Origin of the sequence: Clostridium beijerinckii HUN142 (assembly GCF_000621745.1) — a bacterium.
GTDB lineage: Bacteria > Bacillota > Clostridia > Clostridiales > Clostridiaceae > Clostridium > Clostridium beijerinckii_A.
The window spans coordinates 14,490-129,832 of record NZ_KK211335.1; the positions used below are offsets into that span (position 1 = coordinate 14,490).

At 29.4% G+C, this 115,343-nt stretch carries 98 protein-coding genes (1 of these 98 only partly in view); 84 read left to right on the forward strand and 14 right to left on the reverse strand.

Features of this window, described 5'->3' with window-relative positions:
• Positions 1-203 precede the first annotated feature (203 nt).
• The 12 genes from T483_RS0118320 to T483_RS0118375 all read left to right on the forward strand — a co-directional run bounded on the left by T483_RS0118320 (position 204) and on the right by T483_RS0118375 (position 17,440).
• The gene (locus T483_RS0118320) at positions 204-1,622 is read left to right on the forward strand and encodes a putative bifunctional diguanylate cyclase/phosphodiesterase (RefSeq protein WP_051560449.1); all 1,419 of its coding nucleotides are present in this window, start codon (positions 204-206) and stop codon (positions 1,620-1,622) included.
• 38 nt (positions 1,623-1,660) lie between these two features.
• The gene (locus T483_RS0118325) at positions 1,661-3,367 is read left to right on the forward strand and encodes a methyl-accepting chemotaxis protein (protein WP_026888131.1); all 1,707 of its coding nucleotides are present in this window, start codon (positions 1,661-1,663) and stop codon (positions 3,365-3,367) included.
• Positions 3,368-4,120: 753 nt separating this feature from the next.
• Positions 4,121-5,191: a galactose ABC transporter substrate-binding protein gene (locus T483_RS0118330; RefSeq protein WP_026888132.1), complete on the forward strand. Its 1,071-nt coding sequence runs from the start codon at positions 4,121-4,123 to the stop codon at positions 5,189-5,191.
• A gap of 88 nt (positions 5,192-5,279) precedes the next feature.
• Positions 5,280-6,779, forward strand: coding sequence for a sugar ABC transporter ATP-binding protein (locus tag T483_RS0118335; protein WP_026888133.1), 1,500 nt, complete (start codon positions 5,280-5,282; stop codon positions 6,777-6,779).
• Positions 6,780-7,002: 223 nt separating this feature from the next.
• The gene (mglC, locus tag T483_RS0118340) at positions 7,003-8,229 is read left to right on the forward strand and encodes a galactose/methyl galactoside ABC transporter permease MglC (RefSeq protein WP_026888134.1); all 1,227 of its coding nucleotides are present in this window, start codon (positions 7,003-7,005) and stop codon (positions 8,227-8,229) included.
• Positions 8,230-8,571: 342 nt separating this feature from the next.
• Complete coding sequence (locus T483_RS0118345; protein WP_026888135.1) at positions 8,572-10,188, forward strand: response regulator; 1,617 nt, start codon at positions 8,572-8,574, stop codon at positions 10,186-10,188.
• Between the two features lie 11 nt (positions 10,189-10,199).
• Positions 10,200-12,008 (forward strand): sensor histidine kinase, encoded by a 1,809-nt coding sequence (locus T483_RS0118350; RefSeq protein WP_026888136.1) that lies wholly within the window; start codon positions 10,200-10,202, stop codon positions 12,006-12,008.
• On the forward strand, positions 12,008-12,988 hold the full coding sequence (locus T483_RS0118355; RefSeq protein ID WP_026888137.1) for a substrate-binding domain-containing protein: 981 nt from the start codon (positions 12,008-12,010) through the stop codon (positions 12,986-12,988). Before T483_RS0118350 ends, T483_RS0118355 begins: the two co-directional genes overlap by 1 nt.
• 78 nt (positions 12,989-13,066) lie before the next feature.
• Positions 13,067-14,125, forward strand: a complete 1,059-nt coding sequence (locus T483_RS0118360; RefSeq protein ID WP_026888138.1) for a substrate-binding domain-containing protein — start codon at positions 13,067-13,069, stop codon at positions 14,123-14,125.
• Positions 14,126-14,597: 472 nt separating this feature from the next.
• Entirely contained in the window at positions 14,598-15,659 is a 1,062-nt protein-coding gene (locus T483_RS0118365; protein ID WP_026888139.1) for a galactose ABC transporter substrate-binding protein, read from the forward strand.
• 56 nt (positions 15,660-15,715) lie between these two features.
• The gene (locus tag T483_RS0118370) at positions 15,716-16,759 is read left to right on the forward strand and encodes a galactose ABC transporter substrate-binding protein (protein ID WP_026888140.1); all 1,044 of its coding nucleotides are present in this window, start codon (positions 15,716-15,718) and stop codon (positions 16,757-16,759) included.
• A gap of 108 nt (positions 16,760-16,867) precedes the next feature.
• A complete protein-coding gene (locus tag T483_RS0118375) occupies positions 16,868-17,440 on the forward strand; it encodes a beta-class carbonic anhydrase (RefSeq protein ID WP_026888141.1) in 573 nt (190 codons plus the stop codon).
• Between the two features lie 865 nt (positions 17,441-18,305).
• Here the strand turns inward: T483_RS0118375 and T483_RS0118380 are convergent.
• From T483_RS0118380 to T483_RS0118410, 7 genes are all read right to left on the reverse strand, one after another.
• Positions 18,306-19,052, reverse strand: coding sequence for a TIGR03915 family putative DNA repair protein (locus T483_RS0118380; protein WP_026888142.1), 747 nt, complete (start codon positions 19,050-19,052; stop codon positions 18,306-18,308).
• A gap of 2 nt (positions 19,053-19,054) precedes the next feature.
• On the reverse strand, positions 19,055-20,479 hold the full coding sequence (locus tag T483_RS0118385) for a putative DNA modification/repair radical SAM protein (protein ID WP_026888143.1): 1,425 nt from the start codon (positions 20,477-20,479) through the stop codon (positions 19,055-19,057).
• Between the two features lie 507 nt (positions 20,480-20,986).
• Positions 20,987-22,000, reverse strand: coding sequence for a LacI family DNA-binding transcriptional regulator (locus tag T483_RS0118390; RefSeq protein ID WP_026888144.1), 1,014 nt, complete (start codon positions 21,998-22,000; stop codon positions 20,987-20,989).
• 12 nt (positions 22,001-22,012) lie between these two features.
• Complete coding sequence (gene galT / locus T483_RS0118395) at positions 22,013-23,512, reverse strand: UDP-glucose--hexose-1-phosphate uridylyltransferase (RefSeq protein WP_026888145.1); 1,500 nt, start codon at positions 23,510-23,512, stop codon at positions 22,013-22,015.
• 189 nt (positions 23,513-23,701) lie between these two features.
• Complete coding sequence (gene galE, locus T483_RS0118400; protein ID WP_026888146.1) at positions 23,702-24,694, reverse strand: UDP-glucose 4-epimerase GalE; 993 nt, start codon at positions 24,692-24,694, stop codon at positions 23,702-23,704.
• Between the two features lie 107 nt (positions 24,695-24,801).
• On the reverse strand, positions 24,802-25,971 hold the full coding sequence (locus T483_RS0118405) for a galactokinase (protein ID WP_026888147.1): 1,170 nt from the start codon (positions 25,969-25,971) through the stop codon (positions 24,802-24,804).
• Positions 25,972-26,266: 295 nt separating this feature from the next.
• The gene (locus T483_RS0118410; protein WP_026888148.1) at positions 26,267-26,722 is read right to left on the reverse strand and encodes a hypothetical protein; all 456 of its coding nucleotides are present in this window, start codon (positions 26,720-26,722) and stop codon (positions 26,267-26,269) included.
• Positions 26,723-27,044: 322 nt separating this feature from the next.
• Here T483_RS0118410 and T483_RS0118415 point away from each other — a divergent pair, with 322 nt between their 5' ends.
• From T483_RS0118415 to T483_RS0118595, 35 genes are all read left to right on the forward strand, one after another.
• A complete protein-coding gene (locus T483_RS0118415) occupies positions 27,045-27,872 on the forward strand; it encodes a hypothetical protein (RefSeq protein WP_026888149.1) in 828 nt (275 codons plus the stop codon).
• 247 nt (positions 27,873-28,119) lie between these two features.
• On the forward strand, positions 28,120-28,683 hold the full coding sequence (locus tag T483_RS0118420) for an HDIG domain-containing metalloprotein (RefSeq protein ID WP_026888150.1): 564 nt from the start codon (positions 28,120-28,122) through the stop codon (positions 28,681-28,683).
• Between the two features lie 83 nt (positions 28,684-28,766).
• Positions 28,767-29,369 (forward strand): HAD family hydrolase, encoded by a 603-nt coding sequence (locus T483_RS0118425; protein WP_026888151.1) that lies wholly within the window; start codon positions 28,767-28,769, stop codon positions 29,367-29,369.
• Positions 29,370-29,563: 194 nt separating this feature from the next.
• Complete coding sequence (locus T483_RS0118430; protein ID WP_026888152.1) at positions 29,564-29,914, forward strand: DUF3892 domain-containing protein; 351 nt, start codon at positions 29,564-29,566, stop codon at positions 29,912-29,914.
• Between the two features lie 222 nt (positions 29,915-30,136).
• Positions 30,137-30,829 (forward strand): hypothetical protein, encoded by a 693-nt coding sequence (locus tag T483_RS0118435; protein ID WP_026888153.1) that lies wholly within the window; start codon positions 30,137-30,139, stop codon positions 30,827-30,829.
• Positions 30,830-31,112: 283 nt separating this feature from the next.
• Positions 31,113-31,931: an adenosylmethionine decarboxylase gene (speD, locus tag T483_RS0118440; protein WP_171781401.1), complete on the forward strand. Its 819-nt coding sequence runs from the start codon at positions 31,113-31,115 to the stop codon at positions 31,929-31,931.
• A gap of 17 nt (positions 31,932-31,948) precedes the next feature.
• Positions 31,949-33,406 (forward strand): aminotransferase class I/II-fold pyridoxal phosphate-dependent enzyme, encoded by a 1,458-nt coding sequence (locus T483_RS0118445; protein ID WP_026888154.1) that lies wholly within the window; start codon positions 31,949-31,951, stop codon positions 33,404-33,406.
• Positions 33,407-34,261 (forward strand): polyamine aminopropyltransferase, encoded by an 855-nt coding sequence (gene speE / locus T483_RS0118450; protein ID WP_012060566.1) that lies wholly within the window; start codon positions 33,407-33,409, stop codon positions 34,259-34,261. It begins immediately after the preceding gene.
• A 143-nt stretch (positions 34,262-34,404) separates the two neighbouring features.
• Positions 34,405-35,607 (forward strand): saccharopine dehydrogenase family protein, encoded by a 1,203-nt coding sequence (locus T483_RS0118455; RefSeq protein ID WP_026888155.1) that lies wholly within the window; start codon positions 34,405-34,407, stop codon positions 35,605-35,607.
• Between the two features lie 409 nt (positions 35,608-36,016).
• The gene (nspC, locus tag T483_RS0118460) at positions 36,017-37,156 is read left to right on the forward strand and encodes a carboxynorspermidine decarboxylase (protein ID WP_026888156.1); all 1,140 of its coding nucleotides are present in this window, start codon (positions 36,017-36,019) and stop codon (positions 37,154-37,156) included.
• A 380-nt stretch (positions 37,157-37,536) separates the two neighbouring features.
• Positions 37,537-39,714 carry a hypothetical protein gene (locus T483_RS0118465; protein ID WP_026888157.1) on the forward strand — a complete coding sequence of 726 codons (2,178 nt, stop codon included), beginning with the start codon at positions 37,537-37,539 and terminating at the stop codon, positions 39,712-39,714.
• 56 nt (positions 39,715-39,770) lie between these two features.
• Positions 39,771-40,196 (forward strand): hypothetical protein, encoded by a 426-nt coding sequence (locus T483_RS0118470; RefSeq protein WP_012060562.1) that lies wholly within the window; start codon positions 39,771-39,773, stop codon positions 40,194-40,196.
• A 27-nt stretch (positions 40,197-40,223) separates the two neighbouring features.
• Positions 40,224-40,649 (forward strand): hypothetical protein, encoded by a 426-nt coding sequence (locus tag T483_RS0118475; protein WP_026888158.1) that lies wholly within the window; start codon positions 40,224-40,226, stop codon positions 40,647-40,649.
• Between the two features lie 107 nt (positions 40,650-40,756).
• Entirely contained in the window at positions 40,757-41,188 is a 432-nt protein-coding gene (locus T483_RS0118480; protein ID WP_026888159.1) for a DnaJ domain-containing protein, read from the forward strand.
• A 159-nt stretch (positions 41,189-41,347) separates the two neighbouring features.
• Complete coding sequence (locus tag T483_RS0118485; RefSeq protein ID WP_026888160.1) at positions 41,348-41,917, forward strand: FHA domain-containing protein; 570 nt, start codon at positions 41,348-41,350, stop codon at positions 41,915-41,917.
• Between the two features lie 79 nt (positions 41,918-41,996).
• Entirely contained in the window at positions 41,997-42,497 is a 501-nt protein-coding gene (locus T483_RS0118490; RefSeq protein ID WP_026888161.1) for an FHA domain-containing protein, read from the forward strand.
• A gap of 11 nt (positions 42,498-42,508) precedes the next feature.
• Positions 42,509-43,357 carry a PP2C family protein-serine/threonine phosphatase gene (locus T483_RS0118495; RefSeq protein ID WP_026888162.1) on the forward strand — a complete coding sequence of 283 codons (849 nt, stop codon included), beginning with the start codon at positions 42,509-42,511 and terminating at the stop codon, positions 43,355-43,357.
• 75 nt (positions 43,358-43,432) lie between these two features.
• Complete coding sequence (locus T483_RS0118500) at positions 43,433-45,271, forward strand: PP2C family protein-serine/threonine phosphatase (protein WP_026888163.1); 1,839 nt, start codon at positions 43,433-43,435, stop codon at positions 45,269-45,271.
• A gap of 54 nt (positions 45,272-45,325) precedes the next feature.
• Positions 45,326-46,606, forward strand: coding sequence for a hypothetical protein (locus T483_RS0118505; RefSeq protein ID WP_026888164.1), 1,281 nt, complete (start codon positions 45,326-45,328; stop codon positions 46,604-46,606).
• Positions 46,603-47,301, forward strand: a complete 699-nt coding sequence (locus T483_RS0118510; RefSeq protein WP_026888165.1) for a hypothetical protein — start codon at positions 46,603-46,605, stop codon at positions 47,299-47,301. The genes T483_RS0118505 and T483_RS0118510 overlap by 4 nt, the downstream gene beginning before the upstream one ends.
• A gap of 73 nt (positions 47,302-47,374) precedes the next feature.
• Positions 47,375-50,005 carry a molecular chaperone gene (locus tag T483_RS0118515; protein WP_026888166.1) on the forward strand — a complete coding sequence of 877 codons (2,631 nt, stop codon included), beginning with the start codon at positions 47,375-47,377 and terminating at the stop codon, positions 50,003-50,005.
• A gap of 463 nt (positions 50,006-50,468) precedes the next feature.
• Positions 50,469-51,248: a hypothetical protein gene (locus T483_RS0118520; protein ID WP_026888167.1), complete on the forward strand. Its 780-nt coding sequence runs from the start codon at positions 50,469-50,471 to the stop codon at positions 51,246-51,248.
• 25 nt (positions 51,249-51,273) lie between these two features.
• On the forward strand, positions 51,274-51,864 hold the full coding sequence (locus T483_RS0118525) for a hypothetical protein (RefSeq protein ID WP_026888168.1): 591 nt from the start codon (positions 51,274-51,276) through the stop codon (positions 51,862-51,864).
• A gap of 21 nt (positions 51,865-51,885) precedes the next feature.
• Positions 51,886-53,298 carry a hypothetical protein gene (locus T483_RS0118530; protein WP_026888169.1) on the forward strand — a complete coding sequence of 471 codons (1,413 nt, stop codon included), beginning with the start codon at positions 51,886-51,888 and terminating at the stop codon, positions 53,296-53,298.
• Positions 53,299-53,322: 24 nt separating this feature from the next.
• Complete coding sequence (locus T483_RS0118535; RefSeq protein WP_026888170.1) at positions 53,323-53,934, forward strand: hypothetical protein; 612 nt, start codon at positions 53,323-53,325, stop codon at positions 53,932-53,934.
• A 17-nt stretch (positions 53,935-53,951) separates the two neighbouring features.
• The gene (locus tag T483_RS0118540; protein WP_026888171.1) at positions 53,952-54,479 is read left to right on the forward strand and encodes an imm11 family protein; all 528 of its coding nucleotides are present in this window, start codon (positions 53,952-53,954) and stop codon (positions 54,477-54,479) included.
• A gap of 16 nt (positions 54,480-54,495) precedes the next feature.
• Entirely contained in the window at positions 54,496-54,894 is a 399-nt protein-coding gene (locus T483_RS0118545) for a DUF4280 domain-containing protein (protein WP_035790378.1), read from the forward strand.
• Between the two features lie 35 nt (positions 54,895-54,929).
• On the forward strand, positions 54,930-57,233 hold the full coding sequence (locus T483_RS32605; protein WP_347460309.1) for a hypothetical protein: 2,304 nt from the start codon (positions 54,930-54,932) through the stop codon (positions 57,231-57,233).
• Positions 57,234-57,594: 361 nt separating this feature from the next.
• Positions 57,595-58,299 (forward strand): hypothetical protein, encoded by a 705-nt coding sequence (locus T483_RS0118555; RefSeq protein WP_026888173.1) that lies wholly within the window; start codon positions 57,595-57,597, stop codon positions 58,297-58,299.
• A 540-nt stretch (positions 58,300-58,839) separates the two neighbouring features.
• On the forward strand, positions 58,840-60,009 hold the full coding sequence (locus T483_RS32215) for a transposase (RefSeq protein WP_242841888.1): 1,170 nt from the start codon (positions 58,840-58,842) through the stop codon (positions 60,007-60,009).
• A 175-nt stretch (positions 60,010-60,184) separates the two neighbouring features.
• Positions 60,185-61,372 (forward strand): ADP-ribosylglycohydrolase family protein, encoded by a 1,188-nt coding sequence (locus T483_RS29450; protein ID WP_026888174.1) that lies wholly within the window; start codon positions 60,185-60,187, stop codon positions 61,370-61,372.
• Between the two features lie 198 nt (positions 61,373-61,570).
• Positions 61,571-62,404, forward strand: coding sequence for an Rpn family recombination-promoting nuclease/putative transposase (locus T483_RS0118575; protein WP_026888175.1), 834 nt, complete (start codon positions 61,571-61,573; stop codon positions 62,402-62,404).
• 470 nt (positions 62,405-62,874) lie between these two features.
• Complete coding sequence (locus T483_RS0118580; RefSeq protein WP_026888176.1) at positions 62,875-63,228, forward strand: SHOCT domain-containing protein; 354 nt, start codon at positions 62,875-62,877, stop codon at positions 63,226-63,228.
• An 873-nt stretch (positions 63,229-64,101) separates the two neighbouring features.
• Positions 64,102-64,905 carry an RNA ligase family protein gene (locus tag T483_RS0118590; RefSeq protein WP_026888177.1) on the forward strand — a complete coding sequence of 268 codons (804 nt, stop codon included), beginning with the start codon at positions 64,102-64,104 and terminating at the stop codon, positions 64,903-64,905.
• A gap of 3 nt (positions 64,906-64,908) precedes the next feature.
• Positions 64,909-66,072 carry an AAA family ATPase gene (locus T483_RS0118595; protein ID WP_026888178.1) on the forward strand — a complete coding sequence of 388 codons (1,164 nt, stop codon included), beginning with the start codon at positions 64,909-64,911 and terminating at the stop codon, positions 66,070-66,072.
• A 288-nt stretch (positions 66,073-66,360) separates the two neighbouring features.
• On the opposite strand, the gene T483_RS0118600 is transcribed toward T483_RS0118595, so the two are convergent.
• Positions 66,361-67,578 (reverse strand): DUF5105 domain-containing protein, encoded by a 1,218-nt coding sequence (locus T483_RS0118600; protein ID WP_026888179.1) that lies wholly within the window; start codon positions 67,576-67,578, stop codon positions 66,361-66,363.
• A 989-nt stretch (positions 67,579-68,567) separates the two neighbouring features.
• Between T483_RS0118600 and T483_RS0118605 the strand changes: the two genes are divergently transcribed.
• From T483_RS0118605 to T483_RS0118620, 4 genes are all read left to right on the forward strand, one after another.
• Entirely contained in the window at positions 68,568-69,116 is a 549-nt protein-coding gene (locus T483_RS0118605) for a DUF1097 domain-containing protein (RefSeq protein ID WP_026888180.1), read from the forward strand.
• Positions 69,117-69,178: 62 nt separating this feature from the next.
• Positions 69,179-70,525, forward strand: coding sequence for a hypothetical protein (locus tag T483_RS0118610; RefSeq protein ID WP_026888181.1), 1,347 nt, complete (start codon positions 69,179-69,181; stop codon positions 70,523-70,525).
• The gene (locus T483_RS0118615; protein WP_026888182.1) at positions 70,522-72,294 is read left to right on the forward strand and encodes a class II fructose-bisphosphate aldolase; all 1,773 of its coding nucleotides are present in this window, start codon (positions 70,522-70,524) and stop codon (positions 72,292-72,294) included. The genes T483_RS0118610 and T483_RS0118615 overlap by 4 nt, the downstream gene beginning before the upstream one ends.
• 34 nt (positions 72,295-72,328) lie before the next feature.
• Positions 72,329-72,904 carry a flavin reductase family protein gene (locus tag T483_RS0118620; RefSeq protein WP_026888183.1) on the forward strand — a complete coding sequence of 192 codons (576 nt, stop codon included), beginning with the start codon at positions 72,329-72,331 and terminating at the stop codon, positions 72,902-72,904.
• A gap of 123 nt (positions 72,905-73,027) precedes the next feature.
• Here T483_RS0118620 and T483_RS0118625 read toward each other — a convergent pair whose 3' ends face one another.
• Positions 73,028-73,330: a DUF6506 family protein gene (locus tag T483_RS0118625; RefSeq protein ID WP_026888184.1), complete on the reverse strand. Its 303-nt coding sequence runs from the start codon at positions 73,328-73,330 to the stop codon at positions 73,028-73,030.
• Positions 73,331-74,047: 717 nt separating this feature from the next.
• Between T483_RS0118625 and T483_RS0118630 the strand changes: the two genes are divergently transcribed.
• The 3 genes from T483_RS0118630 (at position 74,048) to T483_RS0118640 (ending at position 76,229) form a co-directional block, all read left to right on the forward strand.
• The gene (locus tag T483_RS0118630; RefSeq protein ID WP_026888185.1) at positions 74,048-74,566 is read left to right on the forward strand and encodes a hypothetical protein; all 519 of its coding nucleotides are present in this window, start codon (positions 74,048-74,050) and stop codon (positions 74,564-74,566) included.
• A gap of 128 nt (positions 74,567-74,694) precedes the next feature.
• Positions 74,695-75,717: a spore photoproduct lyase gene (gene splB / locus T483_RS0118635; protein WP_026888186.1), complete on the forward strand. Its 1,023-nt coding sequence runs from the start codon at positions 74,695-74,697 to the stop codon at positions 75,715-75,717.
• Between the two features lie 191 nt (positions 75,718-75,908).
• Positions 75,909-76,229, forward strand: coding sequence for a YddF family protein (locus tag T483_RS0118640; RefSeq protein ID WP_026888187.1), 321 nt, complete (start codon positions 75,909-75,911; stop codon positions 76,227-76,229).
• A 183-nt stretch (positions 76,230-76,412) separates the two neighbouring features.
• Here the strand turns inward: T483_RS0118640 and T483_RS0118645 are convergent, their stop codons facing one another.
• Positions 76,413-77,735 (reverse strand): alpha-glucosidase/alpha-galactosidase, encoded by a 1,323-nt coding sequence (locus T483_RS0118645; RefSeq protein ID WP_026888188.1) that lies wholly within the window; start codon positions 77,733-77,735, stop codon positions 76,413-76,415.
• Positions 77,736-77,972: 237 nt separating this feature from the next.
• Between T483_RS0118645 and T483_RS0118650 the strand changes: the two genes are divergently transcribed.
• The 3 genes from T483_RS0118650 to cysK all read left to right on the forward strand — a co-directional run bounded on the left by T483_RS0118650 (position 77,973) and on the right by cysK (position 80,862).
• Positions 77,973-78,830 (forward strand): AraC family transcriptional regulator, encoded by an 858-nt coding sequence (locus T483_RS0118650; protein ID WP_026888189.1) that lies wholly within the window; start codon positions 77,973-77,975, stop codon positions 78,828-78,830.
• Positions 78,831-78,961: 131 nt separating this feature from the next.
• Positions 78,962-79,483 carry a nitroreductase family protein gene (locus T483_RS0118655; protein WP_026888190.1) on the forward strand — a complete coding sequence of 174 codons (522 nt, stop codon included), beginning with the start codon at positions 78,962-78,964 and terminating at the stop codon, positions 79,481-79,483.
• Between the two features lie 443 nt (positions 79,484-79,926).
• Positions 79,927-80,862 carry a cysteine synthase A gene (gene cysK / locus T483_RS0118660; RefSeq protein ID WP_026888191.1) on the forward strand — a complete coding sequence of 312 codons (936 nt, stop codon included), beginning with the start codon at positions 79,927-79,929 and terminating at the stop codon, positions 80,860-80,862.
• 440 nt (positions 80,863-81,302) lie between these two features.
• Here the strand turns inward: cysK and T483_RS0118665 are convergent, their stop codons facing one another.
• Entirely contained in the window at positions 81,303-81,713 is a 411-nt protein-coding gene (locus tag T483_RS0118665) for a hemerythrin domain-containing protein (RefSeq protein WP_026888192.1), read from the reverse strand.
• A gap of 370 nt (positions 81,714-82,083) precedes the next feature.
• Here T483_RS0118665 and T483_RS0118670 point away from each other — a divergent pair, with 370 nt between their 5' ends.
• From T483_RS0118670 to T483_RS0118760, 19 genes are all read left to right on the forward strand, one after another.
• Positions 82,084-83,214, forward strand: a complete 1,131-nt coding sequence (locus T483_RS0118670) for an iron-containing alcohol dehydrogenase (RefSeq protein ID WP_026888193.1) — start codon at positions 82,084-82,086, stop codon at positions 83,212-83,214.
• 106 nt (positions 83,215-83,320) lie between these two features.
• On the forward strand, positions 83,321-84,766 hold the full coding sequence (locus T483_RS0118675; RefSeq protein ID WP_026888194.1) for an APC family permease: 1,446 nt from the start codon (positions 83,321-83,323) through the stop codon (positions 84,764-84,766).
• Positions 84,720-85,541 (forward strand): carbon-nitrogen hydrolase family protein, encoded by an 822-nt coding sequence (locus tag T483_RS0118680; RefSeq protein WP_026888195.1) that lies wholly within the window; start codon positions 84,720-84,722, stop codon positions 85,539-85,541. The genes T483_RS0118675 and T483_RS0118680 overlap by 47 nt, the downstream gene beginning before the upstream one ends.
• Before the next feature lie 280 nt (positions 85,542-85,821).
• Positions 85,822-86,547 (forward strand): amino acid ABC transporter ATP-binding protein, encoded by a 726-nt coding sequence (locus T483_RS0118685; RefSeq protein ID WP_026888196.1) that lies wholly within the window; start codon positions 85,822-85,824, stop codon positions 86,545-86,547.
• Between the two features lie 81 nt (positions 86,548-86,628).
• Positions 86,629-87,513: a substrate-binding periplasmic protein gene (locus T483_RS0118690; protein ID WP_026888197.1), complete on the forward strand. Its 885-nt coding sequence runs from the start codon at positions 86,629-86,631 to the stop codon at positions 87,511-87,513.
• Between the two features lie 58 nt (positions 87,514-87,571).
• Positions 87,572-88,279 carry an amino acid ABC transporter permease gene (locus tag T483_RS0118695; protein ID WP_026888198.1) on the forward strand — a complete coding sequence of 236 codons (708 nt, stop codon included), beginning with the start codon at positions 87,572-87,574 and terminating at the stop codon, positions 88,277-88,279.
• Between the two features lie 316 nt (positions 88,280-88,595).
• Complete coding sequence (locus T483_RS0118700) at positions 88,596-89,813, forward strand: PucR family transcriptional regulator (RefSeq protein ID WP_026888199.1); 1,218 nt, start codon at positions 88,596-88,598, stop codon at positions 89,811-89,813.
• Positions 89,814-90,236: 423 nt separating this feature from the next.
• Entirely contained in the window at positions 90,237-91,577 is a 1,341-nt protein-coding gene (gabT, locus tag T483_RS0118705; protein ID WP_026888200.1) for a 4-aminobutyrate--2-oxoglutarate transaminase, read from the forward strand.
• A gap of 265 nt (positions 91,578-91,842) precedes the next feature.
• Positions 91,843-92,778: a M14 family metallopeptidase gene (locus T483_RS0118710; RefSeq protein ID WP_026888201.1), complete on the forward strand. Its 936-nt coding sequence runs from the start codon at positions 91,843-91,845 to the stop codon at positions 92,776-92,778.
• Complete coding sequence (locus tag T483_RS0118715) at positions 92,775-93,710, forward strand: M14 family metallopeptidase (protein ID WP_026888202.1); 936 nt, start codon at positions 92,775-92,777, stop codon at positions 93,708-93,710. Before T483_RS0118710 ends, T483_RS0118715 begins: the two co-directional genes overlap by 4 nt.
• Before the next feature lie 492 nt (positions 93,711-94,202).
• Entirely contained in the window at positions 94,203-95,606 is a 1,404-nt protein-coding gene (locus T483_RS0118720; RefSeq protein WP_026888203.1) for a cation:dicarboxylate symporter family transporter, read from the forward strand.
• A 318-nt stretch (positions 95,607-95,924) separates the two neighbouring features.
• Entirely contained in the window at positions 95,925-96,305 is a 381-nt protein-coding gene (locus T483_RS0118725; protein ID WP_017212540.1) for a GntR family transcriptional regulator, read from the forward strand.
• Positions 96,306-96,483: 178 nt separating this feature from the next.
• Positions 96,484-97,338, forward strand: a complete 855-nt coding sequence (locus T483_RS0118730; protein WP_026888204.1) for an ABC transporter ATP-binding protein — start codon at positions 96,484-96,486, stop codon at positions 97,336-97,338.
• Positions 97,339-97,510: 172 nt separating this feature from the next.
• The gene (locus tag T483_RS0118735; RefSeq protein WP_026888205.1) at positions 97,511-98,170 is read left to right on the forward strand and encodes an ABC-2 transporter permease; all 660 of its coding nucleotides are present in this window, start codon (positions 97,511-97,513) and stop codon (positions 98,168-98,170) included.
• A gap of 183 nt (positions 98,171-98,353) precedes the next feature.
• The gene (locus T483_RS0118740) at positions 98,354-99,349 is read left to right on the forward strand and encodes a hypothetical protein (protein ID WP_026888206.1); all 996 of its coding nucleotides are present in this window, start codon (positions 98,354-98,356) and stop codon (positions 99,347-99,349) included.
• Positions 99,350-99,678: 329 nt separating this feature from the next.
• On the forward strand, positions 99,679-100,470 hold the full coding sequence (locus T483_RS0118745) for a phosphocholine cytidylyltransferase family protein (RefSeq protein WP_026888207.1): 792 nt from the start codon (positions 99,679-99,681) through the stop codon (positions 100,468-100,470).
• 106 nt (positions 100,471-100,576) lie between these two features.
• Positions 100,577-101,875 (forward strand): phosphoenolpyruvate mutase, encoded by a 1,299-nt coding sequence (gene aepX, locus T483_RS0118750; protein ID WP_026888208.1) that lies wholly within the window; start codon positions 100,577-100,579, stop codon positions 101,873-101,875.
• 45 nt (positions 101,876-101,920) lie between these two features.
• Positions 101,921-103,054, forward strand: a complete 1,134-nt coding sequence (aepY, locus tag T483_RS0118755) for a phosphonopyruvate decarboxylase (protein ID WP_026888209.1) — start codon at positions 101,921-101,923, stop codon at positions 103,052-103,054.
• Between the two features lie 280 nt (positions 103,055-103,334).
• Positions 103,335-104,459: a 2-aminoethylphosphonate aminotransferase gene (locus T483_RS0118760; protein ID WP_026888210.1), complete on the forward strand. Its 1,125-nt coding sequence runs from the start codon at positions 103,335-103,337 to the stop codon at positions 104,457-104,459.
• A gap of 16 nt (positions 104,460-104,475) precedes the next feature.
• Here T483_RS0118760 and T483_RS0118765 read toward each other — a convergent pair whose 3' ends face one another.
• Complete coding sequence (locus tag T483_RS0118765; protein WP_026888211.1) at positions 104,476-105,276, reverse strand: metal ABC transporter permease; 801 nt, start codon at positions 105,274-105,276, stop codon at positions 104,476-104,478.
• 33 nt (positions 105,277-105,309) lie between these two features.
• Entirely contained in the window at positions 105,310-105,981 is a 672-nt protein-coding gene (locus tag T483_RS0118770; RefSeq protein WP_026888212.1) for a metal ABC transporter ATP-binding protein, read from the reverse strand.
• A gap of 281 nt (positions 105,982-106,262) precedes the next feature.
• Here T483_RS0118770 and dltD point away from each other — a divergent pair, with 281 nt between their 5' ends.
• Genes dltD through dltC form a run of 5 tightly spaced genes read left to right on the forward strand, consistent with a single transcriptional unit; the run spans position 106,263 to position 110,518 of the window.
• A complete protein-coding gene (dltD, locus tag T483_RS0118775) occupies positions 106,263-107,447 on the forward strand; it encodes a D-alanyl-lipoteichoic acid biosynthesis protein DltD (RefSeq protein WP_026888213.1) in 1,185 nt (394 codons plus the stop codon).
• Positions 107,413-107,553, forward strand: coding sequence for a hypothetical protein (locus T483_RS31700; RefSeq protein ID WP_017212532.1), 141 nt, complete (start codon positions 107,413-107,415; stop codon positions 107,551-107,553). Before dltD ends, T483_RS31700 begins: the two co-directional genes overlap by 35 nt.
• A gap of 14 nt (positions 107,554-107,567) precedes the next feature.
• Positions 107,568-109,082 (forward strand): D-alanine--poly(phosphoribitol) ligase subunit DltA, encoded by a 1,515-nt coding sequence (dltA, locus tag T483_RS0118785; protein WP_026888214.1) that lies wholly within the window; start codon positions 107,568-107,570, stop codon positions 109,080-109,082.
• Positions 109,082-110,236, forward strand: a complete 1,155-nt coding sequence (gene dltB, locus T483_RS0118790) for a D-alanyl-lipoteichoic acid biosynthesis protein DltB (RefSeq protein ID WP_026888215.1) — start codon at positions 109,082-109,084, stop codon at positions 110,234-110,236. The genes dltA and dltB overlap by 1 nt, the downstream gene beginning before the upstream one ends.
• Before the next feature lie 54 nt (positions 110,237-110,290).
• The gene (dltC, locus tag T483_RS0118795; RefSeq protein WP_017212529.1) at positions 110,291-110,518 is read left to right on the forward strand and encodes a D-alanine--poly(phosphoribitol) ligase subunit DltC; all 228 of its coding nucleotides are present in this window, start codon (positions 110,291-110,293) and stop codon (positions 110,516-110,518) included.
• Between the two features lie 501 nt (positions 110,519-111,019).
• On the opposite strand, the gene T483_RS0118800 is transcribed toward dltC, so the two are convergent.
• Positions 111,020-111,433 (reverse strand): hypothetical protein, encoded by a 414-nt coding sequence (locus T483_RS0118800; protein WP_026888216.1) that lies wholly within the window; start codon positions 111,431-111,433, stop codon positions 111,020-111,022.
• 407 nt (positions 111,434-111,840) lie between these two features.
• Between T483_RS0118800 and T483_RS0118805 the strand changes: the two genes are divergently transcribed.
• The 3 genes from T483_RS0118805 to T483_RS0118815 form a co-directional block, all read left to right on the forward strand.
• Positions 111,841-112,242 carry a DUF6762 family protein gene (locus T483_RS0118805; RefSeq protein WP_026888217.1) on the forward strand — a complete coding sequence of 134 codons (402 nt, stop codon included), beginning with the start codon at positions 111,841-111,843 and terminating at the stop codon, positions 112,240-112,242.
• Positions 112,243-112,369: 127 nt separating this feature from the next.
• Positions 112,370-114,154, forward strand: a complete 1,785-nt coding sequence (gene pepF, locus T483_RS0118810; protein WP_026888218.1) for an oligoendopeptidase F — start codon at positions 112,370-112,372, stop codon at positions 114,152-114,154.
• Between the two features lie 150 nt (positions 114,155-114,304).
• Positions 114,305-115,343 carry the 5' portion of a rhomboid family intramembrane serine protease gene (locus T483_RS0118815; RefSeq protein ID WP_026888219.1) on the forward strand. Its footprint extends 2 nt past the window's final position, so the window shows 1,039 of its 1,041 coding nt (coding positions 1-1,039); the start codon lies at positions 114,305-114,307; only part of the stop codon is in view: it crosses the right edge, with 1 base visible at position 115,343.

Sequence of the window (115,343 nt, forward strand, 5' to 3'; positions counted from 1 at the left end):
TATAATATAATAAAATTGGACAAAATATTTATTATGTTCAAATAAATGATATATTTATTTATTTAAAAAGTCAAAGTTTAAAGATTTGTAGAATAATTACGCAACAATCAGCATTGAAATGTTATATTTTGGATTAAGTGGTAGGAATGAGGTGGAAAATTTTACACGTGTTTAGTTGTATTAATTTAAAAGAGGAAGTTATTATGAATAAAATTAAAATTAATATGCCCAGAAAAGAACATAAACTTAAGATAAACATGGTAAGCGCCATAAAAAGAAAATTAAATAAAGATATATATAGGAGAAAAAGCAATAAGTTTAATGAAGAATTTTCAAGATACGATATCCTTACAGGGCTACCTAATAGTACTTATTTTTTTGAGAAGCTTAACAATACTTTGGAAATATCAAAAGCTAATTATAGAAAAGGTGCGGTTATTTATATTGATGTCGATAACTACAAAACTATAAATTCTAGTTGGGGTTATTCTGCTGGTGACTTCATCTTGAAATGTTTTTCTGAAAGGGTGAATAGTTGTATTAGGGGAAAAGGGAAACTATTTAGATTAAATGGGGATGAATTTGCAATTCTAATCTATGAATTTAAATTTATAAATGAAATAGAGGAAATTTGTAATAAAATTTATAAAAATTTAAAGGAACCTTTTAAGATAACAGATGACGATTTGGATATTTATGTAAGTATGGGAATATCTATTTTCCCAGATAATAGTTCAAATGCTGATGAATTATTGAAATTTTGTAATTTGGCTATGTACAAGTCTAAAAAAAGTGGGAAAAATAATTATACAATTTTTAACAATGAAATATTTGAGACATATTATAGGGAGGCATTGATCAGGAGCGAATTAAAGAATGCCATTAATAAGAATGAACTAAATATTAATTACCAACCACAGATTGATTTATCTAACAATGAGATTGTTGGAATTGAAGCATTGTTGAGATGGAATAATGATAAGCTTGGAAATGTTTCACCAGCAGAATTTATACCAATTGCTGAAGAACATGGAGATATAGTCCAAATTGGAGATTGGGTGATGGAAAAATCATTAGAGCAAGCGAGCTTGTGGAAGAATATGGGGTACAAGTTTAATAATATTGCAGTTAATATATCACCGATCCAAATCAAGGAAAAAGATTTTAAGGATAAGTTGTTAAAATGCTGTGATAAGTATAATATTTCTCCAAATTTTTTAGAGATAGAAATAACAGAAAGTACTTTTCTAGATATATCAGAGGAAAAAGTAGAAGTATTAAATGAACTTAAAGAGATGGGAATAAATATTGCAATAGATGATTTTGGTACAGGATATTCCTCTTTAAGCTATTTAATTAATATTTCAGTAAGTACATTAAAGATTGATAAAACATTTGTAGATCATGTAGAAAATTATAAGAACATGGTATTAATAAAGAATATAGTTAACTTATCAAAGGACTTGAAATACAAGGTAATAGTTGAGGGCGTTGAAACAAGAGAGCAGATAGAGGTACTCGCTGACTTAGGATGTAACATAATTCAAGGCTTCTATTTTAGCAAACCGCTTACAGAAGATAGTATGAAAATATTATTGGAGAGTAATGGAATAGGAAAATAATATATAATAGCATTTTAGCAATTGGAGGAAATTTTAATATGAATTTATTAAACCAAGTGAGAGCAAAGTTAATTTCATCATTTTTATTAGTGGCTATATTGATTGCTATTGTAGGCACAGTTGGTGGAATAGAAGTAAAAAGAGTAAATAAAAATGCAGAAACAATGTATAGCGTAAATTTACAAAGTGTTAATGAAATTTTGTCAGTTAAATCAAATATGTCACAAATAAAAAGCGAAGTTTCAGTTATAATGTATGATCAAAATAAAAAAGAAGTTGATCAAGCAAAAAAAAATATTGCTGATATGGTAGCGGCAGATAATGAATATATAGCTAAATATGAGAAATTAATTACTACGTCAGAGGAAAAAGAAAATTGGACAAAGTTTACTAGTAATGTAACAAAATATAGGGATGCGAGAAATAGGATAATAGATGCAGCGGATTTAAACGATTCAAATGAAGTGACCAAGCAGTATAAGATTTTTTTACCTATAGAAGAAGAAATGTTGGCTAGCCTCGATAAGGTTATAGAAATAAATTTGGCTGCAGCAGAAGTGGCAAGTAATAATATTGATTTAGCATCCGCACGAACCAATATAATTATGATTTTGATGAGTGTTGTAGGATTTATAATTGCTATTTTACTTGGAATATTTATGGCAAGCCATGTAAATAAACCATTAAAGAAGATAAGAGATTATGCAGAGAGATTGGCGATGTATGATTTTTCAACGCCAATTACTATTACTAGAAAGGATGAATTTGGACAAACGGGTATTGCTTTGAATAAGGCTCAAAAAAATGTAAATATGTTGGTTAAAGAGATTATGGAAAATTCTCAAGATATAAGTGCATCGAGCGAGGAACTTTCTGCTACAGCTGAAGAATTATCTTTAAGAGCTAGAAGTATCGATGATGCTATAGCAAATATTTCTGATGGGATGCAAGAATCTAGTGCAGCAGCAGAGGAAATAAGCGCATCAGTTGAAGAAGTAGATTCAAGCGTTAATGAACTTTCAGGAAAAGCTATGGAGGGAAGTAGTAGTTCAAGTAAATCTAAAGAAAAAGCAACAGAGGTAAAGAATAATGGTAAAAGGGCTATAGAAGAAACAAGGAATCTATATGCGGAAAAAGAAAACAAAATGTTAGAAGTTATTGAAGATGGAAAAGTAGTAGATAATATAAAAGTTATGGCAGATACAATAGGAAGCATAGCAGAACAAACAAATTTACTAGCTCTAAATGCAGCTATAGAGGCTGCAAGAGCAGGGGAACAAGGTAAAGGTTTTGCAGTTGTTGCAGAAGAAGTAAGAACACTTGCGGAACAGTCATCACAAGCGGTAACATCAATACAAGAAACAATAACTAGGGTTCGCGAAGCTTTTAAAAATAGTATTGATACAGGTAATGATATACTTTCATTTATTAATACTGAAGTACATAGACAATTTAATGCCTATATGGAAACCGGTGACCAATATTATAATGATTCAAATTTTGTCAGCATGATGTCAGAGGAAATTGCAGCTATGTCAGAAGAGATAACAGCTACTGTAGGTCAGGTTAGCGAAGTTGTACAAGACATGGCACAAACTACTCAAAAGTCTAGTGAAGAAGTAACTACAATTAAAGAAAGTATGGATGAAGCCACAAAAGCGATAGATCAAGTTGCATTAACAGCACATAGCCAGGCGGAGCTTGCGCAAAGGCTTAATGAAATGATACAAAAATTTAAAATTTAGGTGTCAAGATGCAAGAAATAATGATTTTATCTTTAAGTCAATTTCATAAATAGAAATATAATTATACATATTGTTTATAGAGGGTATAAATGTTGAACTTATATCCTCTTTTTATATTTTTATTAGAATAAAATCAACTTATACTTTTAATTTCTATATTCTATATATTGATTACCAGAGCCTTAAATGAGTAAAATGAGGATTACTAATTTCTTAAATAGCATTAATGTTATGAATTTTTAATTATAGATAAACAGTTTAAGAATTTTATTTATTAGATGAACATATTTACAAAGTTGCTAAGGCTTTAAGTTCATATCTTCACTAGAAATAATAAATATATTTGTAACCACAAGGGTCATAATATGTAGAAAACATTTGAAAATGAGCTGTTAAAGGGTCTTAGTTGTAGATTGTTCCATCTTAGGTTGTGAAGTGAGAGTCCAAAATTTTCTTTTAGGTTCTCGAGCTTCCCTAGGAAAGTTGGAGCATGCTAAAGTGGATGCAACCTGCAATTTAGCACTTTCAGCGAAATTTTCATAGTCATGCGAAATAACAATGTTTCTACTTTCCGCGGATTATCCCACAAGCCTAAGTTATATGTTGGTTATCTATAACATCTAAGAAATTCGATAAAAGAGTGAAGAATTTTGTATGGAGACTAAGGAATAAAATCCCTATAATTAGTAATGTAAACGAAGACAAATATAAATCTTTGTTTTGGGATTTAGATAAGAATATGGAGGGGTAAAAATGAAAAGGTTTAAGAGTCTATTAACAATTGTAATGTCAGCAGCTATAGTTGCAACAATGGCAGGATGTGGAGCAAGTAAGAGTGCAAGTTCTGGAGGGGATGCGCAAACAAGTACTAAATCTTCAAACACTTTAATTGGTTCAGCAATATATAAATTTGATGATACTTTCATGACAGGAGTTCGTACTGCTATGGAAGGTGAAGCTAAGGAAAAAGGATCAACTATTGAATTAGTGGATTCACAAAATAAACAACCTACTCAAAATGAGCAAGTTGATACATTTATTACAAAGGGTGTAAACGCCTTAGCAATAAATCCAGTTGATAGAACTGCAGCAGGTCCTATCATTGAAAAAGCAAAAGCTAAGAAACTTCCAATCGTATTTTTAAATCGTGAGCCAGAAAAAGCAGATATGGATAGCTATGATAAGGTTTGGTATGTAGGTGCACATGCAGAACAATCAGGAACTTTATCAGGTCAACTTATAGCTGATTACTTCAAGGCACATCCAGAAGCAGATAAAAATCATGATGGAGTTGTACAATACGTAATGCTTCAAGGAGAACCAGGACATCAAGATGCTACTCTTCGTACAGAATATTCTATAAAAGCTATTGAAGCTGCAGGATTAAAAACTCAAAAGCTTGCTGCTGATACAGCAATGTGGGACAAGGCAAAAGCTACTGACCTTATGAAAGCATTCATGACAGGTCAAGGTGTTGATAAGATAGAAGCAGTTCTTTGTAACAATGATGATATGGCTCTTGGTGCAGTAGAAGCATTAAAAGCTGAAGGATATAACAAAGGTGATGCATCTAAATATATTCCAGTAGTTGGAGTTGATGCAACAGCACCAGCACTACAAGCTATGAAAGAAGGATCACTTCTTGGAACAGTTCTAAATGATGCAGAAAACCAAGGTAAGGCTACAGTTAATATAGCTTTAGCAGCTGCTCAAGGGAAAGAAATTAATAAAGAAAATATTGGATTTGATGTAACTGATGGAAAATATGTATGGATTGACTATGTAAAGGTTACTCAAGATAACTACAAGGATTATTTAAAATAAGATATATCTGGCATAGAAATTGTCAGGGATGCGAGATTATAAAAAATCCCCATCCCTGAATTATTATTTAAAAAAGGAGGATGCTTGTATGGGTGAATATGTACTGGAGATGAATAACATAACAAAGGTATTTCCAGGAGTAAAAGCATTAGATGGTGTAACATTGAAGGTTCGCAAGGGAAGTGTCCATGCATTAATGGGAGAAAATGGTGCTGGGAAATCAACCCTAATGAAATGTCTATTTGGTATTTATCATGAAGATGGTGGAGAGATCATATTAGATGGAAAGAAAATGGAGATAAATACTTCAAAACAAGCATTGGATTTAGGTGTATCAATGATACATCAAGAATTGCACCCAATTCGTTTCCGTCCAGTTATGGAAAACATTTGGCTTGGCAGATTTCCAATGAAAGGAATTGCTGTTGATAAGAAAACTATGATTAAGAAAACAAAGGAATTATTTGAAGAAATTGAGTTAGATATAAATCCTGAAGCATTAGCGGGAACACTTTCTCCATCTAATCTTCAATTAGTTGAAATAGCAAAGGCTGTTAGCTATAATTCTAAAATTATTATTATGGATGAACCGACTTCATCATTAACAGAAAATGAAACTAAGCATTTATTTAAGATAATAAAACAACTTCAAAATAAGGGCTGTGCAATTATATACATATCCCATAAGATGGAGGAAATTCTTAAGATATCAGATGAAGTAACAATTATGAGAGATGGTCAGTATGTAGGAACTTGGGATGCCAAAGATCTTACAACAGACTTAATTATAAATCGTATGGTTGGTCGTGATATGACTAATAGATTTCCACCAAGAGAATATACACCAAGTAAAGATGTTGTATTAAGGGTAGAAAATCTTTGTTCTCCAATTAAGAAATCATTCCAAAATGTAAGCTTTGATTTACATAAGGGTGAAATACTAGGAATAGGTGGTCTTGTTGGGGCACAACGTACAGAATTAGTCGAAGCACTATTTGGACTTCGTGAAGTAGAGTCTGGAACTGTGGAAAAGGATGGAAAAGTAATAAAAATAAAAATTCCCAAAGATGCAAAAGAGCATGGTTTTGCACTGTTAACAGAAGAAAGACGTGCTACTGGAATATTTGGCATTCTTTCAGTGTTAGATAATACTGTAATTGCAAGTCAGAAAGAATATGCTAAAGCGGGAGTTTTACAAGAAGCAAAGAGATATAAAGCTGCAAAGCAGTCAAATCAGGAACTTAGAACTAAAACACCAAGTATGGAACAATTGATTCAAAATCTTTCTGGAGGAAATCAACAAAAAGTTTTAATTGCACGTTGGCTTCTTACAAATCCAGATATTCTTATATTAGATGAGCCTACAAGAGGAATTGATGTTGGGGCTAAGTATGAAATTTATTCTATCATGCATGAATTGGTTAAGAAAGGCAAGTCAATTATTATGATTTCTTCTGAAATGCCAGAATTACTTGGTATGTCAGATAGAGTTATGGTTATGTGTGAAGGTAAAGTTACTGGGATTTTAGATCAAAGTGAAGCAGATTCAGTGAAAGTTATGAATCTTGCTACAAAATTTATGCAATAAGAAATATCTCCTTTATCAAGTTAAACTTGATTCAGGTAGGACCAATCCGCAGCTGAATTTTAGTTGAACTTATACCCATAAGGGGCACAGTGTCCATGAGTATGCAACCGTTATGTTATCTTACATATAAAGAAGTGAAAATGTTACGGACGCTAGTTATTGGATAAATGAATTTTTATAACAAATGATTTTGGTAGGAGAGAAAGAAAGTGAGGTATGTAATATGAGTGGAGAAAAGATAGTTTCACGAAAAGGCTTTGGAAAAATATTTTTAGGTATTGGTGCTTTTTTGGTGGCTTTAGGAATTGTTTTTAATTTTATTTTAGATCCAAGTGTATTTTATGATTTACCAATTTATATAGATGGAGTTGGTATAGCATTACTTATTTATGGAGCAAAGCAGTTTTTTGATAAGAAAAATGCAGATATGGAGGTTGTTTTTTCATCAAAAACTATAAAGAATTTCTTTACAGATAATGCAATAATTATAGCGTTATTATTACTAGTAGTTGTAATTATGATAATTCAACCACGTTTTATGCAATATGCTGTATTTCTAGATATTTTGACACAATCATCAACAAAAATGATTGTTGCTTTAGGAATATGTTTTACATTATTAATTGCTGGTACTGATTTATCAGCAGGACGTATGGTAGGTCTTGCAGCTGTAATATCAACTTCAATGTTGCAAAACCCTGATTATGCAAATAGATTCTTCCCTAATATGCCACAGTTAGCAGTTATCATTCCAATACTGTTAGCAGTAGTTGGATGTGCTATATTTGGAGTTCTTAATGGTTTCTTGGTTGCGAAATATGATATGCATCCATTTATTGCAACATTGGCATCTCAAGTTATAGTATATGGTGTAACTTCTCTATACTTTGACTTACCTCCAAACAAATCACAACCTATTGGTGGTATTCGTCCAGATTTTATAGAGATTGGACAAACAAAATTGTTTCAAATTGGAAGCTTCCCAGGAATATCAATTTTAGTTCCAATTGCTGTAGTATTCATCATTCTAGTATGGTTTATTTTAAATAAAACTGTATTTGGTAAGAATGTATATGCTATTGGTGGTAACCGTGAAGCAGCAGTAGTTTCTGGAGTAAATGTATTTGCAACTATTATGGGAATATTCATCTTCGCATCACTTTTATATGGTGTTGGTGGTGTACTCGAAGCAGCTAGAACAGCTGGTGCAACAAATAACTATGGTAATGGTTATGAGCTTGATGCGATCGCAGCCTGCGTTGTAGGTGGTGTTTCATTAAATGGTGGTGTTGGTAAAGTTGGTGGAATAGTAAGTGGTGTTCTAATATTTACTGTTATCCAATATGGATTACAATTTATAGCGGTAAGTCCTATGTGGCAACAAGTTATAAAAGGTATCATCATAGCAGTTGCAGTTGCAATAGATATGGCAAAATACAGAAGAAAATAATTCATACACAAATAAATAAAATGCAGGCAAATCATCAGTTTTTTAGCTGGAGGTTTGCCTGTATTTTGTTTATTTTCTAAATAATAAATGAATTGGTAAGGTTTAGCACTCATGCTAGTAATAATTTAATACATAATGTATAATAGTATTTAGGCACAATCAAAAATAACAAATTTACCTGTCAGCCTTTTTTCATCATACTTCGTAGCCAAATTGCTCTAATAGACCCGCTATGAGGGCGAATTTGTCTCATCGTCTGATAAAAAGTATTCATGGCAGTTCTTGAAGTGTTATTTATTTTCATGCGCCTTAGCAAATAATTCATCTATCGGAGGTAGTTAAATGAATTTATATAGAATTATGATTGTAGATGATGAAGAAGAAATACGTCTTGGAATCATAAAAAAGATTGATTGGGAAGCCAATGGATTTATAGTTGTTGGTGATGCCGAGAATGGACAAGATGCCTTAGAAAAAGCAGAAAGACTACAGCCAGATGTTATAATGACAGATATTAAAATGCCATTTATGGATGGGTTGGAACTAGGAAAGAAGCTGGTAGAATTAATGCCATCTACAAAAATTATTGTATTTTCAGGATGTGATGATTTTGAGTATGCTCATAAAGCAATAAAGATAAATGTAGTTGAATACGTTCTGAAACCGATTAACTCTGTAGAACTTATAGAAGTTTTAGTGAGGTTAAAAGAACAGCTTGATCGCGAATATAATGAAAAAAGAAATTTAGAAACACTTTATAAGCATTATATTAAAAGTTTACCAGTAATTAGAGAACAATTTTTAGTTGGTGTAATTGAAGGAAGGATAAGTGAAGAACAATGGCATGAACAACTGGAGGAGCTTGGAATAGATTTTAGGTATGAGTATTTATCAGTAGGACTTATCCAGGCAGATGGTACATTATCTTTTGAAGAAAACTTAAATAGTTTTTCTGGGCAAAAGGAATCAGCACTTACACCAATTTCTATTAAGAAAATTGTAGATGAAAATATGGGTAAGTATTGTAAGTTTATTAGTTTTATCTATTCTGGTATGGTAATAGTTATGGGGAATTTTGAGAAAAAGGAAGATATATTATTATTTATAAAAGGTATAAATGAGGTTTGCAAAGTTTATAAGAGAATTATGAGTTTAACAATATCTGCAGGGATAGGGTATGTTTATAATAATCCTTTGCAAATACGTTTTTCGTATAGAACTGCACAAAATGCATTAGATTATAGATTTATATTAGGAGCTGGAAAAGCTATTTATATTGATGATGTAGAACCAGATAATTCAATCCAGCTACAACTTGATGAGAAAGAAGAACGATCAATGCTAAATGCAATAAAAATTTCTTCAGAGGATGAAATTTCAGAGGCAATTGATAGTTTGTTTAAGAAAACAGAAGATTTATTATTGCCTTTTAATCAATATAGAATTTATCTTATGGAAATTATGACATCACTTTTAAAACTTGTTCAAACATATGCATTTGACATAGAAGAAGTTTTTGGTGAAAATTTTAATGCATACAGTTATTTGGAATCATTCAATTCTATTCATGAAGTCGAGAAATGGATTATAGGAAAAGCTATTAGGATAAATAGTTATATTAAAAGGGAGCGAATCAATTCATCTATGATGCTTATTGAGAAAGCAAAACAATATATAAAAGAAAATTATAGTGATTATGATATTTCTGTAGAAAGGTTATGTTCTAAATTACATGTCAGCCCAACATATTTTTCTACAATGTTTAAGAAGGAAACAGGAACAAGTTTCGTAAATTATCTCACAGCAACACGTTTAGAAGAAGCTGTTAAGCTTTTGAATACAACTGATGATAAGACATACATGATAGCGGAAAAAGTTGGATATCCAGAAGCTAATTATTTTAGTTATGTTTTTAAAAAACAGTTTGGAGTATCTCCATCAAAGTATAGAAAGAATTGAGTTGAGTTACCATGCTTAATTTGTTGAAAAGAAAAATACAAAAGATAATAAAATACGCTAATAGCGGTAGTATACAACATATAATATCAATTTCATTTACCGTAATAGCAGTTATAGGAATGGTCACTGTTGGAGGGGCTTTATATTTTCGTTTTATAACTTCAACTGAAGAAATGGTATCTGAGCATAATAAATCTATGTTGGATCAAGTAAATTTAAATTTAGATTCTTATTTGAGGAATATGATGAAAGTGTCTGATACTACTTATTACAATGTAATCAAGAAGAAAGATTTAGCTACAGATACTATAGATAAAGAAATGGACTTATTGTATGAAACAAATAAAGATTCACTTATAAGTATATGCGCTTTTTCACAAGAGGGGGAAGTTATAGCGGCATCTCCTGTAAAGCAATTAAAGAGCTCTATCGATCCAAGAGTAAATGATTGGTTTACTAAGGCGATAGATAAGAAAGAAAATTTACATTTTTCAACACCTCATGTTCAAAATTTATTTGTAGATCCCGATTATAAATATCGATGGGTCGTATCTTTAAGTAGGGCTGTTGAACTTACTAATAATAAAAAAACAACATCTGGGGTGTTGCTAGTTGATATAAATTTTAGTGGAATAGAGCAGATATGCAAAAATGCAAATATAGGAAAATCAGGATATGTTTATTTAGTAGATAGAGAGGGCGAGATTATTTATCATCCGAGACAGCAATTGATTTATTCAGATTTAATAGATGAAAATAATAAAATTGAAGCAACTTATGATGATGGAAATCATATAGAAACTTTCAGAGGAGAAAAAAGATTAGTTACAGTTAAAACTGTTGGATACACTGGATGGAAGATTGTTGGAATTACACCAATGTTAGATATCACTTCAGATTATTATCAAATGAGTATATTCGCTGTTTTTATCATGTCTTTCGCTATTTTCATTCTTGTATTTCTTAATATGTTCGTTTCATCAAGAATAGCTAATCCAATACGATCATTAGAAAAATGTGTGAAGAAACTGGAAAATGGAGTGAAAAATGTAGATATTTCGATAAGTGGATCTTATGAGATTCAGCATTTAGGAAAAGCAATTCGTTCCATGGTCAATCAAATGCATACACTTATGGACAACATAATGGTTGAACAAGAATCAAAAAGAAAAAGTGAGCTTAATGCTCTTCAAGCACAAATTAATCCTCATTTTTTATATAACACATTAGACTCAATCATATGGATGATAGAAAATGAAAATTATGATGGAGCAATAATTATGGTAACTGCTTTAGCAAAACTTTTCAGAATAAGCTTAAGCAAAGGGAAGAATGTAATAACAGTGAGAGATGAAATTGAACATGCGCGAAATTATTTGACTATACAAAATATACGGTATAAAAATAAATTCACATATAATATTGAGGTTGATGAGAAAGTTCTTAATTACGCGAGCATTAAATTAATTATTCAACCGCTAATTGAAAATGCAATTTATCATGGTATGGAATTTATGGGGGGAGATGGTGAGATCTTAGTAAATGCATATGCAAAAGATAATGAGGTATATATTGATGTTGTAGATAACGGACTTGGTATGTTGCAAGAAGTTGCGGATAGCCTTTTAACAGGTGAAAGTAAGGTTGAAAGGAAGAGTTCTGGTATCGGATTGAAGAACGTTAATGAAAGAATACAATTATATTTTGGAAAGAATTATGGTCTTGAAATTTATAGTGAACCAGATGAAGGGACAACAGTTCGTATTCATATGCCATGTATAGACTTTTACGAAATTAGGAAGAGGGAGGAAGAGAAATAGTGAAGAGAAAAAGGAAGCAAATTTTTATTACTTTATTTTTACTATTAATATTATCTTTCTTACTTTTCTTAAATAATACATTGTGGCATGAAAAAGATACAAAGATATATAACATATCAGTTATAACTAGAGGAAGAAACAGTGAAAGCTTAATGATAATGAGACAGGGGATTGAACAAGCAGCTTCAGAAATGAATGTGAATGTAAGTTTTGTCACTTTATCGGAAGATAATAGCGTAGACGAGCAGAAAGAGCTTATAGAGCGAGAGATAAAAAATAAGGCAGATGCAATAATTGTGTCTCCTGCAGATTACGAAAAGATGGCAGAACCAATAGAAAGCGCTAGAAAAAAGATACCAATTATACTATTTGATTCTACTATAAAATCAGAACATGCTCAGCCTAGTATTTCTTGCGATAACTATAAGCTTGGATCTAGATTAGGAGAAGAATTAATAAAGAACGGAGATAAAAATAAAAATATACTCATAATCAAAAACAATTTAGAGTGTAGCGGTATAAAGGAAAGATATGATGGATTCATGAGTGTTATGAATAGAACAGATAACAAATGTGAATTTGGGGAGTTTTCAGAAGACAAGCAAGTTACTTATTATAATCAAGCCAAAAGTTTGTTAGAGAACAATAATATTGATGTTGTAGTTACATTTGATGCAGGATTATTAGAAAATGTTTCTCAAGCTAAAAAGGATTTAATGGGTATTAACAAAGGAAAAGCATCAATAAAGATATATGGGGCAGGAAGTACAAGCAAAATTCTTTCTTTTTTAGAAGATAAGGTTATTAGTGCAACAGCCATTCAGAATGAATTTAATGTAGGATACCTAAGTATAAAATCAGCAGTATATAAAATTAATAAAAAAGATATGCCCAATAACATTATCTCTTCAACAGTTATAAATACAGAAAATATGTACTCGGAAGAAAATCAAAGATTATTATTCCCATTTGTTAGATAAGCGCCATAAATGCTAAAAATGAATTTTACTATAAATGCATTTGAGTGCTTGATGGAATCATATGGTGGAGGGATTGTAGTGAGATTAATTAAGAAATTATCAGGGCTTTTAACAGTAGTTTCAATTTTTAATGTGTTATCATCTTGTAGTGCAAATGTGAAAACAGGAAATTATAGTAATGATATTAAAGAAATAAAAATAGGTGTGACCTTATATAAACAAGATGATGCGTTTATATCAGAAATTGCGAATAATATTGAAGATATAGCGAAAGAGAAAGAAACTCAAGGTAAATATAAAATAATTGTTAATGTTGCAGATGCAAAAGGAAATTTGATTAACCAGAGTAATCAAGTAGATAAATTTGTTGCACAAAATTATGATGTTATATGTGTAAATATGGTTGATCGTACAGCAGCGTCTATGATTATAGATAAAGCAAAATCAGCTAATATTCCAATTGTTTTCTTTAACCGTGAGCCAGTAGAAGAAGATATGGAAAGATGGAACAAGCTCTATTATGTTGGAGCAGACGCACAACAATCGGGTGAGATGCAAGCTAATATTATTATAAATGCTTATAAAAAAGATAATAGAATGGTAGATAAAAATGGAGATGGTAAAATCCAATATGTAATGATTGAAGGAGAGCAGGGACATCAAGATTCTTTAATTAGAACAGAATATTGTATCAAAACTATAACTCAAAATGGAATTGAATTAGAGAAATTAGCTGATGATACGGCAAATTGGCAAAGTGCTCAGGCAACAACAAAGATGTCGCAATGGATTAAAAATTTTGGAGATAAGATCGAGGTTGTATTTAGTAATAACGATGATATGGCACTTGGAGCAATAAATGCAATAAATGATGCTAATATAAGCGGTAAGAAACCACTAGTTGTAGGAATTGATGGGCTTCCTAAAGCGTTAGAGGCAGTGAAAAATGGATCTATGATAGGAACTATTTTAAATGATTCTAAGAAACAGGCAAATGCTATCTTTAATCTTGCATATACATTAGCTTCCCATGGAAATGTAAATTCCATAGAGGGACTAGAAAAAGGGAAGTACATTAGGACTCCTCATGCTGAAGTTACCAGCGATAATGTTGACCTATATATAGAAAACAAATAAAGATATATACTATGCGTAAAGTAGAAGTATGCTTATCATTAAACAAAGAAGTAAAACATATTTTGATTTACTTCTTTTTTAGTATAAGTATACTTCTATTTTTCATAAATTTTTATCAATAATAGTTATGTTTATTTATATTTAGATTATATCAAATATATTTCGTATCAGTATAAACTTCTTTATTACACGCATAATAAAAATAAATAATTTAAGTTTATATGTAACTAATTAAATGAAATCAAACTTAATAAATTTAATAGTTATTCTAATTAAAAAGTGAAGGTAAAACTGAATTTATCTTTTTTTATTTAGAATAAGCTGATATTTATATATATATGTTGCAATAATAAATTTACACTTAAAATTCTAGTGAGGTAAGTCCTTAGTTAAGACTCAAATAGAAATTCAATTCAAACATATATACATTAAAATAACAAAACTTTGTCCATAAAATTACTGGAGGATAAAAATGAGACATTCTAAAAAGATATTGGTATTATGCACTATTACAATTATGATAATAAATCTAGTATTAAATTCTAATAAAGCAGCTGCTAATTCGCAGTTAACAGCTACTGAAGGAAGGCCAGTAAGAGCAAGTGTGCTATTACGTACTTTGGATGATCCATACACGGTCTTACTTAAGCAAAGCTTTGAAGAAATTCAGAAAAATAATCCAGGGAATATTGAGTTTACCTTTTATGACTGCAAAAATGATCAATCATTACAAAATAGAGATATTAATTTAATACTTAATAACGAAAGTGTAGATCTTATATTACTGAATTTAGTAGATCCAGGAGGAGTAAAGCCGATTATAGATGCAGTTAAAGAAAAAAACATACCTCTGGGTTTATTTAATATAGAACCACTGAATATGGAACCTGTAAGATCATATAGTAAAGCTTATTTTGTTGGAACAAATCCAGCAGAAGCAGGAATACTGCAAGGAGAGCTTCTTTCTAACTTGTGGAATAAAGATAAAAAAATTATTGATAAAAATGGAGATAATATAATGCAATATGTTATGCTGATGGGACCGCGCGACAACTTAGAAGCAATTGGTAGAACAAAATATTCTGTTTTATCAATAAATGATGCAGGAATTAAAACGGAAGAAATTGCGTTGAGAGTTTGCAACTGGGAAGAGGACTTGGCTAGGGATACTATGGATTCATTATTTTTAGGAAATAGTAATAAAATTGAAGTTATAATTTCTAATAATGATGCGATGGCAATAGGGGCAATTGAGGCACTACAAAAATATGGATATAATGATGGAGATAAAAGCAAAGTAATACCGATTGTCGGTGTAGATGCAATACCAGAGGCAAGGCAACTTATTAGTGAGGGAATTATGACTGGATCTGTCCCTCAAGATGCAGCTAGAATGGCAGAAGCAACATATCTTATCGGAATAAATTTAGTTAATGGCAAAGAGCCGCTTGCCGGGACTTCATATAAGTTTGATGATACGGGAGTTTCAGTACGTATTCCTTACAAAGGATATATAAGTAATGATAACATCTAAGGCTATTTAAGTTGATTAAATAATTTATAGTAAACAATATGGAGGATTAACATAAGATGTCTAAAAAGATAATTGCCACAATTGTTATGATGATTGCAGCGGCTATGCTAATAAGTATCAACCAAAGCAATATCATGGTGAGTTCAAGAATTGCTGAAGGGAAACCTATTAAAGCAGCTGTACTAGTATATAGATTTGATGATGCATATATTTCTTTAGTTCGCGAAAATCTAGAAAAAATACAAAAAGAGAACGAAGGAAATATTGAATTTATTTTTTATGATGGGAAGAATGATCAATCTATACAGGATAAAGATATTAATAATTTAATTGAAAAGCAAGATGTTGATCTTTTGCTGGTAAATCTAGTTCAAACAACGAGTACGCAGTTAGTTATTAATAAAGTAAAAGGAATTAATATTCCAGTAATTCTATTTAATAGGGAACCAGTTGCGATAGATTCTATAAGATCTTATAATAAAGCTTGCTATATAGGAACAGAGGCGGAGGAAGCCGGACTATTACAAGGAAAAGTTATCATAAATGAATGGAATAAGAATAAAACAGCAATAGATAAAAATAAAGATGACATACTTCAATATGTTATGCTTATGGGTGAACAAAACAATTTAGAGGCAATTAAAAGAACAGAATACTCAATATTAAAAATTAATAATTCAGGAATAAAGACTCAAGAGGTTGCATTAAGGGTTTGTAATTGGAATGAGGAAGAAGCTGAAAATTTTACTAAAACATTGTTTTTGCAGTATGGAAATAAAATCGAAGCTATAATTGCGAATAATGATTCCATGGCTATAGGTGCAATTAAAGCACTGCAAGAATATGGCTATAATAAGGGTGGCAAGACTCCTACTATATCAGTTGTAGGAGTTGATGCAATACCAGAAGCGCAGGAATTAATTAAACAAGGAATAATGACAGGATCTGTTCTACAGGACCCGTATGAATTAGCTAAAGCCCTCTACAGTGTTGGAATTAATTTGGTTTCTAATAAAAACCCGCTTTATGACACAGAATATAAATTTGATCAGACAGGAGTTTCAATTCGCTTGCCTTATCATGAATACATGGGTAAGTAAGAATTAAAAGATATATAAAATAACTTTACAATCAAACCAAGTTAACTTAATATTAAGTTAATAAAAAAAACGTATTATATTATTAGATTTACGAGGAGTGGGGCTAAAATGAGTAAATTAGAAGAAATAATAAAGTATAATGAAAGTTTTGTGGGGAACAAAGATTATCAGGAATATGTAACAACTAAGATACCTAAGAAAAAGATGGCGATATTATCATGCATGGATACAAGGCTAACAGAATTGTTGCCTAAAGCCATGAATATCAAGAATGGGGATGCAAAAATAATAAAAGATGCTGGAGCAACAGTTATGCATCCATTTGGTGGGGTAATGAGAAGTATATTAGTTGCAGTATATGAATTTGGTGCAGAAGATGTTTTTGTAATAGGACATCATGGCTGTGGGATGAGTAATTTAAACACAAAAAAACTTGTTGATAAAATGTTAGATAGAGGAATTAAAGAGGAAACTCTCTCAACTTTAAATAACGCGGGAGTTAACGTTGAGAGATGGCTTCATGGTTTTGAATCTGTTGAGGATTCAATAAAAGAAAGTGTTAAAATGATAAAAGATCATCCTCTTTTGCCTGAGGATGTAAGGGTACACGGTCTTATTATGAGTCCTGAAACTGGAGAATTAGAAATCATAGTGAATGGAGATATTAAAGCCGCAGACTAAGAGTATTGCGAAGCACTAGATATCTAAAGTAAACTTAAAGTTATATATGTAAACACCGAAAGGAAGGTCATGCATTTGTTCTAGGTTGCTGGAGTATTTAACTGTGAATTTCCAATAGAAGAAGTTGCATCATTTCTGCATGCTCCTGTGACAAGCACGGGACAAGCGAAAATGGAACAACTTCTACTGAAGAAATATTTACAGCTAAATCCTATATGTAACACCTACACAAAAGCAAGACCTTCTTTTCTGGTATATACTACAATACATAAAATATTGTTTAACTTTACACTCGGTATCTATGTGCGAAATACTTAGAAATCAATATGATGGATTGTGATTTTGAAACCTATTTCTATGTGTTATCAAATCTACAGTGTTAATAAATACTCAATAATTTTAAACTTAAACATTGAACGTTATGTATGAGTAAAATTTGTGCATCTGTATGAGGCCAATATAATTCCCGGTCTGACACATAATAATCAGTGTATTTTTGAGCATATTTTTTTCATTTACTTACGTTGCTAACAATAGAAATATAAAAATACTTGTATGTATATAGTTTTATTTTAAATTTACTTCTAATGCAAAGAAAGGGAATATATGCTTTTGTGCAGCGTTCATTAGAAGATTTTGCTGGATGTGAATCTTAGAGTAGAAATTGTTCCAAATGTGCTTGTTCAAAGCTGTGCTTTGAGGCTAGCACTTTGGGCACAACTTGTGCGCTTAGAATCACCCAGCAAAATCTTCAAAGAACTGGAACAAACGCATATATTCCCTTTCGAGGGTTCAGCAGCAAACACTTGCAAGTATTTCTATATTTCACTCAATTAGCAATACTTACACTTATGAAGAATGTAAATTATATCTTGGTTTCTAGTATGTGCTTCCAATATCTTTTTGGCATCATTCTACATTGAAGTTTAAGGTTTTTTCGTTCTTCAATGGTAGTAGCTTTAAAATATGTTTTCCAAAGATTTGTGTATTCATCATTATGAAACTTTAGTTTTTCATAAGTTTCCATATCCATATCTATTATTTCGTAAAAATTTGTATTATATATTAAAGCCTTTTGTCTAGAAATATCGTGTATAATAAAATATTCCCTAGGAAATCTATTTTTAAAATGATCCCCAATAAGCTCTAAAATGTCATTATCTGGTTCGATAGAGGAATATAAAAGCTTTTCTTCAATCTGATTAAATCTAACAAAACCTTCAAATCTATGACATTCATTTAAAACTTTTTTCGTAATATTGTCTACAAGTCGTATCATATCTATGTTTAAAAAATCGTGAACATCATGCCCGAGTTTAAAAGCTATTTTTAAATAATTAAATACAATTAATCCTTTATCTTCATAATTACTTAGGTATACAAAATATATTTTTTTTAATGAAAGGAAATCAATTTTATTTATAATTGCGTCTTTTACTTTTTTAAATTTATTAATATTTGTAGAAATTTCAATCATATCTCCTAATAGAAGAGGAATATTTATTTGATTTTTTCCATATATCGATGTTGGAGGAGAGCTTTTTGAATAGAAAGCATCATATATGGAAGTTAATAGACCTTCAAAAGTATCATCATATAAGTATATTTTCATAATTAAAATTCTCCAGTTAAAGAAGTAATCTTATCATTTAATCTTAATATATTTGGTTTAGGAATTATATTAGTAAAAGAACTTTCGCTTTTCATAGATGATATATCTGGTAAGGAAATATTATCTTTTGGTAATATGATTCCAGAAGGAAGAGTCACATCACTAAATGAACTATTATCAAAAAATGATATTTGATTAGGATTTATAGTGCTACTTTTAGAGATATCTTGTTCTAGAAGTTTATTTCTTATTTTGATATTATCAAAAAGAACATCTCCATGATATTTTCCGTTACAAGTAATAAAATATTTGGCTCTTTTAAGTACAACTCTTAAATTCCTTAAGTCATCAAAGGTTAAATTATGAACTCTTCTTATTTTTAAAATCTTTTTAGCAGAAGTAACTCCTATTCCGGGAATACGTAATAGCTTTTCGTAAGAAACTTTATTAATTTCAACAGGAAATTCATTTAAATTAGATAGTGCCCAATGTGTTTTGGGATCAAAATTTAAATCAAAGTTATCATCATCATTCTTCAAAAGTTCATTAGCTTGAAATCCGTAATATCTAAGAAGCCAATCAGCTTGATAAAGCCTATGTTCCCTAAGCATTGGTGGATGTGTGATGTCAGGAAGTAGTTTGTTATCCTTAATCACAGGAACATAAGCAGAGTAGTATACTCTCTTTAGACTATATTTATTGTAAAGAGCTTCAGAGAGTTTTAGGATTTTTCCATCACTTTCAGGAGTTGCGCCAACGATTAATTGAGTACTTTGACCACCAGGAACAAATAATGGGGTACTTTTTATACTTTTTTTCATTTCACTATAATTAATTATTGAATTTTTTATAGTTTTCATCGGCTGTAAAATTTTTTCTTTACTTTTTTGGGGAGCTAAAAGTTTAAGACTATTACTAGAAGGAAGTTCTATATTAACACTCATTCTATCCACAAATTTACCAGCTTCTTCAATTAAAGCATTATCAGATCCAGGGATAGCTTTTAGGTGAATATAACCATTGAATTTATTTTCTATACGCAGTTTTTTTACAGTTTTAAGTAGAAGTTCCATAGTATAATTAGGATTATAAATAACAGCTGAACTTAGAAAGAGGCCTTCTATATAATTACGCCTGTAAAAATTAATAGCAAGACTACATATTTCATCAGGAGTAAAGCTGACCCTTAAAAAATCTCTAGATGATCCATTAATGCAATATTTACAATCAAAAATACAATCATTTGAAAATAATATTTTAAGGAGAGAAATGCAACGTCCATCAGGAGTAAAGCTATGACAAATGCCAGCTTCTGAGGCATTACCTATTCCATTTTTAGCATTTTGTCTCTTTGAGCCAGAAGAAGAACAAGAAACATCATATTTTGCAGCATTAGATAATATTTTTAATTTTTCCATTAAATCCATTTTGATTACACTTCCTCATAATATGAAACTTTGAAATTGAAATACGTATTCTAACCGAATTTAAATAATATATATGTTGCAATAATAACATTTACATTTAAAGTTCTAGTAAGCCAAGTGCTCAATTAAGAAAAAATGTATGATTAAATTACAATATATATAAAGTAAGAACATATATTCGTTAAGAATATTATATACGAATATATGTTCTATGGCAATGGATTCATTTTAAAGTTTTGATAAAAGAAAAAAATCGCAGGTGACTTTAGTTAAGTTCCGCATATAAGAATATTTTATGCAGGTGAATATATTTTCTTTTTTATTCTCTTTACAAATCGTAATTTTCTGAATCCGCCTTTTTCATAACTTATACCCTCAAGGGGCACAATGTCCACATATTTAACTTGAATATAAATTCCTAGAGAATAAAAAAATAATGCTTTTGTATATGTTACATTAAAATAATTAGTAACTATAACAAATGCATTATTTATTTTAATAAATATATTAAATAGAGTTTACAGTATCACGTTCAATTAAAGTATTCATAAGAATAATTCTCTTGCTACAAGAATTATCATATTCTATTTTTTCTAATATCAATGTTGCCGCATTTGACCCGAGAAGAGACATGTTTTGATCTATAGTGGTTAGTTTAGGCTCTACAAATTTACTCAAATCGATATTATCAAATCCTATAATTGATACCTTATTCGGTACATCTATATTTAGTTTCTTACAGGCATTGAGTACTCCAACAGCCATAAGATCATTACACGCAAGAACGGCGGTTGCAGTAGATGTTTTAAAAACATCAAGAAATATGTTAACAGTGTTATCAACAGTTTCACTACTATTTCCATTTCCTATGTTAATAATATTTTGTGGATTAAAATTATTTATGTCTTCCATTATTTCTGTATAAACTTTTTCCTTTACATCATAAGAATAACTATCTTTTCCTCTAACAAATAGTATGTCTTTATGATTTTTTTCTAATAAATAATTTAAAGCCATACTTGCACCCATAGCTTCATCATTTACAACAGACGAAATATTTGTGGACACTGAATGTCCATTAACAAAAACAATTGGAGTTTGTTTTGAAATATTATGAAAAAATTTAGATTTAATATTGTCTGTATTTGGGTCAATAACTATTATTCCAGATACATTCCTAGATAATAAATTGTTAATGCATAATTTCTCTTCTTCACTATTATTATTACTACATGCTAATACTAATGATAAATTATTTGCTTTTAAGCTGCTTTCAATCCCGTTTATAACTTCTGGGAAAAACATATTATTGATACTAGGAACAACAACACCTATAGTAGCTGACTTCTGTTTAGTAAGCTCACGTGCTTGCATATTAGGAATATATTTAAGTTCTTCTATCACTTCAAGTACTCTTTTTCTTGTTTCTTCTTTCACTGGATAATTTCCATTCATTACCCTTGAAACAGTCGCAACAGATACATTAGCTTTTTTAGCTACATCTACTATGGTTAATTTCATAATTATTCCACCTTATAATATATTTATAAATTTATCAAAGGCAGCAAATCCTTTTTCATTTCTTTTAAATACTCCAGAGTGACATAATACTTCTAAGAATTTAAATCCAACTTCTTCTTTTAGAATAAAATCAACGTTTTCTTGAGATATATTAGAATATTTTTCTAGAAGATATTTATACCAATCAGAATGTTTTGCCACCATTTCATCATCTAAAATGTTATCTTTTCTATTAATTAGGTATTCCTTTAAAACATTTAATTCTTCTTTTAATCTTGCAGGAAGAACTGCAAGTCCCATGACTTCAATAAGTCCTATATTTTCTTTTTTAATATGATGAACTTCACTATGAGGATGGAAGATACCAAGAGGATGCTCAGTACTTGTTCTGTTATTTCTTAATACTAAATCTAGTTCATATTTATTATTCCTTTTTCTTGCAATAGGAGTAATAGTATTATGAGGTTCATCCATTGTATGACTTAATATGTTTACAGACTCATCTGAGTAGCTTCTCCATGAGGTTAAAATATGATCAGCTAAATCTAATAATTTATCTTTATCATTACTTGAAAGCCTAACAACAGACATAGGCCATTTGACTCTACCTATTTCAACATCTTCATAATTTTTAACTGAGTAGTTTTTTTCTATTGGAGCTTTTTCCATAGCAAATGTGTAGTGACCACCTTGATAATGATCATGAGATAGTATTGATCCTCCAACTATAGGTAAATCAGCGTTAGATCCAGCAAAGTAATGAGGTAGTATATCAGTAAAAATCAATAAATTCCTAAAAGTATCTCTATTAATTTTCATAGGTATATGTTCGCTATTTAGAATTATACAATGCTCATTATAATAAGTATAAGGTGAATACTGTAAGAAATATTTTTGTTTATCAAAATCCAAAGGTATAATTCTATGGGTTTGTCTGGCAGGATGATTTATATGACCATAAAATCCTTCATTTTCTTTACATAATAAACATTTAGGATATGAACTAGATTTAATTAATTTAGCTTTTGCTATATCTCTAGGATCTTTTTCTGGCTTTGATAAATTAATTGTTATATCTAAGTCTCCATATTCCGTTGGTGCTTTCCAGACTATGTTCTTATCAATTCTATCTTTTCTAATATAGTTAGAAGAAATGCTTAAATCATAATAGTATTCAGTAGCTTTAATTGGAGATATATTAAATAAATTATCAAATTTATTTATAACCTCAGAGGGCCTTGGCATTACGCAGTTCATAATTAAAGTATCAAATAAATCTCTTTCAGTTACTGTATTTTCTATTAAATTATTTTCACATGCGAAGTCTAAGATATTTTCTAAGATAGGAGTTGGAGTTTCTAAAGTCTCATTAACTTCACAAACTTCAAATTCATTTAAGTTTAATGCTCCAAGAAGCATATTTGTAGAGTAAATTATATCATCAGTAGTTATAAGATTTTTTTTCAATGCAAAGTTTATAAGTCTACTTATTTCATGATTTATATTTATCATGCTAAGACCTCCTCAATTTTAACAAAAGGTATTAATAATAAGACATATCTAAAAAATAAGTCCATGTTAATTTATTTCATTCCACAGACTTATCTTTTTCTATGCCTGGATGGCGGAAACTTGAACCACATAAGTTTTTAGGTTGGCTCTAGTTTCCCAAGATAAATTTTAAAATTCTATATGATTTTATTATTTATCATCATATCCGTTAGGATTGTTTTTATGCCATGTCCAAGCTGTTTTGATTATAGCTTTTACATCAGTATATTTAGGAGTCCAGCCTAGAATCTTTTGAGCTTTTTCGTTAGAAGCTATTAATCTTGCAGGATCACCAGCACGCCTTTCGCCCACAACAACTTTAATTTCTTCACTAGTTGCCTCTTTAGCTGAATCAATCATTTCTTTAACGCTAAAGCCAATTCCATTACCTAGATTGAAGATGTTACTTTCATTTCCGTTTTGTAAATACTCAACAGCTTTTATATGTGCGTCTGCTAAGTCTAGTACATGAATATAATCTCTTATACAAGTACCATCAGGAGTATCATAATCTTCCCCAAAAACAGTTATAGCTTCTCTTTTTCCAAGTGGAACTTGAAGTATTAGAGGTATTAAGTGACTTTCAGGAGAGTGATCCTCACCGATGCTTCCATCTTCTAGAGCACCAGCTGCATTAAAGTATCTTAAAGAAACGTAATTTATTCCATTAGCTTTGCTAACCCATTTCATCATTTTTTCCATAGTCAGCTTTGTTTCACCATAGGTATTAGTTGGATTCGCTTCATCATCTTCAGAGATAGGAATTTTCTTTGGTTCTCCATATACTGCTGCAGTTGAAGAAAAAACTATATTCTTAATATCGTGTTTTACCATGCTTTCAAGTAATATTTGCATACCATATACATTATTATTGAAATATAGTAGAGGTTTTACCATACTTTCGCCAACTAAAGAGTTAGCAGCAAAATGTATAATAGCATCAATTTTATTTTCAGAAAAAACTTTATCTAAAAATTCGGAATCTCTTATATCACCTTTATAAAATTTTGCTTTTTGATTTACAGCTTTCATATGACCTGATTGTAAGTTATCAACTATTATTACGTCTTTATTTTGTTTTATAAGTTCATGAACTGTATGAGAGCCGATATATCCAGCACCACCACAAACTAATATTGACATATTAACATCTCCCTTATTTTTATTGATTTGGTTTAAAGACTTATACTTTAAATTTAAACTAAATCTCTTTCATAATCAACTTAATAAAATCTTAAGTAGTAAATCTTTTATCCAATTTTTCTTGTTCCATCTGAAATGCTAACTACATAGAAGCTAGGTTCATACCCAATTTTGCTTGTATATTCAGCTTTAACTTTTTCTACAAATGAATCTATGCAGTCTTCTTTAACAATATTAACTGTGCAGCCTCCAAAACCAGCGCCTGTCATACGAGCTCCAATCACACCTTCACTCTCTAAGGCGAGAGAAACTAAAGTATCTAATTCTATTCCAGTAACTTCATAATCATCTCTTAGAGAAGTGTGAGAATCATTCATAAGTTTTCCAAACAAAGCTAAATTATTTTCTTCTAGAGCTTTTACAGCTTTTAATGTTCTTCTATTTTCATATACTGCATGTTTTGCTCTTCTTGCTTTAATAGGATCTGAAATACAAGATTTAACTTCTTCAAATTCTTCTTCTGTAAGCTCACCTAAAGCATTTATATTCTTAACCTTTTGTATTTCAGCTAAGGCAGTTTCACATTCACTGCGTCTTTCATTGTACTTAGAGTCAGCTAGGCCACGCTTTTTATTTGTATTGGCAATTACTATCTTGTAGCCATCCATAGCAATAGTGCTGTATGAATATTTCAACGTATTACAATCTAAAAGAATTGCGCAATTTTCTTTCCCCATACCAATAGCAAATTGATCCATTATTCCACAATTTACACCGATAAATTTATTTTCAGCTTCTTGGCACATTTTTACTATATCAACCATATCGATATTTAAGTTGAATAAATCATTTAATATAGTTCCCGTTAAAACTTCTATTGAAGCTGAAGATGACAATCCAGAACCATTTGGAATATTTCCGTAGAAAAGTATTTCAAATCCGTTAGGAATATTATAACCATGATTTTCAAAAGTTTTAATTACACCCTTTGGATAATTTGCCCAATCATGTTGTTTTTCATATATCATATTTTCTAAACTAAATTCTAAAATTCCTAATTCTTTAAAGCTTAAAGAGTTGACTAATACATTTTTATCCTCTCTTTGCCTAACTAAAGCATAAGTTCCGATGGTAAGAGCGCAAGGAAAAACATTACCTCCATTGTAATCAGTATGTTCTCCAATTAAATTAACTCTTCCGGGTGAGAAGAAAACACTTTCAGCATCCTTTGCAAATAATTTCGTAAAATCACTTTTTAACACATTAATATTCTCCATATCAAATACCTCCCTTTTAATTTAATAGTAAGCGATTACTATTAAAAAGTAAAGAGGTAATTTAGAAAATTTAGAATTTTGTAGATATATACAAAATCTGCAGATATTCTTTATCTATAAAGGTTTGATAGGCCAATAGAGGGGCTTGGTATTTTATCAGAAAGATTATAAAGGGGATTTGTTTTCTGAAATGAGTATTTAAATATACATGATTATAAAATATTTTATAGAAAAGGCTTACTATTGTAAAATTTAATAGGTAGCCTAAATTTTAAGCTACCTATTAGAATACCCACTATTTTTTTGAATGGGAATGTCTACTTGAATTGTTGTTCATATTGCTCATGTTATTCATATTATTCATAGGCATATTAGCTTGATTTCCCATTAACATACTCAAGAGAGAATTAATATCGTTCATATTGCCCATATTATTCATATTTGGGCCATTGTTATTCATATTGTTCATATTTGAACCATTGTTATTCATGTTTGGATTATTACCATTGGAATTATTAAATGGAGAATTGTTAGATCCACCCATGTTTCCCATTAGCATACTCATCAATGGATTTCCATTCATAGGGTTCATGCCGCCACCCATGCCTCCCATAAGCATGTTCAATAAAGGATTGCCACCCATTTGATTTGGACCATTGCCACCATTTTGGTTAGGCATCATGGGATTTCTAAATCCGCCACCCATTCCATTAAAAAGGGAACTGAGTATCATATTTAATAAAGGATTCATTTTACCACCTTTTTGTTAATTGCTTTATTATAGTTTATTACGGAGGCATATAAAAGGATACTAAAATTTCATTTATAATAAAATATATATGTTGCAATTCACAATGCACATTTCATGATTCACAATTGCAACTAAAATTATTGCAATATATATATAATGAAAGAAAATATTTTATGTTTAGAATACAGAATAAAAGAGGGAAAAATGAATAAAATAAACATAAGAACGAGGGCTGAGAATTGTAATCTTAGTTCTTTTTTATGTTTAAATTCATTTTTTTATATAAAGTAGTGTAAGCACAAAAATAAGCTAGGAGTAAATTATGAGAATTGGAGAATTAGAGATAGCAATAATAGATATAATTACATTCACGGGAATATTAATAACTCTTTTGACAGGAGTACTTAATTTATTTCAAAATAAAAAAACTCTTTACATAAATAATATTACGAGATTTAGAGTAATATGGATAACTACGCTAAGAACGCATATTGCAAGTTTGAAAGAACTAAGTAATATAACTAATTTATATATTAGAACTAAAGATGGAACAAATAAAATAGAGTATAGAAGAGATTTAGACAAAATCGTATCATTGATTAAAATGCATTTGAATTTTACAGGAAAATTAGATATTGAATTAATATCAAAAGTAGAAGAATTAAAAGCTACTCTTAATAGTTATTTGCTAATATATTATTGTAAAAATACAATAAAATCTGCAGAAAATGATGGTGATATATTAACGAAATTTTATGAAGCTATTGATGTAATAAGTGAAAAAAAAATATTGAAGGAATTTTTAACTATGGCAGATAATTATAATAAGGTTGAGCAAAAAAGTGATTCATACTCGTTGAATTTATTAGAATTTAAAAATGAAGTCAAGTCTGCTTATAAAGATAATCCGGAATTAATAAAACATATGCTTGAAAAAAGCGATTACATAGTAAGTAATTATGAAAATGAAATTGAAAGCCTAAATAGAGATATAGATGAGCTAGTGCAAATATGTTTAAAAGCTGAGTGGATTAGATGTAAGGTAGAAACTAGAATATGGCCGTATAATAAATATGATGAAGAAAAGGTAGTTGCTAAACTAAAGAATGAGTATAAAAATATTAAACATAAAATGCAGACTTACAAATAGGAAGTCTGCATTTATATATGTTGCGATAATATTTACGTTTAAAACTCTAATAAGGAAAGTGTTCAATTAAGATTAGAATGTAGAAAATTAATTGTAATATGTAATTTTATAACTTAAAAGGTTGACAATTATTGATTATAAATGTTAATAGTGATATTATTTTTATTAACATGGATATAATTTCATATATGGAAATAAATGTATATAAGAATAATTTTATATACATATGTTAAGGGGGCTATATAATATGGAAGAAAAAATTGATAGACAAAAGGCATGGGACGCACTTTGTAAGTATAATAAAAGCGATGCACTTAGAAAACATGGACTAGCAGTAGAGGGAGCAATGAGATATTTTGCGAAAATCTATAATGAAGATGAGGATGTATGGGGCATAATTGGATTACTTCATGATATAGATTATGAGATGTATCCAGATGAGCATTGTGCAAAATCTCAAGAAATAATGAAAGAAGAAGAATTTCCGGATAGTTATATAAGAGCAGTTGCATCTCATGGATACGGAATAGTAAATGAAATAAAACCTGAAAGCAATGCTGAGAAAGTACTTTATACAATAGATGAACTTACAGGCCTTATAGGGGCAACTGCATTAATGAGACCATCTAAAAGCGTAATGGATTTGGAAGTTAAATCTGTTAAGAAAAAATTTAAGACTAAAGGATTTGCGGCAGGTGTAGATAGAAATGTAATATTAAATGGTTGCAATATGATAGATATGGAATTAGACAAGGTTATAGAAAATACAATTTTAGGAATGAGAACTGTAGCAGAAGATATTGGACTTTAGTATAAAATATCAATAGTTAATTGTGTTAGATAAATATAAAATCATAGTTATATAGAAGATATAGTGAAAGTAGGAAAATTTTTATGATTAAAAATATAATATTCGATCTTGGAAATGTTATTTTAGATTTTCAACCGAAGATATATGTAAAATCTAAAATTGATGAAGAAAAGGTAGAAGAAATATATAAATGTATATTTCAGAGTGCTGAATGGCCAATGCTTGATAGAGGAACGATTTGTGAGGAAGATGCTAAAAGAAATATAATCAATAGAAATACTGAAAATGAGGAATTAATTAATAAAGTATTTGAAAATTGGTATGGTATATTGATTCCAATAGAAAGCAGCGTGAATACGTTAAAAAAACTAAAACAGAAAGGCTATAAAATCTATTACCTATCTAATTTTCACCTAGCAGCCTTTGAATATATAAATAATAAATATGACTTATTTAAATTGTTTGAAGGAGGAGTAGTTTCTTATAAAGAGAAATTACTTAAACCTGAAAAAGAAATTTATGAGAAGATACTGTATAGATATAATTTAGAACCAGATGAAACTCTATTTATAGATGATATGGAGCAAAATATAGAAGCGGCTATTAAGCTTGGATTAAAAGGAATAGTCTTAAAGGAACCAAGGAAATTGGAATCAGAATTACAGAAATTTAATATTAATATTTAAGTAGTAAAATGCATTAAAGTATTTTTATTGGACAATATAACACTAAAGCTTTTTAGAATAAGACATATGAAAGAAAATAGACTAAAATACTGACTTGCTATATTTCAATTACCTAGTAAGTTTATTTTAAAAAATTACAAAACAGAATTTAGGAATATACTTATATGCTTAGCTAGAAAACAGGAGGTGTTTGTATGGAGGATAAATATAATGTATCTTCAATGGGATTAACATATGACTTTATTCATAATGCTGCAGTGGCAAATACTGATATAAAGTTAAGTGATAATGAAGATTCACAGTCGAATTCGAATACAGAAAAAAGCTCTATAAAGGCTATAATAAAGCATTCGGGTGAGATAACAGGATATGAACTTTCAAATGGAGAGAGAATAACTAAAGAAAGAGGAGTAGAGTTAGCTAAAGATGGAGCGATATCTGGAGTGTCCGTTTCAACATCAAGAAAAGGTGAGGAATATTTAAGGAGTTTAAGAGACGATGATGAGTCAAACAATTTAAGCGCCTTACCAGTAGTGGAAGAATAAAATGTTTTTTAAAATAAAATTTGCTTAAAAACTTTATGAAATATGTAACTATTAAGATAAAGAAAGAATATTTTTAACTAGAAAACTCATATCATTGAATTCAATGATATGAGTTTTTTCTTAAAAGTGTTAAAATAGTAAAAGAAGCATAATAATGAATAGGTATGTGCTTAGAGGAAAAAAATAATAACTATAAGTTGATTAATGTAAGGAGATGTATTCATGAGTGATTTAAGTGACTTAAAGGAAATGACAAAAGCTAAGGCAGCAAAAGAAATGCAAGAATTGAAAGATAAGATATTAGAAAGATTAAGCTCAATTAAAAGAGATGGGATAGATGAATTAATAAAATATCTTTTGGAAAGAACAGATTATTTTACGGCACCAGCATCTACTAAGTTTCATTCAAACTTTGATGGAGGATTAGCACTTCACTCTGATAATGTTGTTGAACTATTAATTCAAAAAAATAAGCAATATAAACTAGGTTTGAGCAATGATACAATGTATCTAACAGGATATCTGCATGATTTATGCAAATGTAATTTTTATGAAAAAACTATGAGATTAAAAAAAGATGAGATGACAGGAAAATGGATAGGATATGCGGCTTATGAATTTGATGATAAAATTCCTTTAGGGCATGGAGAAAAAAGTGTAATTTTACTTCAGCAATTTGTTAAGTTATCATTAGAAGAATGTTTAATGATAAGATGGCATATGGGAGCCTATGTTCCAAAGGATGAATATAGAGATTACAATAAGGCAATAGAAATGCATAAGTCAGTTTTGGCATTTAGTAACTCAGATGCAGAGGCTTCACATTTCTTAGAAGAAGTAAGAGAACCAGAAGTTTATTCAATAGAAGAATATAATCAATATGTAAAAGAAAAAGCTTTAAGAAAAAATAGTTAATTATTACTTTATTTATATACGTGAGAAATAAGAAGGATTTGCAACCAAAATAAAGCATAAGGGACTTCAAATAAATTTATCAAGTATATTAAAGAAATATTGTCATAAATAGTAGCAATTTTAAAGATAATATAGTAAAATGTCAATGTTGTATAATAAAGATGTTTCAAGGTAAACTAGAAGGTGAGTATTTGAAGGTTATAAACATTAGAATATGTAGGATTTTAGTGATTAAATTTTTGAAACAAATTCTAATGCAACTATAATTTATGCCAGAAAGGTTGTGATGTTAGGGTTGGAAAACAAGCTGAAGTTATACGGCTTTAACAACCTCACAAAAACACTTAGCTTTAACATCTATGATGTATGCTATGCAAAAAGTGAGCGAGAGCAAAAGGACTATATTGCTTATATTGATGAGCAATACAATTCAGAAAGACTTACTAGAATTCTGTGTGATGTAACGGAAAGTATTGGAGCACATGTACTTAATATTTCAAAACAAGATTATGATCCTCAAGGAGCAAGTGTAACTATTCTAGTATCAGAACAGACCCTAGCAGTCAAAGAAATAGATGCATCTTGTAATAAAGGTGAAATTGACATTTTGAAAACTAGAGACACTGTTGTAGGACATTTAGATAAGAGTCATGTCACTGTGCATACTTATCCAGAATATCATCCAGATAACTCAATTGCTACTTTTCGTGTTGATATTGATGTAGCCACTTGTGGAGAAGTTTCTCCGTTAAATGCACTAAACTATCTTATAGGAAGTTTTGATTCAGACATCATAACGATAGATTATCGTGTCAGAGGTTTTACCCGAGATGTTGATGGCAAAAAATTATTTATAGATCATAAAATAACATCAATACAAGATTATATTGATGAAAATACCTTGAAGAGATATGATGCAATGGATATAAATGTATATCAATCAAATATATTTCACACTAAAATGCTAATTAAAGAAATTGAACTTCAAAATTACCTTTTTAATAGAGATGTTTATGAAATCAAGCCAAAGCAAAGACTTGAAATTGAAAACAACTTAAGAAGAGAGATGATTGAGATTTTTAGTGGAACTAATATATATTAACGGGAGGGATGTATACGATGAAAAATAAAGAATCCCACTCAAGAGCACCAATTTATGAAGCGTTAATAGAATATAAAAAAGCTAGAGTGGTTCCATTTGATGTACCAGGTCATAAGCAGGGACGAGGAAATGATATGCTTAGAGAATTCTTGGGAGAGCAATGTCTTTCGGTAGATGTAAATTCAATGAAACCACTCGATAATCTTATTCACCCGGTATCGGTTATAAGAGAGGCCGAGGAGCTTGCGGCGGATGCATTTGGTTCTAAACATGCATTTTTAATGGTTAATGGAACAAGTTCTGCAGTTCAGGCTATGGTTATGAGTGTATGTAAAAAAGGTGAAAAGATTATAATGCCTCGTAATGTGCATAGAAGTGCTATAAATGCTTTAATAATTAGCGGAGCAATTCCGGTTTATATAAATCCAGGAACAAATAAACAACTTGGAATACCACTTGGGATGTCAGTTGAAGATGTAAAAAAAGCAATTAAAGAAAACCCAGACGCAAAAGCGATATTTGTAAATAATCCTACTTATTATGGGATTTGCTCAAATTTAAAAGAAATTACAAAACTTGCCCATGAAAATGGAATGTATGTGTTAGTAGATGAAGCTCATGGAACACATTTTTATTTTGGGGATAATATGCCCCTATCAGCAGTTGATGCTGGAGCAGACATGGCAGCAGTCAGTATGCATAAGACTGGAGGATCTTTAACTCAAAGTTCTTTTCTACTCTTAAATTGCGATTTAGCAATAGGATATGTTCGTCAAATAATTAATTTAACTCAGACAACAAGTGGTTCATATCTTTTAATGTCATCGCTTGATTTGGCAAGAAGAGATCTTGTATTACATGGAAAAGAAATCTTTGATAAAGTAAAGCAAATCTCTGAATATGCTAGAGGGGAAATAAATAAAATAGGCGGTTATTATGCCTTTTCAAAAGAGTTAATTGATGGAGATGCAGTTTATGATTTTGATATAACAAAGTTATCTGTATTCACTAGAGAAATAGGTCTTGCTGGAATAGAAGTATATGATCTATTAAGAGATGAGTATGGTATACAAATTGAATTGGGAGACATTGCAAATATTTTAGCTATTATTTCTGTTGGAGATCGTAGTCTTGCAATTGAAAGATTAATATCTTCATTATCTGAAATTAAGAGACTACATTCAAAAGACAAAATTGGAATGTTTGATCATGAGTATATAGATCCTGAAGTTGTACTAACTCCTCAGGAAGCATTTTATTCTCAAAAAACTTCAGTGCCGCTAAATGAAAGCAATGAGAAAATATGTGCTGAATTTATAATGTGCTATCCACCAGGAATACCAATTCTTGCTCCAGGAGAAAAAATAACTAAAGAAATACTAGATTATATAGGTTATGCAAAAGAAAAAGGTTGTTTTTTAACTGGAACAGAGGATCCTAAAATTGAAAATATTAATGTTGTGGAGGACAAGTAAATGGAGTTATGGTATACAGAACAACACACAGAAAATGTAAGATTTTCAATTAAAGTTGAAAAAGAAATACATACTGAAAAAACTGAATTCCAAAGAATAGATGTACTTGAAGCTAAGGAATTCGGAAGGTTTTTTACATTAGATGGATTAATGATGGTAACTGAAAAAGATGAATTTATTTACCATGATATGATAGTTCATGTACCAATGGCAACTAATCCAAATATTAAGAATGTTTTAGTTATAGGTGCTGGTGACGGTGGAACAATAAGAGAACTTACAAGATACAGCACAGTTGAAAAGATAGATATGGTTGAAATTGATAAAAGAGTTGTTGATATTTGCAGAGAGTATTTTCCGCTAACATCATGTAAGCTTGATGATAAGCGAGTTAATGTATTCTATGAAGATGGTTTGAAATTTATACGTGATAAAGAAGATGAATATGACTTAATAATAGTTGATTCAACAGATCCTTTTGGACCAGGAGAAGGATTATTTACTAAGGAGTTCTATGGAAATTGCTATAAAGCATTAAGAGAAGATGGAATTTTAGTTAATCAACATGAAAGTCCATACTATGACAATGATGCAGCTGCAATGAAAGAAGCTCATGAAAAAATAACGAAATTTTTTCCAATTATCAGGGTATATCAAGCACATATTCCAACATATCCATCTGGACACTGGTTATTTGGATTTGCTTCAAAGAAGTATCACCCTATAAAGGATTTTGATGCAGAAGCTTGGAATAAGTTAGGGATAAAAACAAAATATTATAATACAGATCTTCATGTAGGATGCTTTGCACTTCCAACTTACGTTAGAGATATGTTAAATGGACTTACTGATTAGAAAAATTATCAGATAGTACAATTAAGTTCTTTGTTCATGACTTGAAGATAATCAAAAAATGATAAGTCAATATTCTAAATTCAGCTGGAGCATAAAGCTCCATCTGAAAAGTTTCATTTTATAAAGAAATTGGAGGAATTGGAATGGGAAAAGCTTTAATTATTGGTGCTGGCGGTGTTGCTAGTGTTGCAATTCATAAATGTTGTCAAAACTCAGAAGTGTTTGAGGAAATTTGTATCGCTAGTAGAACTTTATCAAAGTGTGATGCAATAAAAGCTTCATTAGAAGGAAAAACTAAGACAAAAATACAAACAGCAAAGGTAGATGCTGATAATGTGCCAGAATTAGTGGCGCTTATTAATAAATTTAAACCAGAAGTTGTTATAAATCTTGCACTTCCTTATCAAGATTTAACAATTATGGATGCTTGTTTAGAAACTAAGGTTCATTATGTAGATACAGCTAACTATGAACCACTTGATACAGCAAAATTTGAATATAAGTGGCAATGGGCATATAGAGAAAAATTTGAAAAGGCAGGTTTAACTGCATTACTTGGAAGTGGATTTGATCCAGGTGTTACTGGAGTATTTAGTGCTTATGCTCAAAAACATTATTTTGATGAAATAAATTATATTGATATATTAGATGCTAATGCTGGTGATCATGGTTATCCATTTGCAACTAACTTTAACCCAGAAATCAATATTCGTGAAATTACAGCTCCAGGAAGCTACTGGGAAGAAGGAAAATGGATAGAAACAGAACCTCTTGAAATTAAGAGAGTTTATGACTTCCCAGAAATAGGACCAAAAGATATGTATTTATTACATCATGAAGAATTAGAATCTTTAGGTATAAATATTAAAGGAATTAAGAGAATAAGATTCTGGATGACATTCTCACAAAAGTATATAACACATTTAAATGTACTTGAGAATGTTGGTATGACTTCAATTGAACCAATTGAATTTGAAGGAAAGCAAATAGTACCATTACAATTCCTTAAAGCAGTATTACCAGATCCTGCATCATTAGGTCCAAGAACTAAAGGAAAGACTAATATAGGATGTATTTTCCAAGGTAAAAAGGATGGAAAAGATAAAACTTATTATGTATATAATGTTTGTGATCATGAAGAATGTTATAAAGAAGTTGGATCTCAAGCAATTTCTTACACAACTGGAGTTCCAGCTATGATAGGCGCAAGTTTAGTATTAAGAGGATTATGGAAGAAACCAGGAGTATATAATATAGAAGAATTTGATCCAGATCCATTTATGGAAGAATTAAATAAATGGGGATTACCATGGAAAGAAAGTTTTGATCCAACTTTAGTTGAATAAATTGTGAGTATTTTAATCATGTAATAACGGACTGAAAGGGCAGGTACTCTGTTGTTTCGGTTGCTATAGAAGATGGCTGTGGATTTCTAACATTAGAAGTTGCATCCAAAATGCTGGTTTCAAAGGCAAGCTTTGAACTAGCATATTTGGAACAACTTCTAATTAAGAAATACCTACAGCCATCTTCTAAATGCAACACTGCACAAAAGAGTACCTGCCCTTTCTGAGATTAAGAATGATTTAGATACTAATTTATTAAACTAAATTAGTAAATTATTATATTAACGAAAAAATAAGGATGAAGTCTTAATTAGAGTTTCCTGGAACCAGTTTATTTTCACGAAAAGCTGTGGCTTTCATTCTTACTTTTTACTGTAAATTTATAACTAGAAAAAGGTTTGGTGATTTAATGAAAGATATAGATTTAAGCAAATTACCATCACCATGTTATTTGGTTGATGAGAGACTTCTTAAGAAGAATTTGGAGACTTTAGATTATGTACAGAAGGAAACAGGTGCCAATATTATTCTGGCAACTAAAGCATTCTCTATGTACTCAACTTTCCCATTGATTGGAAGATATCTAAAAGGAGTTACTTCAAGTTCTCTTCATGAAGCTAGACTTGGATATGAAGAGATGGGGAAAGAAGTACATATTTATTCTCCTGCATATAGAGAAGATGAATTTGATGAGATAATGAAATATAGCGATCATATAGTATTTAATTCATTTAGTCAATGGAGAAAATATAAGGATAAAGTCAAAAACTTTAAAGGAAAGAAAATCGAATGTGCTATTCGTATTAACCCTGAGTATTCAGAGATAGAAACAGATATATATAATCCATGTTTTAAAAATTCAAGAATGGGAATTACTTTGGCTAACTTTGAAGAAGAAGATCTTGAAGGTATAGATGGATTGCATTTTCATACAATGTGTGAACAGAATTCAGATACCCTTGAACGTACAATAAAAGTAGTGGATGAAAAATTCGGAAAGTACATCAAGAAAATGAAGTGGATTAACTTTGGTGGTGGTCATCATATTACTAGGGAAGATTATGATATAGAAACACTAATAAGATCTATTAAATTCATAAAAGATAAATATGGAGTACAAGTATATCTTGAGCCAGGTGAAGCAATTGCTTTAAATACAGGATTCCTTGTATCAACAGTATTAGATACTATGAAAAATGGAATGGATATAGCTATACTAGATACTTCAGCGGAATGTCATATGCCAGACGTACTTGCAATGCCATATAGACCTAATATAATAGGTGCTGGAAAGCCAAATGAATTCGAATTTACTTATAGATTTGGTGGTCCTACTTGCCTTGCAGGTGATATTATAGGAGATTATTCATTTAAAGAACCTTTAAAGCCAGGAGATAAACTTGTATTTTGCGATATGGCTATCTACTCAATGGTTAAAAATAATACTTTTAATGGAGTTAATCTTCCTGCAATTGTAAAATATAGCGAAGAAAAAGGTATTGAAGTAATAAAAGAATTTGGATATGAAGATTTTAAATCTAGATTATAAATTATAATTTGGTTAAAGTTTTAAAAATATAATTAAAAATAAACATAAATTAGCTGTCTAAAAATAGGATTTTATTCCTGCTTTTAGACAGCTGTTTTTTTATATAAAATTATATATTACATTAACTTAAAATGCAATAGAAAAAGAATAAAACGTACATATTATAGAATTAAAAGAATATTTAAGTGAAAAAGAGGGCAAAATGCGTTTTATTCCTAAATATGTACGTTTTGTTCCAAATTAATTTACATAATTTCATTAATATGTAAAAATATTATCGGGGATAAATAATAATGCAAAACTACTGATAGTGGGGTAAGAGGGATCATATTAAACGAATTCGATTAAAAAGTAATTTTACAATATAGGAGGATTATAAAGTGGATGTCATAAATCAAACAAATAGAACAATATTATTTGAGGAAATAAACCCTGAAAAATTAGATTTGATTACTATAGTAGGTGATACAAAAGGGTTAAACAGCTTAAACGACGATAAGATAAAAGAAATTAATGAACTTCTTTTAGTTAATAGTTTTGATGAATTTTTGGATAAGTTCTCACCAGTTGTATATTCTTTCTATAATGCGACTAATCAAAAAGTAATGTATACATTAAAAAAGCCTGAGAACTTTCCAAGTGAACTAATAACAGAAATTCCAATTAATAAGTCCAATGATTTCTTAAAAATGTTATTCACATTAATTGACACAAAGAGAGCTCAAGGGATTGCTAATGTAGATTTTAAATTTGAAAATCTATTGGATATGATATCACCTAAAAAAGTAATGGATGATATAAAACAAACCAGAAAGGAAATTCAATATACATATAGCCAATATGAAGCTTTAGATGATGAAGATCCAAGTAAACTTGATTTAGGGGACAAGCTTAATGTTATGTTTGAAGAAGCTAGCTCAAACTATAATAACATAATGGCAATGTTACCACTTGCTATTGAAGATATAAAAACAAGATTACTTCTTGGAGGAGAGGATAAGAATAATTCAAACGAACCTCTTAAACTAGGCGTTTTGAGCATGGGAGAAGATGGAGAGTTAAAAGTATTAGAAGCTCCAAAGGTAGAAGAAACATCATTGGTTACTATAGATGATAAAGCAAATATGGGACTTATTGAGGCTTTTGAGGATGATTATGATGAAGTAAATGAAACGAAGTCAGAGTATGTAAAAAGCCTAGTAGTAAGAACATTCTGTCCTTTAGCGTCTACTATGGAAAGTTCTGTTGATTTAGGGGTAGAAGTAAGCAATTATAACACATATTTAGATTTCTACAAAACATCTAAGGATGATTTTATAAAGACAGTTAAGCCATTAATAGAAAAGATATTAGGCGTAAAAATGTTTTTTGATCAATACAAGACAAAGAACAAGGGAATGAAGCCAAGTTTGTTAGTTACAAATACAAAGCTTAGCAGATTAGTAAATGCTCAAAATTTACCAAGATTAAATACTTATTTAAGCTCAGTAAATGATAAAAATGACTTTGATAACACAATTTGGTTTGGAGTAGTTCCATCAATTGAGCTTGAAGGTCAAAGTAAGAATAAGGTTAGAAGAGAAAGATTTAAGGCCAATAAGCAAATGGAGAAGACAGATTCAAATTCTATGGAAGATTTAGCAACGCTTTTAGATACAGTTAAAAAGTATCGTGTTCAAATATTCTTTAGTTTTGAACCAAGAGAGGATACTACATTTAACCATGTAGCAACAGCCGGAATTGAAAAATTTGTGGATAAATGTGAACCACTTATGCATAACACTTATAGTGAATTTGCAATTCCATGTGTGCCTAATTTTACAGTTATTCCAAAGGAGAAATCTGGGGTTATATTAGATAAGAGAATGGTGCTTTCTGAAGAAGGCTCTGCAGAGTTATCTAAAGAAAAAGAAGATATTCTAAAACTTTGGATTGAAGGAGTCTATATTGGAAGTTCATATATAGCAGCTGGAATTGTGGCTGCATACCAATGCCCAGAATATTTAAGAGAGCATTTTAGAGATATATATAGCGAATATCCAGGAGTTAGATTTGATATAGAATCAGGTTCTAATGCTCTAAAGATAACAACTACTTTAGCAAAAGAAATATCTGGTTTTACAAATGAAATTAAGAATTCAATAAATAAAAAAAATTTTGGTTTTGTCTTTTCATCTGAAAATGCAAAACTTGAAGGTAAAGATATAAAGCAAATTACTGTTTATAAAGCTAGAAGCCTACAAGCTACTGAAAATGATTTTGAATCAATATATAAAACACTAGTAACAACATATATAGAAAGAACCTTAAGATTCTATACTAATGATTTTAAAGAAGATAATATTATTAAATTCTTTAGCAATAATCCAACTAGTGTTAAGAGTAAGTGGGTAGCTCATAAAGAATATACTAATGCCATAGTAAAAGATGGTGATGATATTAACTTTGTGATAAATGAAAAGAATGGAACATGTAATATTGACTTAGTATTTAACGGTAACGTTAAGAACTTGGAAGTTGAGATTACACGTAATGATGCACACAATCAAGTTGGCTAATTATAATAGATTAAAATCTATTTTAATTATAAATAAAAATAAAGGGAGGCTCAAAAATGGGATTTAGAGTAAAAGTTGAGGGCGCAGAAAGTATTGATTTAAACATCGAAAGTATCGAAACTGTAGAATTTAAAACAGATACACCAGATGATTCTAATGCACGTTCAACAGACTTAGGAACAACATTAGAAATCGCTGGTAAAATTTTGACACCAGTAAACGGGGAGGCAGCAGATACTACAATCAAGCTAGCACAATGGTCATTAGTACCAGCAGAAAAGGCTGATTGTTATAGAAACGTTAAAGTAGATGTTATTTCTGCTTCTCAAATTGTAAGACAATTTACTTTACCTAATGCATTTGTAGTTAAATACGAAGAAGATTTTGGTGATGTAGAAGGTGTTGGTACATTTAGATTGTATGTTAAACAAAAGAAGGACAAAACTGCTAGCGTTAAATTTGAAGGCGGTTTTGCTGAATAAAAATTTAAATAAGGAGGATTTTAATAAATGGGATTTAAAGTTAAAATTGAAGGCGCAGAAACAATAGATCTTAGCATAGAAAGTGTTCAAACAGTAAAACTTATTACAGACACTCCAGAAGATTCAAATGCAAGATCAAAAGACGTAGGAAGTACAATGGTTATTAAAGGCAAGATATTAACAGCAGTTGATGGAGATCCATTTGATAGCACAAGAAAAATGGGTACATGGTCATTAGTACCAGCAGAAAAAGCTGACTGTTATAGAAAAGTAACTGTAGAAGTAATTTCAGCAGATCAAGTTATAAGAAAAATAACTTATCCTAATGGCTTTGTAGTAGATTATAAAGAAACATTTGGAGATACTGAAGGTATAGGTACTTTTGAACTTGTTGTAAGACAAAAGAAAGACAAGCTAAGTACTGTTACAATAGAGGGCGGATATAGCGCTTAATCTTAAAATTAAATTGATTTTTCTTTTGGAGTTAAGTTCCAAAAGAAAAATCTTTTACTATAACGTCGTAGATACACTAAAATCATTCGTAAAAGATGGGGTGTAAGGTGAAAGATTATTATAAAGTATTAGATATATCAATAAATGCTAGTAATGATGAAATAAAAAAAGCATTTAGAAGCTTGGCTAAAAAATATCATCCTGATAGAAATCAATGTGATAAGGATGCCTTAAGAAAGTTTCAAGAAGTAAATGAAGCTTATGAAGTTTTAAGCAAAGAAGAATCAAGAAAAAAATATGACAAGGAAAGATTTAAAGAAAAGAATAATCAAGAAACAAAAAGTAATAAATCAAGTAAAGAAGATAAGACAAGGACATATCAAGATAAAGGTGAAAGTATAGAAAACTTAAATAAATATTTTGAAAGTTTTTTTGGATTTAACGCAAACAGCAGTGATATTAATAAAGAAAAGTTAAAAAAGGAAAAGAATCCAATAGATACAAGCAAAATGTTTGATAGCTTTTTTAATATAAAATGAAGCTTTTCGGGTAGAGTTTTATGCTCTTTCTGAAATTAGTTTAACTGATACCCTCAAAGGGGATCTCGTCTGAGAGCATGTAGCTTAAATTCTCAATTTAAAAGAGATGTTTACAGATGCTAGCTATCAGATAAATAAGAAGTAATGGAGTGAATTACTTTGAAAGAAGAAAATAATATGAATTTTAATAATAAGCTGTTAGTGACAATGCAGATAATTAATGTATTTATAGGCGTAATAATTGCACTAATATGTGTGGTTGCATATATCACAATACAATCAATTTATATAAGAACATTAATTATTGTTATTGTAATGGGAATTGGTGTATGGGGATTTATCAATTTATATAAGAAACTGCATAAAGAAGAAATAGTGCAAGATGAGAGTAATATAAGCAGAATTGAGTTAGTTAACGAAGAAAATGAAATTATAAGAAGTTGGGATATAGGAGAGCGCATATCATTTCTTATTGGTAAGAATGGCAGGAGTGATGAAATGCTTATAGATTTAAGTACTTCAATCTACTCGAAATTTATAGAAAATGATCATGCAGTATTAAATTATGCGGCAGGAAGATGGTATGTGGAAGATTTATCAGAAAGTGCTGGAGTTGTAATCCAAAAAGCTGCTGATGATACAAAATATAGAATTGTAAAAGATGCTCCTTGTGAATTGAAAAGAGGAGATATCTTATTTATTTCTAAGGTTAAACTTTTACTTAGATGAGCCAAAGAAAAAAGTTATTTAATTAATAGAAAAAACATTTAAATGTTAACTTTTACTTAAATGAAATGGAGTGAGGTAAATGGGTCTTATTAGATGTCCCAATGGTCATATGTTTAGTGAAAGGCGTTATGGAACTATATGTCCATATTGCAATATAGATACTTCAACAAAGGAAAGACCAGAACCAGTTCAAGAAAAAATGGATATAGAAACTAATCTTTTATACCAAGAAGTTGAACCAGTTTGCGGATGGCTTGTATGTATTGAAGGCACAAGGGTTGGTAAAGATTATAAGATAAAAAACGGAAAAAACTTTATAGGCAGAGCAGATGATATGGATATTCAAATAATAGGGGATAACGGAATTGCAGCTAGAAATCATGCAATAATTGTATATGATGCGAAAAAAAATAATAATGTGTTATTACCTGGAGATTCATCGGGGATTGCTTATTTAAATGAAGAGCCTGCTTACATGCCATCTGAATTGTCACCATATGATGTAATTGAGCTTGGTAAAAGCAAATTTCTTTTTGTACCATTTTGCGGAGAACATTTTGAATGGGGAGATAATAAGTAGGTATATATAATATGATTAATGTTAATGATTACTCAAATTTGAAATTTATATTTTTACTATTAGCAGTGTTAATCCTGTTACTAATAGCACGAGATTTTCTAATAAGAAGAATTTATAAGCGAGAATTAGAGATAGCAAATGAAATATTTATTGGAAATGAAGAAATACAAGAGGATTATTTAGAAGTAGTAAATAAATCAAATGGAACCATGGCAGTTTTGGCAGATGGGTTAGGAAAAAATGAGGCAGGAAGAATTTCAAGCATTGTGGCTGTAAAAACAATAAGTAAGTTATTTAAAGAGGAAGGAAACAAGGAAAAGATAACATACTTTTTTAAGAAATCTTTTAATAAAGCCAGCCATGAAATTATAAAAAGAGTCGAAAAGGATAAGGGCGGAGCAAGTGTACTTAGTGTAATAATATATGATAATTTATTATCTTACGCTCTAGTTGGAGACGTTATGCTAGCCATTTTTAGAAATAAGGAACTTGTAAAACTAAGTAATGGTCATTCTATAAGTGAAGTAGCAAAAAAACAATATTATAATGGGAAAATCCAAAAAGACGAAGCTTTATATGCACTAAAGGAGAAGAAACTTCTATATTATATTGGACAAGAATCATTTAGAGATATAGAAATTTCTGAAACCCCAATTGAACTTCAGAAAAATGACATAATAATACTTATGAGTAGAGGTGCATATGAAGGCTTAAGATGGATAGAAATTGAAGGGATTTTAGGAAATAAAAAAGCCAATATAAATGAACTTTGTGGGCAAATAATGGAGAACGTTAAAGATAATAATAAAAATAATTGCAATGGCAGCATTATGCTTATGAAATATTGCGGTAAGAAATAAAAAACTTTAAAGGATAAAACTAAAGGAAAAACTAAATTGATTTAAACTAATAAAACTAAGTTAGGGTGGACGATAATGAGAAAGTTAAACTCGAAGTTTAAGACAAGCTTTATATCAGAAGAAGGAACTTTTCTACAAAATAAAGATTACTTCGCATTTGTTGAATTAGATAATTATGCATGTTATGTAGTAGCTGATGGAATAGATGAAGATAAGGAATTAGAAAGTGCAAAAATTGCAGTGACTACATTTATTAGAGATTTCACAGATAAGCCAACTATGAACAGATTCATTCTAAGAAAATACTTAAAGAATGCAAATAGTGAGTTAATAAGAAGCAGTAGGAATGTTAGATTAAAAGCATCAATTACGGTAGTTGTAACTAATTATAGTAAATTAATATATTCGGTTATAGGAAATACTAGATTTTACTACTTTAAGGATGGATATTTAAAGTATAAGAGTAAGGATCAGTCGTTAGCTCAAAATTTAGTAGATGATGAAATGATTTCATTAGATGCAATGTCAAAACATTTTGAGAGAAATAATCTTTCTTCCTATTTAGGACAAGATAATTTAAATAAACTTTATATATCAAAAAAAATTAAACTTTCTGATGGAGATGCATTTGCAATTCTTACAAAAGGAATATGGGAGAATTGCGATGCTAAGGAAATAGAGGACTCGCTAGAAGGTGCAAAGGAACCTAAAGAGGTTACTGATAATATTGAAGAAATGATTTTGTCAAAGCAGCTAAAGGAAATAGAAAACTATACATTAGCATTAACATTTGTAGAAAAGTCATACATAGATCCAAAAAGAAGCAAGAAAATAAAAATAGCTATAATAGTTGCAATACTCTTACTCTTAGTTATAGCAATAGGAGTAGGGGCATTTATAATTCATAAAAATAGAAAACAAGATGCTATTGCATCTATTAACGAAGGTAAGCAAAATGCAGAAGAATATATAAAAAACGGGAATATGGAAAAAGCAGATGAGGAATATAAGAAAGCTTTAGATACAGCTAAGAAATATAAACTTAAAGATGATATTGATAATTTAACTGAAGATTATAAGTACACAGAAATAGTATTAGATGGAGATAAAGATTTAGAAGGAAAAAAATATGATGATGCGTTAGATAAATATGTACTAGCTTTAGAAAAGTCAGGAGAAGCGGAAGAGGCTGGAAGTGACTATGTATTAAAGAAAATAGATATTGCAAAAGAATGTGTAAAAGTAGCTGATTTATTAACTTTAGCAGACAAGCAGTATGATGATAATGATTTAGACGGCGCATTAAAAAACTACTTAGATGTAAAAGATTTAGCAGTAGACTATTACTTAAAAGACGAAAAGAAAGAAGCAATGGATAAAATTCAAAAAATTTATGACCAAAAAGCAGCTGATGCAAAACAAAAAAAGGCTGACGATGATAAGGCCGCAGCAGATAAGAAGCAAGCGGATGATGATAGTAAAAAAGCAGCTGATGATGCAGCTAAAAAGGCAGCTGACGATAAAAAGGCTGCAGAAGATAAAGAAAATAAGGCCATAGATCTTAGAAAAAATGGAGATTTAAAATACACAGCAGGTGATTACGTAAGTGCAAAAATGTATTATGAATTGGCTAAAAAATCATTTGAGGATGTTAATGAAACTAGTTTAGCTGATGAATTAGTAGACAAAATAGCTCTTATGGATAAAAAAATCAGTGAAACTTCAGATAAAAAAAGTGAAGCTGATAAATATGCACAGGCGGCTGATGCAAAATATGCAGCTGGTGATAATGCTTCAGCAAAAGTATTATATCTTTTAGCAAAGGACGCATATAACAGCCTGGGAGATGCAGATAATGTAGCTAAAGTAAGTGAAAAAATCACAGCTATAGACAAGGCTTCTGCTAAGTCATAATCATAAGTTTTGAAATATATCTAAATAAACTAATAAGCAGATGTAGGTGAAAATATGGAGAATAGAATTTATGAGAAATTAAGTGAAATAAAAGATCTAAATGACAGAGTCCTGCTCAAAAAAATAATGAATAGTGTATTTGAAGAGCTAGAGGATCATTCTAATAATAGAATTAATGGATTAGAAAAAAGAGTTTTTAGTGAATTACATTATATAAAAGAAAAATATAATATCTACTCAACTATAGTTAAAAGAGACAGGTTTGATATAACCGATGAATTTCTATTTCCCATGTTATTAGAAGATACGGAAGAAAAAGTATATGATACTAAAGAAATTTTAAAAGTGCTTGAAGCTAGAGAAAGCAAGAAGCTGTTCAAGGTTTTTCTTAAATGTGATTATTTGATTTTTAAAGAATTTATCAGTAGAAATTCTAATATAAAGGGAGTAATAAAAACAGATAAGAAAACTTATGAAGCTCAATTTAAAGTTCAGGAAAATCATGAATATAAAAGCAAAGTTGAGAGGATATATAAAAGCTTTATAAATAGCAATATTGCATGGACAACAATTAATAATCCATATATTCATAAGATAGCAGATGTATTCTTAATTGGATGTGAAGATAAAATTCTAGAGGATGAAGAGATAATTGAAATTGTAATAGACTTTGGAGATTATAGCACGTACGTCAAATATAATATGGTTCCACTTTGGAACGTAAAGGAATTAAGCATAAAATGCAGCGGTTTTCCAATGCCATGTATCGATAAGGTGGGTTACGAACATGATATTTCAATTGAAAAAGAAGGAAAAGATAATGGATATCTAATAGATAGTAAGAATCCAGATATTAATTGGGCTATGTTTACAAAAGAATCAGTAATAATATCTTCTAATATTAAGGATTCTATAGAGTGGAATTTGTGGAGCATTATTAACTCTGATAAAAACAACCAAAAGAAATATGAGTATGAACTTATGACTAATCAAGTTAGTATAAACTTCTCTAATAAATTAGCTTTTGATAAATCATACACAATAAAAACAAAAACTGAGCTCGCAAGACTTATAAATTCATTTAAGGCTTCAAAATACTTGAAGTTTCATGATATTTCGCTTATGGAAAGTTCAAAAGAAGAGCGGAAGCACACTTATGAAGTAAATGACTTTATTATTGATGAAATAAGAGAAGAGAATATAAAAAAATCTCTTATTCTATACTTTGATCCAGTTGATAAGGAAAATTATTTAAATAAAGATATTTTAAGTTTCTTAGTATCTGAAGTTCAATTTATATATCCAGAATATAAGTGTGAAGGAAGATTGATATGAATTATATTTGGGAAGTGCTTCTAAAAGCAGATGAAGAAAACATTCCTAGAGAAGATATTAAGTTTGTTCAAGCTGATATTTTCAGTCCATATATGGAAATTGCTCTTAATAATTTAAATTCAAATTCTCTTCCGGAAGATAATGTTATCGAAGTAAATGAATATTATAGATTTTACGAGATTTTTAAGGATTTGTTTAATATAAATTTTCAAGAAAGTAAAGAGTTAAGAGAGACACTTTTAGATATATTATTGCATTATTTAGGAGAACTAGACTTAAAAAGCGGATTATGTAAAACAGAAATATATAAGAAGTTTTTATATAAGGATATATTAGATAACGTGTTTGGAGAAAAATTAAAGAAAAATATAATTTATTTTAATAAAGATGAAGTAGATGTTTTATTGAATGGTTTTATGACATTGTATAAAACAGGAACATCAATTCAATTGTTTAAGAAGATTTTTAAGGAAATATTCAAAAAAAGCATAATTTACTCCAGCAAGGAAAAGCCTAAAAATATTTATATTTATCTAGATGAAATAAAAAAAGTAGAGCTTGAAAATAAAGTTAGTTCTATAGTAGATACATTTTTACCAATAAATATGAAGCCATTAATATTTTGGGATAAGCATTTTGGGATTATTGGACTTAATGACACTATGAAAATCAATGAGGCAGTTATGGTTGAATAAGGTATATCAAGATAAAGACATTGATTTTAGTACATCCTAGTTTCATATGTTTTAACAGTTTAGGAGGATAAAGATGAGTTTATATTCATACAAGTTGCATAAAGGAAATGAAGAACATATTAAAAAAAGTAAGTATAAAGAAAAAAATCTAAGGCTCATGACAACTTTTCAACTAAGAGAAATATGTAATAAAGAAAAGCTGGTAAAGAGCATAATTAATCCTCTTGATAAAGAAGAACTTATAAGACTCATAATGAAATACAGAGGAGAAAAGGAAAGTAAACTCATAAAGAATTACTTAGTTGGAGGAATTGAAAGAGTTGAAAGATTTTTAAGCAGAAGTAATAAAGAAGTGATTAACAATAGATATATAGATTATCCTGGTAAGATAACTATTTATGAAAGCTTAGCTCTTGAAATTTATGATAATTATATTTTAAGAAGCAGCGAAAAGTTAGAAGAAGGCAATGTTCTTTTAGTTGATAGCAATTATAAGATTTGCACCATATTTAATGTTAAAAAATTGGTACAGAATAATAAAGAAGAGTATTACCTAATTAAAGGTGAATCTATAGAGGCAAGAGAATCTGAAAGTAAGCATTATAGTCTTTTATTTTTTTCAGAAAAAGATTCAGAGATTATTTATGATACTTATGAGGGAGATAATATAGAAGTCGATTATAATATAAAGTTTACGTCTTTGCCTATATTACAGTTTGAAGTAAAACCATTAAAAGAGACAAAAATGCCGCTTGCAATTGATTTTGGAACATCAAATACAACTGCTGGTATTTATATAGATAAAGAGATATTTCCAGGCTTAAATGAAAATTTAACTGATAATCGGGAATATGCAGATTACGAAAATGATAAAGTAAAATTCGTAAAAATAATAAATGAGAGCAAAGAAGATTTAGAAATAACACCACTTATACCAAGTATTGTAGGTGTTAAGAATATAAAAGAAGATGAAATAGAATACGCTTTTGGGCATGATGCAATGCTTGAGGCAAGAAGAAGATATGTGGATGATGGGATGAGTCTTTTTTATGACATAAAGAGGTGGATAAGTGACTTTGAAAAAAGTGAAAAAGTAATTGATGTAAAGAATAAAACTACCTTTATAAAAAGAAAAGACATTATAAAAGCATATCTAGAATACATTATATCTTTAGCACAGCAGAGATTTAAATGTAAGTTTAAAAATATCTATATATCCTGCCCATCAAAGCAAAAATATAAATTCCATACATTATTTAAAGATGTTTTAAGTGACTATACCGTTGAAAGTTCAAACATATTAGAAGAAAGTGCAGCTGTACTGTATAACACTATTTCAGATTTGATTGAAAAGAAGAAATATGTTCAAGGCGAATGGTATAAAGCTTTAATTATAGATTGTGGAGGGGGAACTACTGATCTTACTGGCTGTAGCTTTAGCATATCAAATAGCAGAGTCTCTTATAGATTAGATATAGAAACCTCCTATGAAAATGGAGATACGGACTTTGGCGGAAATAATCTTACTTTTAGAATATTGCAGTTAATAAAAATATTAATGGCAAATGCTTTAAGTAATTCTAAGAGTGAATTAAAAAAAGCAATAATAGATGAATTTAACATAGATATATTTAGATTCATAGATAAATCTGGAATTAATGAATTATACGAAACTTTAAATGAAGAATACGAAAAGGCAGAAGGAGTAATTCCAACAAAATTTCAGCTATATGAAACAAGAAGTAAAGAAGATTACTGTAAGGTGAGAAGTAATTACTATTTCTTATTTGATCTAGCAGAAGAGGTAAAGAAATTATTCTTTTCTAATCCAGATATTTTAAAGGTTTTATTAACGTCTAAGGAAGAGACAAGTTTAGATGAAAATATAATAAATTTTGATAAATGGAAATTATCTTACATTAACAAAGGAACTCTACAGGTGGTAAAGGAAGCTCCAAGTATAACTCTTAGTATCTATGAAATTGAAACCTTAATAAAAGGTGATGTTTATAACATAATAAAGAAATTTTTAGAAAAGTTATATGAAAATGATGAGTTATACGATTATTCCCTAATCAAATTAACAGGGCAATCATGTAAGGTGGATATATTTAGAGATGCACTAAAAGAATTTATACCTGGAAAAATAATTGAAATAAATAAGAGCAAAAAGGAAGTTAAAGAAGAGTATGAATTAAAATTATCCTGTCTTAAAGGAGCTCTAAAATATCTATATGATAAAAATTTTGGTTATGCAGATATAAATATAGAAAGTAAAAAGCCTACTCTTCCATATTTATTAACAGCCTACACTCATGCTGGAGAGCAAAAAACACTAATTAAAGGTAGGGAAATAAATAAAGGGTTTATTTCTAGGTTCATGGATAGGATTCTACTTAAATTATATTTAAAAGATAGCAATGATAATGTGAAATACGAATACAATTATCAATTTAATGAGGAAGAATTAGAAAAGACAAACGCAAGGAAAATAGGAGAAAGATATCCAAATATAAATCAGCACGAAACAGATAATATAGAAAATAATGAAGTGAAATTCTTTGTATGGGAAGAAGAAGAGCTATGGGGATTTTATGTATTAGCTATTTTAAGAAAAGAAGAGGAACTTTATATAGGGCAAGAAAAGTTCTTCTACTTTGAAAATGATAGATGGGAGAGAAACTTCTTTGATGGACTTAAATAAGTTCAGGTGAAAATACCGAAATCAAATACATTGTTCTTCCGCAGGACTATGAAAATATCGCTGAAAGCACTAAATGGAAGCTTGCACCTAGATTAGCATGCTCCTACTTTCAGTATGACAAGCTAATCTAGAACAAGCTTCCATTAACTGCTTTTGGCAGTGATATTTTCAAATGCCTGCTCCAGAAAAATGTATCTGATTTCTTAAATATTCTGAAGAATATATATTCTTCAGAATTTTAGAAGTTAAGAATATAAGAATATAAGAATATCTGAGAAAATTTGACTCAAATGTGTTTGGTGGGTATTTACAGAGTAAGCGACGATCATCAAATCATAAGTAGATTGAGTGAAAGTCCTGCTAACCGGATACAAAATTTAAAGAATAACTTTTAGGTTATTTGTCTAAGAACTTGCTTGTAAGATATGGATTGTGAGAGTTGGATGAAAAGGAGGGAAGAAAGGTGTTTCAAAATAATTATCCGCTTTTTAATAGCGGACGACTTTTAAAAATAGAGATGCTGGAGGAGCTTAGAAATTTTCCGAGGGGATTTTTTGATGCAAGGATTAAGGGATATTCTAATGGAATAATCTGCGGATGCGAGATAGAGGTTTCTGATAACTACATAAAGATATTGGAAGGAATAATAAAATATCAAGATTTGATTTATCTTTTAAAAGAAGATATCAAGGTTGAATATACCTGTAATAATAAGCTTATGCTTTTAAAAATAAAATTTTTACCTGAAATACAAGATAGTGATTTTAAAATGAATTCAACAGAAGTCTATTTAGATGAAAAGTTAGATATTAAAGAAAATGAGATTGAAATTTGCAGGTTTAAATTAAGAGCGGGTGCAAAGCTTAGAACAGACCATACAGATTTTATTGATTTAAGTACGGAATACGATACGGTAAATACAATATATGCTCCTTACGCAGCTTACGGAAGTAGCAGCTTAAGTCCTGAAATTTTAAGAAGATTTGGAAGAGAATTATTAGAGTGTAATTTAAGCGAAGCTTGGGATATATCCTTTGCAATGATGTGTGTTCAGAGCAAGGATGCCCTTCAAAAAGAAATAATAATAAGTTATCTGGTAAACAAACTAGATATTGAAGTGAAAGATTATAACAATGAGGATTTATACTTGTACCTTTCAGAAGTATTAAGAAATGCTAAAGATGGAGCAAAAGGTAATGGGCGCAGAGGTAATGGCAGATTCAAAAAGATACTGATTGATTAATTGATATTCAAGGAGGAAGAGGAGAATGGAGAAAATGGTTGATGAGAAGATTTTAGAATATATAAATGCAGCAGAAAAGAAGGAAGCTCAAAAGGATATCTCCAATGGAGCAATAAAAATTGGACAGAGATACTATGAGTTTGAAGAAACGGAATTTTTTGAAGGTAAGTTAAAAATGTATATTCCAAAAGATTTTCAAGATATGCCATTGGAAGCAAGAAAATTTAAATATCCATCAGAAAATAGACCTGAAATAATAAAATGTAATGAAGATGGAAGTATAGCAGTAACTTTTAAATTAATAGAGAGTATTTTAACGGAAGAATATGTAGAACAGCTTAGGGATATGATGAAAGCAATTAATAAGAGACTTAATCCAGCTAACATATATTTTGATGAAGAAATTTTAGAAGTAGATGGAAAGAATATAGGATACTTTGATTTTAAAAGTTCTGCTATAGATGATTTTTTATATAATTATATGTTTTTTTTATCTCTTGAAGGAAAAACAGTAATTGGAACTTTTAGCTGTATTTTTAGCGATTATGCTGAATGGAAAGATATTATAATGCAAATGGTTAACACTATAAGAATAAAAAAAGAAGAAAATAATTAATTAGTTGAGGGAGATGGGAGAATGAGTAACGGTTATGTATATACTCAAGGAGATATTATAGTAGAACCTTATAAGTTTAATAAAATCTTGAATTTAAAAATAGAAAAGGAGCCTAATGAACATTCAAAGCTTCATATAAGTGGTTTTATTTCAGCTGAGGATTCTGACAAATATGTAGAGGTCGCTAATGATGACTCATATATTAAAGTATCTGTAAAAGATGATCGAAATAATGTAAAAGATTTATTTATAGGAATGATAACTAATATAGGAATAGAATCTATAGATGATGTAAAAAAATTAGATATTGAAGCTTTAAGCTACACTTTTAAAATGGATATAGAAAGGAAGTGCCGTAGTTTTCAAGGGGAAGGTTTAACCTATAGAGAAATTTTTAATACTATAAACAGTGTTTATGGAGATATTCAAATGATAGATTATGTTTCGGCTGGACGGACTATTGATTATATTGTAGTTCAATATAATGAAACAGATTGGGAATTTTTAAAAAGATTAGCTTCACATTTTAATGTAGCAATTATTGATGAATGCACTCTTCCAGGAATTAAGTATTCCATAGGACGTGGGGAAAGTGCGCTATACGAAATAGAAGAATATAATTATTCCATTAATAAAGGGTTAAAAGAATACAAAATCCAATCAAGTAATAACAATTATCAATTAAATGATATAGATTTAATCAGCTTCGAGGTTTCTACTCATCTTATTATAGGTCTGTATAATACGATTCATTTTAAAGATAGATATTTAAATCTTTATAAATCGGAATTAAAAATTCATAATGGTGTAATTACAAATAACTATATTTTAAGAGATGATAATGGAATGAAAGTAAGAAAGTTGAATAATGAGAATATTGTTGGCGTTTCCATAGATGGCTATGTTATTGCTGTTTACAATGATTATGTAAGGACTTCTCTTAGAATAGATGGTTATTCTAATACAATTGACAAAACTGTATGGATGCCATATTCAACAGTATTTTCTTCACCAGATGGGACAGGGTGGTATTGTATGCCCGAAATTGGAGATAAAATACGAGTATATTTTCCAGACAGCACAGAAAAAAATTGTTATGTAATAAGCTCAGTTAATGTAGAGTCAAGTGATTCTTCTAGACGAAGTGATCCTTCTGTAAAAAGCTTTAGTACAAAGTATGGAAAAGAAATAATAATGAGACCGGGAGGTATAGATATTATTTCAGGAGGAAATTCTATGAGTTTAAGCGATGATGGCGGAATAGAAGTAAACAGTGGCAGCAAGATCGTACTAGAGGCTGGAGATGACATTGAAATAAATGGTGGATCAGTAAGCATTGAAGGTGGTGGGGGAATAAATTTGTCCCAAGCTGGTGCAAACATGAGTATACAAGATAATATAACTGTAAGCGGTGGAAAGGTAAATATTCAATAATATATTTTATAGAGGTTCAAAAATATGATAATAAAAGTTGATAAAGAAAAAGTGCTGAAAGAGTTTGAGGAGAAATATGTAAAAAATAGATATATTAATGAGTATAAAAATATTCAAGAAAGATACAGAATAGATGGAGAGCGTATTAGAGAACATTTATTTATAAAATTTGATTCGGTCTGTAAGAAAGTAATTTTATATCAAGAAAAAGGATTAAAAGGAGAAATAGAATATATATACGTTTCATTATTAAGGACGAGCCTTATTGAAAATAAAGGAGAATATAGAATTGATTTATATGATGAAAATTGGTTTTTAGATAAAGAAGAGTGTTCAATAAATATAAATTTAGATTTTATTTATGAGCCTTTATTTAATCATATGAAGGAACTTTCTGATAAGAAAAATGAATATGGTAGAACTATAAAGGAAATGGATATCGAAAATATAAAGTTAAGAGAGGCAAAAAACTATCATGTTTTGGCATTGGAGTTTCTGAAAACTATAATAGAAGAATTCGTAAAAATCGATTCTTATAAAAACATAAAAAAGAAAGAAAATATAAGAATTATGGCGGGCGAATATATGGATATTACAACTAGAATATATCCTAAGAATCAAAAGAATGATGTATAAAGAGGATGAAAAAAATTATGGACTATTTTTTATTAAAACAAGATAAAAGATATACAAATACGCCAAAACTTATGAATGTATTTAATAAAATTGATATTAGAAATATTAACTTATTAAATGCTCATAAAATTGAAGATATGATTATATTTAATATAAAGTGTAATGAAGAAACTGAATTCTTAGATATTTTAGATACTCAACTATTTCTCATATCAGAAGATATGAAGAAAATAATAGAAAAGTATAATGTAGATATTATATTTAAAATTATTCCACTTATAGATTTATCTCATGAAAGGCAGGAAAATTATTATTTACCAATAATTGAAGAATTAAATTGCTTAAGTGAAAAATCGGAATTTAATTTATATAGGACCGAAATTAAAAAAATTATATTAAATAGTGAAAAAATAAAAGGGAAAAAGATTTTTAAAATAAAAGAAAGTTCAAAGACATTAATAGTAGTAAGGTTAGATGTTGCTGAAAGTTTACTTAGAAGAGAATATAAAGGAATATATTTAGAAAGATTAGAAATTGAAGATTGAGTAAATAAAATAGGAGATGATAAGTGTGGCAGATAATATTGCTTATGTAGTTAGAGGAGCTAGAATGAAATGTGATAAAGGTACTCACACAAGAAAGATAAATCTTCCTGTAAGTCATGGAACATATGCAAATAAAAACCCTATGATGAATAAAGGAGATATGGTAGTAGATAAGAATATTAGTTATTTTGGAGTATGTAACGGAGACTGTCCGTCTAATGGTGCTGATATTGCATTAGTAACAGAAACTGGAGGAATAGTTACAGGGAAAAAATGTCAAGTGAAAACATTAAACGATTGGATAAATGCTAAAGAAGATACTCTAGTTGAAGGAAAAGCTGCATTGACAGAAAAGTCAATATTAGTATGTGCATATGGTGGACAGATAAAATTTGTTGCCAATGGTCAAAAATAAAGAATAAATTTAGAGTGTGAGCAGGAGGTAAATATATGGGAGAAATTCATAGGCTAAGAGTTGAATCACCTTACGAGTTAATGAAAATATTAGATATAAAAATTGAGAATAAGCCTAATGAGCATGGCTATTTATTTTTAAAATGTTTAATAGATGAAAAAATAAATTTTGATTCCGCCATAAAAGCTTCCGCTAATGATAAAATATGTGTTTACGAAGCACCAGAAGATGAAAACATAAGCTATAATGAAAACTCTGTAAATATTAATATAGTAGATGAAAGAGTTTGCAAAGTTCTATTTAAAGGAATAGTTGAAAATATTAATACAAGAAATGTTGATGGGGTTTACTATATAGAAATACAGGCATTAACAATTAGCAGCCAATTAGATATAGAAGAAAAAAGCAGATCATTTCAAAATGTAAATATGACATACGACGATTTAATAAATGAAATATTAAGCGAATATTTAGGCTATGGATTTAAGCAATTCATAGGAAATGGACAACCAATAGGTAAACCACTATTTCAATATAGAGAAACAGATTGGAGCTTTTTTAAGAGAGTTGCAAGTGAATTAAAATCAGATATTTATTGTGATATAATGGAAATTAAGAATATATTCAATTTTGGAAGACCACAAGAACATGCATATACATTAAAAGACAGTATTAGCTATAAAGCATGGAAAAATTTAAAAAAGTTTTACCAAGCTAGCGGTAGTGGTAAGTATAATGATACAGATTATTTTTATTATGAAGTAAAAATAAGGGATAAACTTGAAATTTGTTCTCAAATTTATTTTAAGCAAAAAGAATTATATATTAGAGATTATGAAGCTTATGTAGACAGAGGGGAATTAATTTATAATTATAAAATATGCAGGAAAGATGGTGTATGGCAGGAGAGAATATATAACAAATATTTAAAAGGAGCAGCTATCGAAGGAAAAGTCCTTGCAGTACAAGGCGAAATGGTAAAACTTCATCTAGATATAGATAAAAATCAAAGTGAAGATGAAGCAACTTGGTTTTACTATGCACCAATAACAGGAAATATATTATATTCAATGCCACTAGTTGGTGAAAGTGCAATGTTATATTTTCCTAATGAAACCACTGAAAATCCAATGGTAACAAGCTGTGTACGAAAAAATAGAGCTACTTGTGATAGGCTCTATGATACTGCTAATAGATATTTTGAAACTGAATATGGTAAAGTGATAGAAATGCTTCCAGATGCTTTAAATATAAAAAGTGGAAGCGAAGAAAATTTAAGTATAAAATTTGAAGATGAAACAGGGGTAACAATTAAAAGCCCAAGTGGTTTAAGTTTAAATGCAGGTGGAGAAGTATTAATAAGTACACCTAATAATGTAAATATAAATGCTACAAGTCAAATATTAATGAAAAAAGGAAAAACATCAAATGTATCATTAGAAGGTGAAATCAATATTTCTGGTGGAGCAACAGTAAGTAATGGAAGTGATAGAACAGCATTTCCTAAGTTTACAGATGATGAACCAATACAAGTACAGATTGTAGTAGAACCAAAACCATTAGAAGGACATCTTATAACTAAGGATTCAGCAAAATTATTAAAGGATGTAAATGGAAATGATATTAGTTTTGCTGATGCATGCAGTGCAATAAACGCATTACAAGGAAGTAAGCTTTCATGTGGATCAGTTATTACTAATGGAGATAGCAATAGTAGTGAGGATAATTCTAATTCAAGTAATAGTAGTTGGAATCAATTTAATACATCACCATTTTTAAGCCCTGGTAATTTTGTGTCAGAAATTGCAAGTGGAGTTCAAAGTCTTGGAGATTGGGGGTTAAGATATATACCTCAGAAGATACAAGAAGAAGCTAGACCAAGTAACATTGGGCTAGGCACATGGGCAAGAAATAAGGCGGAAGCAATAGCTGAAACTGAAAAACAATTTGGTAAATTATCTAAGAATGGCGGTTTTTTAGTCAAGGGAGCAATTGGAGTTGACATTCTATATTCTGCAATTGATGATGCACACAATATCGATGTTCCGGCTGGAAAAGTTATGACAAATATGGTTGTTAATGCTGGATTTGATTATGCAGGATTGGAGGCATCAACTATAGTTGGATCATATGGAGGTCCTTGGGGGGCAGTAGCTGGTTTTATATTTGGATTAGTTTATATTGGAGCTACACAAGTTTGGACACCAGGTGGTAAATCATTGCAAGATCGTGCAAAAGATGCAGTATATGATAATATAAGTGATCCACAGGTATCTGAACCAAGAATTAGTCAAGGTATGTGGAATGAGGATCCATCATGGTCATCACAAATGAGATAAAGCTAATCTTAAAAAATTATATAATATAGAATAATTGAACTAGAAATAACTTTATAAAGAACATAGTGAAATATGGTAAGGAATTTAAAAATGTTAGCATTCTAAAAATCAAACTATTAACAAGAAACTGTAATATAAATGTCTTTTGGGGATGAGTTTAAAAATAATATTAATGAGACAATTTACTTCATCTCCAATTTAAAATATAATATAGGATAAATTGAAATCATATTTTATAATAGGAGTTCTATTTGTTCTGTTTATGAATAATTCTTTATTTTAGAGCTAAAGTAATTAATAATAAATTAATAATTTACTATAAAAAAATAGATTTAATTATTCTGCTAGGGAGGGTTATACTGTGGAAAATAATAACAGAACATCAATACCGTTCATAATATATCTTATTCCACTTTTTTTTTCGGTGGCTGTATCATTAGTACTAAATCAGGCATACTATAATTTTCAAACATCAGTTTTTTCAAATGAAAATACATTATTGTTTGTAAATAATAAAATAGCAGGTTTCATTATATTTTTTTCGCCTGCTATAATGATAGCATGTATAATTTTAAGGATTAAAAATTATGTTTCGATAAAGATTATGAAAATTAAAATTTTTTCATTTATTACTATTTTAACATTTGTAATATCAGTATTTATATTAGTAGGCCAGTTTTTTGAATATACTGATATAAACAAAGAGGTGATCCATGTCAGAAATGGTTTGTTTTTTACAGATAGGAATTATATATGGGATGATGTTGCCTATGCAGAAGTTTCGTATGAAAGTGGAAACAAAGGCAAAATAGATATTATTTATAATATTTACTTAAATGATGGAACCAAAATAAATGTCCGTAATTCCAATGATTTTTTTAGCAAAATAGTTAATTTAGATAATTTTATGAAAGATAAGAAAATTAAAATCAATAGAAAAACTATACAGTCTAAGGATTATACTAGCATCGAAAATACATATAATAATAATAAAAAAGGAAAGGATATTTCTGACACAATGCAGGTGGTCTTACAGATATTAAATGGACAAAATATTAATAAGTAATGTGATAGAGATAAATATAATTTGTTATAAGTGAAATTATAAGAGTGGTATAATACACCTCAAGAACAAGCAAATGTAAATAATAGGGAAAATATACGCAAATGATTTATTGATTTGAATATTAATTCTAGTGATTGCATTTAGAGCAATAAAAGTATATATAATATACGTATTAAACTAAATGTAGAAGGCAGATGCTAAAAAAGTACTCAGAAGAGATTAGTGAAGATATTAAAAAGAACGGATTAGATAAGTATTATGAGAGCCTTAGTACTGAAGAACTTAGAAAAAATATGAAGAATTAAACAATATTGATAATACAATTGATTATGGAAAAGATTTGTATAAGCTGGCTGAAGTCAGCAATTTAGCTTCTAAATCGTAAAACCATTGAAATTAGTAGTGTTTTTAGCAATTTAAAAAGTGTATCAAATTCGGAGAATTTTCACTATAAAAGGAAACCTCATTTTTGTTAAACTAATAACCGAAATGAGGTTTTATAAATTGAGGAAAAATTACTTTGCTAAGTTAATAAGATACATGAAAAATGTATATCATATTGAAAATGGATTAAATAAATTAACAGATGGGAGAGTTAATCCTACATATGATACAGCAAAGGCTGTAACACTTGTACTAATGGGCTTTTTACTTAGAATCAAAAGTTTTAATGAATTGAATTTGATGATTAAAAATAATGAATTCAGCAAACTATTTCCAAGAGGTACAAGGCTGCCATTGGTTGATAGTATTAGAGATACTTTAAAGGTTATTGATATTAAAGGCTTAAAAGAAATAAATGAATATATAATAAAGAAGGCAGTAGACAATAAAGTTTTTGAAAATGGAACAATTGATGGATGTACAGTGGCCGCTATAGATGGAACAAAGTTCTTCGGAAGTAATAAGAAAAGCTGCCCAGAATGCTTAAGGAATAAATCTCATTGTTTTCATAGTGGAGTCGTCATGTCAATAGTTGGAGATGGGCGAAAGCTTGTTATTTACTTTGAAAATTATAGACATGGACAAGATTTAGAATCAAAGGATGAGGGAGAACAAAATGTGGCAAAAAGGCTAATTACAGATGTAGTAAGAGTTCACAAAAATTTAATTGATGTTGTAGTTTATGATGCTCTTGCCTGTAGTTCCGTTTGGATTAATCATTGTAGGCATCATGGTGTTGATACAATTGTTAGAACGAAGAATAACAATAATAAAAGCATTAGAGAAGTGAAAAAGAGAGTAAATAAGTCAGAGAAAGCTGAAGTTTGGACAGATGAAAGAGGTTTTGAAAAAATTGAAGTATATGAGTTAGTATTTATTATGGACAATGTAAAAGAGCCATTGCGTTTTGTGAAATATGCAATGAAATACCCAAATAAAAAGAGGTCACAAATAATGATTATAACGACTTGTATGGATATGGAACTTGAAACTTTATTTAAGATAATAAGAGCACGCTGGGATATTGAAAATTCAATTTTTAGTAATTTGAAAAAAGAAAGTGGCTTAGAACATTGCTTTATGCATGGAGGTAAAGCAGTTGAAGCAGTAATTTATTTGATATTTATTGCATCAAACATAATGCAATTATTTCTATTTAGGCGGTTGAGAAAGCATTTTTCAACACAACGAGAAATTGTAAGACTTTTGCTAAAGGGATTGTATTTGATTGAATATAAATCAGAGTTGGTTTTCAATAGTGATTAAAGAGTAAAAAAACATAATAATGGAGAAATAATTTTTGGGGTAGGGGAAAGTCTACCTATTTTTAGAATATTGAATGTTTTCAAGTAAGGATTAATGGAAAATATTTATAAATTTATGTATAATTATAGCAAAAGCTAGATTGCTCAGTAATAATAAAATAAAGGAGAATATATTGATGAGCAAAGAAAAAAAGCAACTTCCGATTAGTGAACGTTGGAAATTGGATATAGAATCTTATGAAAGGTACGGAAGTGGAGGAAATGTTTTAATATCTATCCCACAATGTGAAAAATGCAAGCATTTTGTAAAAGGAAATGCGCTTCATTGTAAAATGTATGATAATGAAAATAAACCTGAATATGTTATGTTTCCAAGCAAGGAATGTCCAAAGTATGAGAGTATTGAATTAATAGACATTGCAATAAATAACCAGTATGATAGTAAAATGTTTGGTGGACTATTTGGATTTTGTGTCGGAGATGCTTTGGGAGTTCCTGTAGAGTTTTCTACTAGAGATGAAAGAAAAAGAGATCCTATAAAAGAGATGAGGGCATATGGAACATATCATCAACCATTTGGTACCTGGTCAGACGATACTTCATTAACATTATGTCTAGTTGAAAGTATTAATAACGATTATTCTGTACAAAGAGTAGCAGAAAATTTTATAAAGTATTACAGAGGTGGATACTTAACACCATATGGTGAGGTCTTTGATATTGGGAATTCTACTAGAGATGCTATTGATAGAATGATACATGGAATAAATCCTGTAGAATGTGGCGGAAAAACTGAGCAAGATAATGGTAATGGTTCATTAATGAGAGTTTTACCATTGGCATATTATGTAAAAATAATGTTGCCAATTAAGAGAATAGAAATAGTTGAAGAAGTATCATCATTGACGCATTCACATAAACGTTCCAAGTTTGCTTGCATTTTCTATATAGAGTTTGTGATAAATTTACTGCATGGAAATAAAAAGGATGATGCATACAAGAAGACTATTGAATTTGTAAAGAAATATTGCATAGAAAGTTATTCTCAAGAAATAGATAATTACAGAAGAATATTAGATGGGACAATAGCAACTTGTGACGAAGAGCAAATAAACTCATCAGGATATGTAATAGATACACTTGAAGCAGCAGTATGGTCATTTTTAAAAACAGACAGTTATAATGAAGCTGTTTTTAAAGTAATTAATTTGGGCGGTGATACAGATACTATTGCGGCAATTGTTGGTGGAATGGCAGGAACATATTATGGCTTTCAAGCTATTCCTGATAATTGGGTACAAAACTTGGCAAGAAAAGAAGAAATTTATGAGATGTTAACTATATTTAGAAATGTAGAAAAATAATTGTTATTTTTAAAATATTATTTTCACTGAAAAAAGTAAGTATAGTGACTGCAATATATTCAGCAATTTAGCTACTAAATCATAAAACTGTTGATATTAGTGATAGTATTAGCAATTTAAAAAGTGTATCAAATTCGGAGAATTTTCACTATAAATGAGACATTATTTTTGTTAAGCTATTAACTGAAATAATGTTTTATAATTTCACCTAAAAATGATTTTGTCTTTAAATTATTATTTGGAGATGAGAAAAATAAGGATTTATTAATAGAATTATTAAATTCAATATTAAAAATGCCACATGATGAATTAGAAGATATAGAACTAATTAATACAGAACTATTAAGAGAGTTTGCTGAAGATAGAAAAGGAATTTTAGATGTTAGAGCAAAAACTAAAAGTGGTGAACATGTAGATATAGAAATCCAAGTTTTATATACCGATTACATGGCTGAAAGAACATTATTTTATTGGAGTAAAATGTATAATGGTCAGATAAAATCAGGAGATACATATGATAAACTAAAGAAATGTATAACAATAAATATAGTTGATTTTAATTGTATAGAAATAAATAAACTTCATACAAGTTTTCATATTACAGAAGATGAAACAAATAAAAAGTTAACAGATGTATTCGAGATTCATTATTTAGAATTACCCAAATTGTTTGATAATAATATTCAAAAAGATGAATCTGAACCACTGGTTCAATGGATGATGTTCCTACAATCAAGAAATAAGGAGGCGTTTGAAATGTTAGCAGAAAAAAATGAAAAAATAAAAAAAGCATATAATATTCTTGAAGTTATAAGTAAAGATGATAATGCAAGAGCAGCATATGAAGCAAGAGAAGCAGAACTTCATGATCAAATGACAAGACTTAAAAGTGCTAGAGAAGAGGGCATAAAAGAAGAAAGAATAAAAAATGCAAAGAATTTTTTGGTTATGGGATTAGATGTTGATATGGTTGCTAAGGGAACAGGGTTAAGTGTTGATGAGGTTTTAAAAATTAAGAGAGAATTAAATTAATAAAAATAAAATAGTATGATAAATTATTGGATTAAATGTTGTAATAAATGAGGGAGTATATATTTCAAATTGGAGAAATAGATGCTCTTTTATTATGTAAAAAAATATAATATGAGGGAAAATACTTTATGAATTTGGAATTGATAATTATGTTGAAAGAGCAGATGAAGGCTCAAACATTTCATTATCTTTAAAAGATGAGAATAACTCTGTAACAGATATATTTCAAGGTATAGTTACTAATATTTCGGTTAATATTGAGTATTATTCAGCAAATATTTATGGAATTAATGGAAATGATTGGCGAGGAGATGTATAATTATAGCAAAAAGCTATATTTCTGATATATAGATAATTTAGATTTTAATAATGTAGTATTAATAAGCGTTGTGTAAGTTAGAAATAATACGTCAAAATATATTTGTGAAAATGTATAAAGTCTAAACAAAATTGTTTAAGGAGGACGTAATATGTCAAAGAGGGGAAGAGTCAAACCAAATAAAAGTATATCAATTATTGGTATGGTTGCTGGAGCTGGTATGACGTATATTGGAATAACTCAGGCTATACCAGATACAGGTGCATTTGGTGTTGTTTGGACGCTAGTAGCTATCGGAATAGGAGTAGCTAATGCTATCAATGTTTTTAGTGAAAATGGAGTTGCATCATTTCAGATTGATGTTGAAGATAATGAATCTGATGAAGGAAAATATAAGAACTTTGATGAAAAGTTGAGAAAGATTAAAGGTCTTAAAGAAGATGGAATTATAAGTGAAGAGGAATATGAAGCAAAAAGAAAGGAAATATTAAATGAAAAATGGTAGTAGAATTTTATTTTAGTGACATTATTATTAAGAGATGTATCTTTAGCGTTTATATTAATCACAGCAATTTAGCGTCTAAATCATAGAACGTTGTATCAGTGCTACCTTTTGAGATTTAAAAGGTTTATCAAATTCGGAAAATTTTCAATATAGATGGAACCTCATTTTTGTCAAATTGTTAAAATGCATGGAAATGTATATCATATTAAAAGTGATAAAAGAAGCCAAAATAGTTGTGATATGGATTAATTTGACATATAAATATTAAAATGTTATATTTATATAAATTGTAATTTTGAGAGGAAGAGAACTATGTAATGTGTATATTCTAATAGATTATATCTAATTTTATTAGGTAGTCGATTATATCAAGAATATTTGATATAAAATTAAGAGATTTATTAAAAGTATGATAAATAAAAGTTTTTATATTAAAGAAAACTTCTTTTTTGAGATGCTCTTATTTAAATCGCATGAAAATAAAATGGCAGATGGACTTGCTATTTTTTGAATGTGCCTAATTAGAATATACTTTTCAATAACATAGCAAAGGCAATTATAAGATGTGATATTTTATTATTACTTTCTTTTAAATGTTTAATTCTCTAAAAAAGCAATATCTTTTTTAGTTTATTTGTGTTGTGAAAAGTTAAATTCGCAGCACTTTTTATTTTGTAAAAATATTGGTGCACGGAGAGATTTTGTGATTGTAGATGTTCAATATAAATTTCTCATTGAAAATAATAAGTTGAACTTATACTATCAGGGACACAATGTCTAGGGTCTAATCCACTGTTATCTCCCACTTAAAAGAAGATGTGAGTGTTACAGTAGCTAGACATCAGATAAATAAACTAAGAAAGAAGAGATAATATGGACGGAATGTTTAAATATCCAAGAACTCGTCACATTGAGGGGTCAAGGCTTCAAGCTGGCGATGAGGATTTAAAAAGTGTTAAATTTGAATTTATTAAAGATAAATATATAGTTGTAGAAGAAAAAGTTGATGGAGCAAATACAGGAATCAGCTTTGACAAAAGCGGAAATCTACTTTTGCAGAGCAGAGGTCATTTTTTAAATGGAGGATATGGTGAAAAGCAGTTTTCACTATTTAAAATGTGGGCTAATTCTAATAAAAATGAACTTGAAAGCATACTAGGAAGTAGATATGTAATGTATGGGGAATGGTTATATGCAAAGCACACTGTTTTCTATGATGAACTCACTCATTATTTTATGGAATTTGATATTTATGATAAGTTAGAAAACAAATTTTTAAGTACTAAAAGAAGGAAGGAAATGCTTCAAGGACATAAATTTATCACTTCAGTTTTAGTACTCTATGAAGGAAAATTGAACAAATTAAAAGAGTTAACTTCGTTTTTAGGTAGATCCAATTTTAAATCTGAAAACTGCCAGGAAGTTTTTAAAAATCAATGTGAAGAATTAAATTTGTCTTATGAAATTGCAAAAAAGCAAACAGATGCATCAGACTTAATGGAAGGATTATATATTAAGGTTGAAAGTGAAAATGAAGTTACAGATAGGTTTAAATATGTAAGGAACTCTTTTCTAAATACTATATTAGATTCTGAAACTCATTGGATTAATAGACCTATTATTCCTAATAAACTTAAAGATGGGTTAGATTTATTTTCTCTAGGAGAAGAGGTGTAAGAAATGAAGATTAATTTATTTGAAAATATAATTAATAAACAATTTGATTTTCAGAGTATAGCCGATAGCTTTCAAGTTATAAATAACTTTACTAAAATACCTCAAAATCCAAAATATCATGGCGAAGGGAATGTTTATATTCACACTAAGAATGTCTGTGACGAGCTTTTGAATTTAAATGAATGGAAGGAGCTTTCTAATAAGCAAAGGGTGATTTTATATTTAGCTGCCTTGTTCCATGATATAGGCAAAATAAGTTGTACCAAAATTGAAGATGGAGAAATAGTATCTCCAAAGCATGCCATAAAAGGGGCAAAGAGGTTTAGAGAACTAGTTTATATAGAATATGCTCAAAAATATGAAATTGACTTTCAAACTAGAGAACAAATTGCAGCCTTAATAAAATATCATGGCTTGCCACTACTCTTTATGGAGAAGGAAGATTTAGAGTATAATTTAATTAAAGCAAGTGAATGCTTGGACATGAATTTATTATATCTTTTGTCAAAGGCAGATCTGTTAGGAAGAGAATGTGGCGATAAAAAAGAGCTTTTAAATAAGATAGATTATTTTAGGGAATATTCTATTGAAATAGGATGTTTTTATTCTAAAAAAGAATTTATAAATGAATATACGAGATTTAAGTATTTCAACACTAAAAATATATGGTATGGTGATGAAGTATTTGATATCACAAGCTTTGAAGTTGTAGTAATGGTTGGACTTCCACTTGCAGGTAAGGATACTTATATAAAAGAAAATTTGAGCCATATGCATGTGATTTCCTTAGATGATATAAGAGAAGAATTTAATGTATCACCAAGGGATAATTCAAGTAAAATTGCCATGATTGCAAAAGATAGAGCAAAGGATCATCTGCGATTAAAGGAGCCATTTGTATGGGATGCAACAAATATTGTAAGTGATACTAGAAAGAAGTTATGTGATTTATTTTCATCTTATGGAGCTAGAGTCAAATTTATTTATATTGAAGTGCCATATAACGAACTTATTTCAAGGAATAGAATTAGAGCTAGAAGCGTGCCAATAAAAGTAATAAATAACATGATTCATAAATTTGATATGCTAGAGAGCTTTGAAGGATATAAAACGGAATTTCATGTGAATGGAGATTCTAAAGAAGTAAGTATTGAAAAGGAATATTAGAGGTTAGAGTTAAAATCAAAAATGGTGAGCAAATAGATATATAAAGCCAAGTTCTATATAAAGAATATATGGCAGAAATAACTTTATTTTATGATTATTCTAGTAAAAATAAAGAGTAGAATATATTACCGTATTGGTTAGTTAAAAAATAGAGGAACACATATTTTTAAAATCAAAAATATGTGTTCCTCTATTATGTGAAAATAATGGATATAAAAAATCGAAATAAGCCCAATAAATATGGCTATTTATATTTAAAAACTTTAATAGATAACTCAATAAATTTTATTATTTCATAACCATTTTAGAAATGCCTTCAGTATAATTAGTTGTATCTGATGGCAACCATATATTTCCGACTTTGGTGAAGCTGAATGTATTTTCAGTTGTTGTTGAGCTTATTTGGCCATTATTAATTGAATCTATTAGATTTGCAACGTAAGCTTCTGTAAGTTTTTGTTTATCTCTAATACCATTTGATAGTGCCTGAGAGGTAGTAATATTTGCAGCATCTTTAGAGATTTGATCTCTATCTATAAATGTTGATGATACTTTAACTTGTGCAGAATTATCTGTTTTAGACACTTCTTCAAAATTAACTGAGTTTTTACTTATAGCACTTCTTAGAGCAGTTATCATTCCTTGAAGTTGCTCATCTGATAATGAAATACTAGATTGTCCAGATTCTTTCTTGAAAGTTTTAAAATCATTCTTATTTATATTCTTAATTATTCTTTCTCCAAAAGCTTTGCTGTAACCAAGTTTCTCCATGCCGCTACTATCTTCCTTAATTACTAAGTTCCAAAAAACTTCAGCACTTTCTTTTGGTGAGATACTTTCTTCATCAATATTAAGATTAGCATTATCTTTATTTACCGCTAATTCAGCTAACTTGTATCCGAAATTAGTTTGATCATCTGCAATCCAATGTCTATTAACCTTTTTAAATTTAAATGTATTTGAAGATTTATCAGAGCTTACTTCTGCATTTTTTAATCCTTCTGCAAGCTTGTCTAAATACATTTCAATAAATTTTTTATTTTCCTCTTCATTACTTGTAAATTCTATCTTATCCGTTTCATCTAAAGCATCCATTGCTGCTTGTTCATCGATCTTTTTTATATCAAAATTAGTAGTTGAAATTTCTACTTCGGCTTCGTCACCAGATTTAGAAATTTGCTTTGTTTCATAGGTAATCTTTGAAAGTGCTTCTTTATATGCTTCGCATATAGAATTTAATTGTTCATCTGAAGCTGAATATTGCATCAAAAGAACATTTTTTCTTAATTGATCCTTAATTTTATCTTCGTATTCTTTTACTATATTGTCCTTCTCAGAGTCAGATACCCCTATCTTTTGAAGATCTTTAGCATCAGATTTAAATATTAGTGAACAGTAAATGTCAGCAGAATTTTTTGCTGCATTATTATCAAAGCATCCACTAAATAAAAAACTAAATAGTAACACCACCAATGCTAAAAAACTAATTATTCTTTTTTTCTTCATTATTTTTTACCCCTATCATTTTAAGTTTAGTAATTAACAAAGTACATTATATCATCCAATTAAAGTAATTTAAAGTTGTTTTTTACTAATATGGATGCTATTATAAAATGGAATTGGGGTAAAATTTCATATCTATCTTTAAAGATAAAGAGAAAAGAGTGATGAAAATAATGAAGGATAGATTAAAGAAAATATGTTAAATACAGTTAAATTTCAGCAGTAATTAAATTTTAAATCTTTTCATTTTGTTTGTGGCGTATATGGCAGATGAGCAAAGGTCTAAAACCAGCATTATCTGAAATAAGCTCAAGAAATATTAAAACTTAAAACAGAAAAGTATACGACAATTTCAATAATGAAGATTGTGAAAGGAAATGTATAACTTGCTGTTTTTAGATTACAAGGAGATAAGTCAGAAAGTGATTACTATGATTGTAAAGACCCAATAGAAAATTTGAGATTGGAAATTAATGTAATAAAGAAATAAATTAATATTGATTAGGGCAACATTGAGTATCTAGTAAAAATTAAGCAAATTAAAATATCTTAGAATAAATATAAGATGTTTTAATTTGCTTTTTTTTAGGTCTATTTGAGTAATATCAAAGTATTATGTTTGTGCATTAAATCATATAGACATAATTCAAATCAGATGACTTATTGATTTGAAATGTTTTTTAAAATTAAATTGTAAACATGAATAATAATTTTATCATAATTACTGATAAAATTATTAGGAAGTTTAAGAAAACTGGATTGAATGGAAGCATTGACCATATAACTATATTGTATATCGGTATAAACGATAATATGAAAGTTTTCAGTTATCGGCAAAAATGATAAAATCTAAACATGTTAAGGCGAGGCAATGATTACAGATGCATATGTATAATTTTGCTTATCGGTTTTAATGATTTTAAGTATTAGATTATGTATAGTTTATTTCTATACTATATAAGCGAAGGGGGCGAAGAAAGTGATTTTGAATTTTGAGAAAATACTATGTAAGAGGAGATGGAATTGTGGATAAGAAAGTCAAAGTAAAAGAAACTTTAGCATTGTTATTAAGTGTTGGAATAATTGTTCCTATTTGGGGAACATTTCATTCTTTAATTGGTATTGAGATAACTTGGCCAGCATTTGCTTCATCAGCATTGTTTTTTGCTGCAAACTGTAAAATCAGAGATTCTATAAATATTGCTTTTGGACATGCAGTTGGAGTTATGTGGGGAATAATGTTTTTAAGTATATTAAACTTTCCTAAATTTGCACAATATGATAACCGAGTAGTTCTATTTATTACTTTATGCATTTTGGGGATGTTAGCTGTATTTGTTACTAATATTGGATTTAAGTTATTATCTCACTTGCCATCTCTATTTTCAGGATGGGCTATTGCAGTAGGAGGCTTAGGAAGCATTCCTTTAGTTAATTGGGGTAACCAGCCATTAGATATATTTCTATCAACAGCAGCTGGAGTGTTTATAATTGGAGGAGGAATATCAAGCATACAATCTTATTTACTAAAGAAGGTATAAATGATAATTATCAAATTTAAATTAAGACATATTAAAAAAATAGTATAAAATGGGGTGTAACTTTGAGTAATATAGAAGGTGAAAATTTAAATGCTACAAATAATGAAAGTATTTCTTTTAAAAGAGTATCTGATTTATTTGAAAAATTAAAAGGATATTTTTATGCAAATAATATTTGCAAACAAGATTTTATAAACTTATCAACAAATGAAAATTTTTTAAGTAGTTTAGTTAGAATAAGTAATCCATCTTTGCAAGGAGGATACTCTTATAATAAGTTTATAAATTCAAATGATACAGATAATATTATAGAAAAAGAGTTAAAAGATATTACAAAAAAAATAGCAAAAAGTATGTTTGAATGCGAGGTCTTCAATTTTGATATCTGTAGCAGCGTAAAAGCTCAACAATCAATATTATTAGGTATTTGTAATTATGGAGATTCAATACTTCATTTTAAAAAGAGTAAGTATGAAGATTCATCCCTTGAAGAGTTAGCAAAAAAGTTTCCAATAAAAATATATAATATACCTATTCATGAAAAAAGTCTTGAGATTAACATGAGTGAATTAGAAAGTTTAATAAAAGAACATCCTGAAATAAAGCTTATAATGCTTGATCAAACAGTGAAATTAAGAGAAGAATCGTTAATGGATTTAAGAAATGTAGTTCCTGATAACGTGATCATAAGTTATGACTGTAGTGATAGTGCAGGATTAATTGCAAGTGGTATATTACCACAACCATCATTGATGGGGGTAGATATTATTTATGGATGTACAAATACTACAATACCTGGGCCACAAAAAGGATTTATAGGATTTAAAGATGCGAATAATCCTTATTATGAATCTATATCTAATTGGTGCAAATTATATCTTCAAAGCAGTTCACATAACGAACAAATTGGTCAGCTATTACTTTCACTTTATGAAATGAAGGTGTTTGGCAGACAGTACTGTATACAAATGGTTGATAATGCTAAAGCATTTGCAAGGGAATTATATAATGAAGGATTTAATGTATTTGGGGAAAGTTTTGGATTTACTGAAACAAACCAAGTATACATTGTAATAGGATCTTTGCAAAAAACTTTAGATTGCCGCAAAAATATACTGTTAAGAGCAGGCATATATGTAGATATTGTTGAAATACCAGGAGAAAGTGAAGTTTTTGGTTTAAAACTTGGAACACAAGCAATGACTAGACGTGGATTTACAGCTCTAGAGTTTAAAGAAATTGCGAGAATTTTAGGTAAGCTTATACTAAAAGATGAGAAGCCAGAAAATATTAAATTTGAGGTAAAAGCATTTCTTGAAAGATATCCAATGTTCCCATTAAAGTTTTCTTTCGATAAGTTTCTTAATGAAGATTTAGTAAAAGAACTTATAAGTGAGGTTTTAAGATGAATAATTTGGATATTATAAATAGCATAGGTAAAAAATGTAGTTCTTCAATGGCAATTATATATAGTGAAGATAACAGTCCTAAATGGTTAAAGGATATTATTAAATCAAAAAAAATGAATATAGTTTGTGTTAACAATAAATCTATGTTAGATCATATCATGGTCACATTTGGAGAAACAAATATATCTATAGTGATAATAGATATAGGTCCTATTTCTGGAGAGGCAGCATTAAAATTAGTAGATGAAAAGGTAAAAGAGATAAGGACTATCTCATCAAGCTGCGGAGTTTTGATTATATGTAACAACGATAATCAAATTAACAAAAATATACTTCCAGAGTATACATGGGTAGTCACGCACGAAATGAATCTAGATTATTTTGGAAAGATCATTGATAGTATTCTTCTAGTAAAAGAAGATAAATATGAAAGTTCAAGAAAGTGGACAATTAGTTCAAGTATGAATATTAAGAGAATAAGGAAATCAAAGCCATTATTTAAAGCAACATGTCCCAATTTTAATATTAAACATCCATCTATTTTAGTACCTATTTCTATGGCTTCAAAAGAACTAAATACACCAGTTTTCTTTGAAATTTCACCTCAAGAAGCATTAGTCTATTATGATCCAATGGGGGACAATTGCATAGAAAGAGTAAAAAATGTATTAAAACAATTAAGGGAAGATGTAGATTTTGTAAAAGAAGCCCTTGGAGCTCAAATATATCTTCACCTTGATCATTGTGATGATGCCGATCTTATAATTTACGCAATAAATATTGGATTCGATTCTGTTATGGCAGATGGTTCAAAACAGAATCTAGCATCAAATATACAATTCGTAAAAAACGCAGTAAATTATGCTAAAAAGTTTAATGTACTTGTTGAGGGGGAAGTTTCAGCTATAGATACTTTTGGAAGACAAAAATCCTATAAAACGAGGCTAGAAGATTTAAAAGAATTTTCAAGTTTAACAGGAGCAGATTATATAGGTGTAAATATAGGACAAGTTCATGGAAGTGATTATGGCTTTGATAGATCAAGAAATTCCTATAGAAAAATACTAGGAATCAAAGATAATCATGGTAGCTTTGATGTAAAAAGTTTGTATTTAGCTTGTTATGAAATTGAAAAAGAAATGGCGAATTCTTTGTTAGAAGAGATGCCTGACAATATAATACGTTTTATAAAAAGGAAAATTTCATCAAAGGGCAATTTTTACTCAATAGATGATATATTAAAGGATTTTGGGGAAATGTCACTTTACAACGAATATCTATTATCTAAGGTAATATCAGAATTTCATATAAAAAGTTCAATAGTTTCTAATGAAATAATTGATAAATATGAGGAAGTTCTAGGCATTAGTTGTAAAGCTCATGCTAAGGATGATTCTAAAAGACTTTTAGATATTGAATTACTAAGTGATTTAAATAAAAATGTAGTCTCAAAATCATCGAAATTAGTGTTACATGGTGGAAGTTCAATTTGCGACGAGGATTTAAGTATAATTAAGGAATTTAATATAGCAAGAATTAACTTTGGGAGCGAAGTATTTAATTTATACCTTAAAGCTCTACTTGATAAGAGTGGATATATTGATAAAGAAATAAATTACTCTAATACGCTGTTTATAAACAATTATCTTTATAAATATGCGAGTGATTGGAGAGATTGGGTAGTAAATCCACCTAGTTTTCTCAATGGATTTAAAGACCAAATAATAAATAGATATTTTAAACCATTAAATAATGAAAATAATTTATAAAATTATTAAATAAAACGAAATGGAGTGATTTTTTATGAAAAAAAAGACTATGGGAGCTAAGCCATTTTTATTACCAATGACTACAGTATTAGCAGGAGCGAGCAGGGAAGGAAAAGCTAATTATATGCCAGTATCTTTCTGTGGTATTATTCAACAATCACCAGCATTAATAGTAATATCAGTTGGTCCTACGCACTATACGAATAAAGCAATAAAGGATAGCCAAGGGTTTAGTGTTAATATACCATCAGCAGATATGGTTGAGATAACTGATTACTGTGGATTAATAAGTGGAGTAAATAATGATAAATCAGTACTTTTTGATAACTTTTATGGAAAATTAGAAAATATACCAATGATAAAAGAATGCCGTCTAAATCTTGAATGTAAACTTGTAAATTCAATAGATTTAGGGGGAACACATGAATTGTTTATAGGCGAGATTCTAGAAAGTTATATAGATGAAGATTGCATTACAAATAATTTACCAGATATAAAGAAAATAGATCCAATAACATATTCGGTTGGAAGTAATGAATATTGGAGAGTTGGAGAATATATAGGAAAAGCTTGGGGAGTAGGCAAGAACTACGAAGCAATAAAAAAATAAAATTTAAACTTATATTAATTTGCAAATATTATATCTGTAATAAGGTATAAATTATAATATATTAGGAAATCTGTTGAAAAACATAACAGATTTCCTGTTATGTTTTTTAACGATTATTAATCACTAGAACATGTCGTCACCGCTTTTATAGTTGAAACCAGGATGACTATCAAATCTAACTGCCCCTACGACTGCCTTGCCTTTTACTGCTTTATTTACTATTGCAGTACCTTCTATTCCAAATGCAGCGCAAAGTTCTATTGCAGTAATACCTTCCTCAGCTAACTCAATTGCGACTTGCTCAGCTTCTTGATAATTATCAACTCCTACTACTGTTAGTGCCACATTCGGAGTATCTACTACTGTTTTGTGCTTACTGTGATTAGCTTCTGGAGCTATAAACATAAATGCTGCTTTAAGTTTCATATTTATTCATTCCCTTCAATATAATTCCGACTAAATTAAAAAACAACAAGTAAAATTGCTTGTCTATCTTTTATCTATGTTTTTACGTATTTTTATAATATATTAACATAATATTACTTATATAAATATTTATAATTAATATGTTATTTTGTACCATTAAAAACAATAAAAGTTTAACACAAAGAACTTTTTTATTCAATAATAAAATTATAGACAATTTCTAAATACCTGAGATTTTCAGTTGATAAATTTTAGCTCTGTAGCAATTCAATCCATTCAGCTGAGTCATATTTTGAGCAGAAAAGGAAGTCATTTTAGAATGGTAGTCTTTGTGTAGAACCTTTATTATAAGTAATGCTTATTATGTAAAAGTATTTTGTAAAATGAAAATGTATACAAAGTTTTTAGATTAATTGTATCCAATGGTAAAAATACAGCATAATTACATATTTAATTTATTAATTAAGTTTATTATTTATGTTATAATAAATTTGAAACAAGTATTCTACAGATTATTTTTTGTAGAAAGGAGTAATAAAAGCAAAATGTTTAACGTTAACAATGGGACTATGAAGTCATATTTAGATAAGAATAGTTAATCGGTACAGAATTAAATTTCTTTGTTTGAATAAAAAAATTTAAAACTCTTAAAATAAGAAAAATCTTTATAAATAGAGTATTAAAATTTACATTAAAATATAAAAAAGGAGAACGAATATGAAACAAGATAAAAATTATCTATCAGCAATTTTAATTGTAGCGGCTACTGGTTTTAGCTTATTTATTATTATGCAGAATTTTTTAACTAAAACAAATGAGAGAGGAGTTAGTGCTGGATTGCCATTAATGATTCCAACGTTAGCATTAATTATTCCTTTAGCGATAATAATTATAACAATGATTTCAAGGGAAGTTAGATATAAGAAAGCTCTGGCTAATGGAGTTAAAAGTGTGGGACTTATTAGAAAGGTAACAGAAACAGGGAAGAAGTATTCAAGAAAATTGGAAGAAGTTAAATTAGAACTTGATGTTTTAGAGCAGAATGGAAATAAGTTTTTAGGGGAAGTAACAACAGGCATTCGTTATGCAGAATTAGAGTTCTTAAAAGAAGGGGAGCCAGTTCCTGTTATTTATAAATTAGATAATAAGCAAGAAATATCAATAGATAGGAAACCCAATGTAAACGAGCTTAAGGATAGAATAAGCAATTATAAAACACAAAATAATATTAAGTAATTAAAAGTAAATTTAGGTATATATAATATAATTTTTAGCAAATACTAGCTTTATATAAACAAACACACAATAAATATAGAGAGGGGAGAAAAAGAACCAGCGTGTATATGCTGGTTTTTTGAAAAAATATGTTTATACCTAAAAGAGTTATATTTGAAAAAGATTCATTAGATTATGAGGCAGCTAAAAATATTTTAAACAAGTTTAAAGATAAAGAGGATGTTGAAATTATCAATATTACTTCAAATAAATTGAAACAGCATATTCCTGGAGAAGATTTTTATGCTCAGTATAGGGAAGGAAAAAAGACTTTAGTGGTTGGAACAAAGAAGAGTCTGAAATTTCAATCCTGTAAGCCTTCGGCCCATTATCAGTTACCATTAATATCAGGGTGTATGGGGCAATGTGAATATTGTTATTTAAACACAAAACTTGGAGATAAACCTTTTGTGAAGGTACATGTAAATATTGATGAAATTTTAAGTCAGGCTCAGAAGTATATAGATGAAAGGTTGCCTGAAATAACCATATTTGAAGGTGCAGCTACATCAGATCCAATACCAGTGGAACCTTATACTCATTCACTTGAAAAGGCTATCGTATTTTTTGGTAAGCATGAGAATGCTAGATTTAGATTCGTGACAAAGTATAACGATATAGATTCACTATTGGATTTAGAGCATAATGGTCATACTGAAATGAGATTTAGCATTAATACATCATCAGTTATTAATAAGTATGAGCATGCAACAGCTTCTCGTGACTTAAGGATAGAAGCTAGTATAAAGGCGGCTAAAGCAGGATATCCAATTGGCTTTTTAGTTGCACCTGTGTTCATTTATCCAAATTGGAAAGAAGAATATCATGATTTATTGCTAAGTTTAAGTAAAAATCTGCCAAGGGATTTAAAAACTCCAGTGACCTTTGAAATAATATCTCATCGTTATACATCAACAGCGAAAAATATAATACTTCAGGTTTTTCCAGAAAGTGAATTACCAATGAGTGATGAAGAGCGTAAATTCAAATATGGTCAATTTGGATATGGAAAGTACGTTTATCCAAAAGAAAATATAGATGAAATGAAACAATTCTTTATAAAAGAAATAGAGGACTTGTTCGAAAATAAAGAAATTAAGTATGTTATATAAATAACTATAAAAATTAGAATTTTATTGAACTTTAATTTCATTACAGTATATTACGTCTAAAAAGGAGCATATGAAAGGTGCTCCTTTGTATCTTGTAAATACTTTATTTATAGGATAAAAGTATATTATTCAAAGGAAAGCATTGGCAAGAGCAAAGTTTATGTAATAATATATTAATAGAGGTGATGAGAATGAAGATAGGAATATTTAATGGAACTGTTGCTACAACAAATGGAGTATATAAAATAAGTGACATAGACATAAAGGAGGCAAAAGAACTTCTAATTGAAAATGGATTTATATCTGCAATAGGCCATGAGGCAACGGCAGAAGCAGTATCTGATACATTTAATATGGATATTAAAATGAACCGTATAAATTTTAAGCAGGAAGTAGGGCAAAAAGCCATAGTTTTTAAATTAAATGAAAGGCCAGAGGAAGGAAGAATACTTTCAAGAAAAGAGATAGAAGCGATAGGTTATTCATTTAAGTTAATGGAGAGATTAGAATAAAACAATTCTATAGAGTATTTATAAAGCAGTAGTGAGTGATTCCCTACTGCTATTGGTTATGGCAGTGAGGTTTAAATAATAGTTTCATATTGAGTTAGCTAAATAATAGGTTGTCTAAGAATAATTCATAGACAACTTATTATTTTCTTGTTAGTATACTCAAATTATATGAATATGCTAATCTTATTTAAAGTCTTTCATATAATCTCCGTGAGCTTGGATCATTTCATCACACATTTTTATAATATCATCAATGGATAGTTCAGCAGCTGTATGTGGATCCATCATGGCAGCTTGATAGATTTTACGTCTATCTTTTGTAACTGCTGCTTCAATTGTCAATAGCTGAGCATTTATATTACTCATATTCATAGCAGCAAGTTGAGTTGGAAGTTTTCCTACATGAGTTGGATGAATTCCCATAGCGTCAACCATACAAGGAACTTCTACACAGGCATCAGTTGGTAAATTATCAATGAGCCCGGTGTTTATTACATTACCACCAATTTTATAAGGAGTATTAGTCACAATTGCCTCCATAATATAAGATGCATATTCTTTTGAGCGTTCATGTGTAACTTTACCGTCAAGTAATATTTCATTTTTCTCTTTTTGCCAACCCTCAATTTGTTCAATACATCTTCTTGGATATTCATCTAGGGGTATATTAAATTTATCAATTAGTTCTGGATATTTTGATTTAATGAAAAAAGGATTATATTCTGCATTATGTTCGCTTGACTCAGTGCAGTAGTATCCAAGGTGTTTGATGTATTCATAACGAACCATGTCTTTATGTTTTTCTTCACCAGAATTTTTTAGCTCAGCTCTTTTTCTAATCTCAGGATATAAATCATTGCCTGCTTTATCATATATTTCTAATAACCAACCCATATGATTAATACCAGCAATTAGCTCTTTTCTACCTTCTAGTTTATCTTCCATGCCTAAATCTTTTAACAAATTTTCTGAACATACTTGTACACTATGACAAAGTCCAATTGTTTTCACTTTAGTGAAACGTTGCATAAAACCTGTAAGCATAGCCATTGGATTAGTATAGTTTAAGAAATATGCATCAGGGCATACTTCTTCAATATCTTTTGCGAAGTCAGCCATTACGGGAATTGTCCTTAGAGCTCTCATAATTCCACCGATTCCCATTGTATCTGCAATAGTTTGTTTTAAGCCATATTTTTTAGGAATTTCAAAATCTGTGATTGTGCAAGGATCATATCCTCCAACCTGAATAGCATTAACCACAAAAGTTGCATCTTTGAGTGCTAGCTTTCTATTTTCAACGCCTAAAAAACATTTTATATTAGCCCTGCCATTATTTATATTTTTGTTGATTGCATTTAGGATTATTTCACTTTCCTTTAATCTTTCCTCATCAATATCATAAAGTGCAATTTCACTATCTCGTAGTGCTTTTGTGCACATACAATCACCTAACACATTTCTTGCAAATACAGTACTTCCAGCTCCCATAAATGTAATTTTCATATAATCATCCTCCTTGAGTAATTTTGATTTTATTATAGATAAATTATATAATTGTAAATGTATACTTTCTATGTTCTATGTTTCTAAAAATTGTGCTTATGTTGAATGTTTTTATATTTGCATTAATAAAAATTAGAAGCAGATTTATGATTTCGGTAAGTTTCCACATAAATTTAGTTTTAAAGTTGGAGAGTTATATTCATAAAGTGTGTAAGTATAATAGGGGAGGATTAATTAATGGAAGCAAAGTTAGAATTTACTTCAAAATATAGATCAATCAGTACTTTAACAATATACTATGGAGGCCATGAGGTCTGTGCACCATCCCATTCTTTTGGGCCTGCCATTCGTCATCACTATCTTTTGCATTATATTTTAAATGGAAAAGGGAAATATTATGTAAATAACAAATGCTATGAATTACAAAGGGGAGAGGCTTTTTTAATTTGTCCAGGTGAATCTACCTATTATAAAGCAGATAAAGAAGAGCCTTGGGAGTACTGTTGGGTAAGTTTTGATGGGAATGATGCTAGCACTATTCTAAAAAATTGTGGATTATCAAAAAATAGTTTAATTTTTAAAGACAATAGTAATGGGATTCTCAAAGAAAGGCTACTTTCACTAATACAGAATTATGAAGAAGATAGTCACAATGAATATTCTCTTATTGGTCAGTTGTATATGTGTTTTTCAAGTATGTATGATCAGGTAAATATGAAAGAAAAAAACACTTGTGAATCATATGCTGATAAGGCCCGTGATTATATTTATAATAACTTTAGCTATGATATCAAAGTTAGCGATATAGCTAAATACGTCGGAATTGATAGAACATATTTATATAAAATATTTATGGAGGAATATAAAGTTTCACCTCAGAGATATCTTATTTCTTTTCGGTTAAATACTGCCGTGAATTTACTTGAAACCACGAAAATGAATATAACAGAGATTTCTTATTCTTGTGGATTTAAGGATACTCCTACTTTTTATAAACATTTTAAGAAACAGTTTAATATTACACCTGTGCAATATAGAAAAAGTAGCATTGATTATATTAAACTACCTAATGAATATAAAGCTGATGTTAATTAAAAACTGCTTAGTGCAATTAGTTATAACATTAATATAGTGATATAATTTAATCATAAAAACTATAATTAATTATCTTTAAATTAAATGGAAAAATAACGTATAAACATTTTTGTGTAAGAGGAGATGTTATCATGAATGAAGTATTACAAAACATATTAACAAGAAGAAGTGTGAGAGCTTTTAAGGAAGAACAATTAAAAGATGAAGAATTGGATTTAATTTTACAGGCAGGAGTAAATGCACCAAGCGGAATGAACAAACAAAGTTGGCAATTTACAGTTGTTCAAGATAAAGAAAAGATGGAGCAGCTTGCAAAAGTAGTTAGAGAAGCTTTGAAAAGAGATGCTGGATATAACTTTTATGCGCCTCCAACTTTAATTATGTTGTCTAATGATAGAGAGAATACAAATGGACTTGCAGATTGTTCTTGTGCATTAGAAAATATATTCTTAATGGCAAATTCACTAGGAATAGGTTCATGTTGGGTTAATCAATTAAAGAATATTTGTGATGAAAAAGAAGTAAGGGAAGTATTAAATAGCTTTGAAATACCTGAAAACCATATTGTTTGGGGAATGGCAGCTTTAGGGTATCCTGCTAATACACCGAAGGCACACGGAAGAAAAGATGGAGTGATTAAATTCATAAAGTAATATCTATTAAAACAAATATCGGAATCAAGATGTGTTTCAATATAGAGAAAAATAAGCAAAATATCCTGAGTCTAGGAATTTGCTTATTTTTTATTCTGTAGGAAATCTACACATATAAAAAGAGTTTGAAGCACAATACAGAATTTATCTAAAGTCACCTGAAACTTTGTTCTTTAAAAATTAGTAGTAATTGAATTGTGAATAAATTACTATAAATAGTTAGAAAATAGAATGTAATAATATATCAAAAATAAAAATTTACTATTTTATTTTTAAAAAATAATTATTAGTATGTATATTTATCATAAATTGCATATATATGTAATTTAGACAAAACTTTTTAAAATGTACAAAAAAGTATTGACTATATAAAAACAGAAGAATATACTTATAACATAGTAAACTGATAAGAATTATATGAGAAAGTTTAAGGAGTGGTTGGAATGTCAAAGATATATAAGAATTTAGCAGAATTAGTAGGTAGAACCCCATTACTAGAAGTTGCAAATTATAGTAAGGGAAAAGATTTAAAAGGAACAATATTAGCTAAGTTGGAGTATTTTAATCCAGCAGGAAGCGTTAAAGATAGAATTGCAAAGGCTATGATAGAAGATGCTGAAAACAAAGGTTTATTAAAACCAGGATCAGTAATAATTGAGCCAACTAGTGGTAATACAGGAATCGGTATTGCATCTGTAGGTACAGCAAAAGGGTATAAGGTTATAATTGTTATGCCAGAAACAATGAGTGTAGAAAGACGTAGTCTTATAAAAGCTTATGGAGCTGAAATAGTTCTAACTGAAGGAGCAAAAGGAATGAAAGGGGCTATAGCTAAAGCAAGTGAGTTAGCGAATGAGACTCCAAATTCATTTATACCAGGACAATTTGTAAATCCAGCCAATCCAGAAGTTCATAAAAATACAACTGGTCCTGAAATATGGGAAGACACAGATGGAAAAGTAGATATATTTGTTGCAGGTGTTGGTACAGGTGGAACTGTTACAGGAGTTGGAGAATACTTAAAATCTAAAAATCCAGATATTAAAATTGTTGCAGTAGAACCAGCAGATTCACCAGTTTTATCAGAAGGTAAATCAGGCCCTCACAAAATACAAGGAATTGGTGCTGGATTTGTGCCAGACGTTTTAAATACAAAAATATATGATGAAATTATAAAAATAACAACAGAAGAAGCATTTTCTGCTGCTAGAGAATTATCTAAAACAGAAGGCTTGCTTGTTGGTATTTCATCAGGAGCTGCTGCATTTGCTGCAACAGAATTAGCAAAACGTCCAGAGAATGCAGGAAAAACAGTTGTGGTATTATTACCAGATACAGGAGAACGTTATTTATCAACTGCATTATTTGAAGATAAATAAAAGTATATAGGAAGAATATTTATAAACTCAATTCGCTTAGTTTTAAGTAAATTGAGTTTATTTTCGGTATATAAGATTATAGATTTGGTATAAATAAACCAACAATAAGCTATATGCATAAGTTCAACACTTATTTGTCTATAGGGTTCCAACTTGAAAATTTGAGATATCACAAACATAGAAATTGGATACATATTTGTGTAGTAGGCATTTGAAAATAAGCTGCTTAGGTTCTTAAAGGAAGGTTGTTCCATTTACTGCCTGTCACACTGAAAGTGGGAACATGCAGTAATGGGTGCAACCTTCCCTTAAGAACCCTTCAGCGAAATTTTCATAGTCCTATGAAACAAATATGTATTCAATTTCGTTGGGGATTCACATAAGTTCGATTCTCATTTCGTAACCCTATATATGATTAAGAAGTGAAGTATTATATAAATCTATCTAATTAATTTATATAACTGACTTTCTTCTTTACTAATTCTCTTTTCTATAGCAACTAAGATTTTTTTTGTTTCGCTTATAAAAACTTCATTGCCTTCAGATATTATTTTACTTTTTGTATTAAATTTATTTTTGTAATTTGTAAATATATCTGAAATTCCACCCATTTCATTAATATATGAATTTGCTAGGTTTTTAAGTTTATTATCATCTCCATTAAGTAGATTAGGGTATAAAAATTTGTCTTCTGAACTTAGGTGAATTTTCAACTTTCCAGCAAGTTTGTTTATATGAGTAGTTATATCCAAAAGATCAGAATCAAATTTTTTATTATTAATTGACTCATTTATATAATTTATTTCCTCAAAAATACCTTTATGTTCTCTCATCAAATTATCTATATTCATAATTAACACCTCATTAATATTTGTAATTCATTAACTAAAGTATAGTTTTTATATGATAATAAGTATGTAACAAAAGTTACAAGATTTATTTGTTTATGAATATTTATCTTATAACTGAAAATTTTGGTATTAAGACTTAAATAGCAAGAGGATTATTAATTGTCCAATGTGCACTAAATTATTGTCTATAAAATTATAGAATATATATTGCCAATATGGTATTATAGTTTTGACAAAGATGTCTTTATTATTAATAAAGGCATTTTTTTATATTCTTTTATTGAAAATTAAGATTATAAGAAAATGCTAAGATAAACAGAAATTATCGGTAGTTTAGAATCAACAATTAAACTACTTAGGGGGAGTTAAAATGAATTTTAATTATAATTTACCAATAAATCTTCTATTTGGGAGAGGGAGAAGTAATGAAATAGGAACTGAGGTTGCTAAGTATGGAAAGAAAGCGCTTATTGTAACTGGGAGAAACAGTACAAAAAAAAGTGGTTTACTTGATAAAACCATAGATTTGTTAAATAAAGCAAAAGTTCAATATGAAATTTTTGATAAAGTAGAGCAAAATCCACTTACCACAACTGTATATGAAGGTGTGGATGTTATAAAAGAAACTGGATGTGATGTTGTTTTAGGGCTTGGTGGTGGAAGTATTATGGATGCAGCCAAAAGTATAGCCTTTTCAGCTAAAAATCCTGGAGATATATCAGAATATATATTTGGTATTAAACAAGGGAGTGAAGCATTGCCTATAGTTCTAGTTCCGACAACATGTGGGACTGGAAGTGAAGGAAACTGTTTTTCAGTTCTTACAAATCCTGAAACTAAGGATAAGAAATCCATTAGAACAAATATAATTATTGCAAAAGCATCAATTATTGACCCAGAACTTATGGTGACAATGCCAAAGAGCATACTTGCATCTGTTGGATTTGATGCATTAGCACATAATATGGAAGCGTATTTATCAAAAATAGGACAGCCACTAACAGATATGAAAGCATTTTATGGAATAAAATTACTATCAGAGAACTTAATTAAAGTGTACAATGATCCAAGTGACTTAGATGCATGGGATAGTGTAACTTTAGCAAGTACACTAGGTGGAATGGTGATAGGAATAGCGGGAGTAACTGCACCTCATGGACTTGAACATCCAGCGAGTGGCTTACATGATATTGTTCATGGCAAAGGATTGGCGGCCCTTACACCAATTATTGTTGAAAAATCATGGGAAAGTAATTTAGAAAAGTACAGTAACATATCTAAACTATTAGGAGGAACTGATGCAGCAGACTGTGCAGATGCTATAAGAAACTTTCTGAAAAAGATTGATTTGAAAGTTACTTTAGGAGAGCTTGGTATTAAAGAAAAAGATGTAGAATGGATGGCTGAAAACTGTATGAAGGTTTCAAGACCAAGCATAGTAAATCATCCTAAGGAATTTTCATTAGAAGAAATTAAGGATATATATTACAAGTCATTATAATATAGAAATTTAAAATAATTTATTAGATGCAAAGGCGCACTGAAATAAAAATCAGTGCGCCTTTTGTGTTATCAAGATTAAAAAATATTTATTAGGAGGAATAATTATGGAAAAATCAGGTTTAAAGAAGGATAATTTAAGTATTATTGAAACAGTGGCTTTATCAGTGGCTATTATAGCACCAACAGCAGCGATGTCATTAAATATATCTCTAATGGCTCAGACATGCTCGTTTTCTACACCACTTGTATTTCTAATTTCAACTATAGTAGTAGGTCTCGTATCATATTCGATTATAAAATTTAATCATTATATATCTGCATCAGGTTCACTTTATGCTTTTACTAAAACAGCCCTAGGAAATAAAATGGGATTTACATCAGGATGGGCACTATTACTTGCCTACATTGCATTAGCAGGAGGCACTGCAGCAGGGTTTGGTAATTTCTTCTCTGGATTTTTATCTGTATTTGGATTTCATGTAAATTGGATGCCAATCTCAATAATAGCATCTATTGCAATGATTGCATTAGGAATAATTGATGCAAAGATATGTAATAGAATTATTCTAGTAATAGAAGGAATATCAATATTACTTATACTACTACTTTCAGTTGTAATTTTAATTAAAGTTGGGACTACAAGCGGTTTGAGCTTAATTCCTTTTAAGAGTAATGGGGTTAGCACATCAGCTTTAGCTTCAACTTCAGTATTCGCATTTCTTTCTTTTATAGGTTTTGAAAGTGCTTCAAGTTTAGGTGAAGAAACAAAGAATCCTAAAAAATTCATTCCAATAGCAATAATAAGTGCTGTATTTTTATCAGGGTTATTTTACTTAGTTTGTAGTTATGCACAAGTTATAGGTTTTGGTCTTGATGTAAAAGGACTTGAGGCGTTATCTTCTTCAACACTTCCACTTTCAGATTTATCAACAAAATATATGACAGCAGGATTTGGTACAATATTAATGTTGGTTGCTGCATGTTCAAACTTTTCTTGTGCACTTGGATCTTATTGTGCTGGTTCAAGAATGTTATTTGCATTAGGTAGAGATGGAATAATGCCAAAAGCGATGATGAAAATACATCCTAAGCACAATACACCATATTTTGGATTGATATTAATAATAATAATATCAGATATAGTTCAAATTGCATTATTTAAACATGATGGTATAGAAGTGTTTGATTATTTAGCAACAATAGGATCATTAGCTATACTTGTTTCGTATATATTTACAAGTATAGGAGCTATGGTTTACTTTACAAGAAACAAAGTATGGGGAAAAACTCATTTAATAATACCAATAGCATCAATAGCAGCCTTGTTATATGTATTATATTCTAATGTTTATCCTATACCAGAGTTTCCTAATAACTTGTTTCCATATATAGTATTGGTATGGATTGTAATAGGTTTTGCTATTAGTAATATATTTGGAAAAAGTAAGGCTAAAAGTGATGAAAAGAGAGAGGGTTACGTATTAGAAGTAAGGGGATGGAAAGATGAAAATAAAAGTTACTTGCGTTCAAATGGAGCCAAAACTAAGTGATGTAAATTATAATTTAGAAAAGATGGTTACATTCATAAATGAGATTATGGAGAAAGATAGTAAAACTGACTTAATAGTATTTCCTGAGTTAATAACATCGGGATATGAATGTGGTAATAAATTTAAAGACCTAGCTGAAGTAGTGGAAAGTAGTAATAGTATAAAAGTCATAAGTGAACTTGCAAAAAAATTTGGTACTAATATAGTTTATGGCTTTCCAGAAAAAGATGGTGCTCTAACAGATGTTCTATACAATTCATCTGTGTGTATAGATAGTAACGGGAGAGTGGCAGGAGTATATAGAAAAGTTCATCTATTTGATACAGAGAAAAGATATTTTAAAGCAGGCTGTGATTTTCCAATTTTTAATACTTCCTTTGGAAAAATTGGAGTAATGATTTGTTGGGATACTGCATTTCCAGAAGTTGCAAGAACTTATTGCTTGAAAGGGGCTGAGCTTCTTGTGGTTAATACTAATTGGGAAAAACCATATTCTGATGATTGGGATCTAGTGACAAGAGCACGAGCGTTTGATAATTGCATGTATTTAGTAGCTGCAAATAGAATTGGACAAGATAAAGAATTGGGCTTTTTTGGCCATAGTAAAATAGTAGACCCTGTTGGAAGACCATTAAAAGAGTTAAATGATGAGATAGAGGGAATAATATCTGGGGAAATAGATTTAGAATTGCCTAGAAAGCTTAGATCCGAATACTACACCTTATTTCAAGATAGAAGACCTGAACTATACAAAGAGATAATAAAAGAGTACTAACAACTTAAAATATATCTAACAAGGAAGTCAGATATTATATGCAAATTGTAGTTGAATTAATAGATTCAGGTATTATTGAATAAACTTAGTGTTGAATCAAATAGTGTGCATACTGCACAAAAAAATTGTTATTTATGGTTATAGAAATAGGGGAACTACCATGATAATATTATCCTAACGCAAAACAATGTAATAATTTAATATTAAATGCGAAGGCGCACTGTAAGAAAAAAACGGTGCGCCTTTTTCTTATTACTTTAGATGAAGTGGAGTTGATAATATGTATAAGGTTAATGAATTATCAAAGAAATATGGAGAGTTAGAGGTTTTAAAAAATATAAGTGTAGACATAAAAGAAGGGGAAGTAGTTTGTATAATAGGACCATCGGGATCTGGTAAAAGTACATTTTTAAGGTGCTTAAATCTATTTGAAGTTCCAACAGGTGGAGAAATGTTCTATGATGGTACAAATATACTGGGCAAGAATGTCGATAGCCGTTCTCTTAGGGAAGAAGTAGGAATGGTATTTCAAAAATATAATCTATTTCCTCTACATACAGTAGTAGAAAATGTTATTTTGGCACCAGTGCTTACAAAAAAGAAAAATAGAAAAGAGGCTGAGGAAATAGCTCTAGAACTTCTTAAAAAGGTTGGTTTAAAAGACAAAGCAGATGTATATCCTAGGACTCTATCTGGTGGACAACAGCAAAGAGTTGCAATAGCAAGAGCGCTAGCAATGGAACCAAGGATGCTCTTATTTGATGAACCTACATCAGCGTTAGATCCAGAATTGGTTGGTGATGTGTTAGATGTTATGAAGCAATTAGCTAAGGATGGTATGACTATGGTAGTTGTTACTCATGAAATGGGATTTGCTAGAGATGTATCTGACAGAGTAATTTTTATGGACAAGGGTTATATAGTTGAAGAGGGTACACCAAAAGAGATTTTTGGAAATCCAAAAAATCCAAGAACAAAGGAGTTTTTATCTAGAGTTTTAAATTAACTTCACATATTAAATTTAAAGTTAATATAAATAATCAAAAGATTCAACCTTAAAAATAATTACGAAAAGGGGAAATTAATTATGAAGAAACTAGGGAAAAAATTATTAGTTGTAATAATGGTTATGATGAGTTGTATTGGATTTATGACAGGATGTGGCTCGGGAAATTCAAGTACTACATCAACATCATCAAGTAATGATAAATCAAAGGATACATTAGCAGCTGCAAAAGAAAAAGGGGTATTAACAGTTGCTTCATCAAATGATGCACCATTTGCATTTATGGATGCTAAAACAAATGAATTTACTGGAATTGATGCAGAAATAATAACAGAAGTTGCGAAAAGATTGGGAATTAATAAAGTTGAAATGAAGCAAATACCATTTGAAAACCTATTGGTTGAGTTAAATAATAATACAGTAGATATGGTAACAGATGGAATGTATGTTAAAGACGAGCGTAAGAAATTAGCATTATTTACAAACATATGGTATAAGGAAGGCGAAGCCATAGTAATTCCTAAGGATTCAAAAATTGCAAGTAAAGACGATTTGAAGAATGCAACATTGGGCGGGCAAAAAGGTACAGCGTTTCTTGAAACAGCTCAAAAGTGGCAACAAGATGGATCAGTGAAAGATGTTAAAGTATTTGGAAGTCAATCTGAATTAATGTTAGCAGTAAATACTGGAAAGGTAGATGCATGTATAACTGATGGAATGGTTGCAGGGTATACATTATCACAAGATAGCAGTCTTAATTTAAAGATATTATCTCCATATAAAGCCGAAACATCTGGAATGATAGCAGCAGCAGTTAGAAAAAATGATAAAGCGTTAGCAGATGCAGTTAATGAACAGATTGATGAAATGAAGAAAGATGGAACAATATTAAAACTTCTTAAGAAGTATGGAATGAATGAAGATTATTTTGTATCAGTAGAAGATGGTAAAGCTTCTGACAAGTAACAATATAAACTAAAAAAGAATCCAGACGGATTCTTTTTTAGAAGGGGAGGAAATAAATATGGATATTTTATCTAATTTGGATTTTGGTACAGCTTTAAAGTTCTTAGTACCCTCATTAAAGGCAGGTCTTTGGGTTGTAGTACAAGCGACGGTATTTGGATTTTTTTTAGCAATAATTTTAGGATTGTTTATTGCAATTGGACGTATTAGTAAAATAAAAATTTTAAGAGGATTTTTATTAGTATTTTTAGAATTTATAAGAGGAACTCCTTTATTAGTTCAATTAGTATATATGTATTATGTAGTACCGCTTTTAGTATCTATCATTGTACAAATCTGGAATCCAGGATATCAATTTAAAATAAGTTCGCTAGTTGCGGGAACACTAGGTCTTGGGATTAACTATGGCTGCTACATATCGGAAGTTATTCGTTCATCAATATTATCAATAGATGGAGGGCAAACAGAAGCAGCATTAGCATTAGGACTTACAAGTAATCAAACTATGTTTAGAATAATAATACCGCAGGCACTTCGAAATGTAATACCTGTTTTTGGAAATTACCTTGTAATGATGTTAAAAGATACATCACTTCTTGCATATGTCTCAGTTAGCGAACTATTATTACGTACTCAAAGTTATGCATCTCAGTCATTTTTAACTATTGAATCATATACAATTTTAGCAGGATTTTATTTAATATTAAGTTTGCCACTTTCACAACTAGTAAAATTAGTAGAAAAGAAGATGTTGAAATTTAACTAGTGGGGTATATGGTGAACAATTATTTAGGTGTCACCTGGTAAATTATTTTCTATTATAAACGTTTATGTAAAAACTGTAACTAAGAATCAAGGTATTTACCCATATTAAAAGAGAATATGAAACATTGTTAGTAGAAGGTTGAGCAAATTCTGATTATATCAATAAATATTGAGAGTAAGAAGAATTTGATCAACCTTCTTTTTAATATGAAAAAATTATCATAATATTATATCTTTTTTTATGAGGAGATATTATTATAAAAATATAATAAATAAAGATGACATTTTAAATAATTAGAGGGGCAATGGTGAAGTTTATGTCAATTTCGGTAAAAGATATACTTAAATTAGATTCCTTAAGAAAAATTAATCTTGTTGGTGGAGAAGGTGGCTTAGAAAAAAGCATAGAGTGGATATATGTGGCAGAATGTTTTGAGAATCCATTGGAGGGAATTAAATGGCTACAAGGTGGAGAAATCATATTTATAACCGGCGTTGGAATTAGAGAAAATGAGGCGCTATTACTAGATTTTATTAAAGGAATTAGTGAGAAAAATGGTTCGGGCTTAATAGTAAATATAGGTCCATACATAAAGAATGTATCTGAAGAGGCGATTAAACTCGCTAATGAACTTGAAATTCCATTGTTCACATTACCTTGGGAAGTTAAATTGGTTGAAGTCTCAAGGGAAATTAGTAATGCTATTATTTTATCTCGTATTGAGGAAAATTCTTTATCGCATTTTTTAAGTAATATTCTATTTGGAGATGGTGAATTAGAAGGAGATGCAATACAAAAGGCCGCATATTTTGGATACAATCTATCAGGCGGATGTTGTATATGTGTTATAGATATTGATGGTTTCGAGAGATATTTAAAGTTAAAGAATTTAGGTGATGAGAAAAGTATATCTAAGATTAAAATAAACTTTAGAAAAGTAGTTCAAGATATACTTGATAAACATGCACTAAAGGTACCAATAATAGATAAGGATGATGCTGTAATCTTTTTTATTAGGTCAGAAGAAAATTGCATGAATAGATTGGATAAGGCTTTAAAAGAGATACAGTTAGCTACAAAGAATCGCATGGATGGAATGTCTGTAAGTGTAGGAATAGGAAACTCGTACAAGGATTTAAAAATGATGAAACAATCATTAAATGAAGCGGAGCTAGCTATAGATAGTGCTAAATGCCAAGGTTTAGATGACACAATTACAAGATACAAAGATATAGGGATTTATAGCATACTTTTCAGCGTTGAGAATAGGAGTATATTAGAAAATTATTTTTCAGAAGTTCTAGGTCCAATTAGTAGTTCTGATAGTAAAGATAATAATTTAGTTGAAATATTGGAGATGTATCTAAATGAGAATTGTAATATTACAGTTACAGCAGAAAAGCTATTTCTTCATAGAAACACCCTTAAATATAAAATTAAAAAAATAGAAGAACTATTAAATTGTGATTTACGGGATTTCAATGATTGTATTAAAGTAAAGATTGCATTAGACATTGGTAAAATTCTTAAATAGACAGGTAAATAGTATATACAATCTGCTACTTAGAGACTTCAAAGATATTTTATAGTTTTCCGGAATCAAAATATTTATGATTTCAGTAAGTCTCAAAATAAGTCTAAGTTATATATTGATAAAATATTTGAAAAATAAATAATATGGCCAATGTGCACTAATATGTTATTTTTAAGCCTGTATTAATCTAAGTTTTAATATGCTTATGTGCATTTGATCTTTGTATTTTAGTCAAAATAGACAAAAACATTATAATGCTTGGACATAGAAAAGAAAAATAGAAAGTATTATTATATAAACAAGTTAAGAAATTTAAATAAGTTTTATAGGCAATGGAGTCTTTCGTGTAAATAAGCATGATGGCTCCATTTTTATGGAATTAGAAATATATTAAGAAAATAAACGTTAATGGAGGTTTTTATAATGATAGAAGAATCAAATGTAAAATTAGTAACATCAATACCAGGTCCTAAATCAATAGAGATATTAGAGGAAAGAAAAAAATATGTTGCCGATGGAGTTTCAGTATCAACAGATATTGCTATAGCTGAGGCAAAGGGAGCACTAATTAAAGATGTAGATGGAAATGTATTTTTAGATTTTGCAGCAGGGATTGGTGTTCAAAATGTTGGACATTGTGATCCTGAGATTGTTGAAGAAATAAAGAAACAAACAGAATTATTTATTCACCCAAGCTATAATGTAGTAACATATGAATCTTACGGTGCTTTGGCAAAAAAATTAACTGAAATAACAGTTGGAGATTACGAAAAGAAAGTAATGTTTGCTAATAGTGGAGCAGAAGCAGTAGAAAATGCTATAAAAATAGCAAGGACTTATACGAAGAAAACAGGAGTACTTTCAGCTACTGGGTCTTTCCATGGTCGTACAAATATGACTATGTCAATAACAAGTAAATATAAACCATACAAAAATGGTTTTGGACCATTTGCACCAGAAACATATAAATTTGATTTCCCTTATTCATATAGAGCACCACTTGGAGTTTCAGAAGAAGAATATGCAGATGAATGTATTAATAGACTAAAAACTATGCTTAAAACAACACTTTCTCCAGACATGATTGCATGTTTAATAATTGAGCCATTACAAGGTGAAGGCGGATTTGTAGTTCCATCTGCAAAATACATGAGAGAATTGCAAAAAGTTTGTAATGAGAACAATATAGTATTTATAGTTGATGAGATACAAGCAGGATTTGCAAGAACAGGAAAAATGTTTGCGCATGAGCATTATGGTATAGAACCAGATATTATCACTATGTCAAAATCAATAGCTGCTGGAGTACCGCTAAGCGCAGTTGTGGCTAAAAAGGAAATAATGGATTCAGCATGTGTTGGTGGAATTGGCGGAACATATTCTGGAAGTCCTCTTGGATGCGTAGCAGCGCTTAAAGTTATTGAGAAGATTGAAAAAGAAAATCTATGTGAAAAATCATTAAAACTTGGCGGATATATTATGGAAAGACTAAATGAGATGAAGGAAAAGTATACAGTTATAGGTGATGTAAGAGGCTTAGGTGCAATGGTAGGATTAGAATTTGTAAAAGATAGAAGCACAAAAGAGCCAGCAGCAGATTTAGTTAAATCTATAATTAAAAAATGTTATGAAAATGGGGTTATATTCTTAAATGCAGGTATACTTGGCAATGTAATTCGTTTCTTACCACCGCTAGTTATGACAGATGAACAAGTTAAATATGGAATGGATGTATTGGAAGAATCAATAAAAGAGTGTATATAAGTAATGTTGAAATGTTTTAGAAAGCAGTTTCATATATGGTATGTAAAAATATTTGACAATAAAATATCCAAGTAGTAATATTAAATTAAAGCAAAGAAGCTCACATAGTGGGGGGTCTTTGCTTATTTTTTTGTATTAAAAGAAAATTTTTTTACATATAGGATGATAAATTAGACAGTTTTTACAATTGCAAGATGAATGAGAAAAACTATACGTTTTGGCATTTTAGTAAAGACAATAAGTTGTTAAGTGTGTGGAGGGTAATATGGTAGAAACAATAGTATCGTTAGAACTAGCAGTTGATGAGAGGTTAGTAATCAAGAAAAATAGACTTACACCAGTTAAGATTAGTGGAAAAGAAAAGCGAATATGCATTGTCACTGGGCTCCATGGAGATGAGCTTGAAGGTCAATATGTATGTTATAAGTTAATAAAAGAAATAAGAGAAAATATTGAATATCTTAATGGAATCGTTGATATATATCCATCACTTAACCCACTTGGAATAGACTCGATACACCGAGGGATGCCAACTTTTGATTTAGATATGAATAGAATTTTTCCAGGATCAGAAAGTGGAGCTATGGCAGAGCATGTTGCAGCGAAGATTATTGAAGATATAGATGGTGCAGATATGTGCATAGATTTACATGCAAGTAATATATTTTTGAGAGAAGTACCTCAGGTTAGAGTGAGTGATCATATAAAAGATAAGTTAGTACCTTACGCTAAATTATTAAATATGGATTTTATATGGGTACATCCAGAAACTACAGTTTTAGAGTCTACACTCACATATAGTTTAAATAATAAGAATATACCCACATTACTGGTTGAAATGGGAGTTGGAATGAGAATTACAAAAGAATATGGTGATCAACTAGTTACAGGTATATTTAATTTAATGAAAGAATTAGATATATGGACAGGCACAGTAACTCCAGTAAGAGAACCTATTGTGTCTACTGAAAAAGAAGTAAACTTTATAAATGCTAAGGCATCTGGAATATTTATGCCTAGTGTGAAACATTTAAGTGAGATAAAAAAGGGGGAACGAGTTGGAGAAATTTTTAGTTCATTAACTGGCGAGGTTGAGGAACAGGTGATTTCACCATGTGATGGAGTTATATTTACATTAAGAGAATATCCAGTAGTGTACGAAGGCTCTCTTATTGCAAGAGTACTAGGAGGTGCAAAATGAGAAAAGAAATATTATATACATTGAAATCACCTCATAGGGATGATATGAGAGTTACAGGATATAAATTCGGAAAAGGTGAAAAAACTGCTTGTATAGTTGGGGCAATCAGAGGTAATGAAATACAGCAATTATATACTTGCTCTCAACTTATTAAGACTTTGACTAAATTAGAACAAAAAGGTGCAATCTCAAGAGATCGTGAAATCCTCGTTATCCCTTGTGTAAATCCTCATTCAATGAATATAGGAAAAAGATTTTGGACAATGGATAATACTGATATAAATAGAATGTTTCCAGGGGAGAAAAATGGGGAGACTACTCAGAGAATTGCTAATGGTGTTTTTGAACAAGTAAAAGATTATCCATTTGGAATTCAATTTACTAGCTTTTATATGCCAGGAGATTTTATTCCTCATATTAGAATGATGGAAACAGGATATCAAAGTCCAAGCCTTGCGAATTTGTTTGGTTTGCAATATGTATTAATTCGTAAACCAAAACCATATGATACAATGACACTGAATTATAATTGGCAAATGTGGGAGGCTAGTGCATTCTCTTTATATACTAATGCAACAGATCAAATAGATGAAGTTTCTGCCAAACATGCAGTAGTTGCGGTTTTAAGATTTTTGACAAGAATGGGAGTAATTAAATACAATAGTCATAGTGGATACATAGCAAGTGTACTCAAAGAAGATGATTTACTTTCAGTTAAAACAACTACAGGAGGAATATACAGACCATTAAAGAATCCGGGAGATGGAGTGGAAAGAGGAGATGTTCTTGCAGAAATAATCCATCCATATGAAGGTGAAATTGTTGAAAAAATTGTATCTCCCACTGATGGAATTATATTTTTTGCTCATAAATCACCAATGGTCATGGAAAACGTGGTTGCATACAAGATAATAAGAAGACTTCATGAGTAAAATTGATATAACTATTATGAATATTAGCTTTTGATTATGTAAAGTTATATTCATAGTGGTTATTTTTTTATTCTCTAGGAAATTATATTGTTGGATAATCTGTGGATAACTTATAAGAAAGGCTGATTTAGAAGGTTGGCTTTTAAAAGAGAATAAAAAAGAAAATATATTCGCTTGTAAAAAATGTTCTTATATGCAGCAGAGATGCCATTTCTGATGTGCAGATTTTTCTCGCATGCGTTCGAAAAGGCAGATGCGTAAAAAAATCTCCGGCTTCACAGTCGCCTGTGATTTTATTCTTATAAATTTTAAAGGATATTTTAATGAATATAATAATAAATATGCAGAAAATATTATAAAGCATTAAAAGGTATATGTTTTCAGAAGGAATATATTTAAAAATAGTATTAACTTTTATTGACATATGATCATATAATTGATATTATAAGTATACTAATTATATAGGAATTATAGGAATTACGGGAGGGAACAATGGATAGTACATTTTTTACAAAATTTATAATGATAACAAGCTATAAACCAATAATATTTATAGCGATTTTAATAGGTTTATTCTATGGACTTTATAAGCTAGAAAAGGCTAGATTAAACTTTTCAAAACGTATGATTATTTCAACTGTGGGAGGATTATTACTTGGAGTTATAATACAATTTATGGCAGGATTTCCGAGTAATACAGGGGATGTTACCTGGATAGGTGAGGTTACAAAATGGTATGGGCTAGTAGGAAATGGATTCATGGATCTACTAAAAATGTTAGTAGTACCATTAGTTTTTCTTTCAATGTTAAAAGTTATAATAAACATGGATGAAAAACAAAGTTTAGGAAAACTTACTTCTAGATCAATATTTGTTTTATTAGGAACTACAGCTATTGCTTCAATAGTTGCTATAATAATCGGAAATTTATTTAGACTTGGCGTTGGAGTTGAAGCAATCCAAAGTAAAGCTGAATTAAAAGAAATAACATCTTTTGTAGATACTATGAGAGGACTTTTACCAGCAAATCCAATAAAAGCAATGGCAGATGCAAACATAGTGGCTGTTGTTATATTTGCAGCATTTCTTGGAATAGCTATAAGAAAACTAAATAAGACTAACAAGGATATTATAAAACCAGCAATAGATGTTATAGAGGCATTCTATAACATAATGACTACTGTAGCTAGAACAGTTATCAGATTTATGCCATATGCTGTATTACCACTACTTTCAAATACAGTTGCATCAAATGGAATATCAGCGATAATAAATGTGGTTAATTTTATAGTTGCTTTATATGTAAGTGTTATTATTGTATTTGTAATTCATCTTGTAATAATTTCACTTAATGGCTTAAATCCTATTCAATATTTAAGAAATGTAATTGAGCCGTTAGTTTTGGCTTTTACATCTAGATCAAGTCTTGGAACTTTACCAGTCACTATTGAGACTTTGAATAAAAAAGTTGGAGTTGAAAAAGGGATTGCAAGCTTTGCAGGAAGTCTTGGGGCTAATATGGGAATGAATGGCTGTGCTGCTATATATCCAGCATTAATGGCTGTTACAATTGCAAATATGTCTGGAACTCCAATGGATTTTAGCTTCTACGCTATGCTGGTAATTACTATAATTATAAGTTCCTTTGGAATAGCTGGATTACCAGGAACAGCAATAATGTCAGTGTCAGTAGTAATATCAGGAATGGGAATGGGAAGTTTCTTCCCTCTTGCAGGAGGAATACTTGCAATAGATCCGATATTAGATATGGCGAGAACAGCGCTTAATGTTGATGGGTCAATGGTTACAGCAGTAACAGTTGCTAAGAGCTTTAATGGATTAGATAAAGATGTATTTAACAATGTTCAGGAAAAAGTTATAGCAGAAGGAAATTAGAAAAATAGAATTAAGATATTGAAGACCATTAGGTGAGAATATAAATCACCTAATGGTCTTTTTGAATTGAAAGTGTATTAATAATATAAACTAACTTTAAAGAATTGATTATTAAGTGAAACTTGATTCAGTTGCATTTTGGACTTCGTCTTAATATTGGTAAACTTATGTAATGTAGTATAGCTGTTATCTTCAACTTAAAGAAGTATGAGTGTTACAGCAATAGAAATAAAATAAACAAAAAATTATTGACAAAACTGTTCATACTGTATATATTATATATATACAGTATGAACACAAAGGAGGCGAAGTAGTAATTTGAAAATATTACTTTCTAATAAATCTGATTTGCCTATTTATGAGCAAATTAAAGCTCAAATAAAAGAACAAATCCTATCAGGCGAAATTTTAGAAAATGAGTTTTTGCCGTCAATAAGACAGCTGGCGAAAGACTTAGGGATAAGTGTTATTACCACAACCAGAGCTTATTCTGACCTTGAAAGTGAAGGGTTTATAGCAACTCTTAGAGGAAAGGGAAGTTATGTACTTCCTAAGGATAGCGAAATGGTAAGGGAACAATACTTAAAGAAAATAGAAGAAGCCCTCATGGTTGCGATTGAAAATGGGAAACTAGCTAATATATCAAATGATGAATTAGTGGTTATGCTAAAAACATTGGCAGATGAGCAAATTACATAAAGTGAAACTTTTAAGGTAGAGTTTTATACTCAAGCTGAATTTAGCTGAACTTATCCAGGAGCGTGCAGCCGTTATAAGAGAGTGTTACGGATGCTAGCTATCGGATAAAATATATGAAGGCCTAATTATTACAATACAAATTATTATTAGAAAATATGATTTTAAGGAGTAGAGAAATATGAATGCACTTGAAATAAAGAGTTTAAATAAAACATTTAATAGCTTTGATCTTAAGAATATAAATTTAGAATTACCAAAAGGTTATATATTAGGGTATGTTGGACAAAATGGTGCTGGGAAGACAACTACTATAAAGCTTATAATGAATCAATTGAAAAAGGATAGTGGAGAAATAAAAGTGTTTGGTAAGAGTTATGAGGATGGAGAAGAAGTCTATAAAGATATGATAGGATTTGTCGGAGATGAATGCTATTTTCCAATAAATTTTACATTAAAAGATGTAATTAATACACTAAAAGATTTTTATACTTCATTTGATGAAAGTAAATTTAATGAGTATGCTGAAAAATGGAACCTGCCTTATAAGAAAAAGATAAAAGAATTTTCAAAGGGAATGAAAGTTAAATTATCTTTTGCAAGTATTTTATCAAGAAATACAAAACTTCTTCTATTAGATGAGCCAACAAGTGGCCTTGATCCAGTAGTTAGAAATGAGGTTTTAGAAATATTACAGGAATATATAGCTGATGGAGAAAAAAGCGTTCTATTTTCAACGCACATAACAAGTGATCTTGAAAAGATAACAGATTATATCTTCTTTATTAATGATGGAGAAAAGGTATTTTATGATACAACAGAAAATGTGCTAGAAAGTCATCTATTGGTTAAAGGCGGCCTTGACGATTTAACAAAAGAATTAGAAGATAAGTTAATTGGATATAAGTCTTCTAATTTCGGATTTGAAGGATTAATTAATTCAGATAATAGGGAATATGTAAGCAAAGATTTATTGGTAGAAAAACCATCAATGGATGACATTGTGATATTTTATATCAATGGAAAAAGAGATTAGTAATAAAATATTCTATTTATATACGTTGCAAAAATAATTTTTCATCATAATCTAAAAATATTTAAAGAATTTTAGATTGAATTGTGAAATGTGCATTGTGAATTGTGGCATATATATTATGTTTTATCATTAATTTCATGTATAATTTTTAAAGGGAAAGAGGTTTTAAAATATGAATAGATCAGTAAGTTATTTGAAATTTGATTTAAGATTAATAAAAGAAAGTATTAGGCTTTATGTGTTAGCTCCAGCAATATTTTGTGCTTTATTTATGTTTTCAGGAGAAACATACACTATGGCATTATCATACTTATTTTTCTTTTTAATAATTTTAGCAACAATACCGTTTAGTACTCAGGGTAATGAAAAAAGCACTCAGATGTATTATATGTTTCCTGCTAAAATTTCGGATATGGTTCTTGGAAGATTTTTGTATTTAATAGGTGTAGCTTTGTTTATATTTCTCATTAATACATCTATTGTGACCTATCTATATCAGATTATTAGAGTTCAAAACTTTGAAATTTTAACAATGTTCTTTTGCGGTTTAATGAGCTTAATAACTTGTTTTATTCAATATCCTATATATTACAAGTTTGGAATGGAAAAGGGCAAAGCAGTATCATTATTAGTATATCTTTTACCTGCATTCTTCATATTTGCGTTACCATCATTTTTGGTAAATAAGGATGGTTTTATATTAGAGAAATCTTTAGATTTTATTATAAATAATAAGTTAATATTAATAATTATTAGCATGTTAGTCACAATACTTATAGGATATATTTCATATAAAATTTCATATAAAATTTGTAAAGCAAAAGAAATATAGTGTATAAAAGATATTTATTAAAAAATATTTATAAATATTAAGTATAAATTAAGGTAAATTTAATATTTTTTCTATCATTTATTAATAAAAAATATGTATAATAGAAATATGATGAAAAGTAAATTATTAACATACATTGTATTTTTATCATAAATAATGAGTATTTACAGGGGGAAAGAAACAATGAAAATGAAAAAAACTTTGGCATTCATTATGACAGCAGCTTTAACTGTTGGAACAATGGCTGGATGTAGCCAAGCAACACTTAATTATGCACAGGAGCTTTCAAATACCGCTAAATGGGAGGCAACAACATCAAGTATTGATGGAGATGTAAATATCAATGTAAAAGGAAAAGATGGAACTGAAACAAAACAAGAAATAAAATTTGCAGCTACTGGATATACAGCAAAAGATAAATCATATGTTGATATGACATTTACTGATCCAGCAGGAAAGCTTAATATTCCAGAACTTAAAGCATATTGCGATGGAACTACAAGTTATATAAATAAGAGCTTTTACCAAGGAATATCTTCTTTAACTGGACAAAGCGCTCCAACAGGTTTAAATAATATAACTCAAGATTATATAGGTATTGATACAGAAGCATCAGGTGTTGATGTGACTAAATTAAAAGCACTAATGACTCAACCTGATGGAATGGTTGAATTTGGAAAGATGATATTTGGAGGAAATACTGATCTTGATTTACCTTTCGTTCAAGATGGAAGAGAATATACAATAAGTCTTGATGCAGATAAAACTGTAGATTTAGCTGCAAAAGCATTAAAAGCAACAGCTAATAATTTAGATAATCTTAATAGTACATTTAAGTTAGGATTGCCAGCTGAAAGTATTACACAGATGAAAACTGCTGCTAACAGCCCAGAATTTGATAAATCATTACCTGAAATTAAGGCAGCATTAGCTGGAACAACTATTAATTCAAAAGAAGTGTTCACAGATAATGATTATAGCTCAGATTTCAATATGAATTTACAAATTAAAGATTTTGGAACTATTGCATTAACTATGAAAAGAACAGATACTAAGAGTGATGTTAAAGGGATAACATTCCCAACTAGCACATTAAAAGTTTCTCAAGAAGAGTTTAATAAATTAATGGTTCCAGCAAATAAAACTATAGCATCATCTACAAATGTAGTATCAAAATAATACTTTAAAATAACTAAATAAAAGTTGTATCAGAATTGGACCGCTTCTTATCAAGTAGATAAGGAGTGGTTCATTTTGATATAGCTTTTTTTATTCTCTAGGAATTTATATTGGTGGACAATCTGTGGATATTGTGCTCATTGTTGGTATAAATTATGAAAAAGGCTGATTAAGAAGGTCGTGTTTTAAATGTGGAAACTTAATTACAATATATATGATTTGAATATGTTTTTAGAATTAAAGTAAAATTTTGTATGAACATATTGTTTTGAACAATGAAAGGTGTTAATATAATATTGTTCAAAATATGAACCTTGTGGAGGGGGAAAATGGGTAAAGTAAAAACAGCAGTAATTCTAGCAGCTGGAATGGGATCAAGATTGCAGGATATAACAAAGGATATGTTACCAAAAGGATTTATAAGGGTAAATGGGAAAAGCTTGATAGAAAGATCTATTGAGAAATTAAGAAGTCTAGGCATAGATAAAATTTATATAGTAACAGGACATTTGCATGAATTTTATGATGAGCTAGCAAAAGATAAAAATTATATAGAAACAAGAAAAAATAGAAAATATAAAGCTACTGGCAGCATGACTTCACTATCAATTCTTGAAGATGAATTAAAAGAAGACTTTCTGTTGCTTGAAAGTGATTTAATATATGAAGTTTATGCACTAATAAAGACTATAAATTTTGAAGAAAATGATTGTGTTTTATTAAGTGGAAAAACAGATTCCGGAGATGAATGCTATGTAGAAGTTAGAGATAATAACTTATATAAAATATCCAAAAGAGAAGAAGATATAGGACATGTATATGGGGAATTGGTCGGTATTTCTAAAATATCGTTAGAGCTATATAAAGAAATGCTGAAGCAGTATAAAGAATTTAATAGGAAAATATATGATTATGATAGCCTTTTTGCAGATAAGTGTGAGAAGTCAAAGAGATATGACTATGAAGATGCAATATTTGATGCTGCTAAAAAAAGGAAAGTAGGATATTTAAAGATTGAAAACTTAGTATGGGGAGAAGTAGATGATAAAAATCATCTTGAAAGAATAAAAAAATCAATTATTCCAAAGTTAGAAAAAAGTTCGGAAGAAAGGGCTGTATAAAGAAGCTGTGTAAATAATGCTCTAAATCAATAGGCTTTTTGCGGTTGATTTTTAAGATCTACAAATATAGATATAAATCTAGAAAAATAGGAGAGTGTGAAAGAATATGAAGACAGTTTATGTTGCTATGAGTGCTGATATAATTCATCAAGGACATTTAAATGTATTAAATGAAGCAAGAAGATTTGGAGATATAATAGTAGGATTGCATACAGATGAGGTTATAAGAGGTTATTGGAGAAATCCAATAATGAAATATGATGAGAGAAAAGAAGTAATGAGTAATATTAAAGGGGTTATATCAGTAATTCCTCAAGAAAGCTTAGATCAAGTTCCAAACCTTCTTGAAATTAAACCTAACTATGTTATTCATGGAGATGATTGGAAGGAAGGTTCACAAAAGGAGTTAAGGGAAAAGGTTATAGATGCGCTAAAAGAATGGGGAGGAGAACTTGTAGAAGTTCCATATACTAAAGGGGTTTCAATTTCAAAACTAGATGAGGAATTAGCTCAAATAGGTATAACGCCTCAAATGAGAATGAAAGGACTAAAGGAACTAATTTATTCAAAGAAACCGTTAAGAATACTTGAAGCTCATAATGGTTTAACTGGGCTAATTGTTGAAAAGACTAAAGTTCAAAAGGATGGGAAAATAAAAGAGTTTGATGGTATGTGGATTAGTTCTCTATGTGATTCAACAGCCAAAGGAAAACCTGATATAGAGCTGGTAGATTTAACATCAAGATTAAATACAATCAATGATATCTTAGAGGTGACAACCAAACCAATAATTGTTGATGGAGATACAGGAGGACAAATTGAACACTTTGTTTATACAGTTAAGACTTTAGAGAGATTAGGAGTTTCAGCAGTCATTATTGAAGATAAAACTGGTCTCAAGAAAAACTCATTATTTGGAACAGAGGTGCAGCAAACGCAAGATACAATAGAACATTTCTGTGACAAAATAAGAGCGGGGAGGGAAGTTAGAGTCACTAGTGATTTCATGATAATTTCGAGAATTGAAAGTTTAATTGCAGGGGCTGGAATGGATGATGCTATAGAAAGGGCTAGAGCTTATATTGAAGCAGGCACAGATGGTATTATGATTCATAGTAAAGAGAAAGATGGAAGAGAAATTATTGAATTCTGTAGAAGGTATAATGAGTTTGAAAATCGAGTACCTTTAGTGGTAGTCCCAACTTCATATAATTTTATGAAAGAGGAAGAACTAAGGGAGTTAGGAGTTAACGTTATTATCTATGCAAATCATCTTATAAGAAGTGCATATCCAGCAATGGTAAATACAGCGAAAAGTATTTTAGAGAATGGAAGATCAAAAGAAGCTTCAATAAATTGTATGCCTATAAAAGAAATACTTACGTTGATTCCAGGAGGAATGTAATTAAGTACAATCAGCATAAAACCAATATTTAAGGAGTTAAAAAGAATGATTGAAGTAAAAGAGTTTTATAATGAGCTATTAAATAATAATATAGATTTCTTTACAGGGGTTCCGGATTCCTTACTAAAGTCTTTTTGTGCATACATTAAGGAAAATGTAAGTAGCGAAAAGAATATAATTTCAGCTAATGAGGGGAATGCAATAGGAATAGCAGCAGGATATCACTTGGCAACAAAGAAAATTGCTCTAGTATACATGCAAAACTCAGGCCTTGGAAATGCATTAAATCCGCTTGTATCACTTACAGATGAATTGGTCTATAGTATACCAGTGCTTTTAATAGTTGGCTGGAGAGGTGAGCCAAATAAGAAAGATGAACCCCAACATAAGAAACAAGGACTTGTTACAATAGAAATATTAGATCTGCTAAGCATTAAATATGATATTTTAGATAATAACACAAGCAATGATGAAATGAGAAAAAAGATAAGGAAAGCCAATAATTATATGAAGGAAAATAACGAGCCCTATGCATTGGTAGTAAAGAAGGATACTTTTGATGAATATCAAATAAAGTATGATAAAACTTTGGATTTAGAAATGACTAGGGAAGATGCTATAGAGATTGTAATGTCTAAAATGAAAGAAAAATCAGTTGTGGTATCGACAACGGGAATGGCATCGAGGGAACTTTTTGAATTGAGAGAAAGATACAATGGAGATCATAGTAAGGATTTTTTAACAGTAGGATCTATGGGACATGCATCGCAAATAGCATTGGGAATTGCATTAAGCAGGAAAGACAGAGATGTTTATTGTATTGATGGAGATGGTGCTTTAATAATGCATCTTGGTGGTTTAGCTATAATAGGAAATCAAAATACAGATAATCTTAAGCATATTTTGATAAACAATGGAGCTCATGATTCAGTAGGAGGCCAAGAAACTGTAGGATTTAAAATAGATACTTTAGCTATTGCTAAAGCATGTGGGTATAAAGAATTCTATTCATGTAGTTCAAGAGATGAGTTACTTGGGGTATCAGAAAAAATAAGCAATGAAAAAGGTCCTGTATTTTTAGAGATAAAAGTAAAAAAGGGTTCGAGAAAAGATTTAGGAAGACCTACAAAAACACCAATTGAAAATAAAGAAATGTTTATGAAAGCTTTAGAAAATTAATATATATCAAAAACAATTCCTCATCATAATTCTAAAAATATTTCAAGAATTTTAGCCGTAATTGTGAATTATGAAATGTGCATTGTGAATTGTGAATTGCAACATATATATATTATAAAAATTTTAATTCATTGAAGTTTGTCTTAAATCATCAGATAATGCAAGCAGGATACTTTTATAATGAATGAATTATATTATTTAGAATTTATATATAAAAGAAAATAGGATGGTATGCTGATTTGTTATTTTTTTGATTAAACCGCGTAGGGAGGAAATTAATTTGGAAATCAGAAGAAATATATTATTAAATCCAGGACCTGCTACTACATCAGATACAGTAAAACTTGCTCAAATTGTACCCGATATTTGTCCAAGAGAAAAGGAATTTGGGAGCATTATGGAGTTTGTATCAAGAGAACTTACTGAATTTGTAGGTTCAAATGAAAAGTATACAACCATACTATTTGGAGGATCGGGAACTGCAGCAGTTGAAGCAATTTTAAGTTCGGCAGTGGACAATAAAACAATATTGATAATTAACAATGGAGCTTATGGTAAGCGAATGTGCGAAATTGCAGAAATATATAATCTAAATTATATAGAATTTAAAAGTTCTCCAATGGAACCAATAAATGCAAAAGAGTTGGAAGAAATAATTAGAAAAAATAATGAAGAAAGCAAAATAAATGATTGCAGAGTTATAAGTCATTTAGCAGTAGTCCATCATGAGACTACAACAGGGCTATTAAATGATATAGAATTACTAGGTGAAATTTGCAAGAAATATAATATTGATATGATAGTAGACGCAATGAGTTCATTTGCAGGGATACCTATAGGTATGGATAAGATGAATATAAGATATTTAGCATCGAGTTCAAATAAATGCATACAAGGTATGGCAGGAATAAGCTTTGTAATAGCAGATAAGAAGGCTTTGAATAAAACTCAAAATATAAAACCTAGAAATCTCTACCTTAATATATACAAACAATATTCATATTTTAAAGATAATTATCAAATGAGATTTACGCCGCCAGTTCAAATACTTTATGCATTAAAGCAGGCAATAATAGAGGCTAAGAGTGAGACAATAGATAAGAGATATAAGAGATATAAAGAGTGTTGCAAAATTTTATGGGATGGATTGGATAGACTTAATTTGAATATATTAATAGATAAGCACATATCATCAATGCTTTTGACTTCAGTAATTGAGCCACAGATAAAAAATTATGAATTCGATAGATTACATGATTACTTATATAGCAGGGGATTTACTATATATCCAGGAAAGATATCTTCAGAAAACACATTTAGAATAGCTAATATAGGTGATATATATCCAGATGATATGAGGAGATTTGTAAAAATATTAGAAGAGTATTTTACAGGTATTATATAATAATACCTGTATTAGCCTAATCTTCATAATTAAAAAATCTTTTAAATATTAGTGTTAATAGAAGAACTATAACCGATATTAAGGCAATAGTACCACCAGGTGCACTATTTATATAATAGGAAGATATAAGTCCTATCATAACATCTACAAAACCAAAAATAATAGCAAAAATTAGGGTCTTAGTGAACCCTTTTTTTAATTGCATAGCTGTTGCAACTGGAACTACTATGATTGATGAAACAACAAGGATACCCATAACTCTTATAGATAGAGAAATTGTTGCACCAACAAGCAGTGTAAAAATATAATTAACGAGTTTAACGTTTATTCCAGATGTTTTTGCTCCATTTTCATCAAAAGTTACATATATTAATTTATTGTATAGAAATAGAAGACATATAAGGCATATTCCTCCAACAATAGCGATTAAGAATATGTCAGAGTCTGTTACAGTTAAAATACTTCCAAATAAAAATGAATCTACTTTAGCTGAAGCTTTACCACTACTTATTAAAATAATAGCTATTCCTAAACTTAATGTCAGAACAATTGACATTACAAGTTCTGCATATTTCTTATAGTACGTTCTTAGAAATTCTATTACAAGAGCGCAAATACTAGTAAATGAAAATGCAGTTAAAAGTGGGTCAATCCCTAAAACAAGACCAATTGCTACTCCAGCAAAAGATGAATGAGATAATGTATCACCAATCATTGAATAACGTCTAAGAACAATAAAAAGTCCTATAAAGGGACACAGCATAGAAACAATAAAGCCAGCAATAAATGCATTTTGCATAAAACCTAATTGAAACATAAATTATTACCTTCCTAAATATAGTTTAACTACTTAAATTATGTTGTAAAATGAATCTTCAGATTCTAAATATCTTTTAAAATCTTCCTTTGTATATAATTTCATAGAACAATTTTCTAATTTTAAAATGTGTGTTGAATATTTTAATGCAACCTTAGTATTATGTTCAACAGAGATAATAGTTTTTCCTAAATCCCTATTTAAACTTTGGAGTAGAGGATAGATTTCATTTTGGCTCTTTTCATCTATTCCAGTTGATGGTTCATCTAATATTATTAAATCAGGATCGCCGATTAAGGCCCTGGCAATAAAAATTCTTTGCTGTTGTCCACCTGAAAGATTGCCTATTAATTTATTGCTAAATTCACTCATATTCACATTTTTTAGAGAACTTTGAATGCACTTTGAATTCTTAATTCCCACTGTCTTGGCATGGCAAGACAAAACTTCCTTAACTGTTATTGGAAATTCTGCATTAAAATTATCAAGTCTTTGTGAAACATATGAAATTTTATTAGAATCTAAACTGATACAACCACTATCAGGCTTTAGAAGCCCTAATATAAGTTTTACTAGTGTACTCTTACAACTTCCGTTTTCACCAAGTATAGATAGATAAATTCCAGTAGGTATATTAAGATTAATATTTTTTAATAAATCTGTTCCTTTTGTATAGGAAAATGATAGATTTTTTATAGTAATCAAATAATCAACTCCTTAAAGCATTATTATATTATACACTCAAATGCAAATAATTTGCAATATAATATATTTTTATATTATGATTAATATCCAATACAATAACTATTTTATACTACAATACTATAAAAAATTGTCAGAGAGAGTCAACTTTGATTATGAACATATATCCTCATCATATGATTTTATATGCTATTATAGAAGCGACTTTTGGATTGAAATATGTCTTAAATTAGTATAGAATTAAATGGAAATCGTAGTAGAAAAACAAGAAATAGGAGGGACAAATGAAAAAAAAGCTTATATATATGTTATTCCCTATTATTGCAGCTGTAGTAACCGTTATGTTACTTAATATTTTTTTAGATAAAGAAATAGGAACTATGCTAAAAAGCAAGGATTTAACTGAAATAAATATAGAGTATGGAAGCAGTTATAAAGATAGGGGACTCGTATATAATGAATTTGTTACAAATAATAATTATCAAATATTAGAGGGGTCATCAGAGTTAGGTGCACCAGTCTCACAATTAGCTACAACTTTTTTTCCTGTAGAAGGAATGGATACAATCGTAACTAATGGTAGAGCATATTGCCAGGACTTGACTCAGATATCTAATTTAGGAAGCCAAAATACCCAGAATAAACCAAATGTTGCATTTATAATTTCACTTCAGTGGTTTATGGGTGATCATGGTGTTGATGGTACAGACTTTCAAGCTAATTTTGCACCAGTGCAATTTTATAAATTTTTATCAAATAAAGAAATAAGTGAAGAACATAAAAAAACATATGCAGCTAGAGTAGACAAGCTGTTAACAGGAAGCTCACAATATATACCAGAAAAGCTTTATGCAAAATTTTATACAAACGATAATTTAATATCTAAAATGTCAAGTGTTATATTTAAGCCATATTTTGTCGCAAGGGAAAATATTGTTGAACTTAAAGACAAAGGCCTATTATATAGAAGGTTAAAGAAACTACCTGAAAAATCAGAAAAACAGCTGAGAACAGTTGATTGGAATGAAGAGTATAAGAAGGCCGAGGAAGAAGCAAAGAAACAAGTAACTAATAATGAGTTCTACGTATATGACACATATTATGACAAGAATTTAAAAAATAATTTACAATCTCAAAAAGATATAAATAAAAATGTTGATTTAATGAATTCAAAAGAATTTGATGACTATGAATTATATTTAGACACTTGTGTTGATCTAGGTATAAAGCCATATATAATTTTAGCACCAACTAATGGAAGATGGTATGATTACACTGGAATGACTAAGCAAAGTAGAGATGAGTTTTTCGATAAAGTGGAAGAAATGGCTAAAGAAAGAGGATTTGAAGTTTTGAACTTAAAAGATCAAGAATATACGCCTTATTTTATGTGTGATGTAATGCATTTGGGATGGAAAGGATGGCTTGAAATTGATGAGCAACTTTATAAACGAAATAAAGAAAAATAGAGCTTTAGGATTTGCATTAGTAAGTTCAATTGTAGTTATTTTAGCAATTCTAGTACTAACATTTGAACCATTTGCTGAAATACCATTTGTATATAATCAATTTTAAGGGAGATATAAATAATGAAGATTTTAGAAGGTATAAAAAAATACTCAAACAGTAATAGAATTGCATTAAAATGCGATGGGAATGTTATGACATATGCAGAATTAGATACAATATCGGAATGCATAGCAGCTTTTTTATTAAAGGAATTTAAAGACGATAGAACGCCTATTATTATATATGGGAATAAGGAAAATTTAATGATGGCAGTTATGATGGCTGCTTTAAAGTCAGGAAGAGCTTATATACCAATAGATATTAGCTATCCAAAAGAGAGAGTGGAAACAATTATAAGCGAGGTTCATCCAAAGGTTCTTATTGATTTTAGTAAAGAAAGCAATTTCGAAAGTATAAGGATCTTAAAAGATAAAGATATTGAAGAAATAGTAAAAGAATATGAAGATGTTAAAGTAGAAAAAGGAAATTGGGTAAAAGAAGATGAAAATGCATATATACTATTCACTTCTGGAAGCACTGGAAAGCCAAAAGGTGTTCAAATAAGCAGTAACAATTTAGATAATTTTGTTGAGTGGATTGCAGAATATTTAAATTTAGATGAAAAAGAAGAAGTATTCATGAATCAGGCTGCATACTCTTTTGATCTATCTGTAACATCAATTTACCCAGGATTATGCTATGGGAAAACATTACATGGATTTTCAAAAGAAACACTTTCAAATTTAAGAAATATGTTTGATGATATGAGACAATCTGATATTAATATATGGGTATCAACTCCTTCATTTGCAGGAATGTGTGTTGCAGAAAAAGATTTTAATTCTACAATGCTTCAGAATTTAAAAGCGATGATATTTGTAGGAGAGGTATTACCAAAACCATTATGCGAGGAACTTATAAATAGATTCCCAGGAACAAGGGTAGTAAATGGATATGGTCCAACAGAGGCAACTGTAGCAGTTTCAGCTAATGATATGAGCAAGGAATTATTGTTAGAAGAAGGAAGCTTGCCTATTGGATATCCAATGAAAACATCAGTTGTAAAGATTATTGATGATGAAGGCAACGTGCTAGGTGATGGAGAAAAAGGAGAAATAGTAATTGTAGGTCCTAGTGTAAGCAAAGGATACTTTAATAATGAACAGGCTACTGCAAAAGCATTTTTCTATGATGATTATAATGGATCTAAATGTAGAGCATATAGAACAGGAGATTTAGGCTATTATGTAAATGGAAATTTATATTATTGTGGAAGAAAGGATTTCCAAATAAAGCTTAATGGTTTTAGAATAGAAATAGAAGATATAGAAAATAACTTAGTTAAAGTTAGTAATATAAAAAATGCAGCTGTTGTTCCAATAGAGAAAGATGGAAAAATTGCATATTTAACTGCGTTTATTGAGTTAAAAGAAGATAATGGATTAAGTGGATTAAAAAATGGAATAATGATAAAAAAAGAGTTGGCGAATTTGATTCCTTCATACATGGTACCTAGAAATATAAAAATTATTAAGCAATTTCCGACTAATGTAAATGGGAAGATTGACAGGAAAAAACTATTGGAGGAAGTATAATGAAGTTGACACAATACGGAGATTACTTTTACTTATATATCTTGCTATTAACATTTATTCCGGCCATAGTTTTAGGTCTAAATGGGATTAAATCAAAATATTATGGAATAATTGCTTCGGCTGTAATGATATATTTGATCATGGGAAAAAGTTTAGGATTAGCTTTATTTTCAATGTTTTTAGTTGGCGAAATTTTTGTTATATACTTATATTTGTTTGTTAGAAAGAAAACAGATAACAAATATTTATATTGGTTATTCTTGTTTGCATCAATAATTCCGCTTATATTAACTAAAGTAGCAGGGGTTACACATTATGCTTCATACATTGGGTTTATTGGTTTATCATATTTAAATTTTAAGGCAATACAAGTAGTGATAGAAATTTATGATGGTAGAATAACTCAAATAAATTTTATGACATTTATTCATTTTATAACATTTTTTCCGACCCTAAGTTCTGGACCTATAGACAGATGGAAAAGATTTGAGGATGATTTAAATAGAAAAGTAGAAAAGAATATATATTTAGAAGAATATTTAATTCCAGGTCTGAAAAAGATATTTATTGCAATTGCGTATAAATTTATATTAGCATATTTAATTGATACATATTGGTTGTTAAAAATACCTTCAGGCATTACAATATTAAATAGTGTAAATTATATGTATGCCTACACAATGTATTTATTCTTTGATTTTGCAGGATACAGCTTGTTTGCGGTTGGGTCAAGTTATATCTTTGGAATTAAAACGCCAGATAACTTTAATAAACCTTTCTTAAGTAAGGATATGAAAGAATTTTGGACAAGATGGCATATATCTTTATCAAGATGGTTTGGAGATTATATTTTCTCAAGGTTTGTGTTAAATTCCATGAGAAAAAAGAGATTTAAGAATAGGTTTGTTGCTTCTCATGTGGCTCAAATTATTACTATGTTTATAATGGGGTTATGGCATGGACTAACTGTATACTATATAATTTATGGATTATATCAAGGAATTGCATTAGTCTTAACTGATATTTATCAGAGGAAATCAAGTTTTTATAAGAAACATAAAAAAGAGAAATGGTTTAATTATGCTCAGGTTTTAGTAACATTTCACATAGTATGTTTCGGTATGTTGATATTTTCAGGATATTTATTTAAATAGAAATAGACAAGCTAAGGAATTAAAAAATAGTATTATAAGAAGGAGTATATTATTATGAAAGATAAAGTTTTAGAAATATTTACTGAAGTTACAGGAAATGATGAAATAGCAGAAGATTTTGATTTAGATCTTTTTGAAGCTGGATTACTAGATTCTCTAGCAATAATTGAAGTTTTAATTCAAATAGAAGAAAAGCTAGGAATTAAATTACAGCCTACAGATTTAGAAAGAGAAGATATGTCAACTGTTAATAAGTTGGCTGCATTCTTAGAAACTAGATAAAATCTATGATATTTAAATGTGAACTCATATTTATTCAATAACTCTCCAAAAGAAGGAATACTTTTTTGTTCCGGTATGCTGGAGAATAAAACTGTGGATTTTTAACATTAGAAATGGAACAACTTTTAATGAAGAAATGCCTACAGTTTTATTCTCAATGCAATCCTCCACAAAAGAGTATTCCTTCTTTCTAGTATTATATATAGTGCACAATTTTAGTTCTTATTTTTGGTATCTATATATTTGAATTATTATATTTACTTAAACTTTAAATTTGTTTCCATACTAGAAATTCCATACATTTTTGTGAAACAAGCATTTGAAATTAAGCTGCTAAGGTTCTTAGTACAAGGCTGTTCTATTTGTGCTTGTCACATTGAGATGGGAGCATGCAGAAATGGGCACAACCTTGTGGTTAGAACCTTTCAGCGAAAATTTCATAGTCTTGTGGAACAAAAATGTACGGAATTTTGAAGGGAAATCGTATAAGTATGAATTTATTTATTCATTAAATATTTTTTCTAGACACCAGCTTTTCTTATCATCTTTTTTAAAGCTTCCTTTAATTGAAATGTTTTTATGGGGAGCAGCTTTAGAAAGTCCAGATGCTTCAACAACAGCAGTTTCACCATCACTGTATAGGAGTGACATTTTTTGAACTCTAAGGAGTTTATTTTCTGATGACGAGCCAGTGGTAAAATTATATTCTACAGCAAATCCAAGATCCTTGGAATTGCTTGATATATAAATATTACGAGTCATAAAGAATGAAGTTATAATTATTATTCCAAATGAAATAGTTAAAGATAACATAATTTTTCTTTTGTTTCTTAGAGTAATATTTTTCTGGAGTCTTCGTCTTCGGCGTCTTTTATAAACAAAGCACTCTTCTTGAAGCTGTATGTTATTTAGCATGCTTTATTATACCTCCTTTATTTTTTTGATGTGCCTTAAGTATAGTTTGAAGAAATTAATAAATAAAATTGAATTCATAGTATATGAGTGAACATAAGAAAATATTACCATATAATTCCATATAATAAAAACAAAAGCGTATGACAAAGTTAAGGAAAAAACATTATTATCTGAGTGAATTCTGAATATGATCTTATTTTTGGAAAAAAGTTTACCAGGTTTTATTTTTATGGTTATAAAATGTCTTTTTTGATATAATTTTATATAAGAAATTAACTATATATATTAAATTAGTTTTATACTTTATTGAACTATGACTAAAAATAAGAATATAGGAGATTTTCTAAAACTTATATATATTTTAGTTTATTAAGGCATAATCAAAAAAATAACAGGATGGTGGAACTATGGATTTTTCAAGTTTAGTATTAATAGAAAAAGATAAGGAAACAGGATTCATAAAGAAAGAACTAGGAAGTTTTGAAGTAAATGAAGGAGCATTATTTGTAAAAAAACTTTATGTGTTGGATGATATTGTATATATGTATTTCGATACAAATAAAAATGTAGAAGAATGGGAATACTCAGCAATATATGATCTATTTAATAATGAAGTGTTTACTGAAAAGGGATATGAAATTGAAGAGGATTTAGAAGAATACAATCCCACATATATAATAAAATTTAAGTATGTAGATGACTATGATGTAATAAAAGGGAAAATACAAGAAGTTGTATCAATAATAGACAGAGAAATGAACGCAGTATTTGAGTCTATTCAAGGAAAAGAATCTGAATATACAGAATAGATAAAAGATATTTTATAGTCATTTGTATGCATTTCCAAAGCATATTCTTAAGAATATATATGGTAATATTCTTGAGATAAGTAAGATTTAGAATTTCACTAAAATTTATAAAGGAAGGTGTGTTAATATGAGCGATTTAAAGAAAAGAGAAGAAATTGAAGATAAGTTTAAATGGAAGGTTGATAAGATTTATAAGAGTATAGAGGATTGGGAAAAAGACTTTGAAGATGTAAAAAATGAAGCAATCAGATTAAAAGATTTTTCGGGAAAACTTGTAAATGGAGAAGCAATACTAGATTACTTAAAGGTTAATGAAAAAGTATCTAGAAAGGCAGAAAATTTATTTATTTATGCTCACTTGAAGTGTGATGAAGATACTTCAAATACTACTTACCAAAGTTTAATGAGTAAAGTAGATATATATATGGCGGAGCTTGCGAGTTACACAGCTTTTTTTGTACCAGAAATCTTAAGTCTAGATGATAGTTTTATTAAAAGTGAAATAAATAGGTTAGATGAATTAAAACAATTTGAATTTTTAATTGATGATATACTAAAAGAAAAGCCACACATATTGTCTAAAGAAATGGAAGAATTATTGGCGGCAGCATCAGATTGCTTGGATGCACCTTCTGCAATACACAATATATTAACTAATGCAGATATGACATTTGGGAAAATAGAGGATGAAGATGGTAATGAAGTTGAATTAACAGAAGGAAACTATTCTTCATTCATAAGAGGTAAAAATAGACAGGTAAGAAAAGCAGCATTTGAAAAATTGTTTGGAGAATATGATAAATTGAAGAATACTCTAGCAACTTCTCTAAGTGCATCAATAAAAACTTTCAATTTCAGCAGCAGAGTTAGAAAATATAACAGTGCATTGGAAGCATCACTGAAACCTAATAACATTCCTTTAGAAGTTTATAAAAATGCAATTAAAGTAATAAATAACAATTTGGATTCGCTTCATAGATATGTAAATATTAAGAAGAAATTATTAGGATTGGATGAAATCCACATGTATGATTTATATGTTCCAGTCATTGAAATTCCAAAAGAAAAAATTGAATTTAATGATGGAGTAAATATAGTATTAAAAGCATTAAATCCTTTAGGAACAGAGTATTTAGACATATTTAAAAGTGGAGTCAATGATGGTTGGATAGATATATATGAAAACAAAGGAAAGAGAGGAGGAGCATACTCTTGGGGTGGGTATGATACAATGCCTTATGTATTATTGAATTATAATAATGAATTAGGAGATGTCTCGACATTAGCACACGAAATGGGTCATTCGATTCATTCATATTATTCAAGAAAAGAGCAGCCATATTACTATGCAAACTATACTTTATTCTGTGCAGAAGTTGCATCTACAACGAATGAATCATTACTTATTCACTATCTAATTGAAAATGAAAAGGATGAGAAGAAAAAATTATATTTAATAAACCAAGAATTAGAACAGATAAGAACAACTGTATTTAGACAACTGATGTTCGCAGAATTCGAATTATATACACATGAAACACTAGAAAAAGGAATACCATTAACAGCAGAAGATTATAATAAAGCTTGGCATGATTTAAATGTTAAGTACTTTGGAAATGAAATTGTGATAGATAAAGAGGTAGATGTTGAATGGTCAAGAATTCCTCATTTTTACTCGGATTTTTATGTTTATCAATATGCTACAGGTTATGCTGCAGCTTCAGCTTTTTCGAAAGCTATCTTAGACGGGAAAGAAAATGCAGTAGAAAAATATAAAGGATTCTTAAAATCAGGTGGAAGTGATTATCCAATAAATATTTTAAGGAACGCAGGAGTAGATATGACAACAGATACGCCAATAGAAGCTACAATAAAGAGATTTAATGAACTTTTAGATATGATAGATAAATAGAACTCATGAAATAATAAAGTATAATCTAAGAGATATTTTATAACGTATAATGTGAAATTCACAATTAAAGCAGTAAATAAATTGTCTATAATTGTGAATTTACATTATAAACTAAGATATAAATTTTTAAATGAGAATGGGTAAGGGATTATGAATAACTTTAAAGAAGAGTTTTATAAGATTTTGTTAAATACAGAAAGTTTCTATATGAAGCAATATTATAGTAATTTTCATGAAAAAGAAATATTTCTTGCAATTAAAGAGTTATCGAATGGAATATATTGTGTTTTGATAAGCGATGAAGAAAATGAAAATATAGATTCTTTAGAAGCTTTTGAATATCTAAAAACTTTAGGAAAAGACTTTTCCCTAAATATGATAATTTTATCTAAACAAGAATATACATATATAAATCATACAACCATGGCAAATAAACTTATTGTGAATAAGGAGAATTATAAAGTTAATAGCTGTGATAAGTCATGTTTGCCATTGAAAAAGATATTTGAAGTGTATATAAATAAAAGTGAGGTAGGTAATACTGACAATAGGAAAGACTTTTTTAGATATAAAATTCCAACAATGATTTTAATATCAATTAATATAGTAATATTTGTAGTAATGCAAATTGAAATTTACAATATTAAGCATTCATTAGGTTCATCACAATTGTTATCAGAGGAAATGATAAATGTAATAAATAATTCAGTATTAATAAGATTTGGAGCTAAATATAATGAACTTATAAACAATGGAGAAATATGGAGATTATTAACTTGTGCTTTTTTACATTCTAGTCTTATACACATAGCATTTAATATGTATTCTTTGTATATAATAGGTCCACAAATTCAACAGATTTATGGAGCTAAAAAATATTTAGTTATTTACATCACTTCTTGTATAACAGCATCAATATTAAGTTATCTAGCAAGTCCATATACTATATCAGTAGGAGCATCAGGCGGTATATTTGGCCTTTTGGGAGCTTTGTTAGCATTTGCAATTATAGAGAGACATAGATTGCAGAAAAAATATATATCTAGCTTACTACAAATAATACTTATAAATTTATTTATAGGATTGAGTGTAAGAAATATTGATAATTATGCACACATAGGTGGACTTATTGGGGGAGCATTAATTGGATATATCACTTATAAAATATCAAATAAACAATATAAAAACT

What these genes read in the sequence shown, in the direction of transcription:
- T483_RS0118320 (WP_051560449.1), top strand. Translation starts at nt 204, where the DNA reads ATGAATAAAATTAAAATTAATATGCCCAGAAAAGAACATAAACTTAAG.
- T483_RS0118325 (WP_026888131.1), top strand. Translation starts at nt 1,661, where the DNA reads ATGAATTTATTAAACCAAGTGAGAGCAAAGTTAATTTCATCATTTTTA.
- T483_RS0118330 (WP_026888132.1), top strand. Translation starts at nt 4,121, where the DNA reads ATGAAAAGGTTTAAGAGTCTATTAACAATTGTAATGTCAGCAGCTATA.
- T483_RS0118335 (WP_026888133.1), top strand. Translation starts at nt 5,280, where the DNA reads ATGGGTGAATATGTACTGGAGATGAATAACATAACAAAGGTATTTCCA.
- mglC (WP_026888134.1), top strand. Translation starts at nt 7,003, where the DNA reads ATGAGTGGAGAAAAGATAGTTTCACGAAAAGGCTTTGGAAAAATATTT.
- T483_RS0118345 (WP_026888135.1), top strand. Translation starts at nt 8,572, where the DNA reads ATGAATTTATATAGAATTATGATTGTAGATGATGAAGAAGAAATACGT.
- T483_RS0118350 (WP_026888136.1), top strand. Translation starts at nt 10,200, where the DNA reads ATGCTTAATTTGTTGAAAAGAAAAATACAAAAGATAATAAAATACGCT.
- T483_RS0118365 (WP_026888139.1), top strand. Translation starts at nt 14,598, where the DNA reads ATGAGACATTCTAAAAAGATATTGGTATTATGCACTATTACAATTATG.
- T483_RS0118370 (WP_026888140.1), top strand. Translation starts at nt 15,716, where the DNA reads ATGTCTAAAAAGATAATTGCCACAATTGTTATGATGATTGCAGCGGCT.
- T483_RS0118375 (WP_026888141.1), top strand. Translation starts at nt 16,868, where the DNA reads ATGAGTAAATTAGAAGAAATAATAAAGTATAATGAAAGTTTTGTGGGG.
- T483_RS0118380 (WP_026888142.1), bottom strand. Translation starts at nt 19,052, where the DNA reads ATGAAAATATACTTATATGATGATACTTTTGAAGGTCTATTAACTTCC.
- T483_RS0118385 (WP_026888143.1), bottom strand. Translation starts at nt 20,479, where the DNA reads ATGGATTTAATGGAAAAATTAAAAATATTATCTAATGCTGCAAAATAT.
- T483_RS0118390 (WP_026888144.1), bottom strand. Translation starts at nt 22,000, where the DNA reads ATGAAATTAACCATAGTAGATGTAGCTAAAAAAGCTAATGTATCTGTT.
- galT (WP_026888145.1), bottom strand. Translation starts at nt 23,512, where the DNA reads ATGATAAATATAAATCATGAAATAAGTAGACTTATAAACTTTGCATTG.
- galE (WP_026888146.1), bottom strand. Translation starts at nt 24,694, where the DNA reads ATGTCAATATTAGTTTGTGGTGGTGCTGGATATATCGGCTCTCATACA.
- T483_RS0118405 (WP_026888147.1), bottom strand. Translation starts at nt 25,971, where the DNA reads ATGGAGAATATTAATGTGTTAAAAAGTGATTTTACGAAATTATTTGCA.
- T483_RS0118410 (WP_026888148.1), bottom strand. Translation starts at nt 26,722, where the DNA reads ATGAATCCTTTATTAAATATGATACTCAGTTCCCTTTTTAATGGAATG.
- T483_RS0118415 (WP_026888149.1), top strand. Translation starts at nt 27,045, where the DNA reads ATGAGAATTGGAGAATTAGAGATAGCAATAATAGATATAATTACATTC.
- T483_RS0118420 (WP_026888150.1), top strand. Translation starts at nt 28,120, where the DNA reads ATGGAAGAAAAAATTGATAGACAAAAGGCATGGGACGCACTTTGTAAG.
- T483_RS0118425 (WP_026888151.1), top strand. Translation starts at nt 28,767, where the DNA reads ATGATTAAAAATATAATATTCGATCTTGGAAATGTTATTTTAGATTTT.
- T483_RS0118430 (WP_026888152.1), top strand. Translation starts at nt 29,564, where the DNA reads ATGGAGGATAAATATAATGTATCTTCAATGGGATTAACATATGACTTT.
- T483_RS0118435 (WP_026888153.1), top strand. Translation starts at nt 30,137, where the DNA reads ATGAGTGATTTAAGTGACTTAAAGGAAATGACAAAAGCTAAGGCAGCA.
- T483_RS0118445 (WP_026888154.1), top strand. Translation starts at nt 31,949, where the DNA reads ATGAAAAATAAAGAATCCCACTCAAGAGCACCAATTTATGAAGCGTTA.
- speE (WP_012060566.1), top strand. Translation starts at nt 33,407, where the DNA reads ATGGAGTTATGGTATACAGAACAACACACAGAAAATGTAAGATTTTCA.
- T483_RS0118455 (WP_026888155.1), top strand. Translation starts at nt 34,405, where the DNA reads ATGGGAAAAGCTTTAATTATTGGTGCTGGCGGTGTTGCTAGTGTTGCA.
- nspC (WP_026888156.1), top strand. Translation starts at nt 36,017, where the DNA reads ATGAAAGATATAGATTTAAGCAAATTACCATCACCATGTTATTTGGTT.
- T483_RS0118470 (WP_012060562.1), top strand. Translation starts at nt 39,771, where the DNA reads ATGGGATTTAGAGTAAAAGTTGAGGGCGCAGAAAGTATTGATTTAAAC.
- T483_RS0118475 (WP_026888158.1), top strand. Translation starts at nt 40,224, where the DNA reads ATGGGATTTAAAGTTAAAATTGAAGGCGCAGAAACAATAGATCTTAGC.
- T483_RS0118490 (WP_026888161.1), top strand. Translation starts at nt 41,997, where the DNA reads ATGGGTCTTATTAGATGTCCCAATGGTCATATGTTTAGTGAAAGGCGT.
- T483_RS0118495 (WP_026888162.1), top strand. Translation starts at nt 42,509, where the DNA reads ATGATTAATGTTAATGATTACTCAAATTTGAAATTTATATTTTTACTA.
- T483_RS0118500 (WP_026888163.1), top strand. Translation starts at nt 43,433, where the DNA reads ATGAGAAAGTTAAACTCGAAGTTTAAGACAAGCTTTATATCAGAAGAA.
- T483_RS0118505 (WP_026888164.1), top strand. Translation starts at nt 45,326, where the DNA reads ATGGAGAATAGAATTTATGAGAAATTAAGTGAAATAAAAGATCTAAAT.
- T483_RS0118510 (WP_026888165.1), top strand. Translation starts at nt 46,603, where the DNA reads ATGAATTATATTTGGGAAGTGCTTCTAAAAGCAGATGAAGAAAACATT.
- T483_RS0118515 (WP_026888166.1), top strand. Translation starts at nt 47,375, where the DNA reads ATGAGTTTATATTCATACAAGTTGCATAAAGGAAATGAAGAACATATT.
- T483_RS0118525 (WP_026888168.1), top strand. Translation starts at nt 51,274, where the DNA reads ATGGAGAAAATGGTTGATGAGAAGATTTTAGAATATATAAATGCAGCA.
- T483_RS0118530 (WP_026888169.1), top strand. Translation starts at nt 51,886, where the DNA reads ATGAGTAACGGTTATGTATATACTCAAGGAGATATTATAGTAGAACCT.
- T483_RS0118535 (WP_026888170.1), top strand. Translation starts at nt 53,323, where the DNA reads ATGATAATAAAAGTTGATAAAGAAAAAGTGCTGAAAGAGTTTGAGGAG.
- T483_RS0118540 (WP_026888171.1), top strand. Translation starts at nt 53,952, where the DNA reads ATGGACTATTTTTTATTAAAACAAGATAAAAGATATACAAATACGCCA.
- T483_RS0118545 (WP_035790378.1), top strand. Translation starts at nt 54,496, where the DNA reads ATGATAAGTGTGGCAGATAATATTGCTTATGTAGTTAGAGGAGCTAGA.
- T483_RS32605 (WP_347460309.1), top strand. Translation starts at nt 54,930, where the DNA reads ATGGGAGAAATTCATAGGCTAAGAGTTGAATCACCTTACGAGTTAATG.
- T483_RS32215 (WP_242841888.1), top strand. Translation starts at nt 58,840, where the DNA reads ATGAAAAATGTATATCATATTGAAAATGGATTAAATAAATTAACAGAT.
- T483_RS29450 (WP_026888174.1), top strand. Translation starts at nt 60,185, where the DNA reads ATGAGCAAAGAAAAAAAGCAACTTCCGATTAGTGAACGTTGGAAATTG.
- T483_RS0118580 (WP_026888176.1), top strand. Translation starts at nt 62,875, where the DNA reads ATGTCAAAGAGGGGAAGAGTCAAACCAAATAAAAGTATATCAATTATT.
- T483_RS0118590 (WP_026888177.1), top strand. Translation starts at nt 64,102, where the DNA reads ATGGACGGAATGTTTAAATATCCAAGAACTCGTCACATTGAGGGGTCA.
- T483_RS0118595 (WP_026888178.1), top strand. Translation starts at nt 64,909, where the DNA reads ATGAAGATTAATTTATTTGAAAATATAATTAATAAACAATTTGATTTT.
- T483_RS0118600 (WP_026888179.1), bottom strand. Translation starts at nt 67,578, where the DNA reads ATGAAGAAAAAAAGAATAATTAGTTTTTTAGCATTGGTGGTGTTACTA.
- T483_RS0118615 (WP_026888182.1), top strand. Translation starts at nt 70,522, where the DNA reads ATGAATAATTTGGATATTATAAATAGCATAGGTAAAAAATGTAGTTCT.
- T483_RS0118620 (WP_026888183.1), top strand. Translation starts at nt 72,329, where the DNA reads ATGAAAAAAAAGACTATGGGAGCTAAGCCATTTTTATTACCAATGACT.
- T483_RS0118625 (WP_026888184.1), bottom strand. Translation starts at nt 73,330, where the DNA reads ATGAAACTTAAAGCAGCATTTATGTTTATAGCTCCAGAAGCTAATCAC.
- T483_RS0118630 (WP_026888185.1), top strand. Translation starts at nt 74,048, where the DNA reads ATGAAACAAGATAAAAATTATCTATCAGCAATTTTAATTGTAGCGGCT.
- splB (WP_026888186.1), top strand. Translation starts at nt 74,695, where the DNA reads ATGTTTATACCTAAAAGAGTTATATTTGAAAAAGATTCATTAGATTAT.
- T483_RS0118640 (WP_026888187.1), top strand. Translation starts at nt 75,909, where the DNA reads ATGAAGATAGGAATATTTAATGGAACTGTTGCTACAACAAATGGAGTA.
- T483_RS0118645 (WP_026888188.1), bottom strand. Translation starts at nt 77,735, where the DNA reads ATGAAAATTACATTTATGGGAGCTGGAAGTACTGTATTTGCAAGAAAT.
- T483_RS0118650 (WP_026888189.1), top strand. Translation starts at nt 77,973, where the DNA reads ATGGAAGCAAAGTTAGAATTTACTTCAAAATATAGATCAATCAGTACT.
- T483_RS0118655 (WP_026888190.1), top strand. Translation starts at nt 78,962, where the DNA reads ATGAATGAAGTATTACAAAACATATTAACAAGAAGAAGTGTGAGAGCT.
- cysK (WP_026888191.1), top strand. Translation starts at nt 79,927, where the DNA reads ATGTCAAAGATATATAAGAATTTAGCAGAATTAGTAGGTAGAACCCCA.
- T483_RS0118665 (WP_026888192.1), bottom strand. Translation starts at nt 81,713, where the DNA reads ATGAATATAGATAATTTGATGAGAGAACATAAAGGTATTTTTGAGGAA.
- T483_RS0118670 (WP_026888193.1), top strand. Translation starts at nt 82,084, where the DNA reads ATGAATTTTAATTATAATTTACCAATAAATCTTCTATTTGGGAGAGGG.
- T483_RS0118675 (WP_026888194.1), top strand. Translation starts at nt 83,321, where the DNA reads ATGGAAAAATCAGGTTTAAAGAAGGATAATTTAAGTATTATTGAAACA.
- T483_RS0118680 (WP_026888195.1), top strand. Translation starts at nt 84,720, where the DNA reads ATGAAAATAAAAGTTACTTGCGTTCAAATGGAGCCAAAACTAAGTGAT.
- T483_RS0118685 (WP_026888196.1), top strand. Translation starts at nt 85,822, where the DNA reads ATGTATAAGGTTAATGAATTATCAAAGAAATATGGAGAGTTAGAGGTT.
- T483_RS0118690 (WP_026888197.1), top strand. Translation starts at nt 86,629, where the DNA reads ATGAAGAAACTAGGGAAAAAATTATTAGTTGTAATAATGGTTATGATG.
- T483_RS0118695 (WP_026888198.1), top strand. Translation starts at nt 87,572, where the DNA reads ATGGATATTTTATCTAATTTGGATTTTGGTACAGCTTTAAAGTTCTTA.
- T483_RS0118700 (WP_026888199.1), top strand. Translation starts at nt 88,596, where the DNA reads ATGTCAATTTCGGTAAAAGATATACTTAAATTAGATTCCTTAAGAAAA.
- gabT (WP_026888200.1), top strand. Translation starts at nt 90,237, where the DNA reads ATGATAGAAGAATCAAATGTAAAATTAGTAACATCAATACCAGGTCCT.
- T483_RS0118710 (WP_026888201.1), top strand. Translation starts at nt 91,843, where the DNA reads ATGGTAGAAACAATAGTATCGTTAGAACTAGCAGTTGATGAGAGGTTA.
- T483_RS0118715 (WP_026888202.1), top strand. Translation starts at nt 92,775, where the DNA reads ATGAGAAAAGAAATATTATATACATTGAAATCACCTCATAGGGATGAT.
- T483_RS0118720 (WP_026888203.1), top strand. Translation starts at nt 94,203, where the DNA reads ATGGATAGTACATTTTTTACAAAATTTATAATGATAACAAGCTATAAA.
- T483_RS0118730 (WP_026888204.1), top strand. Translation starts at nt 96,484, where the DNA reads ATGAATGCACTTGAAATAAAGAGTTTAAATAAAACATTTAATAGCTTT.
- T483_RS0118735 (WP_026888205.1), top strand. Translation starts at nt 97,511, where the DNA reads ATGAATAGATCAGTAAGTTATTTGAAATTTGATTTAAGATTAATAAAA.
- T483_RS0118740 (WP_026888206.1), top strand. Translation starts at nt 98,354, where the DNA reads ATGAAAATGAAAAAAACTTTGGCATTCATTATGACAGCAGCTTTAACT.
- T483_RS0118745 (WP_026888207.1), top strand. Translation starts at nt 99,679, where the DNA reads ATGGGTAAAGTAAAAACAGCAGTAATTCTAGCAGCTGGAATGGGATCA.
- aepX (WP_026888208.1), top strand. Translation starts at nt 100,577, where the DNA reads ATGAAGACAGTTTATGTTGCTATGAGTGCTGATATAATTCATCAAGGA.
- aepY (WP_026888209.1), top strand. Translation starts at nt 101,921, where the DNA reads ATGATTGAAGTAAAAGAGTTTTATAATGAGCTATTAAATAATAATATA.
- T483_RS0118765 (WP_026888211.1), bottom strand. Translation starts at nt 105,276, where the DNA reads ATGTTTCAATTAGGTTTTATGCAAAATGCATTTATTGCTGGCTTTATT.
- dltD (WP_026888213.1), top strand. Translation starts at nt 106,263, where the DNA reads ATGAAAAAAAAGCTTATATATATGTTATTCCCTATTATTGCAGCTGTA.
- T483_RS31700 (WP_017212532.1), top strand. Translation starts at nt 107,413, where the DNA reads ATGAGCAACTTTATAAACGAAATAAAGAAAAATAGAGCTTTAGGATTT.
- dltA (WP_026888214.1), top strand. Translation starts at nt 107,568, where the DNA reads ATGAAGATTTTAGAAGGTATAAAAAAATACTCAAACAGTAATAGAATT.
- dltB (WP_026888215.1), top strand. Translation starts at nt 109,082, where the DNA reads ATGAAGTTGACACAATACGGAGATTACTTTTACTTATATATCTTGCTA.
- dltC (WP_017212529.1), top strand. Translation starts at nt 110,291, where the DNA reads ATGAAAGATAAAGTTTTAGAAATATTTACTGAAGTTACAGGAAATGAT.
- T483_RS0118800 (WP_026888216.1), bottom strand. Translation starts at nt 111,433, where the DNA reads ATGCTAAATAACATACAGCTTCAAGAAGAGTGCTTTGTTTATAAAAGA.
- T483_RS0118805 (WP_026888217.1), top strand. Translation starts at nt 111,841, where the DNA reads ATGGATTTTTCAAGTTTAGTATTAATAGAAAAAGATAAGGAAACAGGA.
- pepF (WP_026888218.1), top strand. Translation starts at nt 112,370, where the DNA reads ATGAGCGATTTAAAGAAAAGAGAAGAAATTGAAGATAAGTTTAAATGG.